The following is a 113996-nucleotide window of genomic DNA, read 5'->3' on the forward strand; positions in this document are numbered from 1 at the left end:
TGCCCTGGTGTGTGACGGTAGTCACCGCGTGAGTTTCTGAAACCGCGGGGCTTAACCGGGGCCTACAACTGGTCGATTTAATATGTGCAATTGCACTCCCCCCGCACTCCCCCATGGGTGCTTCCACGGGCGCCCCCACGGCGGATCCGACAGCCCTCCCCAGACTCCGACAAGGCCGCTCACCGCGGGTCCGGATCCCGCACCGCGCGGGCACAAAAAAGATCGCGCTGGACCCGGCGGAGTCCAGCGCGATCTACGACGCACCCTGTTCAGTTGCTGTGAAGAGTGTGGGCGTGGGCCCTGTTGGGGCAGAACCCGCGTCGCTCGGAGCTAGGTTGTGGGCGTCTCGACCGGTTGGGGGACCAGCCGAACAGCCCGGTATTCAGTTGTTCAGGCCTCGCTGCGCTGCTGCGGGATGCCCGCGAGCAGTGCGCGGACCTCTGCTTCGCGGTAGCGGCGGTGCCCGCCGAGCGTACGGATCGATGTGAGCTTGCCGGCCTTCGCCCACCGCGTGACCGTCTTGGGGTCGACGCGGAACATGGTGGCGACCTCAGCCGGGGTCAGCAGCGGCTCGGCATCAGGGGTGCGAGCGGTCATGAGCGGCCTCCTCGGGAGAACCGAACCTTCTCGGTTCATTCCTCTAAATTCTGCACCTTGACCCGCGTTGCCCGAAATGGCGGACGCGAGTCGAGTCGGTTATAGGACGAACGGCTTGTCCTCGGCACTACAACTACACCATCTGTCCAGCCGCGTCGGCCAAACCGATGGAATTGCCCTCCCAGGTGTTCATCAGCGACGGAAGCCGATGGACCATGCCATAGCGGACAGTCACGCCACTGTGACGATCAGTCACAGTGGCGTCAGGAGTCACGAGACCCCCCAAAGCATGCAATGCAGAGATAGAGCCCTCCCCGGGCTCCTTGTCCTATTTTGGCATGAGGAGGGGTGGGGGTGGCAAGAGCCGCGTACGTGCGGTCTGTCACGCTTGACACAAACGCCCGGATCGGGACCTACGTCCTGTCAACTCCTGGATGTGCGGTAGACCGTACGCGGTATCCCACCCGAAAAGCGCGTGACTTGCGTCACACCTGTTGACGGGTCAGTTCGCCGAGCGCAGGTCCCGCACCGAACGCCAGCGCTCCACCAGCCGCCCGTACGCCTCCGCCGCCGCCTCGCCGTCGCCGGTGCGCAGCGCCTCGATGCCCTCGGCCACGTCCGCCGCCGAGTGGTCGTCCGCCAGTTCCCCGGCGGGCAGGGCGTGCACCAGACCGCCGTAGTCCAGCTCGACCCGCGAACGCGGGTGGAACTCCTCCAGCCAGCGCCCCACCTCCAGCACCCCCTCGACCAGCGGCCCCTCGTCCACCGTGTCGCGCAGGGTGCGCAGCGCACGGGCCACCCGGCGCCGGGCCTGCACCATCGGTGTGCGGTAGCGCAGCACCGGCACCTCGCCCACGGCCCCGTCGCCCGCCCCGGCGTACTCGCGCTCGTCGTCGGAGACCAGCACGAACCAGTTCAGCGGCACCTGCCAGGTCGCCGTGCGGATCCACGGCCGGGCGTCCGGGTTGCCCGCCCGCCAGCGCTCGTAGTCCTGGGCCGCCTGGTCGCGCACCAGCGGCGGCAGCAGCGCGTCCAGCACCGGCGCGGGGAATTCCTCGGCCAGCCCGCCCAGCGCCTGCCAGCCGCGCAGCCGGGTGCGCCACGGACAGATGTGCAGCACCCCGTCCGCCTCCAGCACGAAGGCGTCCCGGCTCTCGTGCACCGGCACCGGGACGGGCGGGACCGGCAGCAAGTTCTCCAGGGAGCGGCGCAGTTCGTCCTGGTAGGAGGGGCGGTCGGGGCGGCGGGCGTAGCGCGCCCAGTAGCCGCGCTCCGGCTCGGGGAAGGCGGCCAGCGGCTCGTACACCCGCAGGTACGCCGCGTACGGGACGATCATCGAGGACACCTTGGGCACGCCTGCTGCCTCTCTCCCGCCGCCTACCGGGGAAACCTGCGGAACCTGCTCACGGACATGAGGGAAAACTATCCGGATCGTGGCACGGACGTACCCCACGCGTGGGTGATCCTGAGCACTGCGCGGTCAACAGGTCACCGGGGATCTAATCTCGTCCCCAGCGGCCCACCCGGCCGCGCAATCGCCGCTACTTGCCTCAGGAGTCACCACCGTGACCGACGTGACCGGCGCACCCGCTGATGTCCTGCACACCCTGTTCCACTCGGACCAGGGGGGCCATGAGCAGGTCGTGCTCTGCCAGGATCCCGCGAGCGGCCTCAAGGCCGTCATCGCCCTCCACTCCACCGCCCTCGGCCCCGCGCTGGGCGGTACGCGCTTCTACCCCTACGCCACCGAGGCCGAGGCCGTCGCCGACGCGCTCAACCTCGCGCGCGGGATGTCGTACAAGAACGCCATGGCCGGGCTGGACCACGGCGGCGGCAAGGCCGTGATCATCGGAGACCCCGAGACGATCGAGCCCGCCCGGCGGACCGCGCTGCTGCTGGCCTACGGCCGCTTCGTGGCCTCGCTCGGCGGCCGGTACGTGACCGCCTGCGACGTCGGCACCTATGTGGCCGACATGGACGTGGTCGCCCGCGAGTGCCGGTGGACGACCGGCCGTTCGCCGGAGCACGGCGGCGCCGGTGACTCCTCCGTCCTCACCGCCTTCGGTGTCTACCAGGGCATGCGCGCCAGCGCCCAGCATCTTTGGGGCGACCCCTCGCTGCGGGGCCGCCGGGTGGGCATCGCCGGGGTCGGCAAGGTCGGCCACCACCTGGTGGAGCACCTGGCCGCCGAGGGCGCCGAGATCGTCGTGACCGATGTGCGCGAGGACGCCGTACGGCGGATCACCGAGCGGCACCCCGGGGTGCGGGCCGTCGCGGACACCGAGGAGCTGATCCGGGTCGAGGGGCTGGAGATCTACGCCCCCTGCGCGCTCGGCGGCGCGCTGGACGACGCCTCCGTGCCGGTGCTGACCGCCCGGGTGGTGTGCGGCGCGGCCAACAACCAGCTCGCGCACCCGGGGGTCGAGAAGGACCTCGCCGACCGCGGGATCCTCTACGCGCCGGACTACGTCGTCAACGCGGGTGGCGTGATCCAGGTCGCCGACGAACTGCACGGCTTCGACTTCGAGCGCTGCAAGGCCAAGGCGGCGAGGATCTACGACACCACCCTGGCGATATTCGCACGTGCGAAGGCGGATGGAATTCCGCCGGCCGCGGCGGCCGACCGGATCGCCGAGCAGCGGATGGCCGAGGCGGCGGCGGCCCGCCGCTGAGCGGGGTCGTGCGGCGCCGTCGAAGGGCCCGGGGAAGGGTGCGCGGTACCCGCCGGAGGGCGGTTGGAGAGAACTCTCACTCCCACCGGCGGGTCGTTCGCCAATAAGTGGTTAAAATCGCCATTGACCAGCGAGGACAGGGCGCCTCAAAGGTTCTGTGCACACGCCCTTCCTGCGGGCGACGTACCGTATGGGCGTGGGCTCAGGTACCGTGGAAGCCCTACGGACCGGTCTCTCTGCGGAGAGCCCGTTCCGGATCATGAACGCGTGTCAAGACTCTGGGGCCGTCGAGCCCCGTCGTTGAGGGGGTCGAGCCATGGGGCGCGGCCGGGCCAAGGCCAAGCAGACGAAGGTCGCCCGCCAGCTGAAGTACAACAGCGGTGGGACGGATCTCTCACGCCTGGCCGAGGAGCTGGGCGCATCGACGTCGAATCAGTCGCCGTCGCCGAACACGGGCGGCGACGGCTTCGAGGGCGCCGATGAGCAAGACGACGATCTGTATGCACGGTACGCCGACCTCTATGAGGACGACGACGAGGAGGACGAGGGCGGCCAGTCCTCGCAACACCGTCGCGGCGCCTGACGCTTGCAGCGCGGCTTAGCCGTTGTGTCCCGGCCCGGGGTTCCACCCCGGGCCGGGATTTCTGCTGCCGTCGCCCGCCCGGTGACCGCACAGGGCGATCGCCTCCGGCGTGCGGGACGCGCCAGGTCGCGCCGGGCAGGGTGGGCGAGGCGTGGTGTATCGGTCATGCCGTGGTGGTCCGTGTGATGCCGTGGTGTATCGGTCATGCCGTGGTGTCCGTGTGATGCCGTGGTGTCCATGTGCCGCTGTGATGCCAAGGGTGCCGCTGTGGCGCCAAGGTGACGCCGTGGTGCCTGTGGGTGCTGTGTGTGCTGTCTGGGTGCGGTGCTGCTGTGTGGCGTGGCGCCCGGGTGCCGTCGTGTCTGGGTGCCGTGGCGCCCGGGTGCCGTGATGTCTGGGTGCCGTCGTGTCTGGGTGCGTGGTCTCTGTCGGTCGGGCGGGGGCGTGCGGGGTGGGACGGCCGCGCGCGGGGTGCGGCGGCCGGCTTCGGCCCGTACCGGCTACGCGTAGTCCCCGACCAGCTTCGCGCCCGTCGGCTCCTCCCCCCGGTCCGTGATCTCGCCCGCGACCCAGGAGTCCACCCCGCGGTCCGCCAGGGTCGCCAGGGCCACGTCCACGGAGTCCTCGGGGACGACCGCGATCATGCCGACACCCATGTTGAGGGTCTTCTCCAGCTCCAGGCGCTCGACCGAGCCGGTGCGGCCGACGAGGTCGAAGACCGGGCCCGGGGTCCAGGTGGAGCGGTCGACGGTGGCGTGCAGGCCGTCGGGGACGACCCGGGCCAGATTGGCCGCCAGGCCGCCGCCCGTGACGTGGGAGAAGGCGTGGACGTCCGTGGTGCGGGTCAGGGCCAGACAGTCCAGGGAGTAGATCTTGGTGGGCTCCAGCAGCTCCGCTCCGAGGCTGCGGCCCAGTTCGGCGATCTCGGCGTCCAGGGCGAGGCCCGCGCGCTCCAGCAGGACGTGGCGGACCAGGGAGTAGCCGTTCGAGTGGAGACCGGACGACGCCATGGCGATCACCGCGTCGCCCTCGCGGATCCGGTCCGGGCCGAGCAGCCGGTCGGCCTCCACGACACCCGTACCGGCGCCCGCGACATCGAAGTCGTCCTCGCCGAGCAGACCGGGGTGCTCGGCCGTCTCGCCGCCGATCAGGGCGCAGCCCGCCAGGACACAGCCCTCGGCGATGCCCTTGACGAGGGCGGCGACCCGCTCGGGGTGGACCTTGCCGACGCAGATGTAGTCGGTCATGAACAGCGGCTCGGCGCCGCACACCACGATGTCGTCCATGACCATGGCGACCAGGTCGTGGCCGATGGTGTCGTACACCCCGAGCTGCCGGGCGATGTCGACCTTGGTGCCCACACCGTCGGTGGCGGAGGCCAGCAGGGGGCGCTCGTAGCGCTTGAGGGCGGAGGCGTCGAAGAGGCCCGCGAAGCCGCCGAGGCCGCCGAGGACCTCGGGGCGCCGGGTCTTGCGCACCCACTCCTTCATCAGCTCCACGGCGCGGTCGCCCGCCTCGATGTCGACGCCGGCCGACGCGTAGGAGGCACCGGCAGCACTGGTCTCAGACATGGCCTGGGATCTTTCGGGTTGGTGTGTACGAGGCTTACGGGCGGCGGATCGCGTCGGCCGCGGCCGTGGCTGCCGGACCGGCGGCCAGCTCGGTCTCCAGCAGCTGCTTGCCGAGCAGCTCGGGGTCCGGCAGCTCCATCGGGTACTCGCCGTCGAAGCAGGCGCGGCACAGATCGGGCTTGGCGATGGTGGTCGCCTCGATCATGCCGTCGAGGGAGATGTAGGACAGGGAGTCGGCGCCGAGCGAGGTGCCGATCTCCTCGATGGTCATGCCGTTGGCGATCAGCTCGGCGCGGGTGGCGAAGTCGATGCCGAAGAAGCACGGCCACTTCACCGGCGGGGAGGAGATCCGGATATGGACCTCGGCCGCGCCCGCCTCGCGCAGCATGCGGACCAGGGCCCGCTGGGTGTTGCCGCGCACGATCGAGTCGTCCACGACGACCAGGCGCTTGCCCTTGATGACTTCCTTCAGCGGGTTCAGCTTCAGCCGGATCCCGAGCTGGCGGATGGTCTGGGAGGGCTGGATGAAGGTCCGGCCGACGTAGGCGTTCTTCACCAGGCCGTTGCCGAAGGGGATGCCGGAGGCTTCCGCGTAGCCGACGGCGGCCGGGGTGCCGGACTCCGGGGTCGCTATGACGAGGTCGGCGTCGACGGGCGCTTCCTTCGCCAGCCGGCGGCCCATCTCGACGCGGCTCAGATAGACGTTCCGGCCGGCGATGTCGGTGTCCGGGCGGGCCAGATACACATATTCGAAGACACAGCCCTTGGGCTTCGCTTCTGCGAAGCGGGAGGTGCGCAGGCCGTTCTCGTCGATGGCGATGAACTCGCCGGGTTCTATCTCGCGGACGAAGCTGGCACCGGTGATGTCCAGTGCGGCGGTCTCCGAGGCGACGACCCAGCCGCGCTCCAGCCGGCCGAGGACCAGCGGGCGGATGCCCTGCGGGTCGCGGGCGGCGTACAGCGTGTGCTCGTCCATGAAGACGAGGGAGAAGGCGCCGCGCACCTTCGGGAGGACCGAGTGGGCGGCCTCCTCGATGGTCAGCGGTCGGCCGTCGTCGTCGCACTGGGCGGCGAGCAGGGCCGTGAGCAGGTCGGTGTCGTTGGTGGCCGCGACGCGCGGGGTACGGCCCTCCTGCTTGGGGAGGTCCGCGACCATCTCGGCGAGTTGCGCCGTGTTGACCAGGTTGCCGTTGTGGCCGAGGGCGATGGAGCCGTGGGCCGTGGCGCGGAACGTGGGCTGGGCGTTCTCCCAGACGGAGGCGCCAGTCGTTGAGTAGCGGGCGTGACCGACCGCGATATGGCCTTGGAGCGAACCTAGCGAGGTCTCGTCGAAGACCTGGGAGACCAGGCCCATGTCCTTGAAGACGAGGATCTGGGAGCCGTTGCTGACCGCGATTCCCGCGGACTCCTGGCCCCGATGCTGGAGGGCGTAGAGCCCGAAGTACGTGAGCTTTGCGACCTCTTCGCCCGGCGCCCAGACACCGAAGACGCCACATGCGTCCTGGGGGCCTTTCTCGCCGGGGAGCAGATCGTGATTGAGTCGACCGTCACCACGTGGCACGGCACCGAGTGTAGGCGAGATCGACCACTGGTCCGAATTGGGGAACCCGGATCCGCCGTGGGCGCAAGTGGATCATCGTTCGGCGACCGCCGTCACGGTCTCGCCGTTCTCGCTGGTCAGGGTGAGGGTGCGCTGGTCGATGCGGTAGTCGACCGTGGAGTCGAAGAGTCCGAGCAGTGCCTTCTCGACGTCCATGAGTGAGGCGTCGCACACCATTCGGGTCGTGGCCGGGGTGCCGAGGGTGATACGGCCCTCGCCGACCGTCGCCTTCGCGTTCACCTGGTTGCAGCCGAGGTCTCCGCTGACGGCGCCCTCCTTCTTGTCGAAGGTGAGTTGCGCCCGCGCTTTCTCGGGCAGGGACCGGGCGGTCCCGTCGGGGCCCTTGGCACCCAGTGCCGTGACGGCCCATGCGGTGCCGTACAGCTCCGCGGGCCGTTCCCTGGTGAGGCGGACGGTGTCGCCTCCCTCGGTGGTGAAGGTGAGGTGGTCGCCGCTGACTTTGGTGGTGAGGGGGCCGGAGCCGAGGGTGCGGGCGAGGGTCTCCTCGAAGGCCATGGGCCCGGCCTCGCAGGCCATCCCGGTCCGGGTGGGCTCGCCGAACCGGACGCGGTCGCCGTCGAGATCGGCCTTGGCGGTGAAGCGGTTGCAGCCGTAGCTGCCCTTGGCCTCGCCGTCGCGGTCGATGGTGACGCCCGCCTCGGCGGGGGCGTCCTCGGTGGTGCCGTCCACGGTGACGCTGTCCACGTTCCACTGGACGCCGGTCACGGGCGGGGGGTCGGCCACCGAGGCGGAGCCGGTCCGCTCCGTGCCGCAGGCCGCCGCGAGGGGGATGAGCGCGGCCACCGTCAGGGTCAGTCGCTGTCGCTGCTGCGTCGTACGGGTCTTCCGATCCATGTCCGTTCGACGGGGCGACCGGGGCAATCGGTTCCGTCTCCCCGGCGACGGCCACCAGGAGGCACTCCGGGAGACCGTCGCCGGAAGGCGCTTCGGGAGGCGCTTCGGAAGGCGCTTCGGAAGGCGCTTCGGAAGGCGCTTCGGAAGGCGTTCCGGGAGGCGTTCCGGAAGGCGTTCCGGGAGGCGTTCCCAGGGGTCAGCGCATCAGCGGGAGGAGCGCGGAGAGGTCCGCGCGCTCCCCGCTCGCGCTCACCTTCGCGGCGTCGAGCGCCTCCGGCCAGGTCGACCGGCCGGTGGCGAGGCGGAGCCAGGTCAGCGGGTCGGTCTCCACGACGTTCGGCGGGGTGCCCCGGGTGTGCCGCGGTCCGGCCAGGCACTGGACCACCGCGTACGGCGGGATCCGTACCTCGGTCGCCCCGCCGGGCGCCTTCGCGGCGAGCGTGTCGGCGAGCATCCGGGTGCCGGCGGCGAGGGCCTGACGGTCGTACGGGATCTCCAGGTCCGGCACGGCGGTGTTCAGGTCGTCGGTGTGGACGACGAGTTCGACGGTGCGGGTCACCAGGAAGTCGGTCAGGGTCATGGCACCGGCCGGCAGATCGAGCACCCTGCTCTCCGGGGCGGCGGCGAGCAGCCCGGTGACCTCGTCCTCGGTGCGGGCGTACAGCGCGTCGAGGTCGGGTTCGGCCTCGGCGAGCCGGCGGGTGCGGTCGGCGACGGACCCGCCGGACGCGGCCGTGGACGCCGGGTAGTCGAGCAGGGTCATCGCGGCTCTCGCGGGTTCCTCGCGCTGAAGGGCGCGGCTGACGGAGGTGACCGTCAGGGCGATGTGCGCGGCCAGTTGGCGGACGGTCCGGTCGCCCAGCCGGGTGGGGAGCGCGAGGTGCCCGTCGTCCAGCCCACGTACGGCCTCCCGTACGTGCCGGAACTGGGTCAGCACGGCGGTACGGGTCCGGGCGGGGTCGTAGGCGCGGGGGCGTTTTCTGGCCGGGGGCATGGGGCGAGCCTACGTGGGGGCGGGGTCCGCCCGACGGCCTACGGCGCCTCGCCGCGAAGGGCCCCGGGCGCCTCGCCCGGGAAGGTCTTCGGTGCCCCGCCCGCGAGGGCCTCCGATCCCTCGCCCGCCGGTGTCTCCGGTGCCTCCGGTGCCTCCGGTGCCTCGAACGTCTCCTTGTTGCGCGGGACGCCGAGCCCGCGCCAGGTGAACGGGACCCCGCGGTCCGCCACCGGGTCCGGGCCGTCCATGAGCTGGAAGTGGAGGTGCGGCTCGGTGGTGTTGCCGGAGTTGCCGCAGCGGGCGATGACCTGGCCGGTGCGGACCCGGTCGCCTTCGCGGACGGTGAGCGAGCCCTTCTGGAGGTGGCCGTACAGGGCGTACGTGCCGTCGCCGAGGTCGAGGACGACATGGTTGCCGAGGATGCGGCGGACCCCCATGAGTTCCCGGACCAGCGCCTCTACGATCATCAGATAGACCAGGGCGGGCAGGGAGCCGCGGCTGAGGTGGTCGCGCTGTCCGTCGCCGGTGCGGACCACGGTGGCGTCGGCGACCGCGAGGATCGGGGCGCCGAAGGCGGGGAAGTCGGCGTTGCGGCGGACGACCGGCCACAGCCACCGGAAGCCGGGACGGGCCCCGGGCGATCCTGCCCCGCCCTCCTGGTCCGCGGGCTCGGCGACGATGTCGATCGCGTACGTCTGGCCGTAGGCGTGGGTGCCGTGGCTCGGGGTGCGGTCGGCCGGGCTGTTGAGGGCGGACCAGCGGCCGGTGACGGGCGCGGCGATCTCTACGGGTCCGCGGTCGGCGGCGCGGGTGAAGCGGTGGACCAGGACGACGGCCAGGAACCCGACGATCGACGGTGAGATCACCACCACCCAGGTGCCCGGCACCCCCACCGTGAGGTCGAGGGCGATCAGTAGGACGACCGCAGGTATCGACAGCCGCAGGACGGTCACGGCCAGTTTTCGCGCGGACATCGGATTCCCCCTCGTGTTCACGCCCGGGCCGTCGTGAGGGCGACCAGCAGGGGGACGACCCTGCCGGGCGGCACCTCGTGACGGCCCCGGGCGCCGGTGTGCAGCCAACCGGCGGCGGTGAGCTGTCGCAGGTGGTGGTAGATCTGGCCGGTGGTGCCGGTGTCGTCCAGTTCGGCGAGGGCCGCCGCGGTGCGCCGGCCGCCGAGGATCTCGCGCAGCAGCCGCAGCCGGACGGGGTGGCCGAGGGCGGCGAAGGCGTCGGCCGCCTCCGTCCAGTCGGCTTCCAGCAGACCGGCGGTGAGCGCCCCGAACTGCCACTCGTAGTACTCGTTCGTCGGCAGCCGTACCGCTCCGGTGAACAGGACGCCCCCGTCCGCCGAGCCCAGTTCGGCGAGTTGGGACTTCAGGGCCTCCAGGGCCCACAGGTCGCCCTCGCCCGGGCGCGGGGCCTTCCGGTCGGCCGCTTCCAGGGCGGCGAGCCGGTGTTCGAGGTCGGCGACACGCCGCTCCAGGTCTTCCACGACCCCGAGATTACGGAAGTACGTAATTACGTGCAACCGACGAACGAAAGGGATGGGCGCCGGGGGTCAGCGGACGCGGAAGGTGTCCCCCTCCGGGAAGCGCGGGTCGGCGCAGTCCCGGCGCTCGGTGATCTCGGTGACGTAGGCCCGGAACAGCCGCTCCATCCGCGGGGCCATCAGGCGGTCGTAGCCGTAGGCGAGGGTCATGGTGTGGATCTGGGGGCGGCCCGCGCAGTCGGAGGAGGCCCACCAGACGGATTCGTCGGGGCTGCGGCCCGCCGTGCCGGGCCGGGCGGGCAGCGGGTCCTCGGTCCCGGAACGCGGCACCCGGACGTCCCGCGCGTCCTCGCCGAGGAAGGTGCGCAGGGCGACGTACCAGTCGCCGGGCCGTTCGGGGGCGCTGACGCCGTCGCCGCGGTCCGGCCGGCCGGAGTGGACGTCCCGGGCCCGGTCCTCGCTCAGCACGAGGGCGCAGGCTTCGTCCCACAGTCCGTCGTCCACCCGGCTCTCCAGCACCGTGTCCGGGAAGCCCTCCCGCCCGGCCAGGCCGGACTCCCGGTACCAGGCGCAGGTGCCCTCGGCCCGGCCCACCGGGATCGGGCCCTCCGCCAGGGCGGGCACCTCGGAGGGCGGATCGGGCAGCCGGTCGGCACAGCCGAGGCGCTCAGCGAGGTTGTTGGCGGTGAGGACGGCGGTCTCGGCGAGGACGGCGCGGTCGTTCGCGCTGGGCTGGCCGTACTCCCAGATCCCGCTGGCGTACAGCTCGGCCCGCGCCCACAGGGCCGTGACCGGCCTGCCGTCCAGCTCGCCTCCGGCGCAGGGCAGTTGCACCGTCACCCCGCGGTCGTCCACCGAGCCGGTGATGCCGCCGCCGAGCGGCTGGGCGGGGTAGGTGCGGGTGCCCGTCCGGTCGACGGGCGAGGAGACCGGGTCGTCGGGGAGCACGTACGCGTCCGTGGGGAACACCCCGACCCGGCCGGTGAAGAACCAGCGCCCGCCCGCCTTCTCGCTGAACAGCTCGCAGTCCTGGGCCTCTTCGGCAAGCGCGTCCAGCTCGATGGTCCCCTCCTCGCCCTGCCGGTGGACGATCTCGCCGCCCGCCCGGTCCAGCGCCAGGACCCGCCCGGCCGGGACGAGGTCCGCGCAGCCCGCGTCGATCTGCCGGCGGGCGTCCAGGGTCTGCCAGATCTCCCTGCCGCTCCAGCCGATCGCGGCCACGGCCGCCAGGCAGAGCAGGACGTTCACGGACTTGCGTATGCCGTCCGGGAGTTGCACGGCGGGTCCCCCTCAGGTCGTCGTCCACCGACCCGCCGAAGTTAGCAGCAACCCCACCGCAAACCGCACGCGAACGGGCCGTCGCCCCGGGAAGCCGAGGGTTCCCGGGGCGACGGCCCGTGACGGACGCGGGCGCGTTACGCCAGCAACGCCGGGATGGTCGCCTCGTGGGCCTCGCGCAGCTCGGCGAGGGACAGGGCGAACTCGCCCTGGACGTCCACCGCGTCACCGTCGACCACACCGATCCGGGCGACCGGGAGGCCGCGCGCACCGCACATGTCGTTGAAGCGGACCTCCTCGGAGCGCGGCACGGCCACGACCGCGCGGCCCGCCGACTCGGAGAACAGGAAGGTGAACGCGGACAGCCCGTCCGGTACGACCAGCCGCGCGCCCTTGCCGCCGAGCAGCGCGGACTCCACGACGGCCTGGATCAGACCCCCGTCGGACAGGTCGTGCGCGGAGTCGATCATCCCGTCGCGGGAGGCGGCGATGAGGATCTCGGCGAGCAGCCGCTCCCGCTCCAGGTCGACCTCCGGCGGCAGCCCGCCGAGGTGGTCGTGGATCACCTGCGACCAGGCCGAGCCGCCGAACTCCTCGCGGGTGTCGCCGAGGAGGTAGAGCAGCTGGCCCTCCTCCTGGAAGGCGACCGGGGTGCGCCGGGCCACGTCGTCGATGACGCCGAGGACCGCGACGACCGGCGTCGGGTGGATCGCCGCCTCGCCCGTCTGGTTGTACAGGGAGACATTGCCGCCGGTCACCGGGGTGCCGAGCTGCTGGCAGGCGTCCGCGAGACCGCGTACGGCCTCGGCGAACTGCCACATCACCGCGGGGTCCTCGGGCGAGCCGAAGTTCAGGCAGTCGGAGACGGCGAGCGGCCGGGCGCCGGTCGTCGCCACATTGCGGTACGCCTCGGCCAGCGCGAGCTGGGCGCCCTGGTAGGGGTCGAGCTTGGCGTAGCGGCCGTTGCCGTCGGTGGCGAGGGCGACGCCCAGGCCGGTCTCCTCGTCGATCCGGATCATGCCGGAGTCCTCGGGCTGGGCGAGGACCGTGTTGCCCTGCACGAAGCGGTCGTACTGGGAGGTGATCCACGCCTTGGACGCCTGGTTGGGCGAGGCGACGAGCCGGAGCACCTGCTCCTTCAGCTCGGCGGCGGTCGCCGGCCGGGGCAGCTTGCCGGCGTCGTCCGCCTGGAGGGCGTCCTGCCAGGACGGGCGGGCGTAGGGGCGCTCGTAGACCGGGCCGTCGTGGGCGACCGTGCGCGGGTCGACGTCCACGATCTTGCCGCCGTGCCAGTAGATCTCCAGCCGGTCGCCGTCGGTCACCTCACCGATGACGGTGGCGATGACGTCCCACTTCTCGCAGATCTCCAGGAAGCGGTCGACCTTGCCGGGCTCGACCACCGCGCACATGCGTTCCTGCGACTCGCTCATGAGGATCTCCTCGGGCGAGAGCGTGGAGTCGCGCAGCGGTACGTCGTCCAGGGTGACGCGCATCCCGCCGGAGCCGTTGGAGGCCAGCTCGGAGGTGGCGCAGGACAGCCCGGCGGCGCCGAGGTCCTGGATGCCGACGACGAGCTTCTCGGCGAACGCCTCCAGGGTGCACTCGATGAGCAGCTTCTCCTGGAAGGGGTCGCCGACCTGTACCGCCGGGCGCTTGGACGGCTTGGCGTCGTCGAAGGTCTCCGAGGCGAGGATGGAGGCGCCGCCGATGCCGTCGCCGCCGGTGCGGGCGCCGTACAGGATAACCTTGTTGCCCGCGCCGGACGCCTTCGCCAGGTGGATGTCCTCGTGCCGCATGACACCGATGCATCCGGCGTTGACCAGCGGGTTGCCCTGGTAGCAGGAGTCGAAGACGACCTCGCCGCCGATGTTGGGCAGGCCCAGGCAGTTGCCGTAGCCGCCGATGCCGGCGACGACACCGGGCAGGACGCGCTTGGTGTCGGGGTGGTCGGCGGCGCCGAAGCGCAGCGGGTCCACGACGGCGACCGGGCGGGCGCCCATCGCGATGATGTCGCGGACGATGCCGCCGACGCCGGTGGCCGCGCCCTGGTAGGGCTCCACGTACGAGGGGTGGTTGTGCGACTCGACCTTGAAGGTGACGGCGTAGCCCTGGCCGACGTCCACGACGCCGGCGTTCTCGCCGATGCCGACGAGCAGGGCGTCGGACTGCGGGGCCTTCTCGCCGAACTGGCGGAGGTGGACCTTGCTGCTCTTGTACGAGCAGTGCTCGGACCACATGACGGAGTACATGGCGAGTTCGGCGCCGGTCGGGCGGCGGCCGAGGATCTCCACGACCCGCTCGTACTCGTCCTTCTTCAGGCCGAGTTCGGCCCAGGGCAGCTCGACGTCGGGGGTGGCGGCAGCGTGCTCGACCGTGTCCAGGGGGGTCCGGCTCATGAGGTGACCAGGTTCTTGAGGATCGACGTGAAGAACGGGAGGCCGTCGGTGCGGCCGGTGCCGATGAGCGGCTCGACGGCGTGTTCCGGGTGCGGCATGAGTCCTACGACGTTCCCGGCCTCGTTGGTGATGCCGGCGATGTCGCGGAGCGAGCCGTTCGGGTTGTGGTCGACGTACCGGAAGACGACCCGGCCCTCCGCCTCCAGCAGGTCGAGGGTGCGCGGGTCGGCGACGTACCGCCCGTCCATGTTCTTCAGCGGGATGTGGATCTCCTGGCCGGTGGTGTAGTCGCCGGTCCAGGCGGTGGCGGTGGACTCGACCCGGAGCTTCTGGTCGCGGCAGACGAAGTGCAGATGGTCGTTGCCGAGCATCGCGCCGGGGAGCAGATGGGCCTCGGTGAGGACCTGGAAGCCGTTGCAGATGCCGAGCACCGGGAGTCCGGCCCGCGCCTGCTCGATGACGGTCTCCATCACCGGCGAGAAGCGGGAGATGGCACCGGCGCGCAGATAGTCGCCGTAGGAGAAACCGCCGGGCAGCACCACGGCGTCGACCTGCTTGAGGTCCTTGTCCTTGTGCCACAGGGCGACCGGCTCGCCGCCCGCGTGGCGGATCGCGCGCCGGGTGTCCTGGTCGTCCAGACTGCCCGGGAAAGTGACGACGCCGATACGAGCGGTCACTTCGCGGCCTCCGCGACTTCCGCCGCCTCTTCGACCTTCACCGTGAAGTCCTCGATCACCGTGTTGGCGAGGAAGGATTCCGCAAGATCGTGGATACGGGCGAGCGCGGCCTCGTCGACCGGGCCGTCAACTTCCAGTTCGAATCGCTTTCCCTGACGTACGTCGGAGATCCCGTCGAAACCCAGGCGCGGCAGCGCACGCTGGACCGCCTGGCCCTGGGGGTCGAGGATCTCCGGCTTGAGCATGACGTCGACTACGACGCGTGCCACGGGCACTCCCGGTGGTGTGGTGCTGAGCAGGTTCCTACAGTCGGCTTCAGGGTACCCGTACGAAAATTCTACGCGCGTTGACTTGTAGGAAGCTACAGGCATCGACGGGGAACAGGTGCACGATCCGGCGCGGAGCGGCCTGTTCGGCAAAAGTTTGGGGAGAGATCCCGGATCGACACCCGAAACCTATTGCGCTCGGACACGCGGAAGGATTTAGTCGAGCTTCGTAAATTGTTGTCGGGCACTGTACAAATGAAAAGCCAAAGTGCCGCACGAAGGGACCGATATTCGTGGCGCAGAAGGTCGTGGTCACGCTCTTTGACGACATCGACGGCTCGGAAGCGGCGGAAACCATCGCCTTCGGACTCGACGGCAAGTCGTACGAGATCGACCTGAACGAAACCAATGCCAAGAAACTGCGTAAGGCGCTCGCGCCCTACGTGGAGGCGGGCCGCAAGCGGTCGAAGTCCGGCCGCACCTACCGGCAGACCGAGGTCGCCCCCGACCCGGCCGCCGTCCGCGCCTGGGCCCAGGCGAACAAGCTCGACGTGCCGGCCCGCGGCCGGATCCCCAAGAAGGTCTACGAAGCCTTCGCCGCAGCGCGCTGACCGGCCCGGGGCCCGTGGGCGCCCCCCGCGTCCCGGCCGGTACGACAGGTCCCAGGGTCCGTCAGCGGGCCCTGCGGACAACCGACTTGCGCTACCCCCCCGCAGATCAGCTAATGTCTGGAGCACGCCACCGGGCGAGGCCGAAAAGCCCAGCCCCAAGGTCGCGCGGGTGTAGTTCAGTAGTAGAACATCCCCCTTCCAGGGGGAAGGCGCAGTGTGCAATTCCTGTCACCCGCTCTGCATCGCCGTCCTGACCACCAAGTGGATCAGGTAGGCTGGTGCTCGCGCCGATCGGTGAGAGCCGGTCGGAGGCCACGCGGACGTAGCTCAGTTGGTAGAGCGCAACCTTGCCAAGGTTGAGGTCGCGAGTTCGAACCTCGTCGTCCGCTCCACACCAAGCCCCCGGTTCTCGCCGGGGGCTTTTTGGTGTGCCGGTGAGGGTCTGTGGGTGTTCCGGGGGTTCGGGGTCCGGAGGTGTTCCGGGCGTCCGGGGTCCATGGGTGTCCGTGGGTGTCTGTGGGTGTCCGTGTGGGGCGGCGGGCATGGGTGTATCTGACATTTGTCATGTCTGCTGATGACAGCGCGCACTGCCGGGAGGCCCCGGCCGCCGGGACGCTTGAGCCATGGAAACGAACGAGCACGTGATCGACGTCACCGGGCTGCGCCGGGTGTACGGAGGCGGGTTCGAGGCCGTACGGGGGATCACGTTCTCTGTCGGTCGCGGCGAGGTCTTCGCGCTGCTGGGCACCAACGGCGCCGGCAAGACCTCCACCGTCGAACTGCTGGAGGGACTCGCGGAGCCGAGCGGCGGACAGGTCCGCGTCCTCGGCCACGACCCCTACCGCGAGCGGTCCGCCGTACGCCCCCGCACCGGCGTGATGCTCCAGGAGGGCGGGTTCCCCTCCGAACTGACCGTCGCCGAGACCGTCCGGATGTGGGCGGGCTGCGTCAGCGGGGCGCGGCCCCGGCGCGAGGCGCTCGGGCTGGTCGGACTGGCCGACAAGAGCGACGTACGGGTCAAGCAGCTCTCCGGCGGCGAGCGGCGGCGACTGGACCTCGCGCTCGCGCTGCTCGGCCGGCCCGAGGTGCTCTACCTGGACGAGCCGACCACCGGACTGGACGCCGAAGGGCGCCGGGACACCTGGGAGTTGGTCTCCTCGCTGCGCGACACCGGCACCACCGTGCTGCTGACCACCCACTACCTGGAGGAGGCCGAGTCCCTCGCCGACCGGCTGGCGATCATGCACAAGGGGCAGATCGCCGTCACCGGCACCCCGGCCGAGGTGACCGCCTCCCAGCCCTCCCGGATCTCCTTCGAACTGCCCGCCGGATACTTCCTCGGCGATCTGCCGCCCCTCGCCGAACTCGGCGTCATCGGGCACGAACTGCACGGCGACATCGTCCGGCTGCGCACCCGGGAACTCCAGCGGACCGCCACCGAGGTCCTGGTCTGGGCCGCGCGCGCCGGGGTCGAACTGGGCCGCCTCGACGTACGGGCCGCCTCGCTGGAAGAGGCGTTCCTGGGGATCGCCGGACAGGCGTCGGCGGCGGACGGCACCGCCGTGAAGGCGGGGGCGACCCGATGAACCCGGCGAGGACGACACCCACACCACCCACGACCGACGCGACACGTGCGAAGGATCCGATGAACACCGCGAAGACGGCCGAGCGCGGCGGCGCCACCACCATGGCAGGACGCCTCGGCGCGCTGGCCCGGGCCGAGCTGACCCTGCTGGGACGCAGCCGGGCCACCCTCGTGACCGCCCTCTTCGTGCCGCTGGTGGTACCGATCAGTCTGCGCTCCGCGGCCGGCGAGATGGACCTGGAGAAGCACGGCCTGGACCTCGGCACCATGCTGCTGCCCGCGGCCATCGCCCTGGCCCTGCTGTTCGCCGTGTACGCCGCCCTCACCGGCGTGTTCGTCGTACGGCGCGAGGAACTGGTCCTCAAGCGACTGCGCACCGGTGAGCTGCGCGACCCCGAGATCCTGGTCGGGGCCGCCCTGCCGTCCGCGACGATCGGCCTCGGACAGTCCGTGCTGCTGGCGGTCGGCTGCACCCTGCTGCTGGACATGGACGCCCCGAAGGCGCTGCCGCTCGCCGTCCTCGGGGTGCTGCTGGGCGTGGTGATGTGCGCGGCGCTGGGCGCGGTCACCGCCGCGTTCACCCGGACCGCCGAGAGCGCCCAGGTCACCAGCCTGCCGCTGCTGTTCCTCTCCATGCTGGCCTCCGGGGTCGCCGTGCCGCTGGAGGTGCTGCCCGACCGGGTGGCCGCGGTCTGTGAGCTGCTGCCGCTGACGCCGGTGGTGACCCTGGTCCGCGGCGGCTGGACCGGCTCCCTCTCGGGCGGCGAGGCACTGGGCGCCACGGTGATCGCGCTGGCCTGGACCGGTCTGGCGGTGTTTGCTGTACGACGGTGGTTCCGCTGGGATCCGCGACACTGAGGCAGCCCGAGCCCGTGGGCCGCCTCGGACCAGGGAGGCGGCGGGAACCCGCTGCCGGCCGCACGGCACACGACACACGGCACACGGCACACGGCACACGGCACACGGCACACGGCACACGGCACACGGCAGGAACACGGCGAGGGGCACGAGGACATGCGCAGGCCCGGAGGCTGGTGGCGGAGCAAGAGCACCCCGGCGAAGGTGGAGACGTACACACGGGGGTCGTTCCATCTCTTCGCGGTGCTGGAGATCTCGATGTTCGGGGTGCCGCTGCTGCTCCAGCCGGGGGTGCCGGGCCGCTGGTGGCTGTTCCTCGCGATCCTCGGGCACACCCTGCTGGTCGCGTTGGCCTCGGCGCGCGGGCTGGACCGGGTGCGCGGCAGACGCGAGCAGCCGGTCGGGCTGATGCTGATCCTCGGGGCGTTCACCTTGGCGCTCGCCGGTGTCTGTCTGGCCCTGGCCGACGAGTCCGGGTCGGACCACGTCCGCTCCGTGCTCGGCGCGGTGGTCGGCGGCGTACTGATCTTCAGCGTCGGCTCGATCACGATCGCCCTGAACCACCGGCGCCACACCGCCTACCTGCTGGCCGGGTACGCCGTGGCCGTCATGGTCGCGTCCCTGGTGCTCGGCGCGTCGGCCGCGACCGTACTGCTCACCACGGCCGTGACCCTGCTCGGCGGCGCGTTCTTCGCCGTCGCGTCCTACTTCTCCGTCTGGCTGCTGAACATCGTCTACGAGCTGGACGCCGCCCGCGAGACCCGGACCCGGCTCGCCGTCGCCGAGGAGCGGCTGCGCTTCGGGCGTGATCTGCACGACGTCCTCGGGCGCAATCTCGCGGTGATCGCCCTCAAGAGCGAACTGGCCGTGCAGCTCGCCCGGCGGCAGCGGCCGGAGGCCCTCGACCAGATGACCGAGGTGCAGAGCATCGCGCGCGAGTCGCAGCGTGAGGTCCGCGATGTCGTACGGGGGTACCGGGAGGCCGAGCTGGGCGTCGAGCTGTCCGGTGCGCGGGGGGTGCTGGCCGCGGCCGGGATCGCCTGCGAGGTCGAGGGCGAGGCCCTGGCGGGCGGGCTGCCGGCCGAGGTCCAGTCGGCCCTCGGCTGGGTCGTCCGCGAGGCCACCACGAACGTCCTGCGCCACGGCGACGCCGAGCGCTGCTCGGTACGGCTGCGGGTGCGGGAGGGATGGGTGGAGCTGACGGTGGAGAACGACGGGGCGCGGACGCGGGACGGTGCAGTGGGCTCGGTGGGCTCGGCGGGCTCGGCGGGGTCCGGGGCGGGTGCGGGGGCGGGGGCAGGGACGGCGGTGGCCTCGGGTGACGCGGAGGGCTCCGGCCCGGGGGCCGGCAGCGGCAGCGGCAGCGGCAGCGGCAGCGGCAGCGGCAGCGGCAGCGGGATGGTCGCGGGGCTCGGCAAGGGATGGGCGCTCGGGGTGGTCGCGGGGGTGGCCGCCGGGGTGGGGATGGTCCGAGGAGTCGCCAGGAACGGTGAGTCCCGGGCGGGCGAAGGGGCGGGGCAGAACGTGAACAGTGACGGTGACGGCCTGAAGGCCGAGGCCGAGATCCGGGGCGAGGGCGAGGCCGGGGTCGGGGTCGGAGGGGGGACCGGGCTCACCGGGTTGCGGGAGCGGCTGGCTGCCGTACGGGGGATCCTCGTGGCGGGGCCCGTGGGCCAGGGGCGGTTCCGGCTGGTGGCCGAGGTGCCGTTGGAGACCGCTGCCCTCGTCGGCGACGGCGAGGTGGCCCGGTGACCCTGCGGGTGCTGCTGGCCGACGACGAACATCTGATCCGCGGGGCGCTGGCCGCGCTGCTGGCGCTGGAGGACGACCTGGCGATCGTCGCCGAGGCGGCGACCGGGCCGGAGGCCCTGGCGATGGCGCGGGCGCACCGGCCCGACGTGGCCGTGCTCGATCTCCAGATGCCGGGCGCGGACGGTGTGAAGGTCGCCACATCACTGCGGGACGAGCTGCCCGGCTGCCAGGTGCTGATCGTGACGAGCCACGGCCGGCCCGGGCACCTCAAGCGGGCGCTCGCGGCGGGGGTGCGCGGGTTCGTGCCGAAGACGGTGAGCGCCCAGCGGCTCGCCGAGATCATCCGGACCGTGCACGCCGGAAACCGCTACGTCGACCCCGAGTTGGCCGCCGACGCGATCTCGGCCGGGGACTCACCGCTGACCGCGCGCGAGGCGGAGGTGCTGGAGCTGGCCGCCGACGGGGCGCCGGTCGCCGAGATCGCCGAGCGGGCCGCCCTGTCCCAGGGGACCGTACGGAACTACCTCTCGTCCGCCGTCTCCAAGCTCGGGGCGGAGAACCGGCACACGGCGGTGCGGCTCGCGCGCGAACGGGGTTGGGTATAGTTGCACTCGCGTCACGGCGTTCGTACGTCGGTACGCGGTGCGGACGTAGCTCAGTTGGTAGAGCGCAACCTTGCCAAGGTTGAGGTCGCGAGTTCGAACCTCGTCGTCCGCTCTCCGAAGGGAATTCGAGAGAGTCCGAGAAAGCCCCCGATCACGGTCGGGGGCTTTGTCGTGTCAGGACCAGCTCAGGCCGGTCAGTCGCTCGTACGCCTCCACGTACTTGGCGCGGGTCGCGTCCACGACCCGCTGCGGCAGCGGCGGCGGGGGCAGTTCGGCGCGGCGGTCCCAGCCGGACTCCGGGGAGGTCAGCCAGTCCCGCACGAACTGCTTGTCGTACGACGGCTGCGCGCGGCCCGGCTGCCAGGACTCGGCCGGCCAGAAGCGGGAGGAGTCCGGGGTGAGCACCTCGTCCGCGACGACCAGGGTCCGGCCGTCGTAGCCGAACTCGAACTTGGTGTCGGCGAGGACGATCCCGCGGTCGCGGGCGATGTCCCGGGCGCGGGAGTAGATCGCGAGGGTCGCCTGGCGCAGCTCGGCGGCGGTCTCCGCGCCGACCTGGCGGGCGACCTCCTCGTACGACACGTTCTCGTCGTGCTCGCCGACCGCCGCCTTGGTGGCCGGGGTGAAGATCGGGGCGGGCAGCTCACTGCCGTCGACCAGGCCCTCGGGCAGCGCCAGACCGCAGACCGTACGGGTCTCCCGGTACTCGGCGAGGCCCGAGCCGGTGAGGTAGCCGCGGGCCACGCACTCGACCGGGACCATCCGCAGGGAGGTGCAGACGAGGGTGCGGCCCGCCCAGTCGGCGGGGGCGCCGGGCGGCGGCTCGGTGCTCAGGACATGGTGCGGGACGAGGTCGGCGAGCTGCTCGAACCACCACAGGGAGAGCCGGGTGAGGACCCGGCCCTTGTCGGGGATCTCGGTGGGCAGCACCCAGTCGTAGGCGGAGATGCGGTCGCTGGCGACCATCACCAGCTCGCCCGCCGCGTTCTGGTACAGCTCGCGCACCTTGCCGGTGTGCAGATGCACCAGGCCCGGTACCTGGCGCGGCTCGGGCTTTTCCACGAATCCGGACACGCTTCTCTCCGTCCTTCTGTCCAACGGGGTCGATTCTCCCGTACGGGGAGGACGGCGTCGTCAGGAGGGGCACCTCAGTCGCGCTTGCAGATGCGGTCCAGGAGGTTGGCGGTGGCGCGCTGCACCCGGGGGTCGACATGGCCGGGGCGGTCCAGCGCCGGGGACCAGGCGAAGGTGCCGGCGGCGAAGACGAGGGCGCCGGACGGGGCGCGGTAGAGGGAGGTCTCCTGGTGGCGGACGACGCCCTCGCTGTCCGGATAGGGGGAGTGCGCGAGCAGTACCCGCTCCTCGTGCTCGGGGAGCGGGGTGCGCGGGAAGTAGCGGTCGGCCTCGCCCGCGACCAGGTCGCCGAGCGGATCGGCCTCGTGGGCGCCGGTCGCCTCCCACAGCCAGTGGCGGGCGTTGCGGACGATCAGCGGATACGGCTCGGGCACCCGGCCCGCGTACTGGATGCCGATGACCTGCTGTTCCGCCCGGTCGATCTCCCGCCAGAGCGCGGGCCGGCCGGGGCCTCTGCGCTTGCGGCAGGTCAGCAGCCGGTCGGCGGCGCCGGACGGCGACGGGCCCAGCTCGACCTGCCAGTACATGGTGTTGGCGGAGAGGAAGACGAGGGAGGTGCCGCTGTCCCGGGCGAGTTCGACGCCCCGGCGCATGCTCGGCGACCAGTACTCGTCGTGGCCGGGGAAGATCAGGCCCCGGTAGCGGGTGGGGTCGATCCGGCCAGCGTGCAGATCGCGGGAGTCGGCGTAGGCGAGGTCGTAGCCGTAGCGCTCGGCCCAGCGGATGAAATCGTAGGCGTGGCCGACGTGCAGGGGCAGGCCCGCGCCCGCGTACGGGCGGTCGAAGGAGACGGTGGTGGCGGCGTCGGCCTCGCCGAGCAGCCGGCCGTCCTCGTCCCAGGCGTGGTAGAGGCTGGCGCCGGTCCGGCCGTCCTCCGGGTAGAGGTTGTACGCCTGCCAGGTGATGTCCGGGAGCACCAGGAGCAGATCCGCCGGGTGGCTGTCGCGGACGGTGAAGGGGATGTGCGAGCGGTAGCCGTCGGCGGTGGTGAGGACGGCGACGTAGGCCCCGATGGTCCAGTACGAGGGGATCTGGAGCCGCCAGGACAGCCACCAGTGGTGGCAGGAGACGGTGCGGTCGGCGGTGAGCGGCGGGGGCTGCACGATGCCCGGGAGCCGGGGGCTGGTGGTGATCTTCGCGGCGCCCTCACCGGCGTAGTGGCCGATGCGGTAGATGTCGACGGCGAACTCCTGCGGCGGGTCCACCGTGATGTGGAAGTCCACCGCCTCGCCGGGGGCGGCCGGGCCGTTGGAGATGAACCCCTTGATCTGGCGGTGCACGTCGTCGGCCGAGCGGGGGCCCACGGTGGGGTCGGGCGCGGGGTGTTCCTGCCAGTGCGCCGCCCTGGTGTCGGTGGGCCGGGGGGTGTCCAGATACCAGGGGACGACCTGGCCGGTGTCGCTGAAATACGTCTCGCTGCCGCGCAGCCAGGGGACCGGGCCCAGGCCGAAGGGGTCCGTCACCGCGTGGGCCAGTGCTCCCGACTGCCAGCGGCGGATGTGTTCCGGCGCCATGCTGCTCCCCTCCCCGGCCCCCGTGTACGGATGACGTACGCACGTGCCCGGCCTTGCCCGGCCTTGCCAGCGCGCGACCGGTCCCAGCACATCACATTGCGCACCCGGGTCGTCACTGTTCGTCTTCGATTGATTCAAAGTGGATGGAGGAGTTCCACTTAGGCCGCACGGGTCGGAAGGGTCGGGTGGGGCGGATGGGTCGGACAGGTCGCGCGGGTCGCGCGGGTCGCGCGGAGGCGTTCGGGTCGCGCGGGACCTCAGACGAGCCGTACGGGCTTCTCCGGGCGTATGCCCACCTTGGTGAGCCAGTTCCGCAGGGGGACGGGGTCGCCCTGCTCCAGGAGGCTGAGGACCTTCGGGGCGAGATCCGCGGTCCGCTCGCCCCCGACCATCAGGGACGGGCCGTCGAGCCAGTCGAGGCCGGGTTTGGCGCCCGCGGTGTCCATCGCGGCACAGCAGACCATCGCGGTGACGTGGTCGGTGAGCAGGTCGCGCGGGCTGCGGGGTGGCTGGAGCGGGAAGAGGGGGAGGGGGGTGTCGTGCCAGAGGTCGGGGCCGGGGGCGGGGGCGGCGCTTCCTGTTCCGGTGACAGTGGCTGCGGCTGCGGACGTGGCTGTGGCCGTCGTGGTGGCGGTGGTGGCGGTGGCGGCGGCTTCCTCGCGGGCGAGTTCTCTGCTGAGCCGTTCGGCGAGGGCGGTGCTGCGGGGGGTGGTGGACAGGTCCTCGGGCGCGATGCGGGGGTCCGGGGAGTGCGGGGGGTGCGGGTCGGCTTCCTCCAGGGACAGGTCCGTGAGATGGGTGAGGACGCGGTCCAGGGTGGGGGCGTCGGCGTGCGGGCCGGACGTGCGGCGGACGCCGAGGGCGTCCAGGACACGGTGGAGACGGGCGGCGTCGGTGCGCCAGGTGCGGTCCACGACCTCGTCCGGGTACTCCTGCCACTGCACCGGCGACCAGTCCGGACCCGCCTCGGCGGGACCGCCGTGGAAGAGCCGGGCGGCGAGCAGTGAGGTGGCCTCGTCCACCGCGCCCGGCTCTTCGAGCAGATCGCAGGCGGGGCGTTCGCCGAGGCGGGTGGCGAAGCCCTCGGCCAGCCGGTCGCGGCGGGAGAGTTCGGTGAGGGCGGCGACGACGCCCGCGTCCAGTCGGGAGGGCCAGCGGCCCATCCGCCAGGCGGGCAGCGCGACCCGGGTGAGCAGCCGGTCCCAGCCCGCGTAGGCGAGCCCGACCTGTTCCTGGGCGACGATCCGCAGTCCGTAGTCCACAGCCTGTGCGCGCTCGGCCGCCGCCGCGGCGACCCCGCGCTCCATCTCGGCCGCGTGCACCCGGCAGCCGCGCAGCATCAGCCGGACCACCCAGCCGACCCCGGCGAGGACCGTGCCGGAGACGGGATCGCGGCCGGGCTGCGCGGTGACGGCCGCGGCGGCGTCCAGACCGCGGACGAAGCGCCGGGCGGCGGCTATGTCGGGGTGCGCCGACGGTCCCGTACCGGCGACGACGGGGGCGAGGACGGCCCGCAGCTCACCGACGCGCATCCACCACAGGAACGGGGAGCCGATGACGAGGACCGGGGCGGCCGTGCTGCGGCGGTGCGGGCGGCCGACGCCCGCTATCTCGTCGGTGTGGTCGGCCGGGGGCGGGCCGCTCTGCGCCGGATGGGTGCGGTCCTCCAGCCAGCTGTCGCAGTCGGGGGTGAGCGCTATGGCCGAGGGGGACGGGACGTCGAGCCGGTCGGCGAGGTCGCGCACCAGCCGGTAGAGGTCCGGGGCCGACGCCTCGGGGATCGGGACCGTCGGGGTGACGGCCGGCCGTGCCCGGGCCACCACCAGCGCGATGCCCCCGGCCGCCGCGAGCACCAGCAGCGCCAGTGCGGACACCACCCAGCGGGCGATGTCGAAGCCCTCCCCGAGCAGTTGTCCGGTGGAGCCGCCGGCGAGCAGGATCACCGCCGCGGCGGCCGGCAGCAGTGCCACCGCCAGCGCGCGGCTGCGCACCCGCAGCACGGCCAGCGCCCGCGCACGCGCGCTCTGCGCCCCTGTCTCCACTCCGATCCCGGTCATGTCCGGACTTCACCCCCTCCCTGCCGACCTGACGCTTTCCTGGCGTTGCCCACTCCCCCACTGTGGCACCCGGCACTGACATCGCAATGCCGGTGGGCCAAGTGCCGGAACGCTTGCGCCGCACCCTAGTTGGGGGTCGGGTCCCCGTCAGCCGGATGGCCGCCCGGTCACTCGATGGAATGGCTTTGGGGAGAGGTGGATGACAGAGGGCAAGGATCAGGCCCCGAATCCTGAGACGGACGCGGGGCCTGAAGAGTTCATTCCGGACAGTTTTCCTCAGCTTTCGGCGGCTGCTTTCGCCGCGATGTCCGTACGGTGCTGGGAGCCGTCCAGGGTGATCCGGGTGATCGCCCGGTAGGCGCGCTCACGGGCCTGGTCGAGGTCGCCGCCGGTCGCGGTGACCGACAGGACCCGGCCGCCCGCGCTGACGATCGCGTCCCCGTCGCGCCGGGTGCCCGCGTGCAGGACGTAGGCGTGCGGGGCGTCCTCGGCGGCGATCTCGGCGAGGCCGGTGATGGGGTCGCCGGTGCGGGGGGTGCCGGGGTAGTTGTGGGAGGCGACGACGACCGTCACGGCGGCGTCCTCGCTCCAGCGCAGCGGCGCCAGATCGGCGAGGGTGCCGTCGGCGGCGGCGAGCAGCACACCGGCCAGCGGGGTCTTCAGCCGGGCCAGCACGACCTGGGTCTCCGGGTCGCCGAAGCGGGCGTTGAACTCGATCACCCGCACTCCGCGCGAGGTGATGGCGAGCCCGGCGTAGAGCAGCCCGGAGAAGGGGGTGCCGCGGCGGCGCATCTCGTCCACCGTCGGCTGGAGCACGGTCTCCAGGACCTCGCCGACCAGCTTCGGGTCCGCCCACGGCAGCGGGGAGTACGCGCCCATGCCGCCGGTGTTCGGGCCCTCGTCGCCGTCGAGGGCGCGCTTGAAGTCCTGGGCGGGCTGGAGCGGGACGACCGTCTCGCCGTCGGTCACGGCGAAGAGGGAGACCTCGGGGCCGTCGAGGTACTCCTCGATGACCACCCGCTCGCACGCGTCGGCGTGCGCCCGGGCCGCGTCCAGGTCGGCGGTGACGACGACGCCCTTGCCCGCCGCGAGTCCGTCGTCCTTGACGACGTAGGGCGGGCCGAAGGCGTCGAGGGCCTCCTCGACCTCTTCGGGGGCGGTGCAGACGTAGGACCGCGCGGTCGGGACCCCGGCCGCCGCCATCACGTCCTTCGCGAACGCCTTGGAACCCTCCAGCCGGGCGGCCTCCCCGGAGGGGCCGAAGACCGGGACGCCCGCCTCGCGCACGGCGTCGGCGACCCCCGCGACCAGCGGGGCCTCCGGTCCTACGACCACCAGACCGACGCCGAGCCGCAGGGCCAGCGCGGACACGGCCGAGCCGTCCAGCGCGTCGACCGGGTGCAGCTCGGCGACCTCGGCGATTCCGGCGTTGCCGGGCGCGCAGTGCAACGCGGTGACGGCGGGATCGAGGGACAGGGAACGGCACAGGGCGTGTTCGCGGGCACCGCTGCCGATGACGAGGACCTTCACGGGGTCAGCCTAACGGCAGCGGCCGGTGACCCTTTGTGGGGGTTGCCGAGGGGATGGGGGTGGGGGGTTGTGGTTTCCTCCGAACCCCCGCCCCCCCCGGAGGCGGAGGGGCGGCTCGCTACTCGTTGGTGAACTCGTCCAGCACCGTGGCGCCCAGTTCCCGCACGATCAGGTCCTGACCGGACAGCGCCGACTCGTCCAGGTCCGGGTCGTCGTCCTCCGGCATGTCGTCCTCGGGGGCGACGGGGTCCGGGGTGCGGACGGGTGCCGCGGGGGCCGGGGGCGTGGGCCGGGAGGCGGAGGGCGGGGACGCCGGGGACGAGGCCGACGCCTGGGGTGCGGGCTGATGCTGGGCGCCGGAGGGGGCGGGGGGTGTGGAGTGGGCGGAGGGCGCGCCCTGGCCACCGCCGTACGACCCGCCAGCGCCGTACGACCCGCCGCCGCCGTACGACCCGCCGCTGCCCGTGCCGCCGTAGCCACCGCTCTGACCGCCGCCACCGGCGCCGTAGCCACTACCGCCGGGAGCGCCCGCGCCGCCGGAGCCGAACGGGCCGGAGGGGCCCGGGGCGCCGCCGCCGGACGGGGACGGGGCGGAGCCGCCGGAGGGATCCACGACCGCGTCGATCTTCCAGTGCACGTTGAACTGCTCGGCCAGCGCCTGGCGCAGCACGTCCTCGCTGCCGCTGCTGGAGAAGTTGTCCCGGGCGCCGGCGCTGGAGAACCCGAGCTGGAGGGTGGTGCCGTCGAAGCCGACCACCTGGGCGTTCTGACTGAGCAGGATCCAGGTGAAGCGGCGGCGGTTCTTGACCGTCTCCAGGATGTTCGGCCAGAGGGCGCGGGGGTCCATGCCACCGGCGGGGGGCGGGGCCACGGGGCCGGGGGCCGGGGCGGGGGCGGGAGCCGCAGGGGTCGGTGGGGCGGCGGTGGGCGCGGGCCGGCCGCCGCCTCCGCTGGGGGCGGCGGTGGGCCAGCCGCCGGGACGGCGCCCGGCACCTCCGCCACCCGTACCGGTCTGGGTGGCGGTGGGCCAGCTGCCGGGGGGCGCGCTCTCGGGGGCGGGGGGTGCTTCCGGCGTGCCCGCGCCGCTGCCGGGACCGGCGCTCTGACCGGCGCTCTGACCGGCGCTCTGACCGGCGCTCTGACCGGCGTTCGGATCGCCGGCCGGACCTGCGGCGGGACCGTCGTACCCGCCCGTCGGGCCGGTGTCGGGGCCTCCAGGGGGCCGTACCGCCGCACGGGCGGCGGCGGGGCCTGTCCCGGGCGGAACCGGGCCGCCACCGGCCGGACCGGAGGCGCCACCGGCAGGACCGGGAGCGCCACCGGTCGGAGCGGGAGCGCCGCCGGTCTCGGCCACGGGAGGCATCGGGGAGGCCGGATAGCCGTGGGAGTCGGGACCGGGGACGTACCCCATGGCCGGGGCTCCGGTGGGTGGGGCGAAGCTGATGCCGCGCTCCAGCTTGTCGAGGCGGGCCATGACGGAGCGCTCGTCGCCGTAGGCGGCGGGGAGCATCACACGGGCGCAGATGAGTTCGAGCTGGAGGCGGGGGGAGGTGGCGCCGCGCATCTCGGTGAGGCCCTCGTTGACGAGGTCGGCGGCGCGGCTCAGCTCGGCGGCGCCGAAGACACCGGCCTGGGCCTGCATCCGCTCGATGACATCGGCGGGGGCGTCGATGAGCCCCTTCTCGGCGGCGTCCGGGACCGCGGCGAGGATCACCAGGTCACGCAGGCGCTCCAGCAGGTCGGCGACGAACCGGCGGGGGTCGTTGCCGCCCTCGATGATCCGGTCCACGACCTCGAAGGCGGCGGCCCCGTCGCCGGTGGCGAACGCCTCCACCACGGAGTCCAGGAGGGAGCCCTCGGTGTACCCGAGGAGGGAGGTGGCCATGGCGTACGTCACACCCTCGGCGCGGGCGCCGGCGAGGAGCTGGTCCATGACGGACATGGAGTCCCGCACGGACCCGGCGCCCGCGCGCACCACGAGCGGCAGCACACCGTCCTCGATGGGGATGTTCTCCTGCCGGCAGACCTCGCCGAGGTAGTCGCGCAGGGTGCCGGGGGGGACGAGCCGGAAGGGGTAGTGGTGGGTCCGGGACCGGATGGTGCCGATGACCTTCTCGGGCTCGGTGGTGGCGAAGATGAACTTCAGATGCTCGGGGGGCTCCTCGACCACCTTGAGCAGCGCGTTGAATCCCGCCGACGTGACCATGTGGGCCTCGTCGATGATGTAGATCTTGTAGCGGCTGGAGGCGGGGCCGAAGAACGCCTTCTCGCGCAGCTCACGGGCGTCGTCCACGCCTCCGTGGGAAGCGGCGTCGATCTCGATGACGTCGATGGAACCGGGTCCGTTGCGCGCGAGGTCCTGGCAGGACTGGCACTCGCCGCAGGGGGTGGGCGTCGGCCCCTGCGCGCAGTTCAGACAGCGGGCGAGGATCCGGGCGCTGGTCGTCTTGCCGCATCCGCGCGGACCGCTGAACAGGTACGCGTGATTGACCCGGTTGTTCCGCAGCGCCTGCTGCAGCGGGTCGGTGACATGCTCCTGCCCGATGACCTCGGCGAAGGACTCCGGGCGGTAGCGGCGGTAGAGCGCGAGAGACGACACGTGTACGAGGTTATAGGCGGCCACTGACAACGCGGGCCGGTCACCGGGCAGCGGCACTCTCCGGAACCGGGGCGCCACGCAAGCGCCCCCCACGCACCCGCCAGAGCCGACCTACCCTTGCTGCCTTCCGGCCCTGGGGGAGTTCAGTCAGATAGCGCCGCGTGAGGGGCTCCGCACACAGTACCCGATGTGAGGTGCGCGAACGAGTTCGCGAGCACCGCTCTCGGTCATGTAATGTTCCCGGCGGAGGATTCGCCTAGAGGCCTAGGGCGCACGCTTGGAAAGCGTGTTGGGTTCACACCCTCACGAGTTCGAATCTCGTATCCTCCGCCAGTGCCTCACCGGGCACGATGTCGATGGGCCCCGCTGCTTGCAGCGGGGCCCTTCGGCGTGTGTGGGGTGGGTTTCGGTCAGCGGATGAGGATCAGGCCGCAGCTGTAGGCGCGGGCGTGGCCGAGGCCCTGGGTGAGGGTCGCGACGAAGGTCTGGGGGTCGGTGACCGTGAGGTTTCCCTTGATCTCCGCGCGGGCGATGCGCAGGCCCTTGTGGGGTGCCGGGCTGGAGACGCGCGGGAGCATGCGCACGGCGAGTCGGGTGGGGTCCGTGTCGGCTCCGATGCGGGTGACGCCGTCGGGGGCGACCGCGGGCTCGCCGGGTGGTTGCAGGCGGCGTTCGAACCAGCGCTTCACATGGTCGGGCCGGGTGTGCGGGACCCGGGTGCCGCGGGTCCTGGGCGGGGAGCCGGGCGGGGGCGGGATGCTGCGGACCGGGTTGACGACGGTGCGGAAGTCGACCCGGTCCCCGGCGCGGAAGGTGCGGTCGACGGTGAGGATCTCCGGCGCCTCGGCCAGGGCCGCGCGGGGGATGCCGGACCAGTCGGCGGGGACCGACGCCTGGACCACCAGGTGGAGCCGCGCCCGGTGGAGGTCGACGGTCCAGGTCGACAGGACGCCCATCCGGGCCCGCGGGTCCGGGCCGCCGTCGTCGGGCCGGTCAGGGAAGCCGCTCATGACGGTGCGGTGCATGTCCTGGGCGTCGATGAGTGATTTCCCGGCGTAGGGATGCCGTGCGTCCAGGGTGAGCAGCGTCTGTGCGGCGACGAATTGGGCGGTCACAGGATGATGTCCCATCCACGGGCGTGCGGGGCGATGGTGACGCGGGTGCGGGTCTCCCAGCGGAGGCTGTGGACGCCCCCGTCGGCGCCGAACCGCACCGGCTGGTCGGACAGGGGGCCGACGCCCGGCAGCGGGCGCGGGCTCTCGATCCAGGCCCAGGGGCGTACGCCGGTCACCGGGCGGGGCGGCTCACCGTCGTGGCTGACGGCGTCGGGGAGCAGGGCGTGGGTCTCGAACGCCTCCCTGAGGGTCCCCGGAACGACGCCGAGGGCCAGGTCGCCCGAGGGCGGGCAGGCTTTGCGGCCGAGCCAGAGCAGGCGTTTCGGATGCTCCAGGGCGTGGCCGATCCGTTCCAGGAGCGTGGCGTCCGGGTGCTCCAGACCGACGAGGAAGGCGGCGTCGGCGAGGTACCAGCGCTCGGTGATCAGGGCGTGGCGGCGGACCTGCCCGGACACCAGCGCTCCCGAGGCCGGGTCGGCGGTGACGTGCTTCGGTGAGCCGTACCAGGAGTCCAGTTCCGCACGGCCGAACGGGGCCTGCTCCGGGCCGTCCGGCGCGGGGGCCGTCCTCGCCTTCGCGGCCCGCTGGTGATCGGTGATCAGGTCGCGCGGGCGCAGCGGGCAGGTTCCCCCGCCCACCGTGTGGTAGTCGCGCAGCGGGGTGCCGGGGCGGTCGGCCCGGACTCCGAAGACCGTCTCGGCGAGTTCTCCGAGCGGCTCCTCCCGGGGCAGGCCGAGCGCCGCCGCGCACAGGCCGATCAGCCCCGACTTCGTGGGACGGCTGTGGGTGTCGCGCCGGGCGAACCGGCCGGTGAGGCCCCAGGACTGGAGGGGGCCGGCCAACCTGATGAGCAGGACGTGCGGGGCGGGCTGGGCACCCGGGGCAAGTGGGGCGGGCTGGGCGGGCCGGGCATCCGGGGCAGGTGGGGTGTGCGGGGGGTGCGGGGCGGTCACGGGGTGAGGTCCTCCGCTCGTTCCACCACGGCCAGCGACTCCGGGAGCCCCAACTCGCCCAGGAGCGCGTCGATCTCGGGGTCGTAGGTGAGCAGCCGCGCGGTGCGCAGATCCTCGCGGCGGCGGCTGACGAACGTATGGTGACGCAGCAGTCTGCGTACGGCGGCGGGGCCCGCCGGCCCTTCTCCGCCCGCCGACACCGGGCCCTCGTCCACCGGACGCTGGAACGCGGAGGCGTAGTTGTAGGGCCGCTCCCCCTCGAAGGCGAGAACGAGCGCGGGGAGTGATCCGGTCGACGCGGTGGAGTTCTTCTTCGCCTCCGGGAACGCCTCCACGAAGGCGTTCACGAATTCCGCCTCGGCCTCGGAAGCCGCCTGTTCCGCCTCTTCCTCGGCCATTCCGGCCACCCGCAGATTGGTGCGCAGTTGCGTACGGTCGAGAACCGCGTGCCGGTAGAACGTGCCGGAGATCAGGGACTGGTAGCCGGTCATGCCCGCGCCCGCGTCGTCGGCGGCGTCGAGGAAGTCCAGGGCATTGCGCTTGCGGTCAAGTTTCGCGTCGTCGGCCGCGGCGTAGAAGTCCTCGATCTGTTCCGACTCGTGCACGGTGAAGGCGTGTCCGGTCTGGACCGCGCCGTCGACGTTCGGGGAGTCGGGGATCTCGGCGAGGAAACGGCCGTAGAGAGCGATGTCCACGGCGTCGCGGGGGGCGAGGGCCAGCAGAACGGCGTCGCGCGTGGCCTTGGGCAGGGGCGGCAGGCGGACGGCCGCGTCGGACGGCGCCGGGGCACCCCCCTCCTGCGGCTCCTCCGCGTCCGGCTGCGGCTGCTCCTTCCGCCGGCCTCCGCGGCGGGGCTTCTTCGCCTCGGCGCGGGCCTGCGCTTCGAGGTACGTGTCGCGCCACTGCTCGACCTCGGCCGCCCGGCCGGCGATGTGGTCGGCGATCCTCGTTCCGGCGTCGGACGGCGCGAAGACGAGGACCTTCGTCAGATCGGCCACCGTCTTCTTCTTCGGGTCGCCGAACTTGAGGCCGCTCGCCTCCATCACCGCGCGGGCCGTGACCAGGGCCCTCTCCTTGTCCCAGCCGTGGGCGGATTCGAGGGCCCGGCCCGCCAGGAGCGCCCACTCCCGGGTGCGGACGCCCATGCTGCGCCCCTTGAGGGCCCCGCGGCCCGCGTTGGCGCGGTCGCGGGCATGGACCCGCTCGGCGCGTCTGCGGGCCTGGCTGGTGATCATGTGGCGTTCCACGCCGCCGAAGACGAGGGTCTTGGGCTGGGAGTTCTCGTCGCGTACCGGCAGGACCGCCGCCAGGGTCTCGATCAGGTGCAGGGAGAGGAACTGGCTCCGAGATGGCTCGGTCACAAGGTGGTGTCCTTCCGCTTCGTGGGTGCGTGGAGTGCGTCCCGGATCCGTTCCGGCGGGGTGTGGAACTCGACCGACCACTGATAGGCGACCCGCGCCCTGCGGTCGTTCCAGCGGATTACGTCATCGGTCAGTCCGGTCCAGCACGGTGGGGGCTGTTCGCAGGAGCGGAGCCGGGTGACCGCGTGCTGGAGGTGGCGCCAGGGAATGCGCCGGCTGGCGACGACACGGTCCACGAGCCGCTGGGCGCCGGGATTGTCGGGGCCGCGTCCGGTTCCGTCGCCGATCCGGCGGGCCGCCTCACCGAGGCTGCCGCGGCCGTACGAGGGCTCGGAGCGGCCCCGGTGGTAGAGCGCGAAGAGGAAGGCCATCTGCTCGAAGAGGGCGCGGTGCTCGTCGCCGCCGTACCAGCCCGCGCGGATGCGCGCGGGGGTGAGGGCGCGGGCCCGGCGCAGTTCGGCGAGGGTGCCGGAGTCGCGGACGCGGACGAGGGTGGTGAGCCAGGTGGTCAGGGCGGCGCTGTCGTGCGCGACCCGGGCCGTCCCCTCGATGTCCCCCGCGGGTAACGGGCTGCTGTCAGTCATGGGCGATCTCCCCTCGGAGTTCGGCGGGGGCCCGGTCCGCGGTCATGGCGTCCTCGAAGAGCCGTACGGCCCGGGCCCGCGCACGATGGTTGCGGTCGCTCGGCGGCAACGCGTCGAGGCGGTGCAGCAGTTGGGTGCGGGCCGTCGTCGTCACATACGCGGCGTACGCGATCAGCGGCTCGGAGACGGGGTCGTCGTCCTCCGGTCCCCGGTCGATCACGTCGTCCAGCAGTTCGTGGAACGGGTTCTCCGCCGCCGGCCAGAAGGCCCACCGGGCGTCGAGCCGCGCCACCTGACCGGCCTCGTCCGCGGCCCGCATCGCCGGGAACGCCGTCTCGGCGGCGACGACGGCCGCCTTCTTCAGGCTCCCCGCGATGTACTCGGCGATGTCCGAGCCGCGGCGGGAGGCGCGGAAGAGATGCGCGGCCATCCCCGGGGCGTAGGGGTACGCGCCGTGTGTCCAGCTGAGCGGCAGCGTCTGGTTGGCCAGCAGGCCCACGGCCCAGAGCTGGTACGGGGCGCCGTCCCCCCTCCGGTCGTAGGGGAGGGACCGCAGCCGCGCGTACAGTCCGGTCCGGTCGTCCCGGACGGCGCTGTAGAGGGCGTGGGCCTGCTGCCAGAGCGCTCTGCTGGGGGACGGCCACAGCGGTTTGCGCAGGCCGTTGGTCGTCTCGCTGTACACGGCGTCCTGGAGGTGCCGCTCCGGGTCGAGTTCCAGTAACTCCCCGGCTCCGATCAGCACGCGGTCGACGGTGACCGCACCGTGCGGTCCGCGCGCGGGGCGCAGGAGCACGGAACGCCCGAGCGCGCTGTGGAGGTCCGCGGAGCCTCGCGGCACCCTGGGCTTCGCCTTCGTACGGAACGTGCGCCGCTCGACGCCCCCGGTGCTCCAGGAAGTGTTGAGCGGCGCTCCCGGCCCGTCGGGCGGATAGAGGTTGAGGCGCAGGGTCTCGCCGAGCGTGCGCCCCAGGGCGATGACGCGGATCCGTCCGGTGAGTCTGCCCGCGGCGAGGTTGGTGACCTTGGCGCCGAGCCGGGTCCCGGACATCCGGGCCCGCCCGTAGGGGGCGTAGACGTGCTGGGTGAGGGTGGCACGGAAGGCGTCCGCCGCCGGAAGCGGGTTGTCGCGCTCCAGGTGGTGGTGGTCGAAGTGCTGGTTGTAGTCCCCGGCGTGCTCGATCACCAGTTGCGCCGTGCCCGTACCGCTCTCGATGAGGTCCGCCGCCAGACCGGAGTTCTGGAGCAGGGGTGTCGAGGGGTGGAAGAGGTCCCAGTCGTCGTCCGCCTGGTCCACCAGCCATCCGGCCGCGGGCGAGAGGTCGTGGCCGCCGACCACCCAGTCGCGCCATTGGGCGTCGGAGGACGGACAGGTGCCGGAGGCGAAACAGACGGCGAGCAGGTGCTCGACCACGGCGACGTTCTCGCCCGGTGAGGCGCAGTCGAGCGCGGCCAGTTCATCGGCGCGGGTGAGGAGCGCGCGCAGGGAGTGGTGCGCGGGGGCGCCGTCGAGGGCGACGGTGGGGATGCAGGGCTGGTGGCGGGGGTCCCAGCGCGGACGGCGGCCGACGGGTTCCCGCACTTCGGCTTGGGGCACTTCATGTCACCGCCTTCGGAGCAACGGCCAGTTAGGGGAGGGGAGTTACTGCCACCGGACAGCGCACTGCAGCACGGCAGCAGGGCGGCACGGCAGCAGGGCGGCAGGGCAGAACTGGTGCCACCCGGACAGCCAGGAAGCTAGCAGGCGGTAACCGGCAGGGTGGGGCGGTTCGGCATATCCGTCCCGTGCCCCGGCGGTGGGGTGCGGGGATCCGTGGACTCGCGGGCGACGGCGACGGCGACGACGACGCCGTCACCGCGACCGCCGTCGCATGAGGATGGTGAGGGTGGTGCGGGCGTCCTTGCGTCGCTCCGGGGTCGGGGCCAGGACCGAGACGAGGGCTACGGCGAACAGGACGCCGGTGTAGAGGACGCCTGCGCAACCGCTCAAGGCCGCGGTGTAATAGAGCAGTTGGGGGATCTCGGACACGGTCCGCTCCTTCTTCCGGGAGAGCCGGATTCGGCTGCTGCGGTGAGGGCCTCAGGGTGGCGGGGACGTCGGGGTGGTGGCCACTTGCCGCTGACTACCGGTCGTGATCTCCGCAGGCAGGAGCGCTGGATTCGGGCGAGGCCGCGCCCAATTTGCGGTGGGATTCGCCGGTGAGTTCCGCTGGTGGGTTCCGCCGGTGGGTTCCGCCGGTGGGATTCGCCGGTGGGATTCGCCGGTGGGTGAGGAGAGCTGGTGGGCGGTTCGCCGAGACGCGCGCGGGACGCGTTGGGCGCCATGGTGGACAGGGCGTGGGAGGTCTCCGGGCTGCGCCCCGCGGAGGTGGTGCGGGAGTTGGGGATCGCCCGCTCCACGCTGAGGGACTGGCGCGAGGGAAGGACGGTCCCGGCACCGGCGCGAGCGGATGACTTCTGGTCCATGCTGCGGATGTTGCGGCACGGCTCCGGCCGGCCGATGTACACGGACGCCGAGTGGACGGCCGCCTTGCGCGCGGCCCAGGAAGAGGCCAGGAGCGCGCGGGAGGGACAGATCCTCGTCCATCGCCGGTGGGATCCCCGCCTCCGCTACCTCGGGGTGCACGCGCCGGCCCTCGACCTCCCCTCGGTCGAGGTCCGGGGGCGGACGGCCGAGCGCGCCCACATGAACAGGTTCGTCCGCGACACCCGGCGCGGGGCGGCGGCATATCTGTGCTGGCACGCCGACGCCCCCGTCGGCAAGACCACACTGCTCGCCGACTACGTACGACGACGGCCGCCGGCCGACCTCGACATCCTGACCTTCTTCGTCTCCTCGGCCCACGGCACGGACACCCGGGCCGCCTTCCGGGAGGAACTCGCCGCCCAGGCCCAGCAGTTCCTCGGCCGGCCCGGTGAGCCCGTCCCGAACGGGGTGCGGGAATGGAAGCGCCTCTTCAGCGACGCGGCGGAGAGAAGCGTGCGCCAGGGGCGGACGCTGCTCCTCGTGGTCGACGGTCTGGACGACGACATGGCCTGGGCGGGCCGCGGGAGCATCGCTGCGCTCCTGCCGTCGCCTCCGCCTCCCGGCATGCGTGTCATCGTCTCCCTCCGGCGCCCCGCGTGCTTCCCCGACGATCTGCCCGCACGGCATGCGCTGCGTCAGGGCGGGCATCTGCGCACCCTCCTGGGCGTCCCGGGGGTGGCGCGGGTGCGGCAGCCGCCGCCGGATGTCACCGCGCTGGGCGTCATCGCGCCGGATGTCATCGCGCTGGGCGGATCGGTCGCCGCGTTCCTCGCCGTGGCGGGCGGGGGCCTGCGGACGGCCGACCTGGCGGAGCTGACCGGGCTGCCCCCGGACGGGCTGGACCATCTGGTGCGGGGGCCCGCCGGACGGGCCCTGATCACCGACGATCCCGTGCTCGGGACGTACGCCCTGGCCGACCCCGGTCTCGTCCGCGCGGTCCGCGAGGGCCTGGGGGACGAGGAGGTCCTACGGCACACCCGTGCGCTGCTGGCGTGGTCGCGGTCATGGCGTACGGCGGGCTGGCCGGAGGGGACGCCCCCGTACCCCTTGGCGCATCAGCTCCGGCTGCTGACGGACGCCTCGGAACGTGCCGCGTACGTCCTCGACGTGCCCCGACTGCGGCGGCTCGCCCGGACGGCCGGAACGGGTGTCGCACTCGCTCAACTGGACGCCTTCGAGGCGGAGATCGACGCGGCGGCCGGGGTCGCCGGCTCTGCCTACGGCGTCGGCTCGTGTGTCGGTGTCGGTGTCGGTGTCGGTGTCGGCTCCGGGTTCGGGTTCGGGTCCGGGTTCGGGTCCGGCTTGGACTCCGCGTCCGGGTCCGGGAGTCTGGCCGTGCTCGTGCCGCTGTACGCGGTGCGGGGGCTGCTGCGTCGTGAGGCGCCTGACGTGCCTGACGGGGCTCCCGCCCTGCTCGTCCGGCTGGGTGAGGTGGAGCGCGCCGTCGGTCTTGCCCGCTCCGCACCGGAGGTGGGCGCCCGGGCGGTGCTCCTCGCGGAGGTGGCGGTGGAGTCGGCGTACGCGGGTCGGGCCGACGTGGACGCCGTCGTACGAGAGGCGGTCAGGTGGCTGGCCCGTGACCGTGCCGACCGTGGCCTCCCCGGGACGTACCGGGCCCCCGAGCCGCACACCCGGCTCCTGGAGGCCGCCCGCGCCCTGATGGCGCTGGAGAGGCCGGTCGCCGCCCGGTCGCTGCTGCGTGCCGTGGTCCGGGATCCGGCGGCCGGGACCGGAGTCCTCATCCGGACGGCGGGACTGCTGGAGACGGTCCACGAGCCGGACGTCGTGGCGGCGTTGCGGGAGCGGGCGGAGACGCTGAGCGCGGGGGACGCGCGCGCCCGGGCGTCGGCGGTCGATCTGTGGGGGGCACTGGCGCGGGCCGTGCCCTCCCTCGGCCCGCACGCCGGTGACCGCATCCAGGCCGTCTGCGGGGAACTCGGCCCCTCGGACGGGCTCGGAGCGATCGACGTCCTGGCCGTCGGCGCCTCGGCTCTCGCCCGGCTTCCCGCCAAGCGGCATGAGGAAGCGGCCAAGTTGATGCGCAAGGCTCTGGCCCGGACGGGCGAGGCCATCAAGGCGCTGAAGGCGTCCGATGCGCTGCCCGAGTCGCCGCCCGATCGCCTGACCGAGTCGCCGCCCAAGCCCCTGTCCGATTCCCTGCCCGATTCCCTGCCCGCTTCCCTCTCCGAGGAGGACCGGGCCCGTTTCGGCCGCGAGTTGGCCGGGACGCTCACGCGTCTCGCGCAGGCCGTGCACGACGCCGGAGTCATGCGGGACGCCCTCCACGACGTCAGACGCCTGCTGGACGCCCTGCCCGAGCACCGGCGCGTCGGCGTGCTCGGGGATCCCCTGCTGGAGCGGGCGGAGTGGGTGGTCGAGGACGCCGAGAACGACAGGTCGCGGCGGTACGGCCACGGCGAGGCCACGGCCGACGCCGCCCGGGGGAGGCGGGCGGCGGCGCGGAGGGGAGGCCCGCCGACCTCGCGCCCGGAGTCCCATCGGGTGACCACGGGTCTGCCCGTCCCCGGCGACGGCCCGGGCGTCGACGCCCCTCACCTCGCGCTGCTCCAGGAGGCGGAGGGTCGACTGGCCGCGGGGCACCTCGTACGCAGCCGGGAGCTGTTGGAGGCGGCCCTGCGGAGCAGCCCCGCCCCGCGGCGGGCGTCGGCCTCGGACCGCCCGCCCGTACGGGACGTCTGGACGGTGGACCTGTGCCAGGCCCTGGGGGTGGTCGGTGCGTTCGATCAGGCCGAAGCGCTCGCCGTACGCCTGCCCGAGCGCCGGCACCGGGTGCGGCACCTGGCGGCCCTGTCCCTGGGCTGTTCGCTCGGCGGCCACGACGACGCGGGCACCCACTACGCGCGCGAGGCGGCGGCGCGACTGCCGCCCGACAGCGGTGATCGGGGATGTCTGGCCCACGCCGTGGCCCAGGCGCTCGCCCACGCCGGCGAGGGCGCCGCGGCTTCGGCGCTGGCGGCGGAGGGCGGCGCGGCACAGCGGCGGCAGGCGGCGACGGCCGTAGCGGCCGGGCTGGTACGTCGCTGTCCCGAGGAGGCGGCACGCGTCGCCGAGCCCCTGGTGGCCGCCGCGGCCCGGCGGATCAAGGACGGGAACCTCGGGCGCCCGCTGCGGACGCTCCCCGAACTGGCCGCTCTGCTGCTCGCGTTCCCGGACCCCGGGCGGCCCGACCCACGGCTGACGGACGCCCTCCACCGCACCGCGCTCCACGTGGCCCGCGCCCCCGCCCCGGGGCCCCCGCCGTCGTTGGCCGTCCTCGTCCTGCTGGAACGCCTCGGCTGCCTCCCCGAGGAGAGCGCCCACGCCGTCGCGGGCCGGGCCGACCGATGGCGGCGGTCGCTCCCGCCGGGGCAGGAGCCGTACGGGGAACTCGCCCTGCTCCACGTCGTGGAGGGCGACCTCGACGCGCTGTGGCGCCATGCCGAGGCGGCACGGACGTCGCAGGGGCGAGCGGCGGTGCTCCACGCGGCGGCCACGCACCTGGCGGGTGCCCAGGTGGCGCTGGCCACGGACAGCCGGGCCGGGGACCGGGTGATCCGGGGCTGTCTGGCCCTCGCCCGGGCGGTCGGCCGGGGGTCAGGCGAGGGCGGTTCCGCCACCGGCAAGGAGACCGCCCGGCATCTGGCGCGCGGGCTGTCGGGCTCCGGTGACTGGAAGTCCGTGATCCCCTTGCTCCCCGCTCTCGCCCCCGGCGCGCTGGGGCGCCTGGGCGTGCTGGCGGGGGACGTCGGGCCAGAGGGACTCATCGGAGGCGGAGGCGGAGGCGAAATCGGAGTCGGAGGCGAAGTCGGAGGCGGAATCGGAACCGGAGGCGGAATCGGAACCGGAGGATGCGACGGCCTGCTCTGATGGTCAACATCGGCATCCGGTAAGGCAGTTCATCTTCCTTTCGGGTTCCTCTCGGGTTCCTTTCAGGCGTCGTCAGTGGCCGCCCGGAGCGGTCCGGCGAGTCGTACGGTGGCTCTATGACGCACGTCGACCATCCCCTCGACCAGGCCGCGAAGGAGTTTCAGCGGGAGCGGGCGCGGTTGTTCGGGATCGCTTATCGGATGCTCGGAAGTGTGTCCGAGGCCGAGGACGTGGTGCAGGACGTGTGGGTGCGCTGGCAGGAGGCCGAGCGGGGGGAAGTACGGGACCCGGGGGCGTTTCTCGCACGGATCACCACCCGGCTGGCCATCAATGTGGCGCGGTCCGCGCGGATGCGGCGCGAGGCGTACGTCGGTCCATGGCTGCCCGAGCCCGTCGACACCGGGGTGGATCCGCAGATCGGGGCGGAGCGCGGGGAGGCGATGGAACTGGCCGTGCTGCTGCTGATGGAGAAGCTCGGCCCGGTCGAGCGGGCCGCCTATGTGCTGCGCGAGGCGTTCGAGTACGGGTACGCCGAGATCGCGGAGATGCTCCGGCTCAGCCAGGCCAACACCCGCCAGATCGTCAGCCGGGCCCGCAGACGGCTGGCCGCCGAGCGCCGCGAACCCGTCGACGCCGACCAGCACCGGCGGCTGCTGGACGCGTTCGTCGCCGCCGCGCGCGACGGGGACGTGGCCGCGCTGGAGCGGGTGCTGGCGGACGACGTCGTCTCCCGCTCCGACGGCAACGGCATGCGCGGGGTGGCCCGGCAGCCGGTCGTCGGCGCCGGCCGCACCGCCCGTGTCACCTCCTTCGCCCGCGCCTTCTTCGCCGGGGCCACGTACTCCGTCGTCCCGGCCAACGGGCGGCCCAGCCTGCTGCTCACCCGGGACGGCGAGACCCTCGCCCTCGTCAGCGTCGAGGCCGGCACCGGATCCGACCGGATCGACGCGCTCTACTGGGTGATCACGCCCGAGAAGCTACGGGCGTACGAGCGGTCGGGGCGGCGGGATGGCCGGGAGGGGTGAGGGAGCCGGTGAGGCAAGACACCGGGGTGGTGTCAGGGGTGCCGGGGTGTCAGCCGTGGGTCAGCCAGTCCTCGTACCGGGTCGGCGCCACCTCCGCCTTCGTCCCGGAACCCGTCAGCACGTCCGGCATGCCCGCGAACAGGCCCGCGCTCTCGTCCCGTACGACCGTGCGGCCGTCCGGCTTCGCGGCCAGGGTGAGTTCGGCGAGGCGGTCGAGGGTGTACACCTCGGGGCCGGTGACATTGCGGATGCCGTACGCCGGTTCGTCCGTCGCCGCGTCGGCCACCGCGGCGGCGACATCGGCGGAGGCGATCGGGCGCAGCGGCTGGGACGACAGCCGTACCTCCGTGCCCCGCGTGGACAGGTCCATCACGGGCGCGACGAACTCGAAGAACTGGGTCGTCCGCACGATGGTGAACGGCACCTCGCTGTCCCGCGCCGCCTGCTCCTGGGCGACCTTGGCCCGGTAGTAGCCGTAGTCCGGCACCTGGTCGACGCCGACGATGGACAGCACGACGTGATGCCGTACACCCGCCTCCCGCTCCGCCGCGAAGAGGTGGTCGGCCGATCGGGTGAAGAAGGTCATCGCCGCCTCGGGGTCGAGGTCGCGCGAGCCCGTCACGTCCACGACCACGTCCGCGCCGGTGAGCGCCCGGGCCAGGCCCTCGCCGGTGACGGTGTCCACACCTGTGGACGGTGAGGCCGGCTCCGCGTCATGCCCGCTCGCCCGCAGCAGCGGGATCACCTGGGAGCCGATGAGGCCCGTACCGCCGACAACCACGATCTTCATCGCCGTCTCCGTTCGCTGTTCGCTGTTCGCTGTTCCGATCCGACCTGTGTCCCATGCGCCGGTATCACCGGCTTTGCGGTTCTGGAAGGAAGACAGGACGGCGGGCGGAGATGTGACAGCCGGGCGGAGATTCGGTGCGGACGGTCAGCCCAGCAGTCGGCGTTCCTTCGCCACCGCCACGGCGCCCGCCCTGGTGTCGACGCCCAGTTTGTCGTAGATACGACGGAGATGCGTCTTGACCGTGGCCTCGCTGATGAACAGGGCTCGGGCGATCTCACGGTTGGGCAGGCCCTGGGAGAGCTGGCTCAGGATGTCGCGTTCGCGGGACGTCAGGGTCGGCGCGGGGCTGCGCAGACGAGCCATGACCCGCCCGGCGACCGGCGGGGACAGCGCCGTACGGCCCTTGGCCGCCGCGTGGATCGCCGCGAACAGTTCCTCCGGGCCCTCCGCCTTGAGCAGATAGCCGGTGGCGCCCGCCTCGATGGCCCGGGTGATGTCGGCGTCGGTGTCGTACGTCGTCAGCACCAGGACGTGCGGGCCGCCGACGCCGCCGACACCGGTCCCGGCTCCGGTCCCAGTCCCGGTCCCGGTCCCAGTCCCAGTCCCGGTTCCGGTCCCAGTCCCGGTTCCGGTTCCGGATTCGCCTCCGTCCGTCGTCCGCTCGGCGACCAGGTGGCGGGTGGTCTCCACGCCGTCCATGCCCGCGCCCAGTTGCAGGTCCATGAGGACGACGTCGGGGGCGAGTTTGCGGGTCATCGCGATGGCCTCCTCACCGCTGCCCGCCTCACCGACCACCTCGATGTCCGGGGCGCTGCCCAGCAGCGCGAGCAGCCCCGCCCGTACGACCGCGTGGTCGTCGCAGAGGAGGATGCGGACCGGGGCTCCCCTCGTACCGCTCACCTCGTGGCCTTCCGTGTCGCTCATGTCCCTCGGCCTTCCGCCGCGTCCGTGAACAGGGGGACCGACGCCGATACGACCGTCCCCTCCCCCGGCGCCGACTCCACCGTCAGCGTGCCGCCCAACTGCCGCAGCCGCGCGCGGCTCGCCGGGAGGCCATGGCCGCGCGGGCTGCCCCTCCCGGCGCGTTCGGCGGTGGTGTCGAAGCCGATGCCGTCGTCCGCGACGTCCAGCACGATCTGGTCGTCCAGGCAGGTCAGGGTGACCGCGGCGGTGGTGGCCCGGGCGTGTTCGCGTACGTTCGCCAGGGCGCCCTGCGCGATCCGCAGCAGGGCCGCCTCCACGGCGGGCGCGAGAGGCGCGCCGGGAGTGCCCTCCGTGTGGAGGCGGACGGTGAGGCCCGCCCGGGACTCCCGGTCCGCCACCGCCCGCAGCGCCTCGGGCAGACCGCCCGCCTCCGCCAGATCGGCGGGGGTGAGGTCATGCACGAAGCGGCGGGCCTCCGCCAGATTGCTCTCGGCGATGGCGGCGGCCGTACGGACATGGCCGCGGGCGGTGTCCGGGGCGCCGTCCCACAGCCGGTCGGCGGCCTGGAGCAGCATCCGCTGGCTGGACAGGCCCTGGGCGAGGGTGTCGTGGATCTCCCTGGCCAGCCGCTCGCGCTCGGCCAGCGTGCCCTCGCGGCGCTCGGTCGCGGCCAGTTCCCGGCGGGTGCGGACCAGGTCGTCGATGAGGGCGCGCTGCCGGGCGGCCTGGCGTTCCATCGTCAGGAAGACCGTGGTGGCCACCGCCGCCACCGCCGGGGGCGCCAGCAGCACATTGGGGTCCGGCCAGCCGGCCAGTTTCAGCTGGGCCGCGGCCGTGAGCGCGGTGAGCAGACAGACCAGGGTCACCGCCGCGCGCAGCGGCAGGGTCCGCAGACCGGTGTAGAAGAGCGGCACCGCGCACCAGGCGAAGCTCGGCGCCAGCACCACCAGCACCGCCCAGGCGGCCACCACCGCGCCGAGCCAGGTCACCCGGCGCAGGGTGAGCCGGGCGCCCAGCGCCGGGCCGAGCACGTAGAGCGCCGCCAGCAGCACCGACAGGGTGACGACCAGAGGGGTCAGCGGGTCGCCGGGGTGACGGGAGAGGTAGCGGGCCAGGGACGCGCCGAGCAGCACGAAGAAGGCCGTGTGCATGACGAGGGTGAGGGCGCGGGTGTCGTCACCGGCGTCGCGAGCCGTCCGTGGCGGTGGTCCGGCCTCGGGTCTCATCCCACGCTCCTCCTCTCCGTGCCGGTCCCTCGCGGGCTCGCACTCCCCTGATCTGGGCAAACACCTCCATTGTTCCCCGGCCCCCGCCGTCCCGTGTCATCCGAACGGACGACCCCGCCGTCACCCGATCCGTACCGCGGCCCGAGCCGGTCCGGCGACGGGGCGGGACCGGATCCGCCCGGAGGATCGAAGCAGCACTTCAGCCCACTTCAGCCCACTTCAGTCCACCCCAGTCCACCCCAGCCCACTTCAGTCCAGTCCAGTGCACTTCAGTCCACCCCAGCCCACTTCAGTCCACTGCACTTCAGTCCACTTCACTTCGCGAAGGGCCTCAGACCATGAAGCACCGCAGCCGCTCCCTGTCCCGCCGCACCCGCCTGCTGACCGGTGGCGTCCTCGCCGTCGTCGTCGCGGGAGGGGTCGGCACGGTCGCCGCCAACGCCGCCGGTCCGGCCGGCGCCACGGCCTCGCGCGGCGGCGACACCGCCCGCGGCAACCTCACCCAGAGCACCCATCTGACCGTCGACGCCGCCACCAAGGCCGCCCAGGCCGCGCTGGACGCCGCCGAGAAGGAGAACCAGCGGGTCTCCGTCGCCGTGGTCGACCGCAACGGCAACACCCTGGTCACCCTGCGCGGCGACGGCGCCGGCCCGCAGTCGTACGAGTCCGCCGAGCGCAAGGCGTTCACCGCGGTCTCCTGGAACGCGCCCACCTCCGAGCTGGTCAAGCGCCTGGAGTCGACGCCGAACCTGAAGGACATCCCGGGCACCCTGTTCCTGGGCGGCGGAGCCCCGGTCGCCACCAAGGGCGCGCCCGTCGCGGGCATCGGTGTCGCGGGCGCCCCCTCCGGCGACCTGGACGAGAAGTTCGCGAAGGCGGGCGTGGCGGCGCTCGACCGCTGACGCCCGCACCCCGGTACCGCAAGCGCTCAGGGCTCAGGGCTCAGGGCTCAGGGCTCAGGGCTCAGGGCTCAGGGCTCAGGGCTCAGGGCTCAGGGCTCCACCCGGATCGTCCGTGTCTCGCTCACCTGGTCCAGCTCGGACACCCGGACCGTCAACTTCATGGTCCAGGTGCCCGCGAGGGGCAGGGTGAGCGAGTCCGTGGCCCAGTAGCCACCGCGGTCGGTCAGTTCGGCGTCGATCGGCCCGAGTTCCTTGTCCGGCAGCGTGAACGACAGCCGCAGTTCGGGGACGACCGAGACCCCTCCGTCCGGGCCGAACACCACCGCCTGGACGGAGTTGCCACCCACCCGCGCCGGATCGAGGGTGAGCTGCACCCGCCCCGTCCCGCCCGGGACCCCGGTGTCGTACGGCACCGTCTCGGTCGCCGTACGCGGCTGCCCGGCCGCCTCCGCGCCCGCCCGCGCCACCTCGGCCTCCGCCCGGCCGGGCAGGGTCGACGTCAGCACGGTCGTGACGATGAGCACGGCCAGCCCGATCGCCACCTCCCCGAAGACGGAACGCCGCAACGCCCGCCGGTCCCCGTGGTGATCCCCACCGGAGCCCCCCGACCGGACCGCCCTCGCCGCCTCCCTCGGCGTCGGCGTCGAGTTCTCCGCTCCCCCCGTTCCCCCTGCTCCCGCTCCCACGCCCGCCGCCACCCGTTCCCGTACGACCGTCCCGGCGCGCGCCTCCCCCTCCGCCCGCGCCTCCCCCTCCGCCCGGGCCGTCGTCGCCGCCCATCCCCGCACCACCCGCCGGGACACCGTGGCCACGCCCAGCAGCGCCACGACCGCCAGCAGTTTGATCAGGAGCACCCGCCCGTACGTGGTGCCGGTGAGCGCGGCGAGCGAACCCAGCCCGCGCCACGACTGGTAGACCCCGGTCAGCACCAGCACGCACACCGCGCCGAACGCCGTCCGGGAGAACCTCGCCACCACGGCCACCGACGTCGATGTCCCGTCGGCCGTCCGGCGGAGCGTCAGCAGCAGGGCCGCCAGTCCGCCCAGCCACACGGCCGTCGCCAGCAGATGCAGCGTCGAGGACACGATCGCCAGCGGGACCTGGATCCCCGCCGACGCGTGTTCGGCCGCCGCCCAGGTCACCGCGAGCCCGACCCCGACGGCCACCGCCGCGCCGAGCAGAGGCCGCGACCGCGCCCCGGACAGCCGTAGGAGGAGAAAGGCCGCCACGTCCAGCAGGATCAGCCGGGTGAGCAGCAGGGCTCCGGGACGGGTGTCCAGGGTCCGGAGGAGTCCGGCCGGGTCGAGGGCGGTCGCCGGGGCGGTGCCCGCCTCGTACGGGGCGCGGAGGAGAAGCAGGGCGACCGTGGCGACCAGCACGGTCCACCAGGAGATCTTCAGCAGCGGACGGAGCCGGGCGGGATCCGGCGGCCTGCACACCACCGCGAAGACGGCCCCGCCGATCAGCAGGGCTCCGGCGAGATGGGCCAGATAGCGGGCCGTGCTCTGGAGGGCGCTGGTCGCCCGGTGCTCGGGCGGGCGGATGTCCTGCGCCGGCGGGGTGGGTGAGGGGGCGCCGACGGAGAAGGTGAAGGCGCCCGAGACGGGGTGGCTGTCCGACGACACCACCCGCCAGGCCACCGTGTACGTGCCGTTGCGCAGCCCCGACGCCGGCAGCGTCACCCGGACCGCCTCCGAGCCGCCGGGAGCATGCGCGACCGTGCCGAGGCGGACCCGGTGGTTGCCGGGGTCGTAGAGCCGTATCGCCCCGTCGAGCAGGCCGACGGACTCGGTGAAGGTCAGGGTGAGGGACCGTGGGGCGGTCTTCACCACGCTGCCGTCGCCGGGGTCCGTGGCGCGCAGCGCGGTATGCGCGGAGGCGGGCCCGGCGCCGCTCAGCAGCAGGAACGGCAGCAGGAACAGCAGGGACCCGAGCATGACCAGCCCCCGGAGGACCCCGGCACCCCTGCCGTCTCCACCGTCCCTACCGTCTCCACCGTCCCCGCCGTCTCCAGCGTCCCCGCCGTCCCTGCCGTCCCCGCCGCCCCTGCCCCTCGTGCCCATCACGCCGCTTCTCCGTCGTCGGACGACCTTCCGTACCCGGACGTACGGATGACGGCGGCCACCTGCTCAAGCGGCGGCCCTGCAACGCCCCCGACCGGGCCGGCCGGGCCGAACGGGCCGACCCGGGCCGGCCCGGGCTATGCCGGAAAGGCCGTCTCCCGTTCCAGGAACGCGAGCTGGGCCTTCTTCTCCGGCAGATACACGTCCGGCAGGTCGATCTCCGGCAGGACCACGGCCGGGCCCAGGGTGAAGCCCTGCCGGACCATACGGGCGACCGCCTTCTCGTTGCGGATGTCGGGGTCGACCACGACCCGCCGCCGGTCCAGGGTCAGCAGGACGTACGCCAGCAGCACCGACATCAGCGCCGCGCCCCAGCCCGGCCGCGCCCCGCCCGGCCGCGCGGGGGCCAGCAGCAGGTGGATGCCGAGGTCACCGGGGCGTACCTCGTAGCACTCGCCGACCCGGTCGGCGTCCGGCTCGTAGGTCTGGAAGAGGGCGACCGGGGTGCCGTCCTTGACGACGAGGAAGGCGTGATGGGTGTCGAGGGCGGCCAGGTGGGTGTAGATCTCGGTGACGCGCTCGCGGTCCAGTCCGGTCATGCCCCAGAACACGGCCCGCTCCTCGCTCACCCAGCCGTGCACCACCCCGGCGTCCCGCTCCGGGTCGAGCGGCAGCACGCGTACGGTGCCGAAACCGTCGACCACCTGCTCATGGACGGCGGGACGGGCACCGTAGGCACGCACGGCCTCAGCATCAGCCTCGGCCTCAGCCCCGGAAGCGGTCCCGGGCGGGGTCCCGGGCGCGGTCTCCCTGACCAGCCGGTCCCAGTCGGTGACGACCGGTGCCAGTTCCCCCCGCAGCCACAGCGGCAGTTGGTCCCGGTGGTGCGGTGAACCGGGGACGCCCGACGCGCCGAGCGGCACCACCCAGCGGCTGTCCTCCCGGCGGGCCAGGTCCCACACGTACCGGGCGGCCGGGCCGCGCGCGGCCAGATCGGTGACGCCGGGCACGGAGGAGGTGCACAGCACACAGTCGTGGTCACCGGAGAGCCCCGGTTCGTCGTACGACCCCTCGGCCGGAAGAGCCCGCCAGGGGGCCAGCCGGTGGGTCTCGCCCCAGGTGCGCCCGTCGGTCACCGCCGGTCGGGCGGCGGTCTCCTCCAGCGCCTCGCGGAGGATCGGGACGCGGTCGACGCCGTACAACTCCTCCGCCTTCAGCAGATGTTCCAGTGCCAGTCCGACGCGCGGGGTCAGGGCCAGCCAGGGCTGGAGGACCTCGGGGTAGGCGGGCGGCTCGGTGAGCGCGGCGAAGGCGGGGTGCGCGGCCAGGCGCCGGACGACGGCGGAGCGCAGCGCGGCGAAGGCGGCGGCGTCGCGGCTGTCCGCCTCCATCCGGCGGTCCCAGCTCCGCAGCCGGGCGCGCAGGGCGACGGCCGCGGGGGTGAGGCCGGAGTCGGGCAGTGCGTCCAGCCGGTCCAGGAGCACTCCGGCGGAGACGAGGTGGGTGTCCAGGTGGAGGGCGGGCATGTCGGCGGCCGACCAGCGGTCGCGTTCGCCGAGCCGGGCCGTGATGCGGTCGGCGCGGTGGGGCGCGGCGAACTCGACGCCGAGGGGGGTGGCGAGGCCGCGCTGGTTGGCCATGACGGCGAGGCCGGTGGCGGGGTCGAGGTCGGCGCGGGGCATGGGGTGCCAGCCGGTCCACTCGTGGCCGGGCTCCCAGGCCGGTACGGGCCGGATCCGGTTGGCCCCGGCCCGCAACGGCACCCGGCCCGCGACCCGGTGCAGGGTGCCGCCCTCGGTGTCGGCGGCCTGGACGACGTTGACCGGCTCGGCCCAGACGTCGAAGGCCCGGTCCACATCGGCGACCGTCCGCGCCCGCAGCAGCGGCAGCAACGCCCCGAAGCCGAGGTCGGCGGTGACGCGGGGCGGATAGCGGAGCGCGAGGGCGAGGGGGAGGGGGAGGGGGATGGGGATGGGGATGGGGATGGGGATGTCGTCGGTGGCGGGGGCGCCGGAGGTTCCGGGGGTGCCGGGGGCGCCGGTGCCGGGGGTGGCGGCGATCGTGCCGGTCGCCTCCGGGGTGGACACCACCCCGTCCATCCCTATCCCTTCCGACCCTTCTGACCCTTCTGACCCTTCTGACCCTTCTGGCCCTTCCGATCCCTCTGCCCTCTCCAGTCCCTCCGGTCCCCCGGCGATCACCGGCCCGCGCTCGGTCTCGATGATCTCGACCGGTACGGGGGCCTCCCCGGCCACGGACACGGTCTCCGTCCATCGCCGGGCCCGGCTCCAGCGGCCGTCCGGGGCGAGGGCCTCGACACCGGCGCCGGTGCGGCGCAGCCGTTCGCGGTAGAGGTCCTGGTAGTCGGCCATGGCGTTGGTGATGGCCCAGGCGACGGTGCCGGTGTGGCCGAAGTGGGCGATGCCGGGGACGCCGGGGACGGCGAGGCCGACGACGTCGAACTCCGGGCAGGCCAGCCGGATCTGCTGATAGACGCCGGGGTCCTCTATATGGCGATGGGGGTCGCCGGCGATCACCGCGTGCCCGGTGACGGTCCGGGCGCCGGAGACCAGCCAGCCGTTGCTGCCGACCGTGCCGGGGCCGTCGGCGGCGAACAGGCCGACCGCCTCGGGCCCCAGATGCCGTACCGCCTGCTCCCGCCAGAGCTTCGCCGGGAAGCCGGCGAAGAGAATGTGCGTGGCCAGCCAGACGCCCAGCGGGGTCCAGGGCTCCCAGCGGCCCGGGGCGAGGGAGACCGCCGCGAACTGCGGCGCGCGGCGGGCGCCCTCCTCAAGAGAATCGTTTATGCCGTCGACGTACGACCGGACCCAGTCGGCCGTCTCCGGATCGTCCTCGGCAAGCCGCTCGAAGCAGCGGCGGGCCGTGTCGGCGAGCAGTGCGCGGCGGGCGAGCACGTCCCAGGACAGGGCCGGGGCGCCGAGGAAGGCGGCGGAGGTGCCGAGCAGCCGGTGCCGTTCGGTCTCCAGTTGCCAGGCGCGGTCCAGGGCGGTCACCCGGCCCTGGGCGTAGGCGAGTTCACGGACGTCCCCGGCGCGCAGATGGGGGACGCCGTACGCGTCCCGGTAGATCTCGTGGATCTTGGTGCTCACCCTGTTTTCCCCTGTTCTTTCTCGCCAGCGTTAGGTTAGGCTCACCTAAGTAGTCGCCGGTGTGGCGGAATCGTACGTGATGTGTGAAGGGGTGCCATGGGGCAGGGTCAGGTCCGTACGGGCCATGGCTGGCAGGGCACGGTCCTGAAGCTGATGGGGGCGAAGGATTTCGTCCTCACGGTGACGGGGGCGGAGGACGTCGCCCCCGACTACCGGCGGCTCCACCTCACCGACGGTGACCTCCTCAAGGCGTACGACACGCATCCCACGATGTGGGTGCGGCTGTGGTTCGACAACGCGGGCAAGCCGCACCAGCGCGGGTACACCCTGGTCGACCCGGACCGCGAGAACGGCACCTTCTCCCTTGAATTCGCACTCCACGAGGGGTGCGCCAGTGACTGGGCGCGGGCGGCGCGGCCCGGGGACACCATCGAGGCGACAGTGCAGGGAACGGGCTTCCAGCGGCCCCAGCCCGAGCCCACGCATGTCTTCGCGATCGGTGACCCGGCCTCGCTGCCCGCGCTCAACTCCCTCCTCGACACCTTCCCGTCGGTCCCGGCGACGGTGTGGTTCGAGGGCACGCTCGGCGGACTGCCGTGGCGTACGGGGAGCGACGACCACCAGGTGATCGAGGTCCCCCGCGACGGCACCGCCCTGGTGGACCGGGTCCGCGCGGAACTGCCGGCCCTGCTGCGGGCCACGCCCGAGCCGTACGTCTGGATCGCCTGCGACACGACGACGACCCGGACGCTGTCGTCGTACGTGCGCCGGGAACTGGGCGTGGCGAAGCAGCGGACGCACGCGCTGGGGTACTGGCGGGCCACCACCTGAGCCCCGGAGCCGGGAACCGCGGACCGGGGACCGGGGACCGGGGACCTGATACCCGAGACCTGATACCCGAGACATGCGGCCCGAGACCTGCGGCCTGATACCCGAGACCTGGGGCCTGGGCCCGGCGGGGCCGACGCGCGGAGTACGGGTGGGCACGGGATCATCGAGCCATGGACGTGACCCTTCACCTCGCCCAGGACCCGGACGCCGACGCGCTGCTCGGGCGGTCCCCGCTCGCCGCGCTGATCGGGATGCTGCTGGACCAGCAGGTCCCGATGGAGTGGGCGTTCAAGGGGCCGCGCACGATCGCCGACCGGCTCGGCGCGGACGACCTCGACGCACACGAGATCGCCGCGCGGGATCCGGAGGCGTTCGCGGCCCTGCTCTCCGACAAACCGGCCGTGCACCGCTATCCGGGTTCCATGGCCAAGCGGATCCAGCAGTTGTGCCAGTACCTCGTCGAGCACTACGACGGTGACGCCGAAGCGGTCTGGCGGGACGTGGGCAGCGGCCCCGAACTGCTGAAGCGGCTGGAGGAACTCCCCGGCTTCGGCCGGCAGAAGGCCCAGATCTTCCTCGCCCTCCTCGGCAAGCAACTCGGCGTCCGCCCCGAGGGCTGGCGCGAGGCGGCCGGCGCGTACGGCGAGACCGGCTCCCACCGTTCCGTCGCCGACATCACCGGCCCCGACTCCCTCACCAAGGTCCGCGCCCACAAACAGGAGATGAAGGCGGCGGCCAAGGCGGCCAAGGCGGCGAAGAGGTAGGGAGAGGCAACCGGCGAGGTCAGTCGGTTGGGTGGTTCCGGGTGGCGGGGCCGCGGCGGTGGATCCAAGCATGGATCATGACCGAGCCATCGAGCGGCACCCCCCAGGACCACGAGTACGACGACCGGAAAGTCCACGGCGACCGGAAGGCGCACGGCGACGACCCGACCGTCCACGGCGGCCCGACGGTTCACGACGACCGTACGGTTCACGGCGGCCGTACGGCCCACGACGACCGTACGGTCCACGGCGGCCGTACGGCGGGCCCCACCGGTGCCACCACCCGGCACGAGCCCGAACCGCCCTTCGAGGGACCGCTGCACCGCCTCTCCCGCGCCGCCTGGCAGATCGTGCTGCTCACCGGCGTCGCCTCCCTGGTCCTGGGCGTCCTGGTGCTGGTCTGGCCCGGCGCCTCGCTCCTGGCGGCGGGCGTCTTCTTCGGCCTCTACCTGCTGATCAGCGGAGTCTTCCAACTCGTCTCCGCGTTCGGCACGCACCGGACGACCTCGCTGCGGGTCCTGGCGTTCATCAGCGGCGCGCTCTCCATCCTGCTGGGCCTGTTCTGCTTCCGCGGTCCGATGCAGTCGATCCTGCTGCTCGCCCTGTGGATCGGCATCGGCTGGCTGATCCGGGGCATCACCCAGAGCCTGGCCGCCGGTTCCGACAGCGCCGTGCCCGCCCGGGGCTGGCAGATCTTCCTCGGGATCGTCACCTTCCTCGCCGGGATCGTGCTGATCGTCTCGCCGTTCGAGTCGATCGCCGTCCTCACCCTGGTCGGTGGCATCTGGCTGCTCGCCGTCGGCGTGGTCGAGATCGTGACCGCCGTACGGATCCGGGGCCGCGCCCGACAGGTGCCGCAGGCGCTGTGAACGCGGCGGTCGGGGAGCCCTCACGGAGGGGGGCGGGATCCGTGCCTCCGGCGCGCGCTGTAGGCCGAGCGAGCGGTTCTCGGACCCACCGGGCCGACCCGGCGCCCCCGCCCGGGGACACCACCCCCATGACCGTCGCCCAGCCCCTCACCGCCGCCCGCGCCTGGCTGCGGATCGCGGTGCTGCTGCTGGCCCTGCTGGTGCCGGGCGCGCACACGGCGGCACACGCCCTCCCCGTGGCGGCGTCGGCGGCGGTCGGCGAACACGGCGGTACGACGGCCGAGTACGACGTCCCCGACACCGCCCTGCGCACCACCCGCGCCACCCGGCAGCCGGTCACGCCACCCCGCCCGGCGCCGCCCGTGCCCTCCCCCGGCCGCGGGGGACCCGGCGCGCACCACGCGCCCCCGAAGCCGTCGTACACCCTGCCCTGTCTGCGCTCGGTGGTCCTGCGCTGCTGACCGGCCCGTCGCCCCGGCAGCCCTCTCCCACCCCCACCGAGCAAGGAAACAGACATGCCTTCAGATCCGTACGCAGTCCTGCGCGCCCTGCTGCGCGCCGAGGCCCACCGCAACGCCCCGACCAAGCCGGAACGGGAAGCGAACGAACCCCGGCGGCGTCCCACCCCCGCCCTGCCGGACCGTCACCGCGACTGACCGACCCACGTGCCGGGCGCCTCACGCGGGCGCCCGGCACGAAGACGTAGAGACGCGAAGACGTAGAGGCGCGAAGACACGAAGACCGGGCACCCGGTGACTCAACGGGGGCGGCGGGCCGTGCCGAAGAGGGAGCGGGTGATCTCCCGGCCGATCTGGCTGCCGACGGAACGGGCCAGGGACTTGAACATGCCGCTGCCGACCACCTGTTCCACGACCGACTCCGGCTGCTTCTCCCGCCGAGCCGCCCGTCCCGCCGGAGCCGGTCCCTCCGGGCCCCGCCCCGCCGGAGGCTGTCCCTCCCCGGCCTGTCCCTCCCCGGCCTGTCCCTCCCCGGCCTGTCCCTCCCCGGCCTGTCCCTCCCCGGCCTGTCCCTCCCCGGCCTGTCCCTCCCGGGCCTGTCCCGCCGGGGAACCCGGTTCGGGCGGAGCCGACGCCCGCCGTTCGAGCTTCTCGTAGGCCGAGTCCCGGTCCACAGCCTGTGCATAACGGGCGTGGAGCGCGAGGCGGCGACCGCCTGGTCGAGTGCCGCCGGTTCGATGGGCCCCATCAGGGACTCGGGCGCGCGCAGCCGGGTCGCGGCGACCGGCGTCGGGGCGCCCTTCTCGCTGAGCACGGTGACCACGGCCTCGCCGGTGCCGAGGCCGGTGAGGAGTTCTTCGAGGTCGTACGCCGAGTTCGGGAAGGTCTTGACCGTGGCCTTGAGCGCCTTCTGGTCGTCCGGGGTGAAGGCGCGCAGCGCGTGCTGGACGCGATTGCCGAGCTGGGCGAGGACATCGGCGGCGACGTCCTTCGGGGTCTGCGTCACGACTGCTGTTGTCACTTTCACCCGATGTATTCGACCTGCGACTTCGCCGCTTCCCCCCTCGGGCCCCCGAGCGCATGCCTCCCCCAAGGGGTGGCAGGAACAGCAAGCCTGCCCGGATGCACGATCGTCGCCGTACGCTCGAATCATGAGTGCCGACATTGGCAAGCGGCTTCAGGAGGTGCGCAAGCGGCGCGGCCTGACGCAACGTCAGCTGGCGAGTGAGTCCGGCGTGTCCCTGTCCTTGATCAGGAAGCTGGAGCAAGGGGAGCGCGCTGACACACGCCTGGAAACTGCGCGCCAGCTGGCTCAGGCACTACGGGTACCGACAACAAGCCTCATCGCCGAACACGAGGAAGAGCGGCAGGCGGCACCTGGTGCCGATGACCGCTGGGCCGCTGTCCGGCGTGCGCTCGTGACTCCCCTGCGGTCGGACGGTGTGGCCGAAGAGCCGACCGTGAACGGCGTACAGGAAGCCTTGGAATCGGCACTCCCGCTCTTCTCCGGTGATCGTTTCGCAGAGCTGAGCGTGGTCCTTCCGCCGCTGCTCCGGGACGCGGATCTCATCGCCGACAGCGGGCCCGAGGGGCGTGCTGTGCGTGTGCGGCTCTCGCAACTGACGGGCTGGTTGCTCACTCAGACTCGGCAGTTCGAGGCGGCCGACGTCGCCCTGTCGCGTTCCCTGGACGAGTCCTCGGACCGGCTTCAGGCGGCGGCGACGGTGAACACACAGTGCTGGCTCCTGCTGCGGCGTGGTCGCCTGGCTGAGGCACGGGAGTTGGCGACGCGGTGGGCGGACGAGGTGGAGCCGCGCATCTCGCGGGCGACTCCGGCGGAGCTGAGCGCGTGGGGCTGGTTGCTCCTGCGGGCTTCTGCTGCGGCGATCCGGGACAACCGGCCCGGAGAGGCCGAGGACGCTTTGCGCTACGCCAACTCGGCGGCGGTGGCGATGGGGCGGGAGTTCGCTCCGCGTGACGACTTCTTGCAGGCGTTCGGCCCCGTCACGGTGACGCTGAAGCGGGCCGAGAACGCGATGATCGTCGACAAGCCCGACTTGGTCCTCAAGCTCTCGGCCCGCATACCTACGGGTGGCATGCGGCCCACGTCCAACAACCGCAACCGTCACCTGCTGGACGTGGCAGAGGCGCATGCCCGCTCGCGTGACTACGCGAAGACGGTCGAGGTCCTGCAAGGCATCAGGGCAGATGCCCCACAATGGTTGCCCAACCAACGGTACGCGCGAGACATCTTCGGCCGGGTGATCTCCCGTCGGCGCACCCTCACCCCGGAAATGCGGGAGCTGGCCGACGCGATCGGCGTCCCGGTGTGACGCGGTGTGGCACTTCGGGCTGACGGCCCGTCAAAGCGCCATTGAGGCGTGACCGCTCTGCTACCTAGCGTTATTTGCATGGCGACTCAGAGCAGAACACCAGAGACGTCCGCCCCTGAGCGCGGAGAGCTGATGTACGACCCGGCGACGCGCAAGGTCGGGGAGTACCAGGACAAGGCCGGTCCGTACGCCATGCTGCGCCCGGTGGGCGGCGGCTGCGAATGGGAGGCGGACCCTGCCCAGATCCGCCCCGCTTCCCCTGCGGAACGTCTCAGCGCAGGCGTGAAGGCTGCCAACGTGCGGGCGGAGCAGGGGCTGTGACCGTCCGATCGGTGATCCGCCATGAGACATGGACGCTCACGCCGGACCGTGAGCCTGACGCGGAACCGACCACGTACGCGATGGAGTGCGCAGTGTGCGGGGAAACCTCGAACGCCAGCGAGGACTTCGCCGAACCGCAGAGCTGGGTCCTGGAGCACTGCGGCCAGAACCCCTCGCACCACAGCTTCCGGGAGATCATCACCCGTCCGTGGCGCACCTGGCGGCACGCGTGATGCGTCGCGCGGTGGGCTGCTTAGGCCGCCTCGCCGAACCTCTGCTGATCATCGCCATCGCGGGCTCGTGCGGCTTCGCCCTGGACCTCACCGCCGCCTCCAGCTCGCCACTCCCCTAAACACCCGTCCCCGCCGGACATAGCCGACCGAGGTCTCCCCCACTTCGAGAAGCCCTGGCGGGGACGGGGCTTTGCCCTGGTAGTGGCGCGGTTTGGGCACGCCGCCGGCCGTAGAGGCTTTGGGCGGGAGCTGCCATGGGGCGAGTGAACAGGGGGCCTTACGCTCACCAGCGGATCGGGCAGTCTCTTGGAGCCTGCCCGCAATAGCCCGATCGGCCCCCTGTTCTTCGAGGCTCGCCCCATGGTGGCTGCCTAAAGCCTCGTAGGCCGTCGGCCCCCAGCCCCAAGACGCTTGAACCTCCACCCCTTTGATCCTGCAAGGCTCGGCGGGTCTCTGAATGCCGCGTGGCCGGGATGCGGAGCCGGGGCGTGGTCCTGGTGCAGTTGTCGTGCGACTGCTCGGCGGGCTGCCGGAGGAATGGAAGACGAGCAGCACTGATCAGTTTGAGGTACTGACGAACACCTCACAGGTTCGGATAGTCATTGACGGTCCGCACCGCATAATCAGCGACATGAAGAAATGGAGCAAAAATGGCCTCACTCACCATTGCGACGGGCAACAGTTCCTTTCTCCGCACCGCATCAAGGGCGATCCTTGCGGATGCCCGGAATCCATCAAGGAACGAAAGGAAAGAGCCCGAGGCCGGCTGGGACCCCAACCCAGTACTGAGATCTCTTTCCAGATCGATAGCGCACCCGATCTCGGCCACTTCCGAATGCGCTCCATATCCTGGAAGTTCACAGAGTCCGTAGCATCAATCCGTAGTCTCATGAACTCGACTCGGGACAATTTGGCATGTGACCTTTCGCTTGCGGTGGTTGAACTCCCGTCGGCGACAGGGCGCACGGCTACATACCGGCAGCCGCTCCTCCTGCCTGAAGTGGTAACCGCCGCGTAGGCAAACGATGCGGGCAGCAATCAGCCCCGCCCGGGATGGCATCCGGACGGGGCTGATCAGCGCTCAACGCTGGTTCACATGTCGGGGCTTGCGGGCTTCCTGGCCCACTCGATCGTCACCCTCTTACTCGCGTCGTACTCCTCCCACCTGTTCCCGCGTCCCTCGGACTTCTCCACCACGACCCGATCCACGAAGAGCCGGAGGAAAGAGCGCTTGTCCGGCTGCTCGGCCGAGTGCCACCACGACCCCGAGCCGATCGGGTCCCCGTCCGGCTCGTCGCCTCCGACCCACTGTTCAATGGGAAGGTCGGGCGTCTCCACGCGGGACAGATCCTCAATGCGTGACTCCAACGCCTGGATCTCCCGCTCTAGTTCGGCCTTCTTCTCCTTGAAGCGCGTCCGGCCGACCGGTCCGCTGTACACGTCGTTCTCAAGGTCGTCGTAAAGCTCGTTGAGAGCCGCTTCGCGGTCCTTCTTCCTCATGACGACTTCGGCGCGCTCGGTGACCAGTTCAGGGCTCGCGATCGTCGCAGCGAACCGACGTGTGGCCTCTTCGATGAGTGCAACCGCCTCGGGGTCGTCCTCGTCCGCGCTCGACACCTTCGCCAGAACGGCGCGTGCCACATGGTCCTCGATGTGCTCGCGCTTGATGCTGTTGCCGCCCGTGTGCCCCTCCGTGGCGGCTCCCTTGGGCCGGGAGCACCGGTAGGACGCCGTGGCGCTCTGGTTGCCGTTGCTGGACATCGTGAAGCCGCACTCACAGAAGAGCAGGGCAAGTCCGCTGAGAAGCGAGGTGCCCCGGTTGAGCCCCTGCCCCCGGCCACGGGTCATCAGCCATGCCTGCACGGCGTGCCAGTCGGCGGGCTCAAGGATGGCGTCGTGACTGATCATGGGTTCCTGGGTCTCCGGGTTCCGGATCGTCCGGTACCCCGTGATCTGTGTGCGGATCGCCCCGTCCTTGGTCTCCTTGTGCTCGTAGACCGGCTCGACGGCGTGACCGATCATGCGGGGGTCCTGCAAGATCCGCTTGAGGGTGGTCACCTCCCACTGCGGCGGCTTGCTCCGGCCCGGGGTGCTTACGGTCACCGCGCCCCGCCACTTACCGTTCAGGCGCGCGGTCTTCGTGGGCACGCCTCGCGCGTTCAGGTCAGCGCAGATACCTGCCAGCGAACCAGGGTTCCGGCGGCCCGCCTTCGCCGGACGGTCCTTGTTCTCCAGGATCGTGCGCACGACTTCACGGATCACCTCGGCCTCGTCCTCGACGATCACAAGCTTCCGAATCGTCAAGCCGCCCTGCCGAACCTCCTCCGTCGCGTAGCCGTACGGCGGGAGTCCCCCGACCCATGAACCGGCGTCGCGGAGAATCTTCTTGGTTCCCTTGATGTGCTTGGACTTGTTGGCGCTCTCCTGGTGGGCCGCGTCCAGCCGCATGATGAGCATGATCAGCTTCATCGTGTCACCGGGCGGGAAGTCGCCTTCGTTGACCGAGACGATCGTGACGCCGAGCCGGTGCAGCTCCATCACGACGGGAATGGCGTCCTCGGGACTCTGGCGAGAGAACCGGCTGACGTAGTGCACAACGATCACGTCGAGTCGTCCGGTGCGAGCATCGCTCAACAGCCGCTCGAACTCCGGCCGGATCACCCCGACCTTGTAGCCGGACAGATCCTTGTCCTCGTAGTCGCCTACGTAGTCGTAGCCCCTTTTCGTCGCCTCCGCGCGGCACGCTTCCCGCTGCGCACGCGGCGACCCCTCGGACTTGTCCTGCCGTTCCTGGCTCTGCCGGATGTACCCCCCGGCCCGCTCCCGCTCCTCCGTGTTCATAGGGAGAAAGTATCGGAAGCTAAGAACACGCCGACGCCCTTGGAGCGGATCAGCCGGACGGTCTGGGTGATCGAGTCCAGGAACGCCTTGGACGCGTCGTTGAAGAGGAGATGGGCCTCGTCGAAGAAGAAGACGAGCCCCGGCCGGTCGGCGTCACCGACCTCGGGCAGATCGTGGAAGAGATCGGCGAGCAGCCACATCAGGAAGGTGGAGAACAACTGCGGCCGGTCCTGCACGGCGGCCAGTTCCAGCACCGACACCGTGCCGCGCCCGTCCGGGGCGGTCCGCAGCAACTCGGAGGTGTCGAACTCCGGCTCCCCGAAGAAGTCCGCCATCCCCTGCGCCTCGAACGCGGTCAGCGCCCGCAGGATCACCCCGGCCGTGGCGGTGGACAGTCCACCGATGGTCTTCAGCTCGGCCCTGCCCTCGTCGGAGGTGAGGAAGGCGACGACCGAGCGGAGGTCCTTGAGGTCGAGGAGTTCGAGGCCCTTCTGGTCGGCGTAGTGGAAGATCAGCCCGAGGGACTGCTCCTGGGTCTGGTTGAGCTGGAGCACCTTGGAGAGCAGGACCGGCCCGAAGCTGGTGACGGTGGCCCTGACGGGGATGCCGTGGCCGATACCGCCGAGCGCGTAGAACTCGGCCGGAAAGCCGGTCGCCGCCCACTCCTGGTGGACCTCGGCGGCACGCGAGCGCACCTTGTCGTTGTCGGCGCCGGGCGCGGAGATCCCGGAGACATCGCCCTTGATATCGGCGAGGAAGACGGGCACGCCCTGGGCGGAGAGCTGCTCGGCGATCAGCTGGAGCGTCTTGGTCTTGCCGGTGCCGATGGCGCCCGCGACCAGCCCGTGCCGGTTGAGCATCGGCAACGGGATCCGCACCTGCGCGTCCGGCAGACAGGCCCCGTCCCAGAGCAGCGCGCCGAGGTCGAGGGCGGGCCCGGCGAAGGCGTACCCGGCGGCGATCTCCAGGGCGGGCCGCGGAAGCACGGACGTACCGGAGGCGCTGGAAGGGCTGGAAGGGCTGGAGGAACTGGCCCCGTCGGAGGCGCCGGTCCCACCGGAGGGACTCCCGCCCGCCGGCTTCTCGCCTTCCGGCTTCCCGCCTTCCGACTTCCCGCCCGTCCCGCCGGCCGATCCGGTCGCCGCCGATCCGGTCGCCGCCGATCCGGTCGCCGCCGATCCGGTCGCCGCGGATGCGGTCGCCGCCGATCCGGTCGCCGCGGATCCGGTCTCGCTGTCGCTCATCTCAGACCTCTGTCCCGGCCCTGTCCCGGCCCTGTGTCCGCCCTGTGTCGGCTCTGTCCCTGCCCTGTCAGGGGGCCTCAAGGAGCCTCTGTCTGGAACTCGTGCATCCAGTCTCCCGGTTTGCCCCGATTCACGGCATCTTTTCCGGGGCCGCACCCCCCTTCCATGGCTGCGCCGTGAAGCTCTTGGCCGGTAGGCTTTCCGTGTGATCTTCAAGCGCATCGGAAACGGCCGGCCGTACCCCGACCACGGCCGGGAAAGCACCCGGCAGTGGGCGGACGTCGCGCCGCGCCCGGTCCGCCTCGATCAGCTCGTGACCACCAAGCAGCAACTCGATCTGGAGACGCTGCTCGCCGAGGACTCGACCTTCTACGGCGACCTCTTCGCGCATGTCGTGAAGTGGCAGGGCGATCTGTATCTGGAGGACGGACTGCACCGCGCGGTCCGCGCCGCGCTCCAGCAGCGCCAGGTGCTGCACGCGCGCGTCCTGGAACTCGACTGACCTCCGCCCCGACGCACCCGTGGGACACCTGTTGGCCCTTTCGGGTTGGACTGAGCGACGTCGAATGATCATCTAGTAGGCATCGCCGCCCCGGCGCACTACGCTGCGCTCATGAGCATGCTGACTCCCCCCGGCATGGGCGGCCGGTACCGGATCACGGGGGGCAAGTACCCGCGGATGCGCCGGCCCCGGCGGCGGGCCCGGCTCGTGCTCGCCGTGGTGGCCTCGACCACCGCGCTCGGCCTGGCCGGCTGGGGCACCTTGCAGCTCATCGACGTCTTCACGGGCGGCGGCGACAAGGCGTCGGCGACGGCGGCCGAGGCGGAGTGCGCGACCAAGGGCAGCAGCGCCGCGTCCCCGGAGGCACGGCGCTCCGCGCAGCCGGCCGGGGCCGTCCCCGCACCCGCGAAGATCACCGTCAACGTCCTCAACGCCACCACCCGCTCCGGCCTCGCCAAGCGCACGGCCGACGAGCTGAAGAAGCGCGGCTTCAAGATCGGCGAGGTGGGCAACGCCGGGAAGACCTACGACAAGAAGGTCAAGGGCACCGGCATACTGCTGGGCCCCAGCGCCGCCCTGAACTCCACCCTGCCGGTCCTGGCGACCCAGCTGGCCGACGCGGAACGCCGTACGGACGCGGCCCGCAAGGGCAAAGAGATCGACCTGATCCTCGGCGACGACTTCAAGCAGCTCACCAGCCGGACGGCGGCGGACCGGGCCCTGACGACCCTGACCTCCCCGGATCCGACCGCGAAGGCCGCGAAGCGCAACTGCTGAGCACCCGGGAACCGACCGCGCCCCGCCAGGGGTGAACCGGGGGGAGAACGACCGTCCGGCCCCCCGAAGCCCCTGCCCCGGCCCCTGCTGCTCGGCTACTCCGCTACTCGGCTACTCGGCCGCCCCGTACATCCGGTCCCCGGCGTCGCCCAGCCCCGGCACGATGTAGCCGTTCTCGTTCAGCCGCTCGTCCACGGACGCCGTCACCACCGTCACCGGCGTTCCCGCCAGCTCCCGCTCCATGATCTCCACGCCCTCGGGCGCGGCAAGCAGCACGACGGCCGTCACATCGTCGGCCCCCCGCCCGATCAGCTCCTTGATCGCCGCGACCAGCGTGCCGCCGGTGGCGAGCATCGGGTCGAGCACATACACCTGCCGCCCGGAGAGGTCCTCCGGCATCCGCGTGGCGTACGTCGACGCCTGGAGGGTCTCCTCGTTGCGGATCATGCCCAGGAAGCCCACCTCGGCGGTCGGCAGCAGCCGCACCATGCCGTCCAGCATGCCGAGCCCGGCCCGCAGGATCGGCACCACCAAGGGGCGCGGGTGGGACAGCTTGACGCCGGTGGTCCCGGTGACGGGCGTGGTGATGTCGACCTGTTCGGTCCGCACGTCCCGCGTGGCCTCGTAGGCGAGCAGGGTGACCAGCTCGTCGGCGAGCCGGCGGAAGGTCGGGGAGTCGGTGCGGCGGTCGCGCAGCGTGGTGAGCTTATGAGCGACCAGGGGGTGGTCGACGACATGGAGACGCATGCCCATAACAGTAACCGCGCCCCCTGCACCCGCGCGCTGGCATCAAACCCCCCGTCCGGGGGAAAGTGGGAGGGACGGACGGGGGTGATGAACCCATGCGTGACCTGCGGGACCTACCCGACCCGGACGACCCGGACGACCCCGACGAGCGGAACGAGAACGCCCGCGGCCCGGGCGCGGCCGACGAGACGAGTGAGACGTACGTGACACACAGGACGTACAACGGGACGTACGACAGGACGTACGACAAGACGCGCGAGAGGCACGAGATACGTGAGGGCCGCGCCGCGGAGCCCCCGGCGGAACGTGTGGAGCCCGCGGAACGGGCGGAACGGACGGAACGGGCGGAGCGGGACGCCGAGCGCCGGCGGCGGCGCGCGCAGTTCCTGCGGGAACTCGCGGAGGCCCGGGCTTTGCGCGACCGGGTGCAGCCCCGCCGGGCCAAGGCGGCCCGGCTGCGCCGCGCGATGCGCATGCGAACGTTCCGCTGGTAGCCGGGGCCGCGCCGCGCCCGGGGAAGAACCGTGCCCCGCCCGGGCGTTGACCGGGTGGTCGTGCGGGCCGGCGAGGGAAAGGCGCGTACGATCCGCAGGTGGTGGAGGCGAGCGCGCTGACGGCTCTTTGCTCACGCGCGATCAAAAGAGCCAGACACAGGGAGCGGAAGACGTCCCCTGAGCGCCTTGTTTCTGCCACGATTCCGAGTGGGTGGGGCTCGGAGCATCGCTCCCCACCCGCAGCCTCCGCCGGGGGGACCCCCAACCGGCACGCCTCTGACCAGTGGGAGAGTCACGGTGTACTTCGCCGCACTGCTCGCGCGCACCGAAGACGGGTGGAAAGCGAGCGACACAGAGCTCGACGATGTGGAGACCTTGTCGGATCTGGCCGACCTGGCCCGGGAGTCCGCTCCCGACGAGGACACGGTGCTGGTGCTGATCGAGCAGGAGGGCGCCTGGTTCGGCGTCGTCCGCATCGACGGCGAGGACGACCCGCGGATCTATGTGTCCAGCGCCGGCGCCGCCGCCCGCAGCAGCTACGGGGAGATCCTGCTCACCGACGAACTGCTCGGCCGGGATCCCGACGACGGTGCCGACCTGGACGCCCTCGACCTCGACGGCACCGAGGACGGCGAGCCCGACCACCAGGACGGTGAGGACGGCGACGCCGACTCGTCCGTGCCGTCCGGCCCGGTCGGGGACGCCCGCATCCTGGACGACTTCGGGGTCAGCGAGAAGGAACTGCTGTCGCTGTCCGAGGACGCCCTGGGTGAGATCGCCGAGGCCCTGGGCGCCTCGGACGTCCTGGAGACCGTCCGCTGACCACCACGCCCCCGCACCCCGACCCGGTGCGTGATCCCTGGCGGGACGCCATGCGACTCGCCCTCGACCAGGCCGGACGGGCCGTCGCCGGTGGTGACGTGCCCGTCGGCGCCGTCGTACTCGCCGCGGACGGTACGACGGTCCTCGCGAGCGGGCACAACGAGCGCGAGGCCACCGGCGACCCCACGGCCCACGCCGAGGTGCTCGCGATCCGCCGGGCCGCCGCCGCCCTCGGGCAGTGGCGGCTCACCGGCTGCACCCTGGTGGTCACCCTGGAGCCCTGCACGATGTGCGCGGGCGCGCTGGTGCTGTCCCGGGTCGACCGGGTGGTCTACGGCGCCGCCGACGCCAAGGCGGGCGCGGCCGGCTCCCTCTGGGACGTCGTACGCGACCGTCGGCTCAACCACCGTCCCGAGGTGATCGAAGGCGTGCTCGCCGACGACTGCGCCCGTCTCCTCACCACGTTCTTCCGCACCCGCTGACCTAGAGCCTGTCGTTCGGATCATCCCGGCGTCGCGGGGTCCGGCACCGCTCCCGAATCGATTTCGGAGCACGCCCCACCGTGCGGTAAAGTCTCCCTCGGTAGCGTGTCCGAGCGGCCGAAGGAGCTCGCCTCGAAAGCGAGTGTGGCGCAAGTCACCGAGGGTTCAAATCCCTCCGCTACCGCTCTCACACCCCCCTGAGCTGTGGAAACACAGACAGGGGGGTGTTTTGCATACAACCCCCCGCAGCTACGGGGGTGTTCCGGTAGCGCGAAGCGCCGGAGACCCGAAGAAAGGCCCCGTCCGCCGACGGGGCCCTTCCTGGACGGACCCTCAAGTACGCGCCGGTCACGGGGGAGACAGGGGCGCGCACCCCGCAGTGAGAGGTCCGTTCCGGGCCGTCGCGGGCTCCTGCCAGGGCCGCGCGGCCACCTCTCCATGGTGACCGTGGGGCGATGGTGGGGGAGGGAGGCAAACGGCCCCGTCCAGTGGGCCGTTGGTCCTTAAATAGGACGTGAAGCTACACTCGCCGCCGACAACAGCGGACACAGCAGGCACAGAGGAGGCCGCGGTGGCGGTGAACGCGAAGAAGATCGCGGTCTATGTACTCGTGGTCTTCGTGCTGTATTTGATCATCACGGACCCCGCCAAGGCGGCCGACTACGTGCAGATAGCCTTCGAGGGCATTTCGGACGCCGCCAAGGCCATCGGCGACTTCATGACCTGGGCCGCAAACGGAGGTAAATGATGATCCGCCACCTGGTGCTGTTCAAGCTCAACGAGGGGGTCGCGCACGACGACCCGAGGGTCGCGGAGGCCATCGCGGCGTTCCAGGGCCTCGACCAGCGTGTCACCGAGCTTCGTTCCTGGGAGTTCGCCCGCAACTTCAGCGACCGGCCCATCGCCTACGACTACGCCATCAACTCCTCCGTCGAGGACCGGGACGCCCTCCAGCGCTACCTGGCCCACCCCGACCACCAGGCCGGGGCCGCGCTGTGGCGCGCGATCGCCACGTGGGTGATCGCCGACTACGAGATCGAGACCTGAGCCCGGCAGACCACACGTCCGAAAACCCGGGACCATCCGGCCCTGATGCCGACCGGTGCCGACCGTCCGCTGGGGCCAGATGGCCCCCCGGCCAGTCCTCCGGCCGCCCCCCAGTCGGGCGCAGCCGCCCACCGAATGAGCCCTCCGCCGTCCGACGGCGGAGGGCTTCGTCGTGCCGGACGCCGCCCCCACACCGCCCCACACCGCCCCACACCGCTCAACACCGCCCAACACGGAGTTATGGGGTGCTTGCACACAGTGCACATGTCTTGTGATGCTATGACCGCTTTTGACGGATGAGTTGACCGATGAGTCGACGAATGACGAGGTGGAGTTGACCGTGCCGGCCAGTACTGCGCCTCAAGCGCCGCCCCAGGGGTCCCCGGGGTCCCCGGCAAGCGCTCCGGCCACCGGGACGGGCACGCCGCAGTCGCCGCTGGGCACCCTGCCGCAGGCCCAGCCGGGCGCACCGCAGCGCAGCAGCAGGGGGGCGGACACCCGGGCGCTCACCCAAGTGCTGTTCGCCGAGTTGAAGCAGCACCAGCCGGGTACGCCGGAGCACAACCGGGTGCGCGGGGCGCTGATCGAGGCCAACCTCCCGCTGGTGCGCTACGCCGCCGCCCGCTTCCGCTCCCGCAACGAGCCGATGGAGGACGTGGTCCAGGTCGGCACCATCGGCCTGATCAACGCCATCGACCGCTTCGACCCGGAGCGGGGCGTGCAGTTCCCCACCTTCGCGATGCCGACGGTCGTCGGCGAGATCAAGCGCTACTTCCGGGACAACGTCCGCACGGTCCACGTACCGCGCCGGCTGCATGAGCTGTGGGTCCAGGTCAACAGCGCGACCGAGGACCTCACCACCGCCTTCGGGCGCTCCCCCACCACCGCCGAGATCGCCGAGCGGCTGCGCATCACCGAGGACGAGGTGCTGTCCTGCATCGAGGCCGGGCGGTCGTACCACGCCACCTCGCTGGAGGCCGCCCAGGAGGGCGACGGGCTGCCCGGCCTGCTGGACCGGCTCGGCTACGAGGACCCGGCCCTGGACGGCGTGGAGCACCGGGACCTCGTACGCCATCTCCTGGTGCAGCTTCCGGAACGGGAACAGCGAATTCTGCTGCTGCGGTACTACAGCAACCTCACACAGTCCCAGATCAGTGCGGAACTCGGTGTCTCGCAGATGCATGTCTCCCGGCTGCTGGCCCGCAGTTTCCAACGGCTGCGAACGGCCAACCGGATCGACGCCTGACCGCCCCGGCACCGCGCGGAACCGGAGCCTCCGCTGACGCGTGACCCGCTGGGCCGGTGCGCCCCAACCGGAGCCGCCCGGTGCCGGAAGTCCGACCGGCGCACACCCAAACACGAGATCGATCTGTCACCGATAAGAGCGAATCACCTACCGGGGCCCCAGTCGACATAATCCCCCTGAAAAACCGTCACACCCACTGTTTCCAGGGCTGATTCGCGTCTCGCATGTCGACATGTCACTACAGCGTGTTGCCGACATGTGACATTCTGCCGGAAGCGCGTTTGCCGGGGCTCAGGCTCCGGTATTCAGGTGAAGGCTGCGCTCCTCGCCAGAGGGGCCGCCGCGACCGTCCCGCGACCCAGAGGGGGTGGCATGTCCGCAGAACAGGGCAGCTCGAAGGTGCTCACGCTGACAAAGAGCGAAGTGGCGCCTGCGCCGGCGCTCGACACGCTCGGCCCCATCGACACCATCGACGACACCTCGGCCCTCACGGCCGTCCCGGCCCCGGCCGTTCCGGCCACGCCGGCCGCCTCGGAGTCCATCGACACCCGGACCCTGTCCCGCTCCCTGTTCCTGCGGCTCGCCGCGCTCTCCGAGGACAGCCCTGAGCGTGGGTACGTACGGGACACCCTGATCGAGCTGAACCTCCCGCTCGTGCGGTACGCGGCGGCCCGCTTCCGCTCCCGCAACGAGCCGATGGAGGACATCGTCCAGGTCGGCACCATCGGGCTGATCAAGGCGATCGACCGGTTCGACTGCGAGCGCGGCGTCGAGTTCCCGACCTTCGCGATGCCCACGGTCGTCGGTGAGATCAAGCGGTTCTTCCGGGACACCTCCTGGTCGGTGCGGGTCCCGCGCCGGCTCCAGGAACTCCGGCTGGCCCTCACCAAGGCGAGCGACGAGCTGTCCCAGAAGCTGGACCGCTCCCCGACCGTCACCGAACTCGCCACGGTCCTCGGGGTCTCCGAGGAGGACGTGGTCGACGGCCTCGCGGTCGGCAACGCCTACACGGCGTCCTCGCTGGACTCCCCCGCCCCCGAGGACGACGGCGGCGAGGGCTCCCTCGCGGACCGCCTCGGCTACGAGGACACCGCGCTGGAGGGCGTCGAGTACCGCGAGTCCCTCAAGCCCCTGCTGGCCAAGCTGCCGCCCCGCGAGCGCCGGATCATCATGCTCCGCTTCTTCGCGAACATGACCCAGTCCCAGATCGGCGAGGAAGTCGGCATCTCCCAGATGCACGTCTCCCGACTGCTGACGCGGACCCTCGCACAGCTCCGGGAAGGGCTGATCTCGGACTGACCCGGGACCGACGGGCCCGAAACCGACCGGAACCGACCGGAACCAACCCGGAACCGACCTGGGACCGACCTGGGACCGGGCCCGGGACCGACTTCGGCTCTGCTCCGATCCCTTCCTTTCTGACATACCGTCAGCCACCATGGCCCGATGCTTCCCGCGATGCGCCGAGCCGTCTCGACACCCCGCCGCCGGGGCGCCCTGATCGGTGCCTCGGCGGCGTCCGTCTGCCTGGGCCTGGTCCTGGCCGCGTGCGGAGGGGGTGACGGAGACAGAGACGGTGACGGGTTCGTGGCCGTGGGGTCGGGAGGCGACGGCCGTACGGCGAAGGCGACCGGACCCTCGGAGGATGACGTACGGCTCGTCCCGCTGGATCCCGACCGTGAGCCCGGGACGTCAGGGCGGCCAGCCACGTCAGGGCAGTCAGGGCAGTCCGAGAATGCCGTCCCTAAGGGAACCGGAACCGAACCGGACCCAGCCCCCGCTCCCCCCACCGGCCCCGGCACCGACACCGACACCGGCACCGGCAGCGACACCAGCCCCGACCCCGACCCCGACTCTGGCCTGTCGGGATCCCCCGCGCCGTCCTCCTCCCCACCGCCCCCGGCACCCGGCACCCCCGCCGGACCCGGGGTGCTGAAGGTCAGCGTGCCGGAGCAGGAGGCCACCGACCGGCGGTACTGCGAGGAGGTCACCGTCGGCTTCCGTAACACCGGCGGTACGGCGGTGGGTTCGGGGACGGTGACGTTCGGGACGCATGTCATCGGGGCGCTGGGCGTCGACTGGGCGACCGTGGAGTCCACGGAGCCCTTGCCGGTGCCGATCCGGGCGGGGGAGAGGGTCGAGAAGACCTGGACCGTGTGCGTCGACCGGTTCTACGAGGGGATGCTGGCGCTGGGCGCGCACCTGGAGCACGACGTCACGGTGAAGTACCCCGGCGGAGAAGCGGTGTTCGTCCCCCGCCCCGGGGCGTGATCACCACCCGGGCCGACGAGGTGCCGACCGGGCCAGGACGGCGGGAACCGGAGCTGACCAGGCGATCCAGGAGGCCCGCTACTTGAGCGCCAGCCAAGCCACCGCGGCCACGATCACGACCGCCGCGACCACGCCGAGGATCAGACCGAGCTTGGGGCCCGAGGACGCCTGCCGCTGACGGCCCCCCTGGGGCTCCTCGTCGACGAACGCGCGGAACATCTGGGTGCTGCCTGCGGGGTCCGGGGTGCCCTGGGGATGCTGGGAGTTGGCCATGGCCCGAGACCCTAGCGAAGTCGCCGAAGGCTGACCAAGCCGGGGTTGCGGGAAGACCGTAGCGCCAGGGGGTGAACACCCCCCTCCGCCCACCCACCCCACCAGCACCTTTACATCCGCCAATACGTGCCTTTGCCAAACTTTTGCCGGGCTTACGATCCTTTTATTTGCCTTCAGCAACCAACGGCTCTTACGGTTGCCTGAAGCAACGAAAAGTTCGGGGATCCGGGGAGGGGCACGATGGCGGAGCCGTCGCAGTACGCCGAGTTGGCGCGGCAGCTCGGCGCCGTCGGCGCGGTGAAGCGGGACATGGCGCGGGTCCTGCCCGCCTCCTGTCCGACGGGGACCCTGGCCGTGCTGACCTCGATCGACCGGTACGGGGACATGCGGATCGGAGGGCTGTCGGAACTGCTGGCCGTGGACATGTCCGTCACCAGCAGACACGTCACCCACTGCGTCGAGCGCGGCTGGATCGAGCGGATCTGCGACCCCACGGACAAACGCTCCCGCATTCTGCGGCTGACCCCCGCCGGGCGGGAGGTCCTGGCCGAACTCCGGCTGCGGATGACCTCGTTGCTCGCCGACCGGCTGCGCGACTGGGACGAGGACGACCTCAGCAGGCTCATCGGGCTGATGAACCGACTGCTGGAGAGCTTCGGCGCCGCGGTCCCCGCCCGGCCCGGCTGACAGACGCGGCCCCGTAACACCGCCGCGATCGCCCACCCTCGCACGAAGGAAGAGAAGGAAGCCCATGGCAACCACGACGCCGACTGGTGCGCGGCCGGCGCATGCCAGGCACGGGGGCGGCTCCCACGGTGAGCCCATGTCGCACCGGCAGATCATGGAGGCGCTGACCGGGCTGCTGCTCGGCATGTTCGTCGCGATCCTGTCCTCGACGATCGTCTCCAACGCCCTGCCCGACATCATCAAGGACCTCGGCGGCGGCCAGAGCGCCTACACCTGGGTCGTCACCGCCTCCCTCCTGGCCATGACCGCCTCCACCCCGCTGTGGGGCAAGCTCGCCGACCTCTTCTCCAAGAAGCTGCTGATCCAGATCGCGCTGGTCGTCTTCATGCTGGGCTCGGCCGCGGCGGGGCTGTCGCAGAACCCGGCGACCCTCATCACCTTCCGCGCGGTGCAGGGCATCGGCATGGGCGGGCTCTCCGCGCTCGCCCAGATCATCCTCGCGGCGATGATCTCCCCACGGGAGCGCGGCCGGTACAACGGCTACCTCGGCGCCACGTTCGCCACCGCGATGGTCGGCGGCCCCCTGATCGGCGGGGTCATCACCGACACCGACTGGCTCGGCTGGCGCTGGTGCTTCTACGTCGGTGTCCCCTTCGCCGTGGTCGCCCTGGTGGTGCTCCAGCGCACCCTGCACCTGCCCGTCGTCAAGCGCACGGCCCGGACCAGGGTCGACTGGGCCGGGGCCTTCTTCATCACGGCCGCGGTCTGTCTGCTGCTGGTGTGGGTGACCTTCGCCGGGGACAAGTACGACTGGGCCTCCTGGCAGACGTACAGCATGGTCGGCGGGACGCTCGCGCTGCTGCTGGTCTTCGTGTTCACGGAGTCCCGCGCCGCCGAGCCGATCATCCCGCTGCGGCTGTTCCGCAACCGCACCATCACCCTGTCCTCGCTCGCCTCGCTCTTCGTCGGCATCGCGATGTTCTCCGGGACCATTTTCTTCAGCCAGTACTTCCAACTGGCCCGCAACGAGTCGCCGACCATGTCCGGCGTCCTCACCATCCCGATGATCGCCGGCCTGTTCGTCTCCTCCACCGTCTCCGGCCGGATCATCACCCGTACCGGCCGCTGGAAGGCGTGGCTGCTGATCGGCGGCGCCCTGGTGACCGGCGGACTCGGACTGCTCAGCACGATCGCGTACGACACCCCGTACTGGCGGGTCGGCCTCTACATGGCGCTCATGGGGCTCGGCATCGGCATGATGATGCAGAACCTGGTGCTCGCCACCCAGAACCAGGTCGCCCCGGGCGATCTCGGCGCCGCCAGCTCGATCGTCAACTTCTTCCGCTCCCTCGGCGGTGCCGTCGGTGTCTCCGCGCTCGGCGCGCTCCTCAGCCACCGCATCGCCCACTACGTCCAGGAGGGCGCCGCCTCCCTCGACCCCGAGTCGGCCGCCGCGCTGGCCGGGGCGAGCGACACCAGCGGCGCCATCCCGGACATGGACACCCTGCCCGGCCCTCTCCGCACCCTCATGGAGAGCGGCTACGGCAGCGGCATCGCCGACGTCTTCCTCTACGCCGCCCCCGTCGCCTTCCTCGCCCTGCTCGCCTCGCTGTTCATCAAGGAGGTGCCGCTGCGCACCCAGGGCGCGCTGGCCCAGGCCACCGCGGCGTCGGCCACCGACGACGGCACCAACATCCCCGACGGCGGGGGGACCGGGGTTCCGGTCGGAGGGAGCGGGGTTCCGGTCGGAGGGAGCGGGATTCCCGCCGTAGGGGCCGTAGGGGCCGTAGGAAGTGGGATTCCCGCCGTGGGGGCCGGGGTTCCCGTGGGGGGACACGTCCGGGAGGGCGGCGGGAGCGGGGGCGTGCCCGGGGCCGTCGTCACCCTCATCTCGCCCGGCGGACGCCAGCTCGGACGTTCCGTCGCCCGGCCCGACGGCTCCTACTCGCTCGACGCGCCCGGCGCCGGATCGTACGTCCTGATCGCCTCCGCCGACGGCTTCCAGCCGCAGGCGTCCACGATCGTCGTAGCCGGTGCGCCGGTCTCGTACGACATCCGGCTCGGGCTCGCGGCGGGCGCCCGGATCCAGGGCGTGGTCCGCGCCCCGCACGGCCCGCTCACGGATGCCAGGATCACCCTGGTGGACGCGGCCGGGAAGGTCGTCGGCACCACGACCACCGGCGCGGACGGCGCGTACGCCTTCACCGGTCTGGACGGCGGCCGGTACACCGTCATCGCGGCGGGCTACGCGCCCGTGGCGACCGCGCTGAACGTCACCGGGAACGGCGTCGACCGCCACGACATCACCCTGGGACACCCCGCCGACTGATCTGCCGCCCGGGCCGGGGCAGGCCCTACGCTGCCGTTCATGGCACCGAACATCGCTACGAACACGACGGTCTCCCTGGCCGGGCTGCTCGACTTCGTACGGCCCCGGCACCGGGCGATCCTGCTGACGAGGCGGGCCGACGGAGGGCCGCAGGGGTCGCCGCTGACCTGCGGGGTCGACGACTCCGGGCGGATCGTGATGTCCACCTACCCGGAACGGGCGAAGACACGGAACGCCAAGCGGGACGCCCGGGTGAGTGTGATCGTGCTGAGCGACGCGTGGGACGGGCCGTGGGTGCAGGTGGACGGCAGCGCCGAGGTGATCGACTCGCCGGATTCCGTCGAGCCGTTGGTGGAGTACTACCGGAACATCGCCGGTGAGCACCCCGACTGGGACGAGTACCGGGCGGCGATGGTGCGGCAGGGGAAGTCGGTGGTGCGGGTGACGCCGGAGCGGTGGGGCCCGATCGCCACCGGCGGTTTCCCGGCTCGGCTGGTGTCCGGCAGCTGAGCGCCCCCGTGTTCAGAGGTCCCTGGGGCCCTCGGAGTCCCCGGAGTGTCCGGAGTCCCCGGAGTGTCCGGAGTCCTCGGAGTCCCCGGGCCTCTTGGGGCTCCCGGGGGGGTCCGCCATCGCCTCGATGCCGGCCACCAGGAGGTCCAGGGCGAAGGTGAAGTCCCGGTCCAGCATCTCCGCCACCGTGTCGCCGCCCCTCGCCTCCATGATCTCCACGGCGTCGGCGAGCACGTCCCGCGTCTCGGGGACTTCCTCCACGGAGTCCATGGCCTGACGGAAGTACTCGTCGCGGCTGAGGCCCGCGTCCGTGGCGCGGGTCGTGAAGTGGCCCTCGACGGTGCCGAAGCCGTACACGAACTGGAAGACAGCGGAGATCGCGCCGGTCTCGCCGTGGGCCGGGAGCCCGGCGCGCCGGATGACGCCCCGCACCTCGCGGGAGAAGGCGAGGGACCTCGGGCCGATGTTGAGATATCGCCCGGCCAGCGGGGACAGCCAGGGGTGGCGGACCAGCAGGGCGCGGTACTCGGTCGCCAGCGTGCGCAGTTGATCGCGCCAGTCCTGGTCGTCGGCGGCGGAGTCGGGCAGGTCCAGTTCGCCGTAGACCGTGTCGAGGGCGAGTTCGAGGAGGTCGTCCTTGGTGTCGACGTACCAGTACACGGACATCGCGGTCACGTTCAGCTCGGCGGCCAGCCGGCGCATCGAGAACTTGGCGAGCCCTTCGGCGTCCAGCAGCCGTACGGTCGTCCCGGTGATCCGGTCCCGGTCGAGATGGGGCGGCTGCCCGCCCCGCCCCCCTCGCCGTGCCCCCTGCTCCCCCAGCCATACGCTGGCCCGTCCACCCGACTCCGTCCCAGCCATCCGCGCACCTTCCTGGACCCGACCCGACCTACAAGCGACCACCCGACCGACCGATGAACCGACCGACCACCGAACCGACCGGCCACGGACCGACCGGCCACGGACCGATCGACCACCGAACCGACCGGCCACCGAACCGACTGGGACCAGGCTAGGGGTCGGTCCCTCGAATGCGCGGACCTGAGTGCTTCAGATGTCCTCCCGCTCGGCCCTGCGCAGCAGCGCCGCCGCGAGCAGGCCGCCCACGAGCACGGCGACGGCACCGACCAGTTGGCTGGTCTCCAGGCCGGAGGTGAACGCGTCGACGACCTGTTCCTTCTCCTCCTCCCCCTCGGCCAGCGCCAGCGCCCCCGGCAGGGACGCCGCCGTCATGGGGATGAGCGCGGCGAAGCGGGAGTTGAGGACGGCGCCGAGGACGGCGACGCCCAGGCCGTTGCCGAACTCCGCGAGCGTGCCGTTGATCCCGGCGCCGACGCCCGCCTTCGCCGGGGGGATGCTGCTCATGATGGCGTGGGCCATCACCGGGTTCGCGATCGCGCACCCGCAGCCGATGAGGACCAGCCCGAGCAGCATCCCGGAGTAGCCGCCGGAGGCCAGCGTGGCGATGGAGACCAGGCCCAGGGACATCAGGATCATGCCGAGGGCGATGGAGACGGGCGTACCGAGCCGGGTCGTCAGCTTGGCGGAGAGGCCGGAGAAGTTGAGGGCCACCACCATCAGCGCCAGCGGCGCGGTCCGCAGACCCGCCTCCAGCGGGCCGTAGCCGAGGACGAACTGGAGGTGCTGGGTGAGCAGGAACAGCGCGCCGCCCATGCCGAAGGTGATGAGGACGGCACCGGCGACCGCTCCGGTGAAGCGGCGGTTGCGGAAGAAGGCCAGGTCCAGCATCGGGTACGGGATCCGGCTCTCCCACCAGGCGAACAGGCCGAGGAAGACCACCGCGCAGAGGCCGCCGGCCAGTACCCGGCCCGAGCCCCAGCCGTGTTCCGGTCCGGAGATGACGGCGAAGACCAACGAGGCCATGCCGATCGTGGAGAGCAGCGCGCCGAGCAGGTCGGGGCGGTCGCCCTGGGGGTTCTTGGACTCGGGGACCAGGGCGATGACGGCCACCAGTCCGAGCGCCACCACCGGCAGGTTGATCAGGAAGATCGCGCCCCACCAGAAGTGGTCCAGCATGAGGCCGCCGACGAGCGGGCCGGTGGCGAAGCCGAGCGCGTTGACGGCGCTCCAGATGCCGATGGCCCGGGCGTGTTCCTCAGGCGCGAAGATCTGCATGGCCACGGCCAGGGTGGTGGTCAGCAGCAGCGCGCCGCCGACGCCCATTCCGGCGCGCGCGGCGATCAACTGGCCGGAGGAGTCCGCCAGTCCGGCCACCAGTGAGCCGATGCCGAACAGGGCGAGCCCGGTGACCAGCATCTTCTTACGGCCGTAGCGGTCCGCCGCGCTGCCGGCCGTGAGCAGCAGGCCCGACTGGACGAGTGAGTAGGCGTTGATCATCCACTGGATGTCGGAGGTCGTCGCGTCCATCTCCTCCGTGAGGGAGGGGATCGCCACGTTCAGCACCGTGTTGTCGAGCAGCACGGTGAGCTGTGCCAGACAGATGACACCGAGGATCAGCCAGCGCTGGGGGTGGCCGCCCCCCGTGGGGGGAGCGCTGTCGGCCTGTGAGAGCACGGTCATGTTATACAGCGTAGAGGAGTTCTTGTACGGCGTACAAGGCGTGTTGGCTGTACGAGAGGGGGGTTCCCGGTGCTGTCCTCAGTGCGAGGCCGACGTCGGACGGTCCGGCGGCCCCTCCGTCTCCGACCCGGCCCCCGTCTTCGGCGCCGGTGTCGACTTCGGTGTCGGCTTCGGCTTCGGCTTTGGCTTCGGTGTGGGTGTCGGCTCCGGTTCCGGTTCCGTGACCTTCCCCTCCGTGTCGATGTGCGGCAGCACCCGGTCCAGCCAGCGCGGGGTCCACCAGGCGTGCCGGCCGAGCAGGGTCATCACCGCCGGGACCATCAGCAGCCGTACGACGGTCGCGTCGATCAGCACACTCACCGCGAGGCCCAGACCCAGCATCTTGACCACGATGTTGTCGCTGACGATGAACGCCGCGAAGACACTCACCATGATCAACGCGGCGCAGGTGATCACCCGGGCCGTGATCTCCAGGGCGTGCGCCACCGCCGCCTTCGCGTCACCCATCCGCAGCCAGCCCTCGTGCACCCGGGAGAGGAGGAAGATCTCGTAGTCCATGCTCAGGCCGAAGATGATCGCGAACATCATCATCGGCACATAGCTCTCGATCGGCACCGTCCCCGAGACCCCGAGCGCCGGACCGCCCCAGCCCCACTGGAAGACCGCCACGACCACCCCGTACGAGGCCGTGATGGACAGGACGTTGAGGACCGCCGCCTTCAGCGCGACCAGCGGGCCCCGGAAGACCGCCAGGATGATCAGGAACGCCAGGGCGACCACCACCCCGATGATCAGCGGCAGCCGGTTCGCCACGATGTCCCGGAAGTCCACCTGCGCGGCGGTCGAGCCGGTGACATAGCCCTTCGCGTCGGTGCCGGAGAGCGCGGCGGGCAGGGTGTCGTGCACCAGCCGGTTGGTCAGCGCGGTGGTGGCGGCGTCCTGCGGGGAGCGGGCGGAGTAGACCGTGCCGACCAGCAGTTCCCCGTCCTTGGTGGGGGTGAGCGGGGTGACCGCCGCCGCGCCCGGTACGGCGTCCAGCGTCTGCTGCGCCTGCGACGCGAGCGCCGGACGCCGGTCGGCCGGGACGCCCGACTGATCCACCACGAGCGTCAGCGGGCCGTTGGAGCCGGGGCCGAAGGCATCGGTCATCAGGTCGTACGCCCGCCGGTCCGTGAAGGACGTCGGGTCGGCGCCGTCGCCGATGTGGCCGAGCTGGATCGAGAAGACCGGGATCGCCAGCACCGCGATCGTCACCACACCGGCCGCCAGATAGCGCAGCGGCGCCCGCTCCACCCGTCGCGCGTAGCGGTGCCACACGCCCTGCGGCTCCTCGCCCGGCGGGGCGTCGGTCTCGGCGACCGGATGCCGTACCCGCAGACGGTCGATCCGGGTGCCGAGCAGCCCCAACAGCGCCGGGACCAGGGTCAACGCGCCCAGCACCGCCGAGACCACGGTCACCGCGGCGGCCAGCCCCAGCTTGCCGATGAAGGACAGCCCGGACGCGTACAGGCCCGCCAGGGCCACGATCACCGTGCTGCCCGAGACCAGCACCGCCCGGCCGCCGGTGGTGGTCGCGAGCCCGGCCGCGCGCACCGGGTCGTCGCCGTCCATCAGCCGCTGCCGGTGCCGGGTGATCAGGAAGAGGGCGTAGTCGATGCCGACGCCGAGCCCGATCATCGTGGCCAGGGTCGGGGAGACGGTGGCGAAGGTGAACGCCGCCGCCAGCAGCCCCAGACCGGCCAGCCCGCCGACCACACTGATCAGCGCGGTGAGCAGGGGGATGCCCGCGGCGAGCACACTGCCGAAGCCGACCAGCAGCACCACGATCGCCACCGCGAAGCCGATCAGCTCACTGACCCGGTCGTTCGCCGCCGGACGGGCCAGCTCACCGAGCGATCCGCCGTACTCCACCTCGGCCCCGGCCGCCCGCAGCGGCTCCACGGCACCGTCCACACCGTGGAGGTAGCCCTCGCCGAGCGTCGACGGCTGGGTGTCGAAGCGGATCGTGAGGTAGGCGGTCCTGCCGTCGCCGGAGAGCGGGCCGAGCTTCGGGGTGGGGGACTGGACGGTCAGCGGATTCTGCACCGACAGGACATGGGGAAGCTTCTGCAGACCGGCGACGGTGGCGGAGACCTGCGGGCCGAGCGCGGTCAGCGACCGGTCGGCGTCGTGCAGCACGATCTGCGCGCTGTAGCCGTCCGCCGCCGGGTCATGGCTCTTCAGCAGGTCGACGCCCCGCTGGGACTGGGAGCCGGAGAGCGCGAAGTTGTCCGAGTAGGTGCCGCCGAAGGCGTGCTCGACCGCCTGGAGCCCGCCCACCGCGACCAGCCACCCCACGATGACGATCACGAAATGGCGGGCGCACCATTCCCCGAGCCGTTGCAGAAGGCCGGTTCTCCGCCGATCCGGTGCGCTGGACACGTCTTCATTAGAGGGCGGTGGGTACGGGTCGGCATCCGATACGCACCCGTTCCGGTGACGGACGCCGGGTGCCGTCGAACCCCCTGCACCGCGGCATCCCGGCATCCCTGCACCCCGGCGCCCCTGCACCGCGCACCCTTGCACCGCCGCACCCGCCGCACCCGCCGCACCGCCGCACCGCTGCATCGCTGCCGAACTGCGCCCGGTGCGCGCCGAGGCCGGGAAGCTCCGGGGTGGGTCTGCGGTTCGCGGTCCCTCAGGACCTCGGCGACGGCGTCGATCCGGCCCGGGTGAGAGCCGGGCGGAAGCCGGGCGGAAGCCGGGCGGAAGCCACCTGTGAACCGTGGCCTCCGTGCCGGCACCGCCGGGCGGTCCCCGCCCCACCCCGCCCTCCGCCCGTCAGGGGGCGGGTTTGATCAGATACCCCGCACCGCGCCGGGTGTGGATCATCGGCTCGCGTCCGGCGTCGATCTTCCGCCGCAGATAGGAGATGTACAGCTCCACGACATTGGCCTGGCCACCGAAGTCGTAGGACCACACCCGGTCGAGGATCTGCGCCTTGCTGAGCACCCGCCGGGGATTGCGCATCAGGAACCGCAGCAACTCGAACTCGGTCGCGGTCAGATGGATGCCCTGGCCGCCCCGGGTCACCTCGTGGCTGTCCTCGTCCAGGGTGAGATCGCCGACGGCCAGCATGGAGTCCGACGGCCGGTCGGCGGCGCTCGAACGCCGGATCAGTCCGCGCAGCCGCGCGACGACCTCCTCCAGGCTGAACGGCTTGGTCACATAGTCGTCCCCGCCGGCGGTGAGCCCGGCGATCCGGTCCTCGACGGCGTCCTTGGCGGTGAGGAAGAGCACCGGGACGTCGGGCAGCTCCCGGCGCAGCCGCCCCAGCACGGCGAGCCCGTCCATGTCGGGCAGCATCATGTCCAGTACGACGGCGTCGGGCCGGAACTCGCGCGCCGTCCGCACGGCCCCGTGGCCGTCCCCTGAACTCCTGATCTGCCATCCCTCATAGCGCAGGGCCATGGACAGCAGCTCGGTGATCGACTGCTCGTCGTCCACCACAAGCACCCGGACGCGGTTCCCGTCCGGCCTGAGCAGTTCGGTACGCCCCTGGGGCGAGGTCGTGGTCATACCGCCCACCCTGTCCACGCCCTCTGAGAGACCCCTTTCCCGAACCTGTGATTTTCCTGAGAAACACCCGGCCGCCCTCGCGCGATGACGCAATGACGCAATGAACGATGTGTGATGTGTGATGTGTGATGTGCGATGCGGGATGAACCATCGGCGAGGGGCACCACGTAGTACAGGCATGTCACGGAATTCAGGCAGGGAAACAGACCAGATCGACCTCGGCCCTGATCCTCGGAACCGGGTCCGCTGGGTGACGGCCGCGGCGCACGAGGAGGCTCACGACAACACCGCGTTCGCGCAGGCGGCGGGATGGGATTCGGGTCCCGGCCAGTTCGGCGGGGGTGATCGACTGGCGGAGATGCGGAGCAACCTGCCCCCGATCGAAACGGGCGGCAACCCGAACCGGCAGGCCGCACAGGCCGCGTCGCTCCAGCCACGCGGCCAGCAGGCCCAACAGCCGTACCCGCAGCAGTACTCACAGGAGTACTCCCAGCAGTACTCGCAGTACCCCCAGTACGAGCAGCCCCAGTACCAGCAGCAGCCGCGGCAGCAAATGTCGTACCAGGAGTACCAGCAGGGCCTGCTGCCCAGCCCGGAAGAACGCCTGTCCCAGTCCCAGAGGCAGAGCGCGTCGCTCAGCGCGACCATGGGGAGCCCGGTGGACGGCGTCCAGTTCGCCATGGCGGCGTCCTTCTTCCCGGAGCCGAGTGTCGGGGGCGGCGGAGCCCGCCGACGGGGAGGAGAAGACGCCCTGTCGCACGGGCAAAGGCAAGGTCATGGGCAGAGGCAGGGCCAGGGTCAAGGTCAAGGTCAAGGGCAGGGGCACAACCGGGGTCGCCGCCAGGGACGTAGTTGATCAGCGCCGTTGTCTCCGGTGACCCGGTCACCCGGTCGTCCGCGTGCCCTCGGGCCGGAGCTGACCCACGGCCCGACCGTCATCCCGACGCCCGTCAGAACAACCCGTCCTGCTGATGCGCCTCCCGCGTGAACTCCCGCACAGGCACGGACACCTCACCCCCCACCGAACCCCCCGGCACGGGCACGGGCAGAGACACAGACACAGACACGGGCACAGACACGGGCACCAACCCCCACCCCGTCATCAACCGCGTGTCCAGCACCACCACCCCGCCCCCCGTCCCCAGATGCAGATCGGGCCCGGCGGCGGCCTTCAGCTCACCGCTCACCACCCCACCGGCCACCAACTCGGTCACCTCCCCGAAGGCATCCGCACCCACCAGCCCCGCGAGCCCGAACGCCCTCACATGGTCCTCGGCGCGGAACGGCAGCCTCGTCAGCGACTCGGGCCACCCGCCCAGCGCCACCGCCCGCTCGTGCAACTCCGCGATCTCGGCGGCCCGTTCCCCCTCGCTCCCCGGCAACACAGCACGTACCGCCCGCTTCTGCGCGTACGGGATCCGGTCCGGCACCCCCAGCGCCGCCCGCAACAATTCCTCCGCCCGCCGCGCGGCCATCAGCGGCCCGACACCCAGCCAGCTGAAACAGACCGCCCCCTGCTCCAGCAGCCGCGCCGGGCCCCGCCCGACCGCCGTGATCCCGACCTTGACCATCCCGGGCCCGAACCACGCCAGATACACGTGATATGGGCGGGGGTCGTCCGCGAGGGTGTCCGCCGCCACCGAGTGCGCCCGATCCAGCCGCGCGCACTCCTCGCACCGCGCCCCCGTACTCCGCCCCGACACGGCCGCCCGCACCGGACACTCGTGCCCCCGCGCCCCCACGCATCTGCGCCCACCCCCCGAGCCGACCCCGAACGCCACCCGCTGTCCCCAGCCCAGCGCGCTGCGCCGACCCCCGTCCCACTCCAGGACGGGCCCCTGCGCAGTCCACCGCAGCCCCGAGCAACGCCACACCTGAACCATTGCCCCAAAGCGTAGAGCCCACCACTGACAACCCACTCTGACCAGGCATCACGCCACGAAGAACCAACCTACGCCGCCGCCGACCTCACCCCGGCGACGACTCCACGACGACCTCCGACGCCACCCCCGCCACCTCCACCCCCTCCGACCCCCCGCCCGCCGGACGAGGCCCCCCCAACCCCCCGGGCTCACGCCCACGCCCGCGCCCACGCCCCGCCAGCCGACACCCCCAGCACCCCGCATGCCCGTCCCGCGCCCCCGAGTCCCGTACCCCCAGGCCCCACTCCTCCCGAGGCCGAGGCCCCGGCGGCTTCCCCCATCCGGCGAACCGCCCAGGCCGTCCACGCCATGGACCGGCTGATCTCGGCCCATCTCTTCGGTCAGCACCAGATCGCCCAGGAACTGGGCCTGAACGTCACCGACCTCACCTGCTTCGGCTATGTGGTGGAGGCAGGCGACCACCTGCTCACCGCGGGCGACCTGGCCGTCCGCGCCCACGTCACCACCGGCGCGGTGACCGGCATCCTCAACCGTCTGGAACGCGCGGGCTACGTCACCCGCCGCCCCGACCCCACCGACCGCCGCCGGGTGCGGGTGGCGGCGGAACCGGCGGCGGTGGAGCGCGTCACGGCGATCTACGAGAGCTACTACGTCCGGCTGCACGCGCTCTTCGCCGAGTACTCGGACGCCGAGATCGCCGTGATCACCGACTGGTTCACCCGCGCGACGGGCCTGGCCCACGAGTACCTGGAGATGCTGGCCCGCGGCGGCGGCGACTGCTGAGCCCCGGCGACGGCGGGACCACTGGCACCCCGGACCGACCACGGTCAAGCCCGACCCGACCCAGCCCACCCCAGGACACCGGCACCGATTGCGTCACCGGTGGGCGGGCTACTCCCCCCGCCCCAGCCCCTTCATCGCGATCGAGGCCGCCTTGGCGACCAGTTCGTCCTTCCGCTCGGCCCCGTCCTTGTCCCGGCTGGTCAGCACGGACATGACGATCGGGTTGCCCCCGTTCTCGGGCCACAGCACGGCGATGTCGTTACGACCGCCGTAGCCCGCGGCGCCACTCTTGTCGCCGACGGTCCAGCCGTCCGGCAGCCCGGCGCTGATCAGCGTCTCGCCGGTGGTGTTGGTCTTCATCCAGGACGCGAGCAACTCCCGCTCGTCCCGCTTCAGGGCATCCCCGAGCAGCATCGCCCGCAGGCTCCCGGACAGCGCGCGCGGCGTGCTGGTGTCCCGGATGTCACCCGGCTTGCCCTCGCTCAGATCGGGCTCGAAACGGTCCATCTCGGTGACGTCGTCCCCCAGTTCCTCCAGCACGGCCTCCAGCCCGTCGGGCCCGCCGAGGTCCTCAAGGAGCAGATTGACGGCGGCGTTGTCGCTGTACCAGAGCGTCGCGGCACACAGTTCGCGCAGGCTCATACCGCTCTCGACGAAGTCCTCGGTGATGGGCGAGTTGTCGACGAGGTCCTCGCGTGAGTAGCGGATGACCTTGTCGATCCCGTCCATGCCGTGCTTGCGCAGCACCGCCCCGGCGGCGAGCGCCTTGAAGGTGGACGCGTAGGCGAACCGGTCGTCCGGGCGGTGCCCGACGCTCCGCCCCGTGCCGGTGTCGAGGGCGTAGACGCCGACCCGGGCGTCGAACTCCTTCTCCAGCGCCTGGAACTCCTTCTTGACCTGCTGGGCGGAGGGCGTACCCGCCTTCTCGACGGCGGCGGCCTGCCCGGCGGCCCCCATCCGGGCGTCCCCGCCTTCCTGACCACAGGCGGGCAGCGCGGCGAGCGCGAGCACACCGGCCGCGGCGGCGGCACCCCGGCGAGCCCGATTCACGTACGACGACATGGCAAGACCTCCAGACAGAGACGTTCCACGGCGGGCACCCGACACCCGGCCCCCGACACTCGGCCCCCGACACCCGGCCCCCGGCCCAGGCGGAGCCACCCGGCACCACGAGCACCGAACCGAACCCATGGCCGAGCAGCGACAAACCCCTGGTCAGGCCCTTGGCCAAACCCTTGGTCGGACCCCTGCCCGGACACCTGGCCGGACCCCTGGCCGGACCCCTGGCCGGACCCGCCTACCGCGTTCACCCTCCGCCACCCCCGCACCCACCGTCCAAGACACCCATGCCCCCATCCATGCTGTTTTGGCATAGTGGAGGCGTGGATCTACTGGGGGCATGCCGGGCGTTCGTGCATGTGAGCGAGTACGGCAGTTTCACCGCGGGCGCGGCGGCGGCGCGGATGGCACAGTCCGTGGCCAGCCGCCGCGTCGCCGCGCTGGAGCGCCACTTCGGCGAACGTCTGCTGACCCGATCGTCCCGCACGGTGACGCTGACAGCGTTCGGCAGAGACGTACTGCCCCTGGCCCGACAACTCGTGGAACTGGGCGACCGGCTGGAGCACGAGGCGGAGGCGGCCCGCCGGCACCCCCTGCGACTGGCCGTCCCCGTCGACTGCCCGACCGGCGCACTGGCCCGGCTGATCGCCGACGCCCAGCAGGCCGGACTCCCCCTGTCCCCGCACCCGGCGGCGCCCGCCGACCGCGCCGACCTGGTCAGATCCCGGCAGGCCAGAGCGGCCCTGCTGGCGGTCCCGCCGGACGCGGCGCACTGGACGACCCCGCTGGGCCTGGCCGTGACGGCCACCACCCCGGGCACCGGCCCGATCTATCTGGACACCCTCCGCCCCGCCCGCACCGACGGCAACCGCCGCCCCCGCCGCGTCTGGCTCCAGCCGGAGGACGACGTACCCCATGTGCGCGACCGTCTGACCCGCCTACGGGACGCCCTGGGCCTGCGTCCCGCCCAACTCGCCGCTGCCCCCGACCTCCCGTCGGCGGCGGCGGAAGTCCTGCGCGGCACCGGCGACGCCGTCCTCTGCTCCCGCCGCCAGGCTGAGAACCTGTCCCTCCACTGGCGCGAGATAGGGGAACTGAACCCGGGCCTGGCGCGTGGATACGCACTGGTGGCGGCGGAGGACACGGACGCGGGGACAACGGAACGGATCATGGACGCATGCGGAAACGCGATCGCGGACTGCCTGGACGCGAAAGCCCATGACAAGAATGGGCAACAAGCAAGCCAAGAGATAAAGACGATTCCGGCGACGGTTGCGACGAGATGACAACAACAGCCCTGCTCAGCGAGTTGCGTGCCACGCTCCAGGACAGTGGCCTGCACGGCTCGTTCCTGGTGCGCGACCTGGACACCGGGGAGGAACTGGGGATCGATCCGGAGATCGAGTTCCCGGTGGCGTCGCTCGTCAAGGTCCCCTTGGCCCTGGCGACCCTGGAACGGGTCAGACGGGGCGAGCTGGACGCCGCGATGCCGGTGGAGGTCGCTCCGGGCCGGCTGTCCGTCCCGGGCCCGACCGGGATGAGCCGCTTCCGCCACCCGGCCCGCGTGGCGGTGGAGGACCTGGTCTATCTGAGCACCTGCATCAGCGACAGCGTGGCAGCGGACGCCCTGTTCGTCCTGACCCCGCCGAGCAGGGTGACGGAACTCCTGAAGGACCTCGGGGTGAAGGGCATTTCGGTCCGCCACACCATGAACGAGCTGACGGAGACCCCGGCCGAACGCTTCGAGGCCGCCGACGTCCATCTCGCCCACGCCCTGGCCATCGACGCCGGCACCCCCGGCCGCGGCCACCGCGTCCCCCAACTCGACATCTCCCACGCGAACACCGGCACGGCGAGAGCCTTCGTGGACCTCCTCCACTCCCTCTGGCACCCGACGACGATCCCCACGGAAGTGGCCGGGGCCGTACGCACCCTGCTGTCCGCCAATGTCCTACGCCACCGTCTCGCCCCGGATTTCGCGTCGGACGCGGCGACCTGGTCGTCCAAGACCGGCACCCTTCTGAACCTTCGCCACGAGGCGGGCGTGGTGGAACACACCGACGGCCACCGTTACGCCGTGGCGGCGCTGACGGAATCCAGCGTCGCGGCGAGCAGCCAGCCCGGGGCGGACGCGACGATGGGCCAGGTGGCGAGACGGCTCCGCGACCACCTGCGGGTGTGGGCGGCGTAGCCCTTGCCTGGGGCTGGACAGGCTCACGGTCGCTCGTGGTCGATCTCCGAGGAGCCGCAGATGTCGTGGCTGAGCGCCTCCGCCTCGTCCAGGCTGGTCGTCCCCATGATCCTGCGAACCAGCTGGTTGCGGCTCACCGTCTCGTCCATGTCCACCTCGTGGACCCTCGGTCCTTCGTCGGTGAGCGGTACGGGAAGCCCGGCGTCCCTCACCTCGCAGATGCCCCGTACCCCCCGCGCCGTCGCCGCGAGCATCCCGGTGGCCTCGGACGGGTGCCAGTCCAGCACAGGGCCGATCAGCTCCATGTCCTTCCCCGTGAAGGTGTGGACGGCTGAGCCGAGCACGCCTCGCGCTTCTCGACAGACGCAGAAGACACCGCTGCCGTACGGCACGACAAAGCCCCTCCGGGATCATCCCGGAGGGGCTTTGGGGTGTGCGCACTCGGCAGGATTCGAACCTGCAACCTTCTGATCCGTAGTCAGATGCTCTATCCGTTAAGCTACGAGTGCTTGTGTTGTGCTGTGTTTCTGTCTTCGCTTGGGGCCTTTCGGGCCGCTCGCGGCGACAGGAAGAACATTACATGACTGCCGCTGACATGTGAAATCCGTTCTCCATACCCTGCCTGAGCTGCGGAAACGGCCCTTCGGAGGGGGTTCGGAGGGGACGGGGTTCCGGGCGTCCGCGGGTGGGTGACGGAGGTCACTTGGGGAGGGGAGCGGGGGAAATGCAGCCAGGGAGTTCAGCGCTTCGGCTGAACTCCCTGGATCGTGGTGCGGAGGCGGAGGGATTTGAACCCTCGATGGGGGGTAAACCCCAAACCGCATTAGCAGTGCGGCGCCATAGACCGGACTAGGCGACGCCTCCAGCACACCCGACTCGCGACGCTCGCGCGTACGCGATCGGTGCGTGCAGATGATGACACAGACGAGCGCGGTGTCACCAATCGCCCCCACCGTACAAGGCGGGCGGGGCGCAGGGCAAAGGCGTTCGCCAGGGGTTTCCCGGCGTCGCCCGCACACTGCCCCCGGTCCGCCGGGGCCGCTCGGCCGCCCGGCCGCCCGGCCGCCCGGTCGTTCAGCGGCGTCGCCTTCGCCGTACGGCCGGAAGCGGGCGCAACGTACCCGTCGCCCCCGCGTTACTCAGGGCATGACATACGCCTCCCCCCGCATCACCAGTGGTTCCGGTACCGCCGTCGTCTCCCTGCGGCGGGTCGGCGTCGCCGTCGGTGCCGCACTCGCCGTCTTCGGCTCGCTCGCCGCCGTCCCGGCGGACGCCGCCGCCCAGTCCGGTCTCCCCTCTCCCGCCCTCCCGCCGCCCATCCGCTACGAGGACCGGGTCGCCACCGGTCAGCTCACGGTCACCGTGCGCGACGGCAAGGGGGGCAGCACGTCGTACGACCTCTCCTGCCGGCCGCATCACGGCGATCACCCGGATGTCAGCGGGGCGTGCGGGGCCGTCGAGCGGGAGACGGTGGAGGGGCGGGACCCCTTCGCGCCGGTCCCCGAAGGCAGCACCTGCACCATGCTCCACGGCGGGGAGGCCACCGCCCATGTCACCGGGACCTGGTCCGGGCGGCGGGTCGACGCCCGGTACGACCGCTCCGACGGGTGCGAGATCGCGCGCTGGAACCGGCTCGTTCCGCTGCTGCCGAGTGCCGACTCCGGCTCCACATCCACCTCCCCCTCCACCTCCACCTCCACCGCCACCTCCACCTCCACCTCCACCTCCGGCGGGGGTGCTCGCTGAGTCGGGACGTCGACCGAGCGATCGACCGACCTACGTAAAGATCTCGCGCCCGCTTCGTACATCTGTCGCACAGGCTGTGCGAAGGGGCTGTGCGACAGGTGTACGACGCGGATGAGGAGGGATGTGAGAGGGGTGCGGGCGGGGCGCGACGAGAGGGGTCAGCGTGTCGACAACGCGTCACCGCGTCGTGCGACCTCTGCCGGATCCGGCGTCACGGGTGGGAGGGCAGCGCTTAGACTCCCTCGCGTGACACGTCGCGGGCAGGTTGGCAAGATGGCCCGAGCGGTCGGCTAGGGTCTGTCGTTTGGATCCGCGCACCAGACCCCGCGACGCCGGGATGATCCGAACGACAGGCCCTAGGTGCGGTAACAGGGAGGAAGCGACTCGTGAGCAGCAGGCCATCCCGAGGCGCTGCTCGCCTCGCGGCGATACTCGACGCGCTTCCCGACGCGTTGGTCCTGGTCAACGCCAACGGGACCGTCGTCAACGCCAACACCATCGCGCTGGAAGCCTTCGAGGCTCCCGGCACCGCCCTCGTCGGGCGCGGGCTGCTCGATCTGCTGCCGCAGTTCGACTCCAAGCTGATCCCGGGCAGCATGCGACGGCCCGACCACATCGACCCGCGCGCCCGCACCAGGCCGACCAGGATGGTCGCCCGCCGGACCGACGGTTCCGAGTTCCCCGTCGAGGTCAGCAGCGCGAACCTGGTGAACGGGCAGCAGGCGTACGACGGTTACGGCTACACCTCCGACGAGCTGCTGATGCTCGTCGTCCGCGATCTGTCCGGCACCGTCGACACCGAGGCCGAGCTGGCCCGCTCACAGCGGCAGACCGAGATGATCCTGCGGGCCGCCGCCGAGGGCGTCGTAGGGACGGACACCGACGGGCGGATCGTGCTCGTCAACCCGGCCGCCGCGCAGATCCTCGGGTACCGGGCCGGTGAGCTGGGCGGCAAGGAGCTGCACGGCCTCGTCCTGCACTCCCGCCCCGACGGCACGCCCTTCCCCTACGACGAGTCGCCGCTCGCCGACACCCTGCGCTCGGGGCGCAAGCACCGGGTGCGCGGGCAGGTGCTGTGGAGCAAGGGCGGGGACAGGGTTTCGGTCGATCTGACGACCGCGCCGGTGCGGGACGGCGATCAGTTGGTGGGCGCCGTGATGGCCTTCACCGACCGCCGCCCGTACGACACGCTCGCCACCGAGATGGCCGCCGTGGAGAAGGCCCACCGGAAGGAACTGGAGCGGCTCTCCGAGGAGCACGCCTCCGATCTGACCGCGCTGCGGCAGCAGCACGTCACCGAGACCGAGGCGCTGCGCGAGGCGCACGCCGAGGACCTCGCGGCCCGTGAGGACCGCTACGCCGCCCTCGCCGAGCGCGAGAAGGACCGCTACGAGGTGCTCGCCGGACGGCACGAACAGCTCCTCACCCTGCTCGCCACCTCCCTGCGCGGGCCGCTGGACGAACTGCGCCGCGATCTGTCCGCGCTCGCCGCCGACGACGCCGGTCAGCTCTGGCCCGAGGCCAACCAGGTGCTGCACCACCTCTCCGCCGGGTACTCGCGGATCACCACGCTCATCGACAACGTCCTCGGCTACCAGCGGCTGGACAGCGGAACCGACTCGGTCGCCCGTACGAAGGTGATGCTGGACTCCGTCGTCGCCTCGGGTGTCGAAGGGGCCGTCGAACTGATCGGGCCGGGCCGGGTGCAGTTCGCCGTGCACGCGCCGCCCATCGAGGCCGAGGTCGATCCGGCGCTGCTCGCCACCGCGCTCGCCCATCTCATCGCCGATGTGGCCGGGGTCGACGCCACCGGCAACTCGCCCGTCTCCGCGGGCGGGTACATGGACAACACCGTCGTCGTGGCGGCGGCGCAGCGCGGTGCGGTCGTACGGATCGAGGTGCGCGGGCCGTACGCCGGGGGGGACCCGGTGCACGAGCCGATCGTGCGCGGGATCGTCCGCGCCCACGGCGGTGTGCTCCAGACCCATGTGGTGCCCGGGATGAGCGGCAGCGCCTTCGTGCTGGAGGTGCCCATCGGGGGCGGGGCGGGGGCCGTTGCCGCCGCTCCCCTGCCCGTGCACGTCGCGAGCGGGGCCGACAGCACCGGTGATTCCGGGAGTTCCGGGAGTACGGACGGGTCCGGTGAGGACGGGGGTGGGCGGCGGCGTGCCCGGCGGTCCTCCGTGGACGCGTTCCTGGAGAGCGAGATGTCCGGGGGCGACGGCGGTGAGGGCTCGGCGCCGACCGGGCGCCGGCGTCGGCGGGCCGCCGGTCCGCAGGACAGTGGCGAGGGCGCCTGGGTGCCCGGTCCCGGGAACGGGGCCGACGGTGGTGAGGGGGCTGCGGTACCGACCGGGCGTCGGCGCGGGCAGCCCGCCGCCATCGAGCCCGGTACGACGGGCGGTCCCTCCGCAGGTTCCCCGGTCGGTTCTCCGGCTGGTCCCTCGGCCGGTTCCCCGGTCGGACAGTCCGTTGCCGCGCAGGGGGCCGTGGTCACCGCCGCCGAGCACGCGGCCGGGGCCGCCGCCGTCGGCTCGGGGCTGGGTGCGGCCGTACCTCCGCAGGGGGTGCCCGCGGGGCCTTCCGGGCGGCGGGCCCGTCGACCGGACGGTGAACAGGCCGCGTTGCCGCCCGCGCTTCCGGCGGCGGGGGCACAGGTTCCCGGCGGGCACGGTCCCGGTGGGCAGGGTCCTGGCGGGCACGGTGTCGGTGAGCTGGATTCCGGTGGTTCCGCCGATGGTGGGCAGCCGTCCGGGCGGCGTCGGCGTGCACTTGCCGCCGCGCAGGAACGGGCGATGGCCCAGCAGGACGCGGCGCCGCGTGCGGTGTTCGCGCTGCCGCCCGCCGAGGCGGACCGCGCGGAGGAGCCCGCCGCTCAGATGCAGGCCCAGGCACAGGCTCCCCTGTCGGCTTCCGTGCCGGTTCCCGCGCAGGGCATCCCGGGTGGGACCGCGGCCCCCCAGCAGCGGGGCGCGGAGACCGCCGGACAGGAGCCCGGTCGGCACGACGCCGTCGCGCACGACCAGGACGACGACCACACGCCTCCGCAGCCGCACCCCGTGAGCGGTCCCTCGGGACGCCGTCGGCGGGCCGCCCAGCAGGGCGGGTCCGACGCGCCGCCGGTTCCTCCGGCCCCGGGGATTCCGGCGCAGGCCGCCCCGAACGCCCCGAACGCCTCGGGCACACCCGCCGGAACACCCGTCGGTACACCCGCGCCCGGTGCCATGCCCACCCCGACCCCCAGCACCGGTACGCCCCTTCCGCCGGAGGCCGGCCCGCAGTCGAGGGCCGCACAGCCCTTGCCCGCCGAGGCCGCGATGCCGGTGGATCCGGACTCCACGCAGGGCAGGGCCATAAGCGTTCGTACGCTGGGCCAGGGTGTGCCGTTCACCCGGCAGGCAGCCCAGGTCCAGCAGCCCCAGCCGCAGCAACAGCCCCCGGCCCCTCAGCCGCAGGGCCTGGGCGGGCAGGGTTCGGCCACCGCCACGCCCGCCCCGCACAACCCCTCCGGCTCGGGCCGCCGCCGCAAGCTCGGCACCCGTCCCGACCCGGCGCCCGACGGCGTCGGCGAGCAGCAGGCCCGTCAGCATCCGCCCGCCGAGCAGGCGATCCCGCAGCCGGCCCCGCTGTCGCCCCCGCCGCTGAACGGTCCGCCCCGGCGCGCGCCGGGCACCGAGGGCGTCGGACGGTCGTACGCCATAGGCGCCCCGGACGAGAACGCCGACGAAGGGCCGGAGCCGCTGGACGGTCCCGGCGGCGCGGTCGAGGTCGCGGACACCCCGCGTCCGCAGCCGATGGACGACGAACTGCCCCCGGAGCCGCTGGACAACCCCCGGCGGCTGCTGGTGTGGCCCGCGCCGGACGTCTCCACCCAGCAGGCGCTCAGCGACCGGGGCTACCGGCCGGTGATCGTGCACTCGCGCGAGGAGGTGGACGCACAGATCGCCGCCTTCCCGGCCGCGCTGTTCGTCGACCCGCTGACCGGGCCGATCACCCGTACCGCGCTCCAGTCGTTGCGGCAGGCGGCGGTGGCCGCCGAGGTGCCGGTGATGGTGACGGCCGGGCTGGGACAGGCGACGCGGGAGGCGGCGTACGGTGCCGACCCGGCCGTCCTGCTGAAGGCGCTGGCGCCGCGGGACAGTGAGCAGCATCCGCCGCGGGTGCTGCTGATCGAGGAGCACGCGGAGATCGCGCTGGCGCTGACGGCGACGCTGGAGCGGCGTGGGATGCAGGTGGCGCGGGCCGCGAGCGACGCGGACGCGGTGGCGCTGGCGGGGCAGTTCCGGCCGAACCTGGTGGTGATGGACCTGATGCAGGTGCACCGCCGCCAGGCCGGGATCGTGGACTGGCTGCGGGCGAACGGGCAGCTCAACCGCACCCCGCTGGTGGTCTACACGGCCGCCGTCGACCAGGCGGACCTGCCGCGGCTGGCCTCCGGCGAGACCGTGCTGTTCCTCGCCGAGCGCTCCACCAGCACGGAGGTGCAGAGCCGGATCGTGGATCTGCTGGCGAGGATCGGCACCAACTGACGGAGGGGCCGGCGGCAGGGGCCGAACGGCAAGGGGCGGACGGCTGGGGGCCGAACGGCAAGGGGCGGACGGCTGGGGGGCGGACAGCAGGGGGCGGACAGCAGGGGGGCGGACGGCGGAGGGTGGCGCCGGGCGGCCTCAGAGCCGGGTGATCTCCAGCCCGCCCTCCGCGTACTGCCTGCGGAGCACCTTCTTGTCGAACTTGCCCACGCTGGTCTTCGGGACGGCCGGGACGATGGACCACCGCTCCGGAAGCTGCCACTTGGCTATCCCGCGCTCACCGGCGAGGAAGGCCCGCAGGGTGGCGAAGTCGACGGTGGCGCCCTCCTTGAGGACGACGGTGGCCAGCGGGCGCTCGCCCCATTTCTCGTCGGGGACGGCGACGACGGCGGCCTCGGCGACATCCGGGTGGGACATCAGCGCGTTCTCCAGCTCGACCGACGAGATCCATTCGCCGCCGGACTTGATGACGTCCTTGGCGCGGTCGGTGAGGGTGAGGAAGCCGTCGGGGCTGATGGTGCCGACGTCGCCGGTCTTCAGCCAGCCGTCCTCGCTGAACTTGTCGTCGGGGCGCAGCGGCTCGACGTCCACGCCGTTGTAGTAGGCGCCGGCTATCCAGGGGCCGCGGACCTCCAGCTCACCGGCCGACTCGCCGTCCCAGGGCAGCCGTTCGCCGCCGGGGCCGGTCAGCCGGGCCTCGACGCTGGACGGGAAGCGGCCCTGGGTGAGGCGGTAGCCGAACTCCTCGTCCGTGCCGACGGCGTGGGCCGGGGGGCGGGCCACGGTGCCCAGCGGGCTGGTCTCCGTCATGCCCCAGGCGTGGCAGACCCGCATGCCGAGCCGGTCGAACGCCTCCATCAGGGAGGGCGGACAGGCCGAGCCGCCGATGGTGACCTGGGTGAGGGAGGAGACATCGCGCGGGTGGGCGGTCAGCTCGCCGAGCAGGCCCTGCCAGATGGTCGGCACGGCGGCGGCGTGGGTCGGCCGCTCGCGCTCGATCATCTCGGCGAGCGGCGCGGGCTGGAGGAAGCGGTCCGGCATCAGCAGGTTGACGCCGGTCATGAAGGTGGCGTGGGGCAGGCCCCAGGCGTTCACGTGGAACTGCGGGACCACGACCAGCGAGGTGTCCTGGTCGGTCAGGCCCATCGACTGGGCCATGTTGACCTGCATGGAGTGGAGATAGACGGAGCGGTGGCTGTAGACCACGCCCTTGGGGTCGCCGGTGGTGCCGGAGGTGTAGCACAGGGCGGCGGCCTGGCGTTCGTCCAGCTCGGGCCAGTCGTAGGTGGTGGGCTTGCCGGCGATCAGGGTGTCGTACTCATGGACGCGTATGTTTGCGCCCGCCGCCGCCTCGGTGAGGGCGGTGCGGTCGCCGGGGCCGGAGACGACGACGTGCTCGACCGTCTTCAGATGCGGCAGCAGGGGGGCCAGCAGCGGGAGGAGGGAGCCGTTGGCGAGGACCACGCGGTCGGCGGCGTGGTGGACGATCCAGACCAGTTGCTCGGGGGGCAGCCGCAGGTTCAGGGTGTGCAGGACGGCGCCCATGGAGGGGATCGCGAAGTACGCCTCGACGTGCTCGGCGTTGTTCCACATCAGGGTCGCGACCCGGTCGTCCGGGGTGACCCCGAGGTCGTCGCGCAGGGCGTGGGCGAGCTGGGCCGCGCGGGTGCCTATCTCGGCGTAGGAGCGGCGGTGGGGTTCCGGCTCGCCGGTCCAGGTGATCACCTGTGATGTGCCGTGGATCGTGGATCCGTGGGCCAGGATTCTGGAGATCAACAACGGTACGTCCTGCATGGTGCTCAGCACGGCGTCCTCCCGGGGCGACTCTGCCTACGCGGCGGTAACGTTGCGCTGATTCTGCGCACGTACCGCTCGGTATGTCACTAGATCCGGGTGATCGATCACCCATCGACCACCGTACGTCGCCGGACACTACGGCGCGTGATCGATGAACGGACGGGAGGCGGGCGAGGTTCCCGCGCCACGGCGCCTGAGGAGCAGCCTGGAGGGGGCGGCCGAAGGCCACCGGTCGGCCCCAGCCGGTCAGGGAGGATCAGAGGTGGTCAGAGGTGGTCATGTGGGGTCAGCGGGCCAGGACCAGTTCCTGGTCCTCTCTCAGTTTGCCGAGGGCTCGGGAGACGGCGGACTTCACGGTGCCGATCGAGACGCCGAGCACCTCGGCGGTCTGGGCCTCGCTGAGATCCTCGTAGTACCGCAGGACGACCATCGCGCGCTGCCGGTCCGGCAGGCGCATGATCGCGCGCCACATCGCGTCGTGCAGCGCCTGGCGCTCGGCCGGGTCGTCGCCGGACGGCTCCGGCTCGGGCTCGGGCAGCTCTTCGCACGCGAACTCGTCCACCCTGCGCTTGCGCCATTGCGAGGTGCGGGTGTTGAGGAGGGCGCGGCGGACGTAGCCGTCGAGCGCGCGGTGGTCCTCGATACGCTCCCAGGCGACATAGGTCTTGGTGAGCGCGGTCTGCAGCAGGTCTTCCGCGTCACTGGGGTTGGCGGTGAGCGACCGGGCGGTGCGCAGCAGCACCGGTCGGCGGGCCCGCACGTACGAAGCGAACGACGGGTAGGCCGCATACGGCGAGGGCCGCCGGGCGGCGTCCGAAGCGCTGGTGCAGACGGGTGTGGTCATGGCTCCACGCTAGGAGTGAGACCCCGTCGAGCGGATCGGCCGCAGGTGCCGAAGCCGAATCCCCCTCAGGTTGTAGGGGTGGGGCTGCCTGCACCTCCCAGAGGTGGACGAGAGGGGGAGAGGTACTGGGGGTTTCCCCTTGGGGGCCACCCCCTCGGCGGGACGGAGCCCCGGTATCTCAGCTATCCGTCCCCAGGACGAGCGCCGAGGTCGGTACCCCGGTCCCGGCCGTCGCCAGGACGCGTTCGGCGCCGCGCACCTGGTTGACGGAGGTGCCGCGCACCTGGCGCACGGCCTCCGCGATGCCGTTCATCCCATGGAGGTAGCCCTCCCCGAGCTGGCCGCCGTGGGTGTTGAGCGGGAGCCGGCCCTCGGCGACGTAGGCGGCGGCCTCGCCCCGGCCGCAGAAGCCGTACTCCTCCAGTTGCATCAGCACGAACGGGGTGAAGTGGTCGTACAGGATGCCCACGTCGATGTCGCCGGGGCCGAGTCCGCTCGCGCGCCACAGCCGGCGGGCCGTCGCGCCCGCCTCCGGCAGGGCGGTGAGGTCGCCGCGGTGGAAGCCGGTCATCTGTTCCTGGCCGTGGCCCGCGCCCTGTGCGGCGCCGACGATCACCGCGGGCGGGCGGGGCAGGTCGCGGGCGCGGGCGAGGGAGGTGACGACGACGGCCTGGGCGCCGTCGGTCTCCTGGCAGCAGTCCAGCAGCCGCAGCGGCTCCACGATCCAGCGGGAGGCGGCGTGGTCGGCGAGGGTGATGGGGCGGCCGTGGAAGTGGGCGGCCGGGTTGACCGCGGCGTGGCGCCGCGCGGTGACCGCGACCGGCCCGAACGCCTCCTCGGGGGTCAGTCCGTACGTGTGCAGATAGCGCTGGGCCGCCATCGCCACCCAGGACGCCGGGGTCAGCAGCCCGAACGGCATCACCCAGCCGAGCCCGACGCCCTCCGCCGACGGCTCGCGGTGCTGCACGCCGGCGCCGAAGCGGTGGCCCGAGCGCTCGTTGAAGGCGCGGTAGCAGACGACGACCTCCGCGACGCCGGACGCCACGGCGAGCGCGGCCTGGAGGACCGTGCCGCAGGCCGCGCCGCCGCCGTAGTGGACCCGCGCGAAGTAGCCCAGTTCCCCGATGCCGCACGCCTGGGCGACGGTGATCTCGGGGTTGGTGTCCATGGTGAAGGTGACCATGCCGTCCACGTCGGCGGGGCTCAGCCCGGCGTCGTCCAGCGCCGCGCGCACCGCCTCCGCCGCCAGCCGCAGCTCACTGCGGCCCGAGTCCTTGGAGAACTCGGTGGCGCCTATGCCGACGATGGCGGCGCGGTTCACGGGAGCACCTCCGGGGCCGGGGATGAGGGTGGGGGTGGGGATGAGGGTGGGGGTGGGGGTGAGGGTGGGGGCAGGTGTTGTTGCGGGGCGGGCACCGTGAGGGTCACGGTGCCGGTCACGTGTCGGCCGACGCCGTTGTCGCCGATCACGCGTACGACGATCTCGGCGCCGTCGACCGCCTCCACCGTGCCGGTGAGCAGCAGGGTGTCGCCGGGGTGGTTGGGGGCGCCCAGGCGGATGGCGACCTTGTGGAGGACGGTCGTGGGGCCGAAGTGGTCGGTGATGTACCGGCCCACGAGTCCGTTGGTGGTCAGGATGTTCATGAAGATGTCGGGGGCGCCCTTCTCGCGGGCGAGGACCGGGTCGTGGTGCACGTCCTGGTAGTCGCGCGAGGCGATGGCACCGGCGATGACGAGGGTGCGGGTGACCGGGATCTCCAGTGGCGGAAGCGCGTCGCCGGGCCTGGTGCCGCGCGCGGCCTTCACGTCTTCACCGGCCCGGATTCCGGCACCGGGCTTCATGAGGGCGCCCCTGCCCGGAAGGCGGGGAGCACCAGATCGTCGTCGTACGTGGGGAACTCCACCCGCACCTCCATGCCGATCCGCACCTTGTCGTACGGCACCCCGGTCACGTTCCCCACCATCCGCACGCCCTCGGCCAGTTCGACCAGGACGACGGCGTAGGGCGGGTCGAAGGCCGGGAAGGGCGGGTGGTGCATGACGACGTAGGAGTGGACCGTGCCGTCGCCGCGCGCCGCGAACGCCTCCCAGTCGGGCGAGCCGCAGTCGGCGCAGCCGGGGAGCCAGGGGAAGCGCGGGGTACGGCAGTCGGTGCAGCGCTGGATCAGCAGTTCGTGGCGGGCCACTCCGTCCCAGAAGCCGGCGTTGTCGCGGTTGACGACGGGGCGGGGGCGGCGCCGGGGCGGCCGGGGAGGTGGGGAGGGCGTGCGCGCGGGGGCGTATGTGAGGATCCGGAAGCGGTGCGTCCCCACGAGGGCGCCGGCCACCTGGACCTCGGTACGGGTGGTGACGAAGTAGCCGGTGCCGAGCCGGGTGGTCTTCGGTCCGGTCACCGTCTCGATGACGGTGTCGAAGGTGACCTCGTCACCGGGCCGCAGCGGGCGGACGTACTCCTGCTCGCAGTCGGTGGCGACGACCGAGGTGCAGCCGGCCGCGTGCAGCAGGCCGAGGAGTTCGTCGTACGCCTGCGCGCGTCCGGTGTGGCCGGAGAGGCCGCCCATGGTCCATGCCTGGAGCATGGTGGGCGGGGCGATCGCGTCGGGGCCGGTGTAGGCGGGGCTGGTGTCGCCGAGGGCCTCGCACCAGTGCCGGATCATGGGCAGGTTGACGGGGTCCTTGCCCTGTCCGGCGACGGCGGCGGGGTGGCCCTCGTAGGCCCGGAGCCGTTGGGCGAGGTCTGCGAGGTCTGCCGGGTCTGCTGACTCCGCCGGTTCTGCCGGTTCTGCCGTCTCTGCCGTCTCTGCCGGGTCAGCGGGGGCGTCGTGGGGCACGGGCGCACTCCTTCCGGAGTTTCTGACTGTCCGTCAGATGCCATGCGCTGTCAAGGTCGCCGCTGCGGCCAAAGGCGTAGCCGAAGGCACCGACAGCCAGGGCACCGATGGCCGGGGCACCCACGACCGGGGCGCACCCACGGCCGGTGGTGCCCACGGCCGGTGGCGCCCGGCGTCGGGGCGAAAGCCCCCGGAAACGCCGAACGCGGCGATGCCGAAGCACCGCCGCGCTGACGCTGTTTCCCCACAGAGCACACCCACACGGAAGGGCCGAGGGCGACCGGCCGAACGGGCCGGACCGGCCGCCCCCGTCTCACACGAAGATCGGCGTGAAGTCGACCGCCACGTTGTTGTTGCCCTGGTTCACCGACGTGAGGGCGGAGCCCTCGACCTGGGCCGTATTGCTCTGGTTCGAGGCTCCGGAGCCGGTGGCCTGCTGGCCGGTGGTGGACGAGTTACCGAGATTGTGGCCGCCGACACCGCTGCCGACAACGCCCTGGAGGGACTCCGTGACGGCCGCACTCGATCCGTTGGCCGCGCCGGCGCCGTTGTTCGCCGTCGCGACGCCGGTGAAGAGGGCGGCGGCGAGCGGCAGGGCGGAAACGGCGGCGATGACGCGGGCGGTACGGATGCTTGCCATGTATTCCTCCGGTAAAGGGGACACCCGGCTGACTGGCCGTGATGCGTGAAGTTACGTGAAGTACGGGTTTTTCCGGGGCAGTTGGCCATCCGCCTCGGTGTGGTGCACGACGTCGCGAGATCAGAGTTGCCCACGGGATCACCGGTGAACCAGATCGGATACCCCGATTCCCTCAGAAGCGTGATGACAAGTCGATAAACCCCTTTCACCACCTTCACCCCTCAGGTCGGGATGGTTGGGATGACACGGACCAAGCGCCGCAAGAGGTGAAGCGTTCCGCCACCCTCCCCGTCGGCACCTCTTCGCCCGACGCGTCGACCCACCCCCTCTTCCCTTTCTCGAACATGCGTACGAACATGGAGGCATGGCCACCACCGACCGGCAGGCCACGACGCTGGCCCTCGCACACGCCCTGTCAGCCGCGGAACGCGGCCTGGCCGTCTTCCCCCTCTCCCGGACGAAGCTCCCGGCCCTGCGCTCCCCCCACCGGAACCGCCACGACCTCCGCGACCCCACCTTCTGCCGCGGCGCGTGCGGACGCCTCGGGCACGGGGTGTACGACGCCTCCACCGACCCAGTCCGCATCCGCGCGATGTTCGCCGCCGCGCCCTGGTCGACCGGCTACGGCATCGCCTGCGGGCTGCCCCCGCACCATCTCGTCGGCATCGACCTGGACACCAAGTCCGGCGGCGACTCCACGGCCGCGCTGCGCGAACTGGCGTTGCGCCATCTGTTCACGATCCCGCCGACGGTCGTCGTGCTCACCCCCTCCGGCGGCCGTCACCTCTGGCTCTGCGGCCCGCCGGACGTCGTGGTCCCCAACTCCGCGAGCCGGCTGGCCCCCGGTATCGACATCCGCGGCGCCGGCGGCTATCTGGTCGGCCCCGGTTCCCGTACCGACCAGGGCGTCTACGCGACCACCCCAGGCACGGCGTGGCTCCCCCCGGCGCCCTGCCCACCCGCGCTGCTGCGCCTGCTCGCCCCACCGCCGACCGTCCCGCCGCCGACCGCCCCTCAGCAGCCCGCCCCTCCGCCGACCGCGCCGCCGACCCCGACCCCGACCCCGACGCCGACGCCGACGCCGACGCGATCGTCCCCGGCCGCGGCGAACGGCCGGGGCCTGATCCAGTTCGTGGCCGCGGCGCGGGCCGGTCAGCGCAACACCCGCCTCTTCTGGGCTGCCTGCCGCGCCTACGAGAACGGGCTGGGCCCCGCCCTCACCCCGGCCCTGATCAGCGCGGCCCGCTCGACGGGACTGCCGGAACGGGAGGCACGGGCGACGATCGCGTCGGCGGCGCGGCTGACGGGGTACCGGAGGGGGGCGTGACGGCCGGGGTGCCCGAGGGGCGTGACCGGCTCAGGCACCTGGGGGCCGTCGAGGCTCAAGGGGTATCGGAGAAGCGGTACCGCTTGAACTCCCCGATCGGGACGTACCCGATGCGCCGGTAAAGGGCGTTGCTGGTGACGTTGGCCGGGTCCGTGAACAGGACGACGTCCTTGGCGCCCGCCTCCAGCGCCGCCCGGGTCACCGCGACCGTGACGGCACCCGCGTAGCCGCGGGCGCGGAGGTGGGCCGGGGTGTAGACGGGGTCCACCCGGACCATGTCGCCGACCACCGAGGTGCGGGCCGCCATGGAGACGGGGGTGCCGTCCGGGGTCTCCCAGAAGGTGAAGTGCCGGTCGGCGAACCGGGAGGTGTGCCAGGTGGCGGGGGTGGGGGACGGGACCTCCCCCACGGTGTCGCAGAACTCGGCGCACCAGTGGACCAGTTGCTCGCGGTCCGGCTCGCCGACGAGCCGCCCCCGGCCCTCCGGTCGGGGCTCCGGCGGGGTGAGCGCCCCGAGACGGTGGAGCCGGGCACCCCAGTCGCGGGTCGATGAGACTCCGGTGTGCCGCTGCCAGGCCGCGGCGAAGGCGTCGGCGGTGTCCTCGTCCGAGAGGACGGTGGTGAACGCGTGCCCCAGCCCGGCGAGTCGGGCGGCCAGGGTGTCGGTCTGCTCGGGGGAGAGGGCGGTGAGCGTCAGGCCACCGGTCCTGGGGTGCCGGTAGAAGGCACCATGGACCTCGCCCTCGCCCGCACCTTCCAGCCGGCCGAACAGCGCGGACCAGGAACCGTCCCCTCCGGGCCCTTCCTTCCGCCACTTCTCCAGCACGGTCAACTGGGTGGTGTGCAGGGCGGCACGCGAGCGCAGGAAGTCGCCGGTGCTGTCGAGAAAGCCGTCGAGGTCTTCGGAGAGGTGCCAGTCGTCTGAACGCATGCGGCATGATGCCCCGCCCCGGCCACCCGTGCACCCCCTTTTTCACACCACCCGCCCGGCCAGAACAAAAGGGGCGCCCCTGTCCGGGACACCCCTTCTGACCTGCACATCTATGAACTGTGCGGCTATGACCTGCGCGGAGGCGGTGGGATTTGAACCCACGGTGACATCGCTGCCACGACGGTTTTCAAGACCGTTCCCTTCGGCCGCTCGGGCACACCTCCCCGCGCCGCGGTGAGCCGTGGCGCGGGGACAAGAGTAACGGGTTCGGTCGGGGGTGGGTCAGCTGTCGCCGACTCGGGAGCCGAGGGTGACGTCGGCCGTGCTGGTCTTGCCGCCGCGCTCGTAGGTGAGGCTGACCTTGTCGCCGGGCTTGTGGGTCCAGATCTCGCCGATCAGGGTCGGGCCGCTGTCGATCACCCGGTCGTCGAGCTTGGTGATGACATCGCCCGACTTGAGTCCGGCGTCGGCGGCGGGGCCGCCCGGTTCCACGGCCTCGGCGCCGCCCGCACCCGTCTCGGTGATCTTCGCGCCGCCCGTGCCCTCCTCCAGGGAGACGGAGGCGCCGATCTTCGCGTACACCGGCTTGCCGGTCTTGATCAGTTGCTGGGCGACGTACGTGGCCTGGTTGATCGGGATCGCGAAGCCCAGGCCGATCGAGCCGGACTGGCCGCTGCCGCCGAAGCCGTTGCCGGAGGACTGGATCGCGGAGTTGACGCCGATCACATTGCCCTTGGCGTCCAGCAGCGGGCCGCCGGAGTTGCCGGGGTTGATCGACGCGTCGGTCTGGAGCGCGCTCATGTACGACGCGTTCGACCCGCTGCCGTCGCTGGAGGCGACCGGGCGGTTCTTGGCGCTGATGATGCCGGTCGTCACGGTGTTCGACAGACCGAAGGGGGCGCCGATCGCGATCGTGGAGTCGCCGACGGCCACCTTCTCGGAGTCGCCGAGCGTGAGCGGCTTCAGGTCCGACGGGGCGTTCTTGAGCTTGATGACGGCCACGTCGTAACCCTGTGCGTTGCCGATCACCTCGGCCTCGTACTTCTTGCCGCTGGCGAAGGTCACATTGAGCTTGCCGCCGTCGACCGCCTCGGCCACCACATGGTTGTTGGTCATGATGTGGCCCTCGGTGTCGAACACGAAGCCCGTGCCCGTACCGCCCTCGCCGCTGCTGGACGCGGCCTCGATGGTGACTGTGCTGGGCAGCGCCTTGGCGGCCACGCCCGCGACGGTGCCCGGGTCGCGCTTGAGGTCGCCGCCGCTGTCGTTGGCGGAGACGGTCGTGGAGCTGCTGTCGTCGTCGTTCTTGGCGAGTGTGTAGCCCAGGCCGCCGCCGAGGCCGCCCGCGAGCAGCGCGGTCACCAGGACACCCGCGAGCAGCCCGCCGCGCCCCTTGCGGGCCTTGGGCGGGGGCTGCTGCTGGTACGCCGTCCCCCAAGGCGCGCCCGGGTCCGAGCCGCCCGCGCCCGCGCCGGCGCCAGCGCCGTACGGCTGCGGATGCGGGGCCGGGGGCGGCCACGAGGCGTCGGGGGCGGAAACACCCGACTGCGGGGAGCCGGGGTAAGCGGAGTCGCCCGCATGACCCGCGTGACCCGCGTGCCCCGAGTGACCGGGGTCGGCCGCGTGAGCCGGGTGACCGGAGTCGCCCCCGTAGCCGGAGTGGCCGGAGTCACCGAGGTGGGCGGAGTGGGTGGGGGGCTGCGGGGGCGCGTAGGTCTCCTGCGGGGGCGGGGCGCCGTACGCCGGGGTCGGTCCGGCGCCGGCCGGAGCGGCGGGGGGTACCGGGGGGAGCGGGGTCGTCGGGGCGCCGCCACCGGGCGCGGGGGCCTGCGGGGAGGCTGCGGGTGTGTCCACCGGCACGGGAGGCGCGGACGGGGCCGGTGGTACCGCAGTGCCCTCGTTCTCGGTGCTCACAGCTCTTCTCCTCGATCCACGGCTGTCGTTGTAGTCGCGTTGCGGGTCGCGTCGGGCCACGTCGTCAGGTCCGCCGACGACCCGGTGTGCTGTGGCTTGTGCCTCTGCTTTTGTATGCCATCAGCTTTTCCCACGGGCTGTCAGAGCACCATAAGCCGAGCCTGTGCGTCTCCGACCATTCTTTACATAGGATCTTTCAGACCTAACGGGTCCATCCCCCGGGAGCATCCATAGGGAGCATCCGCGGGAGCAACCGCGGGAGGCAACCCCAGGGGCAGCCGCCGGAACAGCCGCCGGGGCATCCGCCGAGGGCAACCCCGGCAGCGACCGCAGGCAGCGAACACTGGCAGCAGCCACAGGCGGCGGCCACCGGCAGCGACCGCAGGGAGAACCCGTCCGGCGACCGCCGCCCCGGCGGTGGCACCATGGCGCGGGTGACCCACGCATCGCAGCGCCTTCAGGTCGTCGCCCACCGCGGAGCCTCCGAGGACGCCCCCGAACACACGCTGGCCGCCTACCGGAAGGCCATCGAGGACGGCGCCGACGCCCTCGAATGCGATGTACGTCTCACCGCCGACGGCCATCTCGTCTGTGTGCACGACCGCCGGGTCAACCGTACGTCCAACGGGCGCGGTGCCGTCTCGGCGCTGGAGCTGGCCGATCTCGCCGCCCTCGACTTCGGCTCCTGGAAGAAGGCGGAGACGTACCCCGCCCGCGACGAGGACCCCGACTGGGAGCACCGCCCGGAGGACCCGGCCGACACCTCCGTACTGACCCTGGAGCGGCTGCTGGAGCTGGTCGCCGACGCGGGGCGGCGGGTGGAGCTGGCGATCGAGACCAAGCACCCCACGCGCTGGGCGGGGCAGGTGGAGGAGCGGCTGCTGCTTCTGCTGAAGCGGTTCGGGCTCGACGCCCCGACCGCTCCCGAGGAGTCCGCCGTACGGATCATGAGCTTCTCGGCGCGCTCCCTGCACCGGGTGCAGGCGGCGGCGCCGACGCTGCCGACCGTCTATCTGATGCAGTTCGCCTCGCCCCGGCTCCGGGAAGGGCGGCTGCCCGCGGGGGTGCGGATCGCGGGTCCCTCGATCCGGATCGTGCGCCATCACCCGGCGTACGTCGAACGGTTCCGGCGCGCGGGGCACCAGGTGCACGTCTGGACGGTGAACGAGCCCGAGGACATCGACCTCTGCGTCGACCTGGGCATCGACGCCCTCATCACCAACCGCCCGCGCGAGGTGCTGCGCCGGCTGGGGCGGCTGGGGCGCTGACCCGGCCTCCCCGCGCGCGCCGGGAGGCCCGGGGCGCGCGGAGAGGCCCGGGGCGAGAGGCCCGGGGCGAGGAACCCCGGCACGGAAGGCCCCGGCGCCTCCTCGGACGCCCCTCGGACGTCCCTCGGGCGCTCCCGTCCGACGCCCCCGGAGCCTGCCGGATCCGGCAGGTAAAGACTGCGGGCGATGCCTTGACCCGCCCTCCCGACCGCAGCATTCTTTGGTCTAGGCCACAGTGTCGAAATCCAGCCACACACTGACGGCTCGATGACAGCCTCCTGACAGTCTTCCGACGGTTTCGTCACAGGGTGTGCACCGGCGCGTTCGGTCCGTGTTCGATCGAGGTGAGTGCGTCACCGCACCTGGGTTGGCCGGTTTCCGGTACAGGCCAATGGGGCATCCACACCGTGGCGTGGGGCGAAGGAGGTCTCGGGGGTGGCGTTGGTGGTGGCACAAGAGGTGCCCACGTCTTCGAGCATGGCCGTACCCCATGGCCCTGCGGGCGTGGGGAAGGCGCGACACCGGATGCGCGATCAGTTGCGCAGAGGCGGTGTGGCCGAATCGATCATTGACGATGCCGTGTTGATCCTTTCCGAGCTGTTGAGCAACGCGTGCAAACACGGACGTCCGCTGGGCGACGCCCTGGCCGGTGACGGCGATGTCCTGGCCGCCTGGCGGGTGGACCCGCGCGGGCGGCTGGTCGTGGAGGTCACGGACGGCGGCGGACCCACCCGCCCGGCTCCGTCGACCCCGTCGGTCACCGCCCACGGCGGCCGGGGGCTGAACATCATCACCGCGCTGTCCGACGACTGGGGCGTACGGGACGACGCCCGGGGCGAGGTCACGGTGTGGGTCGTCGTCCACGACGACGTCAGGAACCAGCAGCCCGGCCACCGCCGCGACGACTTCGCCACGCGCGTGGGCGCACCCGCGCTCTCCGCCATCCCGGACCTGGACTTCGCCGACGCGTTCGACGACCTGGACTGAGCGCGGCGCCCGGCCGGCCGGCAGGGCGCGACGGCCGGCAGGGCGCGACGGCCGGCAGGGCGCGACGCCCGGCGGCCGGCAGCGGCCTTGTGGGTAGGCAGCGGCCTTGTGGGTCCCGGAAGCTGGGGCGCTCCCCGGGTGAGCGACTAGGCTCGCGGCCGTACCAGCAGAGCCGTTTCCGGGAGACACCCACATGGCCAAGAAGCGACCCCAGACCAAGGGCGCGCGCCCGCAGCGCACAGACGGAGAGGTCCCGGTCGTAGGCGCCCGCGAACCCTGCCCCTGTGGCAGTGGCCGCCGCTACAAGGCGTGTCACGGCCGAGCCGCCGCGCAGGCGGTGACCGAGCTGGTGCACCGTCCGTTCGAGGGCCTGCCCGGCGAGTGCGACTGGGTGGCGCTGCGCGAGCTGGTCCCGGCCGCGACGGCGGAGCTGAAGCTCAAGGACGGTCTGCCCGAGGGCGTCCCGTCGGTCACCCTGGCCACCGTGCTGCCCATGGCCTGGCCCGCGCTGCGCCGCGACGACGGCTCCGTGCTGATCGGCCTCCAGAACGACACGGCGTCCGGCGACATCAGCCGCGACCTCGCCGACACCCTCCGGCGCGCGCTCACCGCGCAGCCCGGTACCCCGGTGCAGGGCCGCCGCGCCCCGGCCGAGGGGCCGCGACTTCAGGATCTCCTCGACCCGGCAGGCGCCTTCGAGCCAGTTGTGCACAGCGGCTTCGAGTTCTGGGTCCCGGACCCGGAGAACGCCACTCCGGATGTGGCGGCCTCCCTGGAGCGGGCCAACGCCGCGGCCATCCCGACCGTCCGGCTCGCCGGAGTCGACGCGGGGTACTGGTGCGAGACCCCGGACAAGAACCACCTGCGCTGGGTCATGCCGCACGCCGAGGAGGAGCTTCTGGACGCGCTCGCGCGGCTGCACGCGGCGGGCCGTTCCGGACTCGGTGAGGGCACCCGGCTCGTCGGTTCGTTCCGGGCCCACGGCCTCACGGTGCCGGTCTGGGACCTTCCGAGCGGCATGGGCGCGCAGGACGTCGAGAAGCCGGCCGCGGAGTTCGCCGAGCGGCTCACCGCCGCGCTGGCGGTCGACGGGCCGCTGACCCCGGACGAGCGCCGGGCCCGCGGCGGGCTCACGAACCGACAGGTCACACTGAGCTGACGCCCCACGCGGGGCGCGACCGCGACTGACCGGCCGGTCAGTCGCACAGGGAGTCGCGCCCCGGCTGCCGTATGTCATCAACTCGGCCTGGAACGGGGCCAGTCGGTGTCCGAATAGCCAAGTAAAACGTGAGACCGAATTTGCTAACAGCCGATCTCTTGTTACCGTTTCAGTAGCCCGGTTGCTGGTGCATCCCCCGTCGCCAGCAACCGGGCCTTCGTATGCCCGGCCGCACGGCCTGTCGCACACGCTGTCGCACACCTTGTCGCACGGCCTGTCGCACACCTTGTCGCCTGCCCGGCCGCACGTGCCTCCTCGACGTCCCTCCGGGCAGCCCTTCTCCGTGCAGCGCCGCTCACTGCCGCGCCGCGACCGCCGAGTTGCTTCCCGACCTCAGCAGCAGCGGACCCTCGCCCGCGGCCCGCGCGAACTCCGCGATCGCCGTGTAGTGGTCCAGGTTCCCCCGGGTCCGCTCGCGCGGCGTCGCGCAGTCGGCGGGCTCGTCGGCCGGACCCACCTCGCAGTGCAGGGTGACGGTGCGCCCACCGGGTCCCATGAGGCTGAGTACGGCGGTCAGGGCTTCGCCGGTCGCATTGCGGTAGTAGGTGCGGGCCCAGGTGTCCTCGCCCTGGGTGAGCACACAGGTCTGCGCCTCGATGCCGTCGGGCGAGGTGAGTTCGGGGCCGCAGCGGGCGGCGGTGGCGAGACCCAGGCCCAGCCGCAGCGGCGCGCCCGTGGCGGAGCCCGACGTATCCCCGGACCCGCCCCCGGAGCCCGACGTATCCCGAAACCCGTCCCCGGAGCCCGACGTGTCCCCGGACCCGTCGACCGCCCCACCGACCGCCCCCGCGACCGGCATCGACGCACCCGGCATCCACGCACCCGGCAGGGACGCACCCAGCAGGGACGTACCCGGCATCGACGCGCCCCGCCGTGCTTCCGGGGGTCTGCGGTCGTCGCGCGAGGTCCCGGCGGCGCGGCGTTCGTCGCCCACCGGTCCCGCGGACGCCACCGCGAGCGGCAGGGCGACAGCGCACACCGCGAGGCCCGTGAGGGCGAGGAGACGGGGGTTCATACCCGGGACGATAACGAGCGGGGACGGGCGCCCGGTTCCGCGGGCGCCCGACACCCCTACAACTCGGGCGCGCTCACACCCGTACGAGTGAGGGCCTCGACCACCGCGTCGACCACGGCCTCGACATCCGGCACCCAGGGGGAGGCGGAGCCGGGCAGCGGCGCGCGCTCCCAGGAGATCTCGCCCTGCCCCGTGGTGGACGGCGGCAGCGCGAGGTAGCCGCCCTCGCCGTGGAAGCGGAGCGAGCCGGGGACAAAGTCCTTGGCGTAGAGCAGTTCACCCAGCTGCTCCATGGAGTACGGCCGCACCAGCAGCGCCCAGCGGGCGGGCGAGGCCACGACCGGACCGAGCCGCATCCCCATCCGGTCCAGCGCGTCGAGGGCGCGCGCGGCGGCGGGGGCGGGCAGGCTCACGGCGCAGGGCGCCGGGCCGCCGGTGGCGAGGATGATCGGGGCCGTGGGGCGGTTGGCCCACCACCAGCGGACCATGCGCTCGTCGGTGGTGGCCGCGAGCAGACCGGGGTCGAAGGGGTGTGCTCCGGGCACCGTGCACTCGGGGTCCGGGCAGCCGCAGCCGGCCCGTCCCTGCGGATCGGCCGTCACTCCGGGGAGCACGGGCCACTGCCACTGCGTCGCGAAGGTCAGGGCCGCGCCGACCAGCTCAGGTCTCCCGTCGTCACGCCTGGACAGGAGCCTGCGTCGCCTTCCGAGGATCTCGCGCATGAGCGCTCGTTCCTTTCCGTTGCACGCCTGGCAACACCGTGGGCCACTCACACCATGTGTCGATCACTTCACTGTGCGTATCAGCTGGCGCATCACTCCCCTGCGTTCGAGCACGGGGAACCCCTATGGGCCGAGCATCGGCCGCGTCCGCTGTGTTCCGTCGCCGCCGTTTCCGTCCGTACCGCGTCTGTCCGGAGTACGGGCGTGGCGTGGGGTGGCGAAGTCTGGCGTTTTCGGTCGCGCTCTTTCTCTTCGCCTCCGCCACGGGAGGATGGGGCACGATCGTCGGTGGCTAAGACGCCCGGGTCCGCCACCAGGTTCCGGGTAACCCCCAACCGCCCCTGGCCTTCTCCGAGTACGTACCCATCACGACCGCTGTGACGCTCCGTCGAGCAAGGCCAGTCGACCGCAATAACCCGATCCATGCATCACTTTTAAGCCAACTTTGCCTTTACAGAAGGGGAACCGGTTCGCACCCCGGGAACCCCCTGGACACCAGGAAACCCGGCAGGACAATGCTGGACATCTCCTCACGAGTGCGTGTACATGTGGAGACACTGCCAGCGGCGCAGAACGACATGGGGGTTTGCGATGCTTTTGAGCAGTACGCACCGGTCGGAAAGCCGGACACCATGAACGCCCCGCACCCTGCGAAAGTGGCTGGAATCGATTCAACGGTTCCCCCGTCCGCACACACTGTCGCACCCGATTCCCCGGCATCGGGCGCCTCCGCCGCCTCAGGTGTCACGAGCGTCACACCCGGCGCCCCGGCCGGCACCCCGGACCCGTCCGCCACGGCCGACCCCGCCGACCCTGATACCACCGGCACCACCACCGGCCCGGGAGCCCTGCTCCAGGACCGCCTCGCCGGCTGGGTCTCCGACCTCACCACCCTGCACGAACTGACCGAACGGCTGGCGCGTACCGGCACCCTCGCCGACGCCCTCCAGGAACTGCTGCGCGCCGGTGCCGCCCTCGTGGGCGCCCGCCGCGGCCTCGTCGTCCTGGAACCGTCCGACGGACTCGGCCCCCGCAGCACCCTCGGCCTCGGCCTCGCCGCCGCCGACCTCGGCCAGCTGGAAACCGTCCCGCGCGGTTCCCTGCCCTACGGCGACCTCCTCGACGCCCCCGCCGCACCACCCGGCGCGGTGGCCGAGGTCGTCCGGGCCGATCTGCTCGCCGAGGACGGGCTCGACCCGCGCCACCGCGAGGTCGCCGCCCGGCTCGGCTACGCCGCCAGCTACGCCCTCCCCCTGTCCACCACGGCGGCCGGCCGGCTCGGCGCCGCGGTGTGGCTGTACGACGAACCCGCCGAGCCCTCCGAGCGGATGCGGCATCTCGCCGGCCTCTACACGCGCTACGCCACCGAGCATCTCGCCCGGCTCCTGGAGGTCGAGCGCACCCGCGCCTGTCTGAGGACGGTCGCCGAGGAACTGCTGCCCTCACGGCTGCCCCGGGTGTCCGGTGTCCGGCTCGCCGCCCGGCACCGCACCGGACCGCGCGGCGGCGGCGACTGGTACGACGCGCTGCCGCTGCCGGACGCGGCGCTCGGGCTCGCGGTGGGCTCGGTCACCGGGTCGGGGCCGAGCGCGGTCGCCGCGATGGGCCGGCTGCGGGCCTCGCTGCGCGCGTACGCCGTGATGGAGGGCGAGGACCCGGTCGCGGTCCTCTCGGACCTGGAACTGCTCCTCCGGCTGACGGAACCCGCCCGCTCGGCCACCGCCCTGTTCGCCTACTGCGAGCCCGCCGTCGGCCGGCTCACCCTCGCCGGGGCCGGGCACTGCCCGCCGCTGCTGGTCGGCGAGCGGCGCACCGAGTTCGTGGAGACGTCCGTCTCCGCGCCGCTCGGCATGCTCGCCTGCTGGGAGGCGCCGAGCGTGGAGGTGCAGGCCGAAGCGGGAGAGACGGTTCTGCTCTACACGGACGGGCTGCTGCAACGTACCGGCGATCCTGTCGACCGGGCCTTCGCCCGGCTCCACTCGGCGGCGGCCGGCGCGCCCCGGGCAGCCCGCCGTGACCCCGGGGCCCTGGCCGACCACGTCCTGCGCACCGTACTGCCGGACGGGCTGGACTCGGCGGACAGCGAGGAGGACGTGGTGCTGCTGGCGGCGCGCTTCGAGTGACGCGGCCAGCCCACTGATCCGGACAGCCCACTGATCCGGACAACCCGCTGATCCGGACGGACGGCCGATACCGACAGACGGCCGATACCGACAGACGGCCGATACGGACAGACGGCACACCGGTCCCCGCCCCACCGCACGACGGTCCGCCCCACCGCACGACGTTCCGCCGCCCCCTCCTCCCGTCCGCCCCACCCCCTCCCCGCCCCGGTCCGGGTAGGCGAGTGGTAGCTACACGTAACGGGCATTCCCGGCCTTCGGTCCCCTTCCGTACGTCCGTACGATGGTGAGGTTCCATGCCGTATCGAGGAGGATGACCGTGTCGGACGAGCCCACGCCGGAGACCCCGGAGAACGAGCCCGAGGAGCCGATCAAGCAGCGCAAGAACGGCCTGTACCCGGTGGTGTCCGACGAACTCGCCGAGAACATGAAGTCCGGCTGGGCCGACACCGAGCAGCACGATCTGGCGCCGCTCCCGCAGGCCGCCGAGACCGCCGCGCGCCGCGCCGCGCTCTCCGCGCGCTTCCCGGGCGAGCGCCTGGTGATCCCCGCGGGCAATCTCAAGACCCGCTCCAACGACACCGAGTACGCCTTCCGGGCCTCGGTGGAGTACGCGTACCTCACCGGCAACCAGACCGAGGACGGCGTCCTGGTGCTGGAGCCGCGCGGCGAGGGCCACACCGCCACCATCTACCTGCTGCCGCGCTCGAACCGCGAGAACGGCGAGTTCTGGCTCAACGGCCAGGGCGAGCTGTGGGTCGGCCGCCGCCACTCCCTCGGCGAGGCGGAGAAGCGGTACGGCATCCCCGCCTCCGACGTCCGCGAGCTGGCCGACGCGCTGCGCGAGCGGCACGGCCCGGTGCGGGTCGTACGCGGCTACGACGCCGGGATCGAGGCGGCCCTGGCCGACAAGGTCACCGCCGAGCGGGACGACGAGCTGCGGGTCTTCCTCTCCGAGCAGCGGCTGGTCAAGGACGACTTCGAGATCGGCGAGCTGCAGAAGGCCGTGGACTCGACCGTGCGCGGCTTCGAGGACGTCGTCCGCGTCCTGGACAAGGCGGAAGCCACCTCCGAGCGCTACATCGAGGGCACCTTCTTCCTCCGCGCGCGCGTCGAGGGCAACGACGTCGGCTACGGCTCCATCTGCGCCGCCGGCCCGCACGCCTGCACGCTGCACTGGGTGCGCAACGACGGCCCGGTCCGCTCCGGTGACCTGCTCCTGCTGGACGCGGGCGTGGAGACCCACACGTACTACACCGCCGACGTCACCCGGACCCTGCCGATCAACGGCCGGTTCAGCGACATCCAGCGGAAGATCTACGACGCCGTCCACGACGCCCAGGAGGCCGGGATCGCGGCGGTGCGGCCGGGCGCGAAGTACCGGGACTTCCACGACGCCTCCCAGCGGGTGCTGGCGGAGCGGCTGGTGGAGTGGGGGCTCGTCGAGGGGCCGGTCGAGCGGGTGCTCGAACTGGGGCTCCAGCGGCGCTGGACGCTGCACGGCACCGGCCACATGCTCGGCATGGACGTCCACGACTGCGCCGCCGCGCGGACCGAGACGTACGTCGACGGGGTCCTGGAGCCGGGGATGTGCCTGACCGTGGAGCCCGGGCTGTACTTCCAGGCCGACGACCTCACCGTGCCGCAGGAGTACCGGGGCATCGGCGTGCGGATCGAGGACGACATCCTGGTGACGGAGGACGGCAACCGGAACCTGAGCGCGGGCCTGCCCCGGCGGTCCGACGAGGTCGAGTCCTGGATGGCCGCGCTGAAGGGCTGAGGGCCGGGCTCGGGCAACGACAGCGGCAGCGGGCAGCGGGCGGCGGCAGCGGGCAGCGACGGCACACGAAGGGGCCGGGCAAGGGCGCTACACCGCCATCAGCGGAGCGTCCTTGCGCCATTTGAGGAGTTTGTCGAAGCTGACGACCGCGCCGCCCCTGCCGGGTTTGTTGGCGATGTGGACATGGTCGGCCAGTTCGCGGATGAGGTAGAGGCCCCGTCCGTTCTCGGCGGTGGCGTCGTCCTCGTGGGCCGGTCGGTGGGGGCGCCCGGCCACGAAGCCGGGGCCCGAATCGGTGACCTCGATACGGCACAGCTCACCGTCGAGGTACGCGGTGACGTGATACGCCCCCGAGACGGCGCCGGGAGCCGTGCCCCCGCCGTGCTCGACGGCGTTCGCGCACGCTTCGCTCAGGGCCACGGAGAGGTCGTACGAGACGTCGGGGTCGACGCCCGCGGTCTCCATGGTGCCGAGCAGCAGGCGCCGCGCGAGCGGAACGCTCGCAGCCTCACGCCGCAGATGGAGTGACCACCAGATGCTCATGCTCCACCCTCCTGGTCGCGGCTCGACATACCGTTACGTATTGCCGCCCGCGCCCGTACGCAATCGCGATTTCTTGGTGATGCCGCCCATACGGCGGATGCGGTCAGCGTGGCGGTCGGTGTATGTGGTGTCTCTGTGACATCAGGGATGTCCGACTTGCGCAGGTCATAGGCGTATGGGCACCGCGGGGGGCGGTGTTGATCTCTCCCGCGATCGCACCCGAGTCGCACATATGTCTCGTGTACCCGTCCTCCCGGGCCGTCCCCCATACGTCTCCTGCATACGTCTCCTGCATACGTCTCTGTGGGGCACACCCGTCGAGCGGACCTGCCGTAGGGGCGTGGTGGGGCCAGTGGGATGATGAGCCCGCCATGACTGCCCCCCACCCGCGTACGACGCGCTCCGGGCGAGAGCCACGGATCCTGCGGGCCGCGGTGTTCGCCGCGGTCTGCGTCGTGCTGGCCGCGGCCGGGCACTCGCTCGCCTCCTACGCGCCGATCCCGCTGTGGGCCCTGGGCGCCGGGTTCGCCGGGGTGCTCGTGGTCGCCGTGCCGTTCGCCGGTCGGGTGCGGTCGCTGGCCGCGACCGTCGCGCTGCTCGCCGGCGCGCAGGCCCTGCTGCACGCCCTGTTCGGGCTGGGGCAGCACGGGGGCACCGCCGGTGCCGTGCCCTCCGCCGACGCCTCGCTCGTCGCCCGGGCCGCCCGACTGGTCTGCGGCACCCCCGCCACCACGATCAGCCCGGCCGAGGCCCGGCGCATCCTCACCGACGCCCGGATCCCGGCACCCGACCACGCTCCCGGCGTGGCGGGCCCCGCCTCCGCCGGGTCGCCGGACGCCGCCCTCGGGCTCCCCGGCGCGCTGCTGCCCTCGCTGCCGATGCTGCTCGGCCATCTCCTCGCGGCCGTCGCCGTGGGCTGGCTGCTGCGCCGCGGCGACTTGGCGCTGCTCCGGCTGGTCGACCTGTCGGCGCTGTCGGCGCGAGCCGTCGCCGAGGGCATGGCCGAGGGGGCGCTCGTACGATCCCTGCGCGCTGCCCTGACCCTGGTGCGGGCCCTGTGCGCCGGGCTGCCGGCCACGCCCGAGGCCGCCGCGGGTGTTCCGCGCGCCGCCCGGCTCACTCCTCCCGGGCCGCGTACCACCGCGCTCCAGCACACCGTGATCCGGCGCGGGCCACCCCCCGCCGGGTTCGACCTCGCCGCCTGACACCGCGCGGACCGACCTGTCTCACGGGAACCCCACCGGGATCCCCGGGGAGGACGCGCCGTCGTCGCGCGGCACGCGCCCGCGCCCTTTTCCCCTGGTCTCTGGTCTCTGTCTTCCCCTGTGCCTTTCCGGGGAGCCGGAACGGTCACAGCCCGGGGAGCCGGGACGTCACAGCGATGTCCGCGCCGCTTCCCACGGCACTTCGGCCCCCTCCCGGGGCACCTCCGCGCGCGCGTACCCCTCTTCCTCGTCAGCCAACGGATCCTCATCTCGAAGTGGAGTGCCTCATCCCATGAAGGCTTCCCGTATCGCCGCCGCCGGTCTGCTTGCCGCCGGCGCGGTCGTCGTCCTGTCCTCCCCCGCCCTCGCGCATGTCAGCGTGCAGCCGGACGGGACGGCCGCGAAGGGCGGCTACGCGGTCGTGGACTTCAAGGTCCCCAACGAGCGCGACGACGCCTCGACCACCAAGCTGGAGATCAACTTCCCGGCCGAGCACCCGCTCTCCTCGGTGCTGCCGCAGCCGGTCCCGGGCTGGAAGGCCGAGGTCACCAAGGCCGAGCTGGACAAGCCGATCGACGCGCACGGCCGGCAGATCACCGAGGCGGTCTCCAAGGTCACCTGGACCGCCGAGGGCAAGGGCATCGAGCCCGGCTACTTCCAGAAGTTCCCGGTCTCCGTCGGCGCGCTGCCCGACACCACCGACGAACTCGTCTTCAAGGCGCTCCAGACCTACTCGAACAAGGAGGTCGTGCGCTGGATCGAGGTGCCGGAGGAGGGGCAGGAGGAGCCGGAGTACCCGGCGCCGGTGCTCGCCCTGTCCGCCGCCACCGAGGACCACCACGGCTCCTCCGGCGCCGAGGCGGACGAGAAGGCCGCCGGGGACGACGCCGAGGCCGCGAGCAGTTCCAGCGCCGCCGAGGAGTCGAGCGGCTCGACCGACACCGTCGCCCGGGTGCTCGGTGTCGTCGGGATCGCCGTCGGCGCGGCGGGAGTGGCGTACGGCGTGCTCGCCGGACGCCGCCGCGACTCCGCGGACCCCACGGCCTGACCCGTCCTCCATGGGCGGGCCACGGGGACGCGACGCCCTGCGGCCCGCCCGGAACCACCACCTCTAGGAATCCATTCCATGCGCAAGAACACCCTCGCCGCCGCGGCCCTGGTCGCCGCCGCCACCTTCGCTCTCTCCGCCTGCGGCAGCGGCGACGACAGCTCCGGTTCGCCGGTCTCCGTGGTCTCCGAGGAGGCCCCCTCGAACCGGGCCGCCACCGTGCTCGACCGGCCGTTCGAGAAGCCGGACCTGGTGCTCACCGACACCGAGGGCAAGAAGTACGACATCCGCAAGGAGACCGCGGGCAAGCCGACGCTGATCTACTTCGGCTACACCAACTGCCCCGACGTCTGCCCGCTGACCATGAACAACATCGCGGTCGCCAAGAAGCAGCTCTCCCCGGCCGAGCAGGACCAGCTCCAGGTGGTGTTCGTGACCACCGACCCCGAGCGGGACACCTCCGAGGCCCTCGGCAAGTGGCTCAAGGGCATCGACGAGGAGGTCATCGGGCTGACCGGTGACTTCGACACCGTGCAGGCCGGCGCCCGCACCCTCGGCATCTCCATCGAGCCGTCGACCAAGGACAAGAACGGCAAGGTCGTCTCCAACCACGGCACCCAGGTCGTCGCGTTCTCCCCGAAGACCGACGGCGGCTATGTCCTCTACGGCGAGGAAGCCACCGTCGACGACTACACCAAGGACCTGCCCAAGCTGATCAAGGGTGAGAACCCGTGAGGCGTACGGCACGGACCACCGCCCTGCTGACCGGGGCACTGGCGCTGACCGGGACGCTCGCCCTGACCGGCTGCGGGTCGGACAACGGGTCGGGCGGATCCGGCGGGTCGGACGGATCCGGCGGCGGCAGCGGCTCCGGCGGCCCCGAGCTGTCCGTGAGCGCCGCGTACATGCCGCAGCCCGTCTCCGACAGCATGGCCGCGGGCTTCCTGACCGTCTCCAACGAGGGCGGCGAGAAGGCCGAACTGGTCTCCGTCACCAGCGACATCGGCGAGGTCACCGTGCACGAGACGGTCGGCAGTTCGATGCGCGAGGTCGACTCCCTGGCCGTTCCGGCGGGCGGGAAGCTGGAGCTGAGCAGCGGCGGAAACCATCTGATGTTCGAGAACCTCAAGCGCAAGCCGCTGGAAGGCGAGAAGGTCACGGTGAAACTGCACTTCGCCGACGGCTCGCCGGTGGATGTCGAGATTCCGGTGAAGGCCGCGACGTACCGGCCCACGGCCGGACGCTGAGGGAGGGACCATCGTGTCGCAGTCCATCGCCCCCCGTCTGCGGAGCCTGGTGCTACTGCTCGCGGCGGTCGCCGGCGCCCTGCTCCTGAGCGGCGGGCCGGCCTCGGCGCACGCCGCGCTGACCGGCAGCGACCCCCGGCAGGGGGCGGTGGTCGAGCGGGCCCCGTCCCAGGTCTCGCTCACCTTCTCCGAGCCGGTCTCGACCCCCGAGGGCAGCCTGCGGGTCCTCGACCCCAAGGGCGAGCGCGCCGACACCGGCACCCCGGGCAACGTCAGCGGGAACACCTACGCCGTGAAGCTGCACTCGGGGCTGCCCGACGGCACCTACACGGTCACCTACCAGGTCGTCTCCGCCGACAGCCATCCCATCGCCGGGGCCTTCACCTTCTCCATCGGGGCGCCCTCCGCCACCTCCGTCTCCGCCGACGCGCCCGACAGCGGCGGCGGGGCCGTCGGCACGCTCTACGGGATCGGGCGGTATGTGTCGTACGCCGGTTTCGTGCTGCTGGTCGGC

98 protein-coding genes, 8 tRNA genes, 1 other RNA gene and 4 pseudogenes (1 of these 111 only partly in view) are annotated in these 113996 nt (G+C 72.2%); 54 read left to right on the forward strand and 57 right to left on the reverse strand.

Annotated elements, in window-relative coordinates; all coding sequences use genetic code 11:
- Positions 1–390: 390 nt before the first annotated feature.
- Positions 391–597, reverse strand: a complete 207-nt coding sequence (gene bldC / locus ACIQNG_RS19175) for a developmental transcriptional regulator BldC (protein ID WP_003949541.1) — start codon at positions 595–597, stop codon at positions 391–393.
- A gap of 502 nt (positions 598–1099) precedes the next feature.
- Positions 1100–1951 carry a hypothetical protein gene (locus ACIQNG_RS19180; RefSeq protein WP_401486381.1) on the reverse strand — a complete coding sequence of 284 codons (852 nt, stop codon included), beginning with the start codon at positions 1949–1951 and terminating at the stop codon, positions 1100–1102.
- A gap of 211 nt (positions 1952–2162) precedes the next feature.
- Between ACIQNG_RS19180 and ACIQNG_RS19185 the strand changes: the two genes are divergently transcribed.
- Complete coding sequence (locus tag ACIQNG_RS19185) at positions 2163–3269, forward strand: Leu/Phe/Val dehydrogenase (protein ID WP_401486383.1); 1107 nt, start codon at positions 2163–2165, stop codon at positions 3267–3269.
- Between the two features lie 316 nt (positions 3270–3585).
- Entirely contained in the window at positions 3586–3852 is a 267-nt protein-coding gene (locus tag ACIQNG_RS19190) for a DUF3073 domain-containing protein (RefSeq protein ID WP_401436969.1), read from the forward strand.
- Positions 3853–4352: 500 nt separating this feature from the next.
- On the opposite strand, the gene purM is transcribed toward ACIQNG_RS19190, so the two are convergent.
- The 10 genes from purM to purS form a co-directional block, all read right to left on the reverse strand.
- Complete coding sequence (purM, locus tag ACIQNG_RS19195; protein ID WP_401436971.1) at positions 4353–5423, reverse strand: phosphoribosylformylglycinamidine cyclo-ligase; 1071 nt, start codon at positions 5421–5423, stop codon at positions 4353–4355.
- A 34-nt stretch (positions 5424–5457) separates the two neighbouring features.
- Positions 5458–6984 carry an amidophosphoribosyltransferase gene (gene purF, locus ACIQNG_RS19200; protein WP_401486385.1) on the reverse strand — a complete coding sequence of 509 codons (1527 nt, stop codon included), beginning with the start codon at positions 6982–6984 and terminating at the stop codon, positions 5458–5460.
- A gap of 72 nt (positions 6985–7056) precedes the next feature.
- A complete protein-coding gene (locus tag ACIQNG_RS19205; RefSeq protein ID WP_401486387.1) occupies positions 7057–7878 on the reverse strand; it encodes an META domain-containing protein in 822 nt (273 codons plus the stop codon).
- 196 nt (positions 7879–8074) lie between these two features.
- Positions 8075–8872, reverse strand: coding sequence for a sterol carrier family protein (locus ACIQNG_RS19210; RefSeq protein WP_401486389.1), 798 nt, complete (start codon positions 8870–8872; stop codon positions 8075–8077).
- Between the two features lie 38 nt (positions 8873–8910).
- The gene (locus ACIQNG_RS19215) at positions 8911–9846 is read right to left on the reverse strand and encodes a murein hydrolase activator EnvC family protein (RefSeq protein ID WP_401486391.1); all 936 of its coding nucleotides are present in this window, start codon (positions 9844–9846) and stop codon (positions 8911–8913) included.
- Between the two features lie 17 nt (positions 9847–9863).
- Entirely contained in the window at positions 9864–10367 is a 504-nt protein-coding gene (locus ACIQNG_RS19220; RefSeq protein ID WP_401486393.1) for an ArsR/SmtB family transcription factor, read from the reverse strand.
- 66 nt (positions 10368–10433) lie between these two features.
- Positions 10434–11642 carry a hypothetical protein gene (locus ACIQNG_RS19225; protein ID WP_401486394.1) on the reverse strand — a complete coding sequence of 403 codons (1209 nt, stop codon included), beginning with the start codon at positions 11640–11642 and terminating at the stop codon, positions 10434–10436.
- Between the two features lie 137 nt (positions 11643–11779).
- The gene (gene purL, locus ACIQNG_RS19230) at positions 11780–14038 is read right to left on the reverse strand and encodes a phosphoribosylformylglycinamidine synthase subunit PurL (protein ID WP_401486396.1); all 2259 of its coding nucleotides are present in this window, start codon (positions 14036–14038) and stop codon (positions 11780–11782) included.
- A complete protein-coding gene (purQ, locus tag ACIQNG_RS19235) occupies positions 14035–14715 on the reverse strand; it encodes a phosphoribosylformylglycinamidine synthase subunit PurQ (RefSeq protein ID WP_401436993.1) in 681 nt (226 codons plus the stop codon). The genes purL and purQ overlap by 4 nt, the downstream gene beginning before the upstream one ends.
- The gene (gene purS / locus ACIQNG_RS19240) at positions 14712–14984 is read right to left on the reverse strand and encodes a phosphoribosylformylglycinamidine synthase subunit PurS (RefSeq protein WP_020940955.1); all 273 of its coding nucleotides are present in this window, start codon (positions 14982–14984) and stop codon (positions 14712–14714) included. The genes purQ and purS overlap by 4 nt, the downstream gene beginning before the upstream one ends.
- 290 nt (positions 14985–15274) lie before the next feature.
- Here purS and ACIQNG_RS19245 point away from each other — a divergent pair, with 290 nt between their 5' ends.
- The 8 genes from ACIQNG_RS19245 (at position 15275) to ACIQNG_RS19280 (ending at position 20504) form a co-directional block, all read left to right on the forward strand.
- A complete protein-coding gene (locus tag ACIQNG_RS19245; protein WP_401436995.1) occupies positions 15275–15592 on the forward strand; it encodes an Lsr2 family protein in 318 nt (105 codons plus the stop codon).
- Positions 15593–15757: 165 nt separating this feature from the next.
- A tRNA-Gly gene (locus tag ACIQNG_RS19250) sits at positions 15758–15829 on the forward strand.
- A gap of 79 nt (positions 15830–15908) precedes the next feature.
- A tRNA-Gly gene (locus ACIQNG_RS19255) sits at positions 15909–15984 on the forward strand.
- A gap of 231 nt (positions 15985–16215) precedes the next feature.
- Entirely contained in the window at positions 16216–17178 is a 963-nt protein-coding gene (locus ACIQNG_RS19260; RefSeq protein ID WP_401436997.1) for an ABC transporter ATP-binding protein, read from the forward strand.
- A 59-nt stretch (positions 17179–17237) separates the two neighbouring features.
- Positions 17238–18035 (forward strand): ABC transporter permease, encoded by a 798-nt coding sequence (locus ACIQNG_RS19265; RefSeq protein WP_401486399.1) that lies wholly within the window; start codon positions 17238–17240, stop codon positions 18033–18035.
- A 156-nt stretch (positions 18036–18191) separates the two neighbouring features.
- Positions 18192–19787: a sensor histidine kinase gene (locus tag ACIQNG_RS19270; RefSeq protein WP_401486401.1), complete on the forward strand. Its 1596-nt coding sequence runs from the start codon at positions 18192–18194 to the stop codon at positions 19785–19787.
- Positions 19784–20392 carry a response regulator gene (locus tag ACIQNG_RS19275; RefSeq protein WP_401437004.1) on the forward strand — a complete coding sequence of 203 codons (609 nt, stop codon included), beginning with the start codon at positions 19784–19786 and terminating at the stop codon, positions 20390–20392. Before ACIQNG_RS19270 ends, ACIQNG_RS19275 begins: the two co-directional genes overlap by 4 nt.
- Before the next feature lie 39 nt (positions 20393–20431).
- A tRNA-Gly gene (locus ACIQNG_RS19280) sits at positions 20432–20504 on the forward strand.
- Between the two features lie 62 nt (positions 20505–20566).
- Here the strand turns inward: ACIQNG_RS19280 and ACIQNG_RS19285 are convergent.
- The 6 genes from ACIQNG_RS19285 to ffs all read right to left on the reverse strand — a co-directional run bounded on the left by ACIQNG_RS19285 (position 20567) and on the right by ffs (position 29399).
- Positions 20567–21466: a phosphoribosylaminoimidazolesuccinocarboxamide synthase gene (locus ACIQNG_RS19285; protein WP_401437007.1), complete on the reverse strand. Its 900-nt coding sequence runs from the start codon at positions 21464–21466 to the stop codon at positions 20567–20569.
- A 74-nt stretch (positions 21467–21540) separates the two neighbouring features.
- Positions 21541–23040, reverse strand: a complete 1500-nt coding sequence (locus tag ACIQNG_RS19290; protein WP_401486404.1) for a N,N-dimethylformamidase beta subunit family domain-containing protein — start codon at positions 23038–23040, stop codon at positions 21541–21543.
- A gap of 257 nt (positions 23041–23297) precedes the next feature.
- Positions 23298–25097: a hypothetical protein gene (locus tag ACIQNG_RS19295; protein WP_401486406.1), complete on the reverse strand. Its 1800-nt coding sequence runs from the start codon at positions 25095–25097 to the stop codon at positions 23298–23300.
- Between the two features lie 276 nt (positions 25098–25373).
- Entirely contained in the window at positions 25374–26627 is a 1254-nt protein-coding gene (gene purD, locus ACIQNG_RS19300) for a phosphoribosylamine--glycine ligase (RefSeq protein WP_401486408.1), read from the reverse strand.
- Positions 26628–26745: 118 nt separating this feature from the next.
- Positions 26746–29226 (reverse strand): DNA polymerase III subunit gamma and tau, encoded by a 2481-nt coding sequence (locus ACIQNG_RS19305; RefSeq protein ID WP_401486410.1) that lies wholly within the window; start codon positions 29224–29226, stop codon positions 26746–26748.
- 78 nt (positions 29227–29304) lie between these two features.
- An RNA gene (gene ffs, locus ACIQNG_RS19310) (signal recognition particle sRNA small type) lies at positions 29305–29399 on the reverse strand.
- Between the two features lie 72 nt (positions 29400–29471).
- Between ffs and ACIQNG_RS19315 the strand changes: the two genes are divergently transcribed.
- Positions 29472–29559: transfer RNA gene (locus ACIQNG_RS19315), tRNA-Ser, on the forward strand.
- 77 nt (positions 29560–29636) lie between these two features.
- On the opposite strand, the gene ACIQNG_RS19320 is transcribed toward ACIQNG_RS19315, so the two are convergent.
- From ACIQNG_RS19320 to ACIQNG_RS19345, 6 genes are all read right to left on the reverse strand, one after another.
- Positions 29637–30341 carry a type I-E CRISPR-associated protein Cas6/Cse3/CasE gene (locus ACIQNG_RS19320; protein WP_401486412.1) on the reverse strand — a complete coding sequence of 235 codons (705 nt, stop codon included), beginning with the start codon at positions 30339–30341 and terminating at the stop codon, positions 29637–29639.
- On the reverse strand, positions 30338–31294 hold the full coding sequence (gene cas5e / locus ACIQNG_RS19325; RefSeq protein WP_401486414.1) for a type I-E CRISPR-associated protein Cas5/CasD: 957 nt from the start codon (positions 31292–31294) through the stop codon (positions 30338–30340). The genes ACIQNG_RS19320 and cas5e overlap by 4 nt, the downstream gene beginning before the upstream one ends.
- Entirely contained in the window at positions 31291–32655 is a 1365-nt protein-coding gene (locus ACIQNG_RS19330; protein WP_401437021.1) for a type I-E CRISPR-associated protein Cas7/Cse4/CasC, read from the reverse strand. Before ACIQNG_RS19330 ends, cas5e begins: the two co-directional genes overlap by 4 nt.
- Positions 32652–33239, reverse strand: a complete 588-nt coding sequence (gene casB, locus ACIQNG_RS19335; RefSeq protein WP_401486416.1) for a type I-E CRISPR-associated protein Cse2/CasB — start codon at positions 33237–33239, stop codon at positions 32652–32654. The genes ACIQNG_RS19330 and casB overlap by 4 nt, the downstream gene beginning before the upstream one ends.
- On the reverse strand, positions 33232–34833 hold the full coding sequence (locus ACIQNG_RS19340; RefSeq protein WP_401486418.1) for a type I-E CRISPR-associated protein Cse1/CasA: 1602 nt from the start codon (positions 34831–34833) through the stop codon (positions 33232–33234). The genes casB and ACIQNG_RS19340 overlap by 8 nt, the downstream gene beginning before the upstream one ends.
- A gap of 255 nt (positions 34834–35088) precedes the next feature.
- Positions 35089–35265, reverse strand: a complete 177-nt coding sequence (locus ACIQNG_RS19345) for a hypothetical protein (protein WP_401486420.1) — start codon at positions 35263–35265, stop codon at positions 35089–35091.
- A gap of 252 nt (positions 35266–35517) precedes the next feature.
- Between ACIQNG_RS19345 and ACIQNG_RS19350 the strand changes: the two genes are divergently transcribed.
- Positions 35518–39630 carry a hypothetical protein gene (locus ACIQNG_RS19350; protein WP_401486422.1) on the forward strand — a complete coding sequence of 1371 codons (4113 nt, stop codon included), beginning with the start codon at positions 35518–35520 and terminating at the stop codon, positions 39628–39630.
- Positions 39631–39746: 116 nt separating this feature from the next.
- Positions 39747–40655, forward strand: coding sequence for an RNA polymerase sigma factor SigJ (gene sigJ, locus ACIQNG_RS19355; RefSeq protein ID WP_401486424.1), 909 nt, complete (start codon positions 39747–39749; stop codon positions 40653–40655).
- A gap of 49 nt (positions 40656–40704) precedes the next feature.
- On the opposite strand, the gene ACIQNG_RS19360 is transcribed toward sigJ, so the two are convergent.
- The 3 genes from ACIQNG_RS19360 to ACIQNG_RS19370 all read right to left on the reverse strand — a co-directional run bounded on the left by ACIQNG_RS19360 (position 40705) and on the right by ACIQNG_RS19370 (position 43595).
- Complete coding sequence (locus ACIQNG_RS19360; RefSeq protein ID WP_401486426.1) at positions 40705–41445, reverse strand: SDR family oxidoreductase; 741 nt, start codon at positions 41443–41445, stop codon at positions 40705–40707.
- Between the two features lie 144 nt (positions 41446–41589).
- Complete coding sequence (locus tag ACIQNG_RS19365) at positions 41590–42369, reverse strand: response regulator (protein ID WP_401486428.1); 780 nt, start codon at positions 42367–42369, stop codon at positions 41590–41592.
- The gene (locus ACIQNG_RS19370; protein ID WP_401486430.1) at positions 42366–43595 is read right to left on the reverse strand and encodes a sensor histidine kinase; all 1230 of its coding nucleotides are present in this window, start codon (positions 43593–43595) and stop codon (positions 42366–42368) included. Before ACIQNG_RS19370 ends, ACIQNG_RS19365 begins: the two co-directional genes overlap by 4 nt.
- A gap of 338 nt (positions 43596–43933) precedes the next feature.
- Here ACIQNG_RS19370 and ACIQNG_RS19375 point away from each other — a divergent pair, with 338 nt between their 5' ends.
- A complete protein-coding gene (locus ACIQNG_RS19375) occupies positions 43934–44497 on the forward strand; it encodes a heme-binding protein (protein ID WP_401437043.1) in 564 nt (187 codons plus the stop codon).
- An 89-nt stretch (positions 44498–44586) separates the two neighbouring features.
- On the opposite strand, the gene ACIQNG_RS19380 is transcribed toward ACIQNG_RS19375, so the two are convergent.
- Both ACIQNG_RS19380 and ACIQNG_RS19385 read right to left on the reverse strand, forming a co-directional pair.
- On the reverse strand, positions 44587–46434 hold the full coding sequence (locus tag ACIQNG_RS19380) for a copper resistance CopC/CopD family protein (protein ID WP_401486432.1): 1848 nt from the start codon (positions 46432–46434) through the stop codon (positions 44587–44589).
- 263 nt (positions 46435–46697) lie between these two features.
- Positions 46698–49670: a GNAT family N-acetyltransferase gene (locus ACIQNG_RS19385; protein WP_401486434.1), complete on the reverse strand. Its 2973-nt coding sequence runs from the start codon at positions 49668–49670 to the stop codon at positions 46698–46700.
- Positions 49671–49766: 96 nt separating this feature from the next.
- Here ACIQNG_RS19385 and ACIQNG_RS19390 point away from each other — a divergent pair, with 96 nt between their 5' ends.
- From ACIQNG_RS19390 to ACIQNG_RS19410, 5 genes are all read left to right on the forward strand, one after another.
- Entirely contained in the window at positions 49767–50501 is a 735-nt protein-coding gene (locus ACIQNG_RS19390) for a siderophore-interacting protein (RefSeq protein ID WP_401486436.1), read from the forward strand.
- Positions 50502–50671: 170 nt separating this feature from the next.
- On the forward strand, positions 50672–51265 hold the full coding sequence (locus ACIQNG_RS19395) for an HhH-GPD-type base excision DNA repair protein (RefSeq protein WP_401486438.1): 594 nt from the start codon (positions 50672–50674) through the stop codon (positions 51263–51265).
- 77 nt (positions 51266–51342) lie between these two features.
- Entirely contained in the window at positions 51343–52134 is a 792-nt protein-coding gene (locus tag ACIQNG_RS19400) for an HdeD family acid-resistance protein (RefSeq protein ID WP_401486440.1), read from the forward strand.
- Between the two features lie 128 nt (positions 52135–52262).
- Positions 52263–52595, forward strand: a complete 333-nt coding sequence (locus ACIQNG_RS19405) for a hypothetical protein (RefSeq protein ID WP_401437056.1) — start codon at positions 52263–52265, stop codon at positions 52593–52595.
- Between the two features lie 54 nt (positions 52596–52649).
- On the forward strand, positions 52650–52790 hold the full coding sequence (locus ACIQNG_RS19410) for a hypothetical protein (RefSeq protein ID WP_401437059.1): 141 nt from the start codon (positions 52650–52652) through the stop codon (positions 52788–52790).
- Between the two features lie 101 nt (positions 52791–52891).
- Here the strand turns inward: ACIQNG_RS19410 and ACIQNG_RS19415 are convergent, their stop codons facing one another.
- Both ACIQNG_RS19415 and ACIQNG_RS19420 read right to left on the reverse strand, forming a co-directional pair.
- Positions 52892–53266, reverse strand: a complete 375-nt coding sequence (locus ACIQNG_RS19415; RefSeq protein ID WP_401486442.1) for a helicase HerA-like domain-containing protein — start codon at positions 53264–53266, stop codon at positions 52892–52894.
- Between the two features lie 83 nt (positions 53267–53349).
- Positions 53350–53757, reverse strand: a pseudogene (locus ACIQNG_RS19420) (helicase HerA-like domain-containing protein); the annotation flags it as partial.
- Between ACIQNG_RS19420 and ACIQNG_RS19425 the strand changes: the two are divergent.
- From ACIQNG_RS19425 to ACIQNG_RS19440, 4 genes are all read left to right on the forward strand, one after another.
- Complete coding sequence (locus tag ACIQNG_RS19425; protein ID WP_401437065.1) at positions 53744–54925, forward strand: helix-turn-helix domain-containing protein; 1182 nt, start codon at positions 53744–53746, stop codon at positions 54923–54925. The pseudogene ACIQNG_RS19420 and the gene ACIQNG_RS19425 overlap by 14 nt on opposite strands.
- A 78-nt stretch (positions 54926–55003) precedes the next feature.
- Positions 55004–55246 carry a hypothetical protein gene (locus tag ACIQNG_RS19430; RefSeq protein WP_401437068.1) on the forward strand — a complete coding sequence of 81 codons (243 nt, stop codon included), beginning with the start codon at positions 55004–55006 and terminating at the stop codon, positions 55244–55246.
- A 92-nt stretch (positions 55247–55338) separates the two neighbouring features.
- Positions 55339–55479 (forward strand): hypothetical protein, encoded by a 141-nt coding sequence (locus tag ACIQNG_RS19435; protein ID WP_401437070.1) that lies wholly within the window; start codon positions 55339–55341, stop codon positions 55477–55479.
- A gap of 631 nt (positions 55480–56110) precedes the next feature.
- Entirely contained in the window at positions 56111–56497 is a 387-nt protein-coding gene (locus tag ACIQNG_RS19440; protein WP_401486743.1) for a hypothetical protein, read from the forward strand.
- 74 nt (positions 56498–56571) lie between these two features.
- Here ACIQNG_RS19440 and ACIQNG_RS19445 read toward each other — a convergent pair whose 3' ends face one another.
- Together ACIQNG_RS19445 and ACIQNG_RS19450 are read right to left on the reverse strand one after the other, a co-directional pair.
- Positions 56572–58320, reverse strand: coding sequence for a recombinase family protein (locus ACIQNG_RS19445; protein WP_401486445.1), 1749 nt, complete (start codon positions 58318–58320; stop codon positions 56572–56574).
- 8 nt (positions 58321–58328) lie between these two features.
- Positions 58329–59306: pseudogene (locus ACIQNG_RS19450) on the reverse strand (helicase HerA-like domain-containing protein); the annotation flags it as partial.
- A 463-nt stretch (positions 59307–59769) separates the two neighbouring features.
- Here ACIQNG_RS19450 and ACIQNG_RS19455 point away from each other — a divergent pair.
- Together ACIQNG_RS19455 and ACIQNG_RS19460 are read left to right on the forward strand one after the other, a co-directional pair.
- Entirely contained in the window at positions 59770–60066 is a 297-nt protein-coding gene (locus ACIQNG_RS19455; RefSeq protein WP_004943146.1) for a type II toxin-antitoxin system VapB family antitoxin, read from the forward strand.
- Positions 60067–60177: 111 nt separating this feature from the next.
- Positions 60178–60843, forward strand: coding sequence for a LytR C-terminal domain-containing protein (locus ACIQNG_RS19460; protein ID WP_401437079.1), 666 nt, complete (start codon positions 60178–60180; stop codon positions 60841–60843).
- Positions 60844–60954: 111 nt separating this feature from the next.
- On the opposite strand, the gene upp is transcribed toward ACIQNG_RS19460, so the two are convergent.
- Positions 60955–61590, reverse strand: a complete 636-nt coding sequence (gene upp / locus ACIQNG_RS19465) for a uracil phosphoribosyltransferase (protein ID WP_401437082.1) — start codon at positions 61588–61590, stop codon at positions 60955–60957.
- A gap of 308 nt (positions 61591–61898) precedes the next feature.
- Between upp and ACIQNG_RS19470 the strand changes: the two genes are divergently transcribed.
- From ACIQNG_RS19470 to ACIQNG_RS19510, 9 genes are all read left to right on the forward strand, one after another.
- Complete coding sequence (locus ACIQNG_RS19470) at positions 61899–62084, forward strand: hypothetical protein (RefSeq protein ID WP_401486745.1); 186 nt, start codon at positions 61899–61901, stop codon at positions 62082–62084.
- 297 nt (positions 62085–62381) lie between these two features.
- On the forward strand, positions 62382–62906 hold the full coding sequence (locus ACIQNG_RS19475; RefSeq protein WP_401486447.1) for a hypothetical protein: 525 nt from the start codon (positions 62382–62384) through the stop codon (positions 62904–62906).
- Between the two features lie 50 nt (positions 62907–62956).
- Positions 62957–63388: a tRNA adenosine(34) deaminase TadA gene (gene tadA, locus ACIQNG_RS19480; RefSeq protein ID WP_401437255.1), complete on the forward strand. Its 432-nt coding sequence runs from the start codon at positions 62957–62959 to the stop codon at positions 63386–63388.
- Between the two features lie 99 nt (positions 63389–63487).
- A tRNA-Ser gene (locus tag ACIQNG_RS19485) sits at positions 63488–63572 on the forward strand.
- A 387-nt stretch (positions 63573–63959) separates the two neighbouring features.
- Positions 63960–64136 (forward strand): hypothetical protein, encoded by a 177-nt coding sequence (locus tag ACIQNG_RS19490; protein WP_401437088.1) that lies wholly within the window; start codon positions 63960–63962, stop codon positions 64134–64136.
- Positions 64136–64435: a Dabb family protein gene (locus tag ACIQNG_RS19495; protein ID WP_401437258.1), complete on the forward strand. Its 300-nt coding sequence runs from the start codon at positions 64136–64138 to the stop codon at positions 64433–64435. The genes ACIQNG_RS19490 and ACIQNG_RS19495 overlap by 1 nt, the downstream gene beginning before the upstream one ends.
- A gap of 301 nt (positions 64436–64736) precedes the next feature.
- Complete coding sequence (locus tag ACIQNG_RS19500; RefSeq protein WP_401437091.1) at positions 64737–65681, forward strand: RNA polymerase sigma factor SigF; 945 nt, start codon at positions 64737–64739, stop codon at positions 65679–65681.
- Positions 65682–66053: 372 nt separating this feature from the next.
- Complete coding sequence (locus ACIQNG_RS19505) at positions 66054–66980, forward strand: RNA polymerase sigma factor SigF (RefSeq protein WP_401437094.1); 927 nt, start codon at positions 66054–66056, stop codon at positions 66978–66980.
- Positions 66981–67610: 630 nt separating this feature from the next.
- Positions 67611–67952: a hypothetical protein gene (locus ACIQNG_RS19510; RefSeq protein WP_401486450.1), complete on the forward strand. Its 342-nt coding sequence runs from the start codon at positions 67611–67613 to the stop codon at positions 67950–67952.
- A gap of 78 nt (positions 67953–68030) precedes the next feature.
- On the opposite strand, the gene ACIQNG_RS19515 is transcribed toward ACIQNG_RS19510, so the two are convergent.
- Entirely contained in the window at positions 68031–68225 is a 195-nt protein-coding gene (locus ACIQNG_RS19515) for a hypothetical protein (RefSeq protein ID WP_401437100.1), read from the reverse strand.
- 240 nt (positions 68226–68465) lie between these two features.
- On the opposite strand from ACIQNG_RS19515, the gene ACIQNG_RS19520 reads away from it, so the two are divergent.
- From ACIQNG_RS19520 to ACIQNG_RS19530, 3 genes are all read left to right on the forward strand, one after another.
- On the forward strand, positions 68466–68912 hold the full coding sequence (locus ACIQNG_RS19520; protein WP_401486452.1) for a MarR family winged helix-turn-helix transcriptional regulator: 447 nt from the start codon (positions 68466–68468) through the stop codon (positions 68910–68912).
- 64 nt (positions 68913–68976) lie between these two features.
- Positions 68977–71241: an MFS transporter gene (locus ACIQNG_RS19525; protein WP_401486454.1), complete on the forward strand. Its 2265-nt coding sequence runs from the start codon at positions 68977–68979 to the stop codon at positions 71239–71241.
- Between the two features lie 39 nt (positions 71242–71280).
- A complete protein-coding gene (locus ACIQNG_RS19530) occupies positions 71281–71751 on the forward strand; it encodes a PPOX class F420-dependent oxidoreductase (protein ID WP_401486456.1) in 471 nt (156 codons plus the stop codon).
- 12 nt (positions 71752–71763) lie between these two features.
- On the opposite strand, the gene ACIQNG_RS19535 is transcribed toward ACIQNG_RS19530, so the two are convergent.
- The 4 genes from ACIQNG_RS19535 to ACIQNG_RS19550 all read right to left on the reverse strand — a co-directional run bounded on the left by ACIQNG_RS19535 (position 71764) and on the right by ACIQNG_RS19550 (position 77850).
- Positions 71764–72612 (reverse strand): TetR/AcrR family transcriptional regulator, encoded by an 849-nt coding sequence (locus ACIQNG_RS19535; RefSeq protein WP_401486458.1) that lies wholly within the window; start codon positions 72610–72612, stop codon positions 71764–71766.
- 189 nt (positions 72613–72801) lie between these two features.
- Positions 72802–74292, reverse strand: coding sequence for an MFS transporter (locus tag ACIQNG_RS19540; protein WP_401486460.1), 1491 nt, complete (start codon positions 74290–74292; stop codon positions 72802–72804).
- A 78-nt stretch (positions 74293–74370) separates the two neighbouring features.
- Positions 74371–76713 carry an MMPL family transporter gene (locus tag ACIQNG_RS19545; RefSeq protein WP_401486461.1) on the reverse strand — a complete coding sequence of 781 codons (2343 nt, stop codon included), beginning with the start codon at positions 76711–76713 and terminating at the stop codon, positions 74371–74373.
- A 399-nt stretch (positions 76714–77112) separates the two neighbouring features.
- Positions 77113–77850 carry a response regulator transcription factor gene (locus tag ACIQNG_RS19550; protein WP_401486463.1) on the reverse strand — a complete coding sequence of 246 codons (738 nt, stop codon included), beginning with the start codon at positions 77848–77850 and terminating at the stop codon, positions 77113–77115.
- Positions 77851–78028: 178 nt separating this feature from the next.
- Between ACIQNG_RS19550 and ACIQNG_RS19555 the strand changes: the two genes are divergently transcribed.
- Positions 78029–78706, forward strand: coding sequence for a hypothetical protein (locus tag ACIQNG_RS19555; protein WP_401486465.1), 678 nt, complete (start codon positions 78029–78031; stop codon positions 78704–78706).
- Positions 78707–78800: 94 nt separating this feature from the next.
- Here ACIQNG_RS19555 and ACIQNG_RS19560 read toward each other — a convergent pair whose 3' ends face one another.
- Together ACIQNG_RS19560 and ACIQNG_RS19565 are read right to left on the reverse strand one after the other, a co-directional pair.
- Positions 78801–79733, reverse strand: coding sequence for a DUF2797 domain-containing protein (locus ACIQNG_RS19560; RefSeq protein WP_401486466.1), 933 nt, complete (start codon positions 79731–79733; stop codon positions 78801–78803).
- A gap of 85 nt (positions 79734–79818) precedes the next feature.
- Positions 79819–80058, reverse strand: a pseudogene (locus tag ACIQNG_RS19565) (HGxxPAAW family protein); the annotation flags it as partial.
- Between the two features lie 23 nt (positions 80059–80081).
- Here ACIQNG_RS19565 and ACIQNG_RS19570 point away from each other — a divergent pair.
- Entirely contained in the window at positions 80082–80516 is a 435-nt protein-coding gene (locus tag ACIQNG_RS19570) for a MarR family winged helix-turn-helix transcriptional regulator (RefSeq protein WP_401437261.1), read from the forward strand.
- Between the two features lie 108 nt (positions 80517–80624).
- Here ACIQNG_RS19570 and bla read toward each other — a convergent pair whose 3' ends face one another.
- Positions 80625–81578 (reverse strand): class A beta-lactamase, encoded by a 954-nt coding sequence (bla, locus tag ACIQNG_RS19575; protein WP_401486468.1) that lies wholly within the window; start codon positions 81576–81578, stop codon positions 80625–80627.
- 320 nt (positions 81579–81898) lie between these two features.
- On the opposite strand from bla, the gene ACIQNG_RS19580 reads away from it, so the two are divergent.
- Complete coding sequence (locus ACIQNG_RS19580; protein WP_401486470.1) at positions 81899–82861, forward strand: LysR family transcriptional regulator; 963 nt, start codon at positions 81899–81901, stop codon at positions 82859–82861.
- On the forward strand, positions 82858–83766 hold the full coding sequence (locus tag ACIQNG_RS19585; protein WP_401486471.1) for a serine hydrolase: 909 nt from the start codon (positions 82858–82860) through the stop codon (positions 83764–83766). Before ACIQNG_RS19580 ends, ACIQNG_RS19585 begins: the two co-directional genes overlap by 4 nt.
- Positions 83767–83795: 29 nt before the next feature.
- Here ACIQNG_RS19585 and ACIQNG_RS19590 read toward each other — a convergent pair.
- The 3 genes and pseudogenes from ACIQNG_RS19590 to ACIQNG_RS19600 all read right to left on the reverse strand — a co-directional run.
- Positions 83796–84110 (reverse strand): annotated as a pseudogene (locus tag ACIQNG_RS19590) (DUF1152 domain-containing protein); the annotation flags it as partial.
- A gap of 92 nt (positions 84111–84202) precedes the next feature.
- Positions 84203–84275, reverse strand: a tRNA-Arg gene (locus ACIQNG_RS19595).
- A gap of 264 nt (positions 84276–84539) precedes the next feature.
- Positions 84540–84630 (reverse strand) — tRNA-Ser (locus tag ACIQNG_RS19600).
- 282 nt (positions 84631–84912) lie between these two features.
- Here ACIQNG_RS19600 and ACIQNG_RS19605 point away from each other — a divergent pair.
- Both ACIQNG_RS19605 and ACIQNG_RS19610 read left to right on the forward strand, forming a co-directional pair.
- Complete coding sequence (locus tag ACIQNG_RS19605; protein WP_401486473.1) at positions 84913–85512, forward strand: SSI family serine proteinase inhibitor; 600 nt, start codon at positions 84913–84915, stop codon at positions 85510–85512.
- Positions 85513–85898: 386 nt separating this feature from the next.
- A complete protein-coding gene (locus ACIQNG_RS19610; protein WP_401486475.1) occupies positions 85899–90041 on the forward strand; it encodes a PAS domain-containing protein in 4143 nt (1380 codons plus the stop codon).
- A gap of 138 nt (positions 90042–90179) precedes the next feature.
- Here the strand turns inward: ACIQNG_RS19610 and ACIQNG_RS19615 are convergent, their stop codons facing one another.
- From ACIQNG_RS19615 to ACIQNG_RS19640, 6 genes are all read right to left on the reverse strand, one after another.
- Positions 90180–91835, reverse strand: a complete 1656-nt coding sequence (locus ACIQNG_RS19615) for a long-chain fatty acid--CoA ligase (RefSeq protein WP_401437264.1) — start codon at positions 91833–91835, stop codon at positions 90180–90182.
- A 289-nt stretch (positions 91836–92124) separates the two neighbouring features.
- Positions 92125–92682 carry a SigE family RNA polymerase sigma factor gene (locus tag ACIQNG_RS19620; protein WP_401437148.1) on the reverse strand — a complete coding sequence of 186 codons (558 nt, stop codon included), beginning with the start codon at positions 92680–92682 and terminating at the stop codon, positions 92125–92127.
- Between the two features lie 178 nt (positions 92683–92860).
- On the reverse strand, positions 92861–94003 hold the full coding sequence (locus tag ACIQNG_RS19625; RefSeq protein ID WP_401437150.1) for a lipid-transfer protein: 1143 nt from the start codon (positions 94001–94003) through the stop codon (positions 92861–92863).
- Positions 94000–94524 carry an acyl dehydratase gene (locus ACIQNG_RS19630; protein WP_401486478.1) on the reverse strand — a complete coding sequence of 175 codons (525 nt, stop codon included), beginning with the start codon at positions 94522–94524 and terminating at the stop codon, positions 94000–94002. Before ACIQNG_RS19630 ends, ACIQNG_RS19625 begins: the two co-directional genes overlap by 4 nt.
- Positions 94521–95513 carry a bifunctional MaoC family dehydratase N-terminal/OB-fold nucleic acid binding domain-containing protein gene (locus ACIQNG_RS19635; RefSeq protein WP_401486480.1) on the reverse strand — a complete coding sequence of 331 codons (993 nt, stop codon included), beginning with the start codon at positions 95511–95513 and terminating at the stop codon, positions 94521–94523. Before ACIQNG_RS19635 ends, ACIQNG_RS19630 begins: the two co-directional genes overlap by 4 nt.
- Before the next feature lie 313 nt (positions 95514–95826).
- Positions 95827–96153: a hypothetical protein gene (locus ACIQNG_RS19640; protein ID WP_401437155.1), complete on the reverse strand. Its 327-nt coding sequence runs from the start codon at positions 96151–96153 to the stop codon at positions 95827–95829.
- A gap of 364 nt (positions 96154–96517) precedes the next feature.
- On the opposite strand from ACIQNG_RS19640, the gene ACIQNG_RS19645 reads away from it, so the two are divergent.
- Positions 96518–97480 carry a bifunctional DNA primase/polymerase gene (locus ACIQNG_RS19645; protein WP_401486482.1) on the forward strand — a complete coding sequence of 321 codons (963 nt, stop codon included), beginning with the start codon at positions 96518–96520 and terminating at the stop codon, positions 97478–97480.
- Between the two features lie 55 nt (positions 97481–97535).
- Here ACIQNG_RS19645 and ACIQNG_RS19650 read toward each other — a convergent pair whose 3' ends face one another.
- From ACIQNG_RS19650 to ACIQNG_RS19660, 3 genes are all read right to left on the reverse strand, one after another.
- A complete protein-coding gene (locus ACIQNG_RS19650) occupies positions 97536–98411 on the reverse strand; it encodes a GNAT family N-acetyltransferase (RefSeq protein WP_401486484.1) in 876 nt (291 codons plus the stop codon).
- 137 nt (positions 98412–98548) lie between these two features.
- Positions 98549–98635: transfer RNA gene (locus tag ACIQNG_RS19655), tRNA-Ser, on the reverse strand.
- 58 nt (positions 98636–98693) lie between these two features.
- On the reverse strand, positions 98694–100325 hold the full coding sequence (locus ACIQNG_RS19660; RefSeq protein WP_401486486.1) for a S1C family serine protease: 1632 nt from the start codon (positions 100323–100325) through the stop codon (positions 98694–98696).
- Between the two features lie 434 nt (positions 100326–100759).
- Between ACIQNG_RS19660 and ACIQNG_RS19665 the strand changes: the two genes are divergently transcribed.
- The 3 genes from ACIQNG_RS19665 (at position 100760) to ACIQNG_RS19675 (ending at position 103739) form a co-directional block, all read left to right on the forward strand.
- The gene (locus tag ACIQNG_RS19665; RefSeq protein WP_401486487.1) at positions 100760–101593 is read left to right on the forward strand and encodes a glycerophosphodiester phosphodiesterase; all 834 of its coding nucleotides are present in this window, start codon (positions 100760–100762) and stop codon (positions 101591–101593) included.
- A gap of 348 nt (positions 101594–101941) precedes the next feature.
- Entirely contained in the window at positions 101942–102580 is a 639-nt protein-coding gene (locus ACIQNG_RS19670; RefSeq protein ID WP_401437169.1) for an ATP-binding protein, read from the forward strand.
- A 193-nt stretch (positions 102581–102773) separates the two neighbouring features.
- A complete protein-coding gene (locus tag ACIQNG_RS19675) occupies positions 102774–103739 on the forward strand; it encodes a DUF5926 family protein (protein WP_401486490.1) in 966 nt (321 codons plus the stop codon).
- Positions 103740–104094: 355 nt separating this feature from the next.
- Here ACIQNG_RS19675 and ACIQNG_RS19680 read toward each other — a convergent pair whose 3' ends face one another.
- Both ACIQNG_RS19680 and ACIQNG_RS19685 read right to left on the reverse strand, forming a co-directional pair.
- A complete protein-coding gene (locus tag ACIQNG_RS19680) occupies positions 104095–104814 on the reverse strand; it encodes a hypothetical protein (protein WP_401486492.1) in 720 nt (239 codons plus the stop codon).
- 56 nt (positions 104815–104870) lie between these two features.
- Complete coding sequence (locus tag ACIQNG_RS19685) at positions 104871–105536, reverse strand: bifunctional DNA primase/polymerase (RefSeq protein ID WP_401437176.1); 666 nt, start codon at positions 105534–105536, stop codon at positions 104871–104873.
- Between the two features lie 515 nt (positions 105537–106051).
- Here ACIQNG_RS19685 and ACIQNG_RS19690 point away from each other — a divergent pair.
- Together ACIQNG_RS19690 and ACIQNG_RS19695 are read left to right on the forward strand one after the other, a co-directional pair.
- Positions 106052–107659, forward strand: a complete 1608-nt coding sequence (locus tag ACIQNG_RS19690; RefSeq protein ID WP_401486494.1) for a PP2C family protein-serine/threonine phosphatase — start codon at positions 106052–106054, stop codon at positions 107657–107659.
- 313 nt (positions 107660–107972) lie between these two features.
- Positions 107973–109439, forward strand: a complete 1467-nt coding sequence (locus tag ACIQNG_RS19695; protein WP_401486496.1) for an aminopeptidase P family protein — start codon at positions 107973–107975, stop codon at positions 109437–109439.
- 87 nt (positions 109440–109526) lie between these two features.
- On the opposite strand, the gene ACIQNG_RS19700 is transcribed toward ACIQNG_RS19695, so the two are convergent.
- On the reverse strand, positions 109527–109982 hold the full coding sequence (locus ACIQNG_RS19700; RefSeq protein ID WP_401486497.1) for an ATP-binding protein: 456 nt from the start codon (positions 109980–109982) through the stop codon (positions 109527–109529).
- Between the two features lie 371 nt (positions 109983–110353).
- Between ACIQNG_RS19700 and ACIQNG_RS19705 the strand changes: the two genes are divergently transcribed.
- The 5 genes from ACIQNG_RS19705 to ACIQNG_RS19725 form a co-directional block, all read left to right on the forward strand.
- The gene (locus ACIQNG_RS19705; protein WP_401486499.1) at positions 110354–111187 is read left to right on the forward strand and encodes a hypothetical protein; all 834 of its coding nucleotides are present in this window, start codon (positions 110354–110356) and stop codon (positions 111185–111187) included.
- Between the two features lie 292 nt (positions 111188–111479).
- A complete protein-coding gene (locus ACIQNG_RS19710) occupies positions 111480–112235 on the forward strand; it encodes a YcnI family protein (protein ID WP_401486501.1) in 756 nt (251 codons plus the stop codon).
- Between the two features lie 78 nt (positions 112236–112313).
- Complete coding sequence (locus tag ACIQNG_RS19715) at positions 112314–112970, forward strand: SCO family protein (RefSeq protein WP_401437192.1); 657 nt, start codon at positions 112314–112316, stop codon at positions 112968–112970.
- A complete protein-coding gene (locus tag ACIQNG_RS19720) occupies positions 112967–113482 on the forward strand; it encodes a copper chaperone PCu(A)C (protein ID WP_401486503.1) in 516 nt (171 codons plus the stop codon). Before ACIQNG_RS19715 ends, ACIQNG_RS19720 begins: the two co-directional genes overlap by 4 nt.
- A gap of 13 nt (positions 113483–113495) precedes the next feature.
- Positions 113496–113996 carry the start of a copper resistance CopC/CopD family protein gene (locus ACIQNG_RS19725; protein ID WP_401486505.1) on the forward strand. Its footprint extends 1452 nt past the window's final position, so the window shows 501 of its 1953 coding nt (coding positions 1–501); it begins with the start codon at positions 113496–113498; its stop codon lies beyond the right edge, outside the window.

Source organism: Streptomyces sp. NPDC091377 (assembly GCF_044757045.1).
In the GTDB taxonomy this organism is placed as follows: domain Bacteria; phylum Actinomycetota; class Actinomycetes; order Streptomycetales; family Streptomycetaceae; genus Streptomyces.

What these genes read in the sequence shown, in the direction of transcription:
- upp (WP_401437082.1), bottom strand. Translation starts at nt 61,590, where the DNA reads ATGCGTCTCCATGTCGTCGACCACCCCCTGGTCGCTCATAAGCTCACC.
- ACIQNG_RS19685 (WP_401437176.1), bottom strand. Translation starts at nt 105,536, where the DNA reads ATGCGCGAGATCCTCGGAAGGCGACGCAGGCTCCTGTCCAGGCGTGAC.
- purL (WP_401486396.1), bottom strand. Translation starts at nt 14,038, where the DNA reads ATGAGCCGGACCCCCCTGGACACGGTCGAGCACGCTGCCGCCACCCCC.
- ACIQNG_RS19410 (WP_401437059.1), top strand. Translation starts at nt 52,650, where the DNA reads ATGCCTTCAGATCCGTACGCAGTCCTGCGCGCCCTGCTGCGCGCCGAG.
- ACIQNG_RS19615 (WP_401437264.1), bottom strand. Translation starts at nt 91,835, where the DNA reads ATGCAGGACGTACCGTTGTTGATCTCCAGAATCCTGGCCCACGGATCC.
- ACIQNG_RS19530 (WP_401486456.1), top strand. Translation starts at nt 71,281, where the DNA reads ATGGCACCGAACATCGCTACGAACACGACGGTCTCCCTGGCCGGGCTG.
- tadA (WP_401437255.1), top strand. Translation starts at nt 62,957, where the DNA reads ATGCGACTCGCCCTCGACCAGGCCGGACGGGCCGTCGCCGGTGGTGAC.
- ACIQNG_RS19570 (WP_401437261.1), top strand. Translation starts at nt 80,082, where the DNA reads ATGGACCGGCTGATCTCGGCCCATCTCTTCGGTCAGCACCAGATCGCC.
- ACIQNG_RS19265 (WP_401486399.1), top strand. Translation starts at nt 17,238, where the DNA reads ATGAACACCGCGAAGACGGCCGAGCGCGGCGGCGCCACCACCATGGCA.
- ACIQNG_RS19495 (WP_401437258.1), top strand. Translation starts at nt 64,136, where the DNA reads ATGATCCGCCACCTGGTGCTGTTCAAGCTCAACGAGGGGGTCGCGCAC.
- ACIQNG_RS19620 (WP_401437148.1), bottom strand. Translation starts at nt 92,682, where the DNA reads ATGACCACACCCGTCTGCACCAGCGCTTCGGACGCCGCCCGGCGGCCC.
- ACIQNG_RS19365 (WP_401486428.1), bottom strand. Translation starts at nt 42,369, where the DNA reads ATGAGCGACACGGAAGGCCACGAGGTGAGCGGTACGAGGGGAGCCCCG.
- ACIQNG_RS19695 (WP_401486496.1), top strand. Translation starts at nt 107,973, where the DNA reads ATGACCGTGTCGGACGAGCCCACGCCGGAGACCCCGGAGAACGAGCCC.
- ACIQNG_RS19700 (WP_401486497.1), bottom strand. Translation starts at nt 109,982, where the DNA reads ATGAGCATCTGGTGGTCACTCCATCTGCGGCGTGAGGCTGCGAGCGTT.
- bldC (WP_003949541.1), bottom strand. Translation starts at nt 597, where the DNA reads ATGACCGCTCGCACCCCTGATGCCGAGCCGCTGCTGACCCCGGCTGAG.
- ACIQNG_RS19380 (WP_401486432.1), bottom strand. Translation starts at nt 46,434, where the DNA reads ATGCTCGGGTCCCTGCTGTTCCTGCTGCCGTTCCTGCTGCTGAGCGGC.
- ACIQNG_RS19710 (WP_401486501.1), top strand. Translation starts at nt 111,480, where the DNA reads ATGAAGGCTTCCCGTATCGCCGCCGCCGGTCTGCTTGCCGCCGGCGCG.
- ACIQNG_RS19560 (WP_401486466.1), bottom strand. Translation starts at nt 79,733, where the DNA reads ATGGTTCAGGTGTGGCGTTGCTCGGGGCTGCGGTGGACTGCGCAGGGG.
- ACIQNG_RS19555 (WP_401486465.1), top strand. Translation starts at nt 78,029, where the DNA reads ATGTCACGGAATTCAGGCAGGGAAACAGACCAGATCGACCTCGGCCCT.
- ACIQNG_RS19390 (WP_401486436.1), top strand. Translation starts at nt 49,767, where the DNA reads ATGGGGCAGGGTCAGGTCCGTACGGGCCATGGCTGGCAGGGCACGGTC.
- ACIQNG_RS19440 (WP_401486743.1), top strand. Translation starts at nt 56,111, where the DNA reads ATGAAGAAATGGAGCAAAAATGGCCTCACTCACCATTGCGACGGGCAA.
- ACIQNG_RS19295 (WP_401486406.1), bottom strand. Translation starts at nt 25,097, where the DNA reads ATGACCGGGATCGGAGTGGAGACAGGGGCGCAGAGCGCGCGTGCGCGG.
- sigJ (WP_401486424.1), top strand. Translation starts at nt 39,747, where the DNA reads ATGACGCACGTCGACCATCCCCTCGACCAGGCCGCGAAGGAGTTTCAG.
- ACIQNG_RS19190 (WP_401436969.1), top strand. Translation starts at nt 3,586, where the DNA reads ATGGGGCGCGGCCGGGCCAAGGCCAAGCAGACGAAGGTCGCCCGCCAG.
- ACIQNG_RS19405 (WP_401437056.1), top strand. Translation starts at nt 52,263, where the DNA reads ATGACCGTCGCCCAGCCCCTCACCGCCGCCCGCGCCTGGCTGCGGATC.
- ACIQNG_RS19645 (WP_401486482.1), top strand. Translation starts at nt 96,518, where the DNA reads ATGGCCACCACCGACCGGCAGGCCACGACGCTGGCCCTCGCACACGCC.
- ACIQNG_RS19585 (WP_401486471.1), top strand. Translation starts at nt 82,858, where the DNA reads ATGACAACAACAGCCCTGCTCAGCGAGTTGCGTGCCACGCTCCAGGAC.
- ACIQNG_RS19445 (WP_401486445.1), bottom strand. Translation starts at nt 58,320, where the DNA reads ATGAACACGGAGGAGCGGGAGCGGGCCGGGGGGTACATCCGGCAGAGC.
- ACIQNG_RS19535 (WP_401486458.1), bottom strand. Translation starts at nt 72,612, where the DNA reads ATGGCTGGGACGGAGTCGGGTGGACGGGCCAGCGTATGGCTGGGGGAG.
- ACIQNG_RS19640 (WP_401437155.1), bottom strand. Translation starts at nt 96,153, where the DNA reads ATGGCAAGCATCCGTACCGCCCGCGTCATCGCCGCCGTTTCCGCCCTG.
- ACIQNG_RS19205 (WP_401486387.1), bottom strand. Translation starts at nt 7,878, where the DNA reads ATGGATCGGAAGACCCGTACGACGCAGCAGCGACAGCGACTGACCCTG.
- ACIQNG_RS19375 (WP_401437043.1), top strand. Translation starts at nt 43,934, where the DNA reads ATGAAGCACCGCAGCCGCTCCCTGTCCCGCCGCACCCGCCTGCTGACC.
- ACIQNG_RS19515 (WP_401437100.1), bottom strand. Translation starts at nt 68,225, where the DNA reads ATGGCCAACTCCCAGCATCCCCAGGGCACCCCGGACCCCGCAGGCAGC.
- ACIQNG_RS19715 (WP_401437192.1), top strand. Translation starts at nt 112,314, where the DNA reads ATGCGCAAGAACACCCTCGCCGCCGCGGCCCTGGTCGCCGCCGCCACC.
- ACIQNG_RS19430 (WP_401437068.1), top strand. Translation starts at nt 55,004, where the DNA reads ATGGCGACTCAGAGCAGAACACCAGAGACGTCCGCCCCTGAGCGCGGA.
- purM (WP_401436971.1), bottom strand. Translation starts at nt 5,423, where the DNA reads ATGTCTGAGACCAGTGCTGCCGGTGCCTCCTACGCGTCGGCCGGCGTC.
- ACIQNG_RS19505 (WP_401437094.1), top strand. Translation starts at nt 66,054, where the DNA reads ATGTCCGCAGAACAGGGCAGCTCGAAGGTGCTCACGCTGACAAAGAGC.
- ACIQNG_RS19270 (WP_401486401.1), top strand. Translation starts at nt 18,192, where the DNA reads ATGCGCAGGCCCGGAGGCTGGTGGCGGAGCAAGAGCACCCCGGCGAAG.
- ACIQNG_RS19525 (WP_401486454.1), top strand. Translation starts at nt 68,977, where the DNA reads ATGGCAACCACGACGCCGACTGGTGCGCGGCCGGCGCATGCCAGGCAC.
- ACIQNG_RS19215 (WP_401486391.1), bottom strand. Translation starts at nt 9,846, where the DNA reads ATGTCCGCGCGAAAACTGGCCGTGACCGTCCTGCGGCTGTCGATACCT.
- ACIQNG_RS19550 (WP_401486463.1), bottom strand. Translation starts at nt 77,850, where the DNA reads ATGACCACGACCTCGCCCCAGGGGCGTACCGAACTGCTCAGGCCGGAC.
- ACIQNG_RS19460 (WP_401437079.1), top strand. Translation starts at nt 60,178, where the DNA reads ATGAGCATGCTGACTCCCCCCGGCATGGGCGGCCGGTACCGGATCACG.
- ACIQNG_RS19650 (WP_401486484.1), bottom strand. Translation starts at nt 98,411, where the DNA reads ATGCGTTCAGACGACTGGCACCTCTCCGAAGACCTCGACGGCTTTCTC.
- ACIQNG_RS19675 (WP_401486490.1), top strand. Translation starts at nt 102,774, where the DNA reads ATGGCCAAGAAGCGACCCCAGACCAAGGGCGCGCGCCCGCAGCGCACA.
- ACIQNG_RS19680 (WP_401486492.1), bottom strand. Translation starts at nt 104,814, where the DNA reads ATGAACCCCCGTCTCCTCGCCCTCACGGGCCTCGCGGTGTGCGCTGTC.
- ACIQNG_RS19520 (WP_401486452.1), top strand. Translation starts at nt 68,466, where the DNA reads ATGGCGGAGCCGTCGCAGTACGCCGAGTTGGCGCGGCAGCTCGGCGCC.
- ACIQNG_RS19210 (WP_401486389.1), bottom strand. Translation starts at nt 8,872, where the DNA reads ATGCCCCCGGCCAGAAAACGCCCCCGCGCCTACGACCCCGCCCGGACC.
- ACIQNG_RS19370 (WP_401486430.1), bottom strand. Translation starts at nt 43,595, where the DNA reads ATGAGACCCGAGGCCGGACCACCGCCACGGACGGCTCGCGACGCCGGT.
- ACIQNG_RS19630 (WP_401486478.1), bottom strand. Translation starts at nt 94,524, where the DNA reads ATGAAGCCCGGTGCCGGAATCCGGGCCGGTGAAGACGTGAAGGCCGCG.
- ACIQNG_RS19605 (WP_401486473.1), top strand. Translation starts at nt 84,913, where the DNA reads ATGACATACGCCTCCCCCCGCATCACCAGTGGTTCCGGTACCGCCGTC.
- ACIQNG_RS19290 (WP_401486404.1), bottom strand. Translation starts at nt 23,040, where the DNA reads ATGGCGCCGGAACACATCCGCCGCTGGCAGTCGGGAGCACTGGCCCAC.
- ACIQNG_RS19395 (WP_401486438.1), top strand. Translation starts at nt 50,672, where the DNA reads ATGGACGTGACCCTTCACCTCGCCCAGGACCCGGACGCCGACGCGCTG.
- bla (WP_401486468.1), bottom strand. Translation starts at nt 81,578, where the DNA reads ATGTCGTCGTACGTGAATCGGGCTCGCCGGGGTGCCGCCGCCGCGGCC.
- ACIQNG_RS19360 (WP_401486426.1), bottom strand. Translation starts at nt 41,445, where the DNA reads ATGAAGATCGTGGTTGTCGGCGGTACGGGCCTCATCGGCTCCCAGGTG.
- ACIQNG_RS19425 (WP_401437065.1), top strand. Translation starts at nt 53,744, where the DNA reads ATGAGTGCCGACATTGGCAAGCGGCTTCAGGAGGTGCGCAAGCGGCGC.
- ACIQNG_RS19705 (WP_401486499.1), top strand. Translation starts at nt 110,354, where the DNA reads ATGACTGCCCCCCACCCGCGTACGACGCGCTCCGGGCGAGAGCCACGG.
- ACIQNG_RS19690 (WP_401486494.1), top strand. Translation starts at nt 106,052, where the DNA reads ATGCTGGACATCTCCTCACGAGTGCGTGTACATGTGGAGACACTGCCA.
- casB (WP_401486416.1), bottom strand. Translation starts at nt 33,239, where the DNA reads ATGACTGACAGCAGCCCGTTACCCGCGGGGGACATCGAGGGGACGGCC.
- ACIQNG_RS19540 (WP_401486460.1), bottom strand. Translation starts at nt 74,292, where the DNA reads ATGACCGTGCTCTCACAGGCCGACAGCGCTCCCCCCACGGGGGGCGGC.
- ACIQNG_RS19260 (WP_401436997.1), top strand. Translation starts at nt 16,216, where the DNA reads ATGGAAACGAACGAGCACGTGATCGACGTCACCGGGCTGCGCCGGGTG.
- ACIQNG_RS19400 (WP_401486440.1), top strand. Translation starts at nt 51,343, where the DNA reads ATGACCGAGCCATCGAGCGGCACCCCCCAGGACCACGAGTACGACGAC.